Consider the following 112,878-nt stretch of genomic DNA (forward strand, 5'->3'; position numbering starts at 1 on the left):
ATCAGACGGCACAATTCTTCAAGCGCCCGCGGCGGGGCGTTTTCACGCCAGCGGGCAAAGGCGGCGTCGCAGGTTTTAGGCGCATCGCAGGCGCGGGTCGCGACCTGCAAAAACAGCAGCCAGATATCGCGCGCCTGCGCCGTCTCCAGCGGCATGACCTCCTGAGGGCGCTCCTCGAAATCCATGAAACCGATACGGTCGTCTTTTAAAAAGAAGTCACGCACATGCGGGCGGCCGTGGCAGAGGCCCGCCGCATGCAGCTCGCCAAGCGCTTCTGCGGATTTCACAAGCAAGGCGTCATGTTGCACCGGATCGGACGCCTTTAGCGCATCCATCCGCTCCATGAGCGTCGGACCGACATCTCCCAGCACCATTGCTGTGCGCGACGAGTAGATCAGCGGCGGAACCGGGAAACCGCCTTGCTGGAACTGCTGCAACGTTTCCAGCTCTCGCTGCATGAGGCCCGCGCCGTCCAGCGGTTCAGAAGGGCGAAGAAAAGCATAAGGCAGAAGTTTTGACAGCAGCTTCTGCATTTTCATCCACCAGGTCACACGTTCCGTGCCCTGCCGTTTGATCCACACCGTCAATTGCGAGAGCTCGACCTTTTGAATGCGCCGGTCACTTTTCAGGAGGACGCGCATCAGGGTTGCGATGTCGTCATCGTCGAGATGAACGCGAAAGCCTTCTGCTTCCACAACCTGAATTTTATTGACCAGCATTTCCGTCCACCAAGGATTTCGCTTCAAACGGCGTGAATACTCCAACTCTTCTAAATTTCTAAATTAAAAAACGCCGATAGAGCTGTATCAGAAACTGAAAACGAAAAACCCGCGCCGGAGGACCGGCGCGGGTTTCAAATGAACAACAGATTGTCCGCGCCGTAATTACTTTACAGCGGTTTCAAACTCGTTGGTCGTACCAGCTTCCTTGAGGTACTCAAGAGCCTTCTTCGCGGTCTCGACGAGCACGCCGAATGCTGCCGGCTCATGGATAGCCATGTCGGACAGAACCTTGCGGTCAACTTCGATACCAGCCTTGTTCAGGCCGTCGATGAAGCGGCCGTAGGTCAGGCCGAATTCGCGAACAGCAGCGTTGATACGCTGGATCCACAGAGCGCGGAAGTTGCGCTTGTTGACCTTGCGGTCGCGGTAAGCGTACTGCTTGGAACGATCCACAGCAGCCTTTGCTGCGCGGATGGTGTTCTTGCGGCGGCCGTAGAAGCCCTTGGCTGCCTTGAGTGTCTTGGTGTGCTTGGCGCGGGAAGTTACGCCACGTTTTACGCGTGCCATGTCATGATCTCCTTAAAGTGTCCAAAAGTGCGGAAAAGTCTCAGAGACCGTTCGGCAGGTAGTTCTTGACGACTTTTTTGCCGTCAGCTTCGGCGAGAACCATGGTTCCACGCGCGTCGCGAATGAACTTGTTGGTACGCTTGATCATGCCGTGGCGCTTACCGGCGGCGGCTGCAACAACCTTGCCGGTGGCGGTGATCTTGAACCGCTTTTTTGCAGCGGACTTCGTCTTCATCTTGGGCATTTTGCTACTCCGTGTTTTTGTATCGAAACAGGCAGACGAGGCCTATTTCAAGCTATTCAGGAACGGCCTCGGCATGCCCTGCCGGACCGTTCGGACGCGCGCTTATAACCGCAGTCGGTTAAAAGCGCAACGGGGAATACGAACTTCCCCTTGCGGTGGTGCTTCATGCCGCCCAGGCGGTGTGCGCGAAAGAGTTATTTCGGCGCGAGAACCATCATCATCTGACGGCCTTCCAGCTTCGGCTCGGCTTCAACCTTGGCAATCGCCTGGGTATCTTCCTTCACTTGGAGGAGAAGCTTCATGCCGAGTTCCTGGTGGGCCATTTCGCGGCCGCGGAACTTCAGCGTCACCTTCACCTTGTCACCCTCGTCAAAGAAACGGTTCATCGCCTTCATCTTCACGTCATAGTCATGCGTGTCGATGTTGGGGCGCATCTTGATTTCCTTGACCTCGACGATCTTCTGTTTCTTGCGCGCTTCAGCGGCTTTTTTCTGGGTCGAGTATTTAAGCTTGCCGAGATCGAGGATCTTGCATACCGGCGGTTCAGCGTTCGGCGAAATCTCAACGAGATCGAGACCGGCATCCTCCGCCATTTTCAAAGCCTGGTCCGTCGGCATGCTACCGAGGTTCTGGCCCTCTTCATCAATAAGCTGAACTCTGGGAACCCGGATTTCCCGGTTGGAGCGCGGGCCCTCCTTGACGGGGGCATCGGCTTTGAAAGGTCTGCGAATGGTCGTATTCTCCTGATCTGTTTCTGGATCACATCGGCAAAAAACAGCTTGTTTGGTACAAGCGGCGGAAATGTCGTTATTGCCGTGGCGAAGTCAATAGCATATCTGCCCGAAAAGATCACCTGTTGTCACGGTTTTTGCAAATACGCCGCCTTTGTTGCGCGAAATTCAGGAGAATTGCATATACATGACTGAACAAGCCGCTGAATTCCTGCGGGTAGGCATGGGCGACGACGCCCGCGACATCGCCGTCCTTCATCGCCCGGCAACTTCACGAGAAGATGCACCCACGCTTGTCTGGCTCGGCGGTTACCGTTCCGACATGACGGGAACCAAGGCGGTGGAACTCGACCGCTTTGCAGCGGAAAACGGCATTGCTTGCCTGCGGCTCGATTATTCCGGGCACGGCGCTTCCGGCGGTGACTTCAAAAAGGGCACGATTTCAAGATGGCTGGAAGAGGCACTTGCCGTCGTGCGCGAAAAGGCGCCGTCGCGCGTCGTCCTTATCGGTTCGTCGATGGGTGGATGGATTGCGCTGCGCATGGTCGAGGAACTGCGCAAGGCCGGCGGCACGCCGTCCGTCGCTGGTCTGGTCCTCATTGCGCCAGCCCCCGATTTCACGGTGGACCTTATAGAGCCGAGCCTCACGGATGCGGAAAAACGGTCGCTTGAAGAAAAAGGTTATTTCGAGGAACATTCGGAATACAGCCCCGAGCCAAACATCTTTACGCGCGCGCTGATGGAAGACGGGCAGCAGAACCGCGTCCTCACCGGCATCATTACCACGGGCTGCCCGGTTCACATCCTGCAGGGAATGCGCGATCCCGATGTTCCCTATCAGCATGCGCTGAAGCTCCTCGAACATCTTCCTGCTGACGACGTCGTCTTGACGCTGATCCGCGATGGCGACCACCGGCTGTCCCGGCCGCAGGATATCGGCAGGATGCTGGCTGCCGTCAAAGCCCTTGCAACATAGGCATTTGCGCAACGATCTTAACCATATTTAACGAGTCTTGCGCGCCGCCGATGGCTAGTGATTGACTCCTGCCCCCCAACCCTCTTAACTTTTCATTAAGAATTAAGGGACGGGTTTCATGATGAACGCACCGCTGGCGCGTGCGCTGCTGTTTGCAGTTGCCGCCGGGCTATTGACTGCTGCCTCCGCCGTGGCGGAAACCAAGGGAAGCCCTTCCATGGTGACGGGCGGGATCACATCCCAGCCGATCGGCCATTATGAGTTCTGCCAGAAATACGCGAGCGAGTGCAACATTCGAAGCAAGCTGACGCCGCCGCCACGGGTCACCGAGTATGGCTGGGGTGTGGTTCGCGAGATCAACACATCCGTCAACACCTCGATCGTCGCCATGACCGACATGGAAATCTACGGCAAGGAAGAAGTCTGGGAATATCCCACGACCGCTGGCGATTGTGAGGACTTCGTGCTGCTGAAGCGCAAGAAGCTGATCGAGCGTGGGTTTTCCGTTGCTGACCTGCTGATCACTGTCGTGCGCAAGCCTGATGGCGAGGGCCATGCCGTGCTGACGCTCCGCACCACCGATGGCGATTATATTCTCGACAATCTCACCGACGACGTGAAGCTCTGGACCGACACCAACTACACTTATCTGAAGCGGCAGGCGTCCTTCAATTCGGGCCGTTGGGTTTCCATCGAGGATGGCCGCGACGTTCTGGTCGGCGCATTGCGCTGATCGGCAGATATTATAGGCTCAATGCAGAAAGCCCGCAGCAAACGCTGCGGGCTTTTTTATTCACTAGGCGTTGCCGATGATGATACCGGCGGCCAGCACCAGCGAACCGCCGAGCACTACCTGAAACACTGCCCGCAGGAACGGCGTTTCCATGAAACGGTTCTGAATAAAGGCGATGGCCCAGAGTTCCACGAAGACGACGACCGCGGCGATGGCCGTTGCTGTCCAGAAATGCGGAATGAGATAGGGCAGCGCATGGCCAAGGCCACCAACGGCCGTCATGATGCCTGAGGCGAGACCGCGCTTTACCGGAGAGCCACGACCGGAAAGCTTGCCATCATCATGGGCCGCCTCGGTGAAGCCCATAGAAATACCCGCGCCAACGGAGGCCGAAAGGCCGATCAGGAAGGTTTGCCACGTATCCTGCGTGGCGAAGGCGGCTGCGAAGATCGGCGCCAGCGTCGATACGGAACCATCCATCAGTCCCGCAAGACCCGGCTGCACGAAGGTCAGAAGAAATTGCCGCTTTGCGGTTTCCGCCTCTTCTGTCTTGCCGTTTTCGTCGAGATGTTTCTCTTCCAGCATCTGCGCGATGTCTTCGTGACCACGCTCAGCCTCGGCCAGATCGCCGAGCAGCTTGCGGGTCGAGGCATCGCTGGTTCGCTTGACAGCCTCATCGTAAAAACGGATCGCCTGGGCCTCCATCAATTCCGCCTGCGCACGAATTTTGTCGAGCGACAGGTTCTTCACCAGCCAGTCCGGCGTGCGCTCGTAAAAGCCACGCACATGCTCTCGGCGGATCAGGGGGATCGTTTCCCCAAATCGCCTGCGGTGCATGTCGATCAGCACGTTTCGATGCTGCTGCTCCACCTCGGCCATATCATCGAAGATTTTTGCGGATTGCGGATATTGCGCGCGCAGATGATCGGCATAGGAGCGGTAGATGCGGGAATCGTCTTCTTCGGACGAGATGGCAAGTGCGAGGATTTCCTGTTCGCCAAGCGAGGAGAACGGGCGTTTGGACAGGGAAAAAAGACTGCGGAACATGGCTGGAACCTCTTTAGAATAATTCTAAATACATCCTGATCACGTCACAATCAAGCCTTTTAGAATTATTCTAATATGCCAAAGGGTCGCATTGCGGAGTGTCGAAGAGCCACGTAGGTTCTGCCGCAAAAGGAAGCACAATGCAGGACCAGACCGCGGCAAAGGCCGCCCACAACGCGGAAATTCAGAACAGGGCGGAAGAGGCCATGGCGGCTATCGGCATCGACGTAGGTTTCGTCGACCTGCTGGTCGAAACATTTTACGGCCGCGTTCTGGAACATCCCACGCTGGGCCCTGTCTTCGATGCGCGGCTTTCCGGGCGCTGGCCGGAGCATATGGCCAGGATGAAACAGTTCTGGGCCGCCGTCGCCTTCAAGAATGGCGGCTACGGCGGCAAGCCGGTGCAGGCGCATCTTGGCGTAAAAGGCATGTCGGCGGAACTGTTCCCGCAATGGCTGGCGCTTTTTTCGGCTACCCTTGACGATATCGCGCCGAGCCCACAAGCCCATAGCTGGTTCATGGAAACTGCGGAACGCATCGCAAAAAGCCTGACGCTTTCGCTGTTTTATAATCCTGCAATGGATGATCCGGCGTTAAGACGCATGCATCCGTAGCCCCATCCGGGCGATGATAGCAGGCCCGGCAAGTCCAAATATTCCCCTTGATGGCCGCAAGGATAAATGTTTAGTAGCCAGTGGGAGGCGTACCGTACGGTTCGCCTGTAATATGCAGACATATCAGGGCTTATCGACATGGATCGCAGATCATTTATTCGCAAGGCGGGCGCTGTTGGTGCCGGTGTTACCGCAACCGTGCTGGCCGCTCCGGCCATTGCGCAGGAAAACCCCAAAATCACCTGGCGCATGACGTCGTCATTCACCAAGGGCCTCGACATTCTATTCGGTGCCGGCCAGATCGTCGCCGATCATGTCAAGGAAGCATCGGGCGGCAACTTCGTCATCCAGCATTTCGCCGGTGGCGAAATCGTGCCGGCGCTGCAGGCAGCGGATGCGGTGACGGCTGGAACCGTCGAAATGGCGCATACCTGCTCATACTACTATGTCGGCAAGGACCCGACCTTCGCGCTCGGGACCTCGGTTCCCTTCGGTCTCAATGCACGCCAGACGAATGCATGGTTCAACCAGGCGGGCGGCAACGAGTTGCTCAATGAGTTTCTTGCCCAGCACAATATCTACTCGATCCTGCTCGGCAACACCGGCGCCCAGATGGGCGGCTGGTTCCGCAAGGAAATCAACACCATCGATGACCTTAAGGGCTTGAAAATGCGCATTGCCGGCCTAACCGGCCAGGTGATGCAGAAGGTTGGCGTGACACCGCAGCAGATCGCCGGCGGCGATGTTTACGCCGCTCTCGAAAAGGGCACCATCGATGCAACCGAATTCGTCGGTCCCTATGACGACCAGAAGCTCGGCTTCTACAAGGTTGCGAAATATTACTACTACCCCGCATGGTGGGAAGGTGGCCCAGCCGTTCATGCTTTCGTGAACCTGCAGAAGTTCAACGAGTTGCCGGAGAACTACAAGCGTATTCTGAAAGATGCCTGCGCCGCCGGCAGCGCCAGCATGCTGGAGCGTTATGACGCACGCAATCCGAAGGCTCTGAAGGAACTCGTGGCGCAGGGCGCCATCTTGCGGCCGTTCAGCCAGGAAATCCTCGACGTCTGCCACAAGGCGGCGCAGGACACCTATGCCGAGATTTCGGCCAAGAACGAGAGCTTCAAGAAGATCTACGATAGCCAGCAGGCGTTCAAGAAGGACGCCTATCTCTGGGCACAGATCGCCGAATATACCTATGACACCTATATGATGATCCAGCAGCGCAACGGCACGCTCTGATCCTCATTTCAGTATCTTCAAACGGCCATCCGGCATCTGCCGGGTGGCCGTTTTTGTATTCGATACCAGCTTCCACACCTCGCGTTCACGCCAGTCCATCGGGCTCATGCCGGTGACGCGGCGAAATTCCCGGTTGAAGTTGGATTTGGTCTGAAAGCCGGAAGACAGCATGATCGCAGTGACCGACTGATCCCTCTCCTCCAGCAGCCGGCAGGCTTCGCGGATGCGCAGCTGGTTGACATATTGCGAGACGTTAACGCCGAGCGAGCGATTGATCGCGCCGGAGATTTGCCGGCTCGGCAGACCGAGACGTTTTGCGAGCCGTGACAGGTTTAGATTCTCATCGCGGTAGAGCGTGTGGGTCTCCATCAAGCGATCAAGCCTTTCGACAACGTCCCGGTCCTGTTGTGAAGGCGCCGGCAAAGACAACTCCGCAGCAGGCTGGGCAGCCGTTTGCGGCGCTTTGCTTTTGCCGGCAAGTGCAGCCATGAGACCGATCAGCAGAAGCCCGAGAAGATTGGCATTGCTGACAAGTGCGGCGACATTTTCTCCATGCGCCCACTCGAAATCGAAAAACACCAGAAGATCGAAGAACGCGGAAACGCAGAGAGCGACCGCGGCGACAATAAGCGCCTTATGCGCAGATGCGACGCTGGCAAATTGCGCCTCGTCCAGCCCATCCGGCCCTTTTCTTGCCAAAAGAAGCAAGGCAATGGCGTGCCCGACAAAAATCACGATCAGCGCAAAATCGATCGCAACGGGAAGGACGAACTCCAGAAAGACGACGAATAAAGGTGAAAGCACAAGACTGGCAAACATCGCTCTCCTGCTTTCAACTCCAACGCCCATCAGTCCGCGAAAGGCGATGTAGACGAGAGGCGGCAGGCAGGCAGCCAGAACAGGCAAAACATAACGCGCTTCGCTCACACCATATCCCCAGCGCAAGCCGACAAGAACGGACTGCACGGCGCAAAGCGCGATGAGCGCCAGAAACGCCCGGTTGGTTCGCATATCCTCTCCGCCTCGAAAGAAGACGATGAACATGACGACCAGCAGAAGTGCGACGACAAAAGGCAAGGGAATGAAAAGCACGGATAACGATCCCGAAGCGATGAATTACCACCCATTCATGGACCAGATCGCGTTTCGGCACGACCTTTAACGCGATCAAGGACGCATTTATTCGCCCTAAAAGGAAAACGGGAGCATCCACCTTGTCAAACGGAGAGGCTCTCATGACACTGAAAAACACCCTTGTCGCACTTCTTATGTGCGCGGCTTTTTCCCCGCAGGCATTTGCCGCAGAGGATGTCGGGCTTACAAGCATCCCTGTTCCTTCCAAGGCCCGCAACACAAACCTTGACGTTACGATCTGGTATCCGGCCAAAGGCGGAGACGGCACACCGGCGCTTTCCTCCGAGAACCGTATCTTTCAGGGAACGGCGGTTCGGAAGGACGCGACCATCAAAGACGGCCATTTCCCCCTCGTGTTGATTTCGCACGGGTCCGGCTCGCGCGCTGAAGGCATGGCCTGGATCGCAGCGAAACTCGCCAGCGAAGGTTTCATCGTCGCCGGAACCAATCATCCCGGCACGACCAGTGGTGACTCGACGCCTGCCGACACGCCGAAAATCTGGGAGCGGACGAACGATCTAACCACAATCGTCACGGCCTTGACGACGGACGGCACGTGGTCAGGTGCGATCGACGGGCAACGCATCGGTGTTCTCGGCTTTTCGCTGGGCGGCAGCGCGGCGATGGAGATTGCAGGTGCACGAGCCGATCTTGACGCCTATGTGCGCTATTGTGAAGAGAATGCAGCAATGATGGATTGCCAGTGGTTTGCCGGCGGCCGGGCCTATGTCAATAACGAGCCGGTCAGCGTACCGAAGCTCGATCTCAGAACCATCGACAAGGCCCGTTTCGAGCAGCAGAACCGCGATCCACGCATCCGTTCCGCCGTGTTGGTCGATCCGGGTCTGGCGCTGGCGTTCCAGCCGGACAGCCTGAGACAAATCGATATTCCGCTGACCTTCATCAATCTTGGCAGCGAAGGTAAAATACCGCCCGCTGTCCTTGCCGACGAGCTTGCAGCACAAGTGCCTGCCTCTACTTACCGACAGGTCGACGAGGCCAACCATTTCAGCTTCCTGCCCCTTTGCAAGCCTGATGCCGACGCGTTTCTCAAATCCGTTGGCGAGCGCGATCCGATCTGCGAACCGGCCGGGCCCCGCGACCGTAAGGATATTCATGCACAGCTGGAAACCATGATCGTCAACGCCTTAAACCGCACGCTGAAGCCGGGTCAATAACCAGAAGAACCTAGCCGATCCTTTTGTAAAACAGGGTCGTGCCGCAATAACGCCCGTCGGGAAAAAGCGCATAGTCGGGGATGACGCCGACGCGTTCCCAGCCAAGACGGGGATAAATTGCCTCCGCATCGCTACCCGTGGCCGTATCCAGCACCAAAAGGGTACGGCCACGTTTTGCCGCTTCCTGCTCCACCTTTTCCATGAGCTTTCGTGCAAGTCCCAGCCCGCGTGCCGACCGATGCACAAGAAGCTTCATCAGATCACCGCGATGTGGCTGGTTGGGCTTGGAGGCCAGACCGACCTGCACCGTGCCCACCACTTTATCGTTTACTTCCGCCACCACATGAATGGTGCTGCCTGCTTCCACGGCATCGGCTACCTCCTGCCAGAACGGCTCGGCATCTTTTGGGGAGAAAGGCAGCATGAAACCGACAGACGCGCCGCCATTCACGCAGTCGGCGATAACGTCACAAAGTTCGGGCAAGGCATTGATCGTCTCTGCCCGGTTCAATACGCGGATGGTGGCCATTAATAACTCCTGTCGGGGAAAATCAGCGCTGTCTTTGATCCAGCACGACGGCATAACGGGCAGGTTTTTCTGAGGGATTGTGGAAGACATGTCCCTCACCCACCGGCATGAAAAGGCAATCGCCGGGTTCCAGCCGGTGCACGTCTCCACCACTCGTCATCTCCAGCACACCTTCGAAAAGCCAGACATATTGCGTCATTCCGCGGCTTGCCGCATGCGGCGGGAAACCGACACGTGCGCCCGCCGGGAACTCGACCTCGACAATATCGACATCGGAACCGACGCGTGGCGGGGAGATGGCACGGCGCACATAACCGGTCTCCGGGTCTTTCCAGAGCTGCTGGTCACGCTTTTTCACCAGCGGTGAAACAGCCTCTTCGTCTTCGGCGAAAAAGCCGGAGAGCGACAGGCCTAGCGCTGCGCAGATGCGGGCAAGAAGCGAGGCCGTGGGGCTCGCCTCGCCACGTTCGATGCGGGAAATCATGGCGCGGCTGACGCCGGATTCGGCGGCGAGCCGGTCCAGGGTCAAACCATTTTGAGCGCGCAACGTCTTGATGCGGTCGCCGATAGAGCGTTCGAGAATATGATCTTCATTTTCCATCATGCGAGAATACATTCTCACATGATGGAGTCAATATCTACTATAATGGAAATTGCGATCGCTTTTTACCGCGGGTTCTGCGCGCGGCAAAGATGCATCAGGCACCGACCTGGGCGATCCAATCGTTCAGATTATAGTAGTTCGTTACTCGACTAACTTTTCCATCCTTCAGGTCAAAGAATGCACCAGCCGGCAGGACGTATGTCTGGCCATCGGCTTCCGGCAGGCCTTCATCGGTTGCGAGATATTCGCCGTTCACGATGAATTCCGCAGAGGCGCGCTTACCGTCCTCGCTCGCCATGATGACCATGTCGGTGAGGTTTTCCTTATAGCAGCGGTTCATGTGCTGCATGAAGGACGCAAAAGCCGGCTTTCCGGTCTGACGCTCGCCCTGATTGATGTCATGTACCACCTCGTCGTGAAGAAGCGCCAGAAAGGCATCCATGTCCTGACGGTTGAAGGCATCGTAATAGGCGCGGATGGTCTCAGTGGCGGTCATTGTCTTCTCCGTTCAATGCTTGCGCGGGTTTTCCATGACGGTATAACCAGTGCAACCGAAAGTGAAAATGCCCATGACCGTCGAAATCAAGTCTCTTTCCGGCATCGAGGCCGCGCCCTATTTCGATGACCTTGCGCGCCTGCGGATCGAAGTGTTTCGCGCCTTTCCCTATCTCTATGACGGATCGCTGGATTACGAGCGCAAATATCTCGCCACCTATGCCGACACGAAAGGCGCGGTTTTTGTGCTGGCGCTGGATGGCGCACACGTGGTGGGCATGTCCACCGGCATGCCCATGGCGGCCGAGACCGACGAGGTGAAGGCGCCCTTCCTGAAGGCGGGTTACGATCCGGACCGGATATTTTACTTCGGCGAAAGCGTGCTTCTGCCCAGCTATCGCGGGCATGGCATCGGGGTGCGGTTCTTTGCGGAGCGGGAGGCGCATGCGAGCAAGCTCGGCTTCAACTGCTGCACCTTCTGCGCGGTCGAGCGCCCCGCCGACCACCCGCGCCGGCCGTTGGATTACGTGCCGCTGAGTACCTTCTGGGAAAAACGCGGCTATCGCCATCACCCGGAATTGCACACCAGCTTCACCTGGCGGGATCTAGACGAGAGCACCGAAAGCCCAAAGCCCCTGTCCTTCTGGATGAAGACCCTTGCTGCCGGAGAGGAAAACAGATGACGAAACTCGCCGCCAGCCAATATGCCATCGAACTCATCGAGACATGGGAAGGCTATGCCGCCCATCTTTCCGCCATCGTGCGCGAGGCGAAAGAAAAAGGCGCCGAGCTGCTGCTGTTGCCGGAATATTCGGCCATGACGCTGACCGGGCAGTTGCCGCCCGATGCGCGCTCGGACCTGCACCGCTCCATCGAAGAGATACAGCCGCTCATCCCCTCATGGGTCGAGCTTTGTGAAGAGCTGGCGCGGCAACATCAAATCCTGTTTCAGCCGGGCAGCGCGCCAGTGAAAGACAAGGACGGCAAGTTCCGCAACCGCGCATGGCTGTTCGGCCCCAACGGACTGATCGGGTATCAGGACAAGCAGATCATGACGCGCTTCGAGCGGGAGCAATGGAACATCCTTGCCGGCATCGAGGGCCTGAAAGCCTTCGAGACGCCGATCGGCAGGCTCGGCATCCTCATCTGTTACGACAACGAGTTCCCGATGCTTGGCCGGAAGCTGGCCGAGCTTGGCGTCGAACTGGTTCTCGCTCCCAGCTGCACCGATACGCTGGCCGGCGCCTACCGGGTGCGTATCGGCGCTCAGGCGCGGGCGTTGGAAAACCAATATGCCGTTCTCTCCTCCCCCACGGCGGGTGAGGCTCCATGGTCTCCCGCCGTCGATGAAAATCGTGGCCGCGCAGCACTTTACGTGCCATCCGACTATGGCATGCCGGCATCGGGTATCGTCGCGGAAAGCGAAAGCGATGCGGTGACACACAGCACGTTGCTGATCGCCGATATCGACCTTGCTGCCGTGGCCAAGCTTAGAACCGAAGGACAAGTGGCCACCCGCCGCGACTGGCCGGAGCAGTTTGCGATCTGAAAAGCCCATTTTAAAGGGCTTTTAACCAAATTCCCGCTTTGCGGCATGAGAAGCCCCTGCTATAGCGCGGGGCATGAGCACAAATTCGACCCGCACGCCCCTGGACCATATCCGCAACTTCTCGATCGTTGCCCACATCGATCACGGCAAATCGACGCTGGCCGACCGGTTGATCCAGTCGACAGGCGGCCTTGCCGAGCGAGATATGTCGGAACAGGTTCTCGATTCGATGGATATCGAACGCGAGCGCGGCATCACCATCAAGGCCCAGACCGTACGCCTGCACTACAAGGCGAATAACGGCGAAACCTATGTGCTGAACCTCATCGACACGCCCGGTCACGTCGACTTTGCCTATGAAGTGTCCCGCTCGCTTTCGGCCTGCGAAGGTTCGCTGCTGGTGGTGGACGCATCTCAGGGTGTGGAAGCCCAGACGCTGGCCAACGTTTATCAGGCAATCGACAATAATCACGAGCTGGTGACGGTCTTGAACAAGATCGACCTGCCGGCCGCGGAGCCCGACCGCATCAAGGAACAGATCGAGGAAGTAATCGGCATCGATGCTTCCGAAGCTGTGTTGATTTCGGCCAAGACCGGGCTTGGCATCCCCGATGTTCTCGAAGCCATCGTCAACCGCCTGCCACCGCCGAAGAGCGAAGTCGGTGAGAACGGGCCGCTCAAGGCACTGCTCGTTGACAGCTGGTACGACACCTATTTGGGCGTCATGGTTCTGGTGCGCGTCATCGACGGCGTGCTGACCAAGGGCCAGCAGATCCGCATGATGGGTTCCGGCGCGAAATACGGCGTCGAGCGCGTTGGCGTACTTACCCCGAAGATGGTCAATGTCGACAGCCTCGGCCCCGGCGAGATCGGTTTCATCACCGCCTCGATCAAGGAAGTCGCCGATACGCGTGTTGGCGATACCATTACCGACGACAAGCGCCCGACGGCGCAGGCCCTGCCCGGCTTCAAGCCAGCGCAGCCCGTGGTTTTCTGCGGCCTCTTCCCTGTCGATGCAGCCGACTTCGAAGATCTGCGCGCGGCGGTGGGCAAGCTTCGCCTCAACGACGCCTCCTTCTCCTTCGAAATGGAATCGTCTGCCGCTCTCGGCTTTGGTTTCCGTTGCGGCTTCCTCGGTCTGCTGCATCTTGAAATCATTCAGGAACGCCTCGAGCGTGAGTTCAATCTCGATCTGGTCGCCACAGCACCTTCGGTCGTCTATGAAATGACGCTGACGGATGGCACCGAGAAGGAACTGCACAACCCGGCGGATATGCCTGATGTCGTGAAGATCAAGGAAATCCGCGAACCGTGGATCAAGGCGACGATCCTGACGCCCGACGAATATCTCGGTGGTATCCTGAAACTCTGTCAGGACCGGCGCGGCCTGCAGACGGAGCTGACCTATGTCGGCAACCGCGCGATGATCACCTATGAATTGCCGCTCAACGAAGTGGTGTTCGATTTCTACGACCGCCTGAAATCCATCTCGAAGGGTTACGCCTCGTTCGACTACAACATCATCGACTATCGCGAAGGCGATCTCGTCAAGATGTCGATCCTCGTGAACGGCGACCCGGTGGACGCACTCTCCATGCTGGTCCACCGCTCGGCGGCTGACCGGCGCGGACGCGGCATGTGCGAAAAGCTGAAGGAACTCATTCCGCCGCACATGTTCCAGATCCCGATCCAGGCGGCCATTGGCGGCAAGGTCATCGCCCGCGAAACCGTGCGCGCGTTGCGCAAGGACGTGACGGCGAAGTGCTACGGTGGCGATGCGACGCGTAAACGCAAACTTCTGGACAAGCAGAAGGAAGGCAAAAAGCGCATGCGCCAGTTCGGCAAGGTGGAGATTCCGCAGGAAGCTTTCATCGCTGCGCTGAAGATGAACGACGAATAAGCGGCCGCTAAATCGTCGCTGATTTGACAAGGGAGGCTTACGGCCTCCCTTTTTACATTCACGGCAGCTGCTCAGGCATGCAGCTTCGCGCCCTTGGTAATCTTGTCGACGATTTTCTTGTCCGCCCTAAGCGCCATGCCGACGACCTTTGCATTGTCGGGAGAAAATTCCGAAAACACCTGGCGGTTGGCAACATCATGACCGGTTGCGAACATTTCCTCGATATAGAGCGATGTCGTGACCTCGCGTTCCAGGGATCGCTGGTGGATTTTGCGCAGTGCCTCCTGATCCGTGGCCATGACGACTATCGGCTGGACGGACAGGGGATTGTAGACGTTACCCGCCCCGTCGCGGTATGGTTCCCCGATGATCTCTCTGGTCTGGGCGACGATGCCGGACATGAGAAATGCGGTGACGTTCAGTTTTTGCCACACGGCAAGGTCATCACGAAGGATGACGGCGATCTTGGTATCAAACATGCGAACTCAATCTGGCTGTGGTTACGAAAGAGAAGCGACCCTAGCCCCTCAGGGTACGAGCGATCTTGAACGTTCGTGCAAATTCGAGGGGATCGTGCAGGCCCCTTCCAGCGAAGGGATCGAGCGCATCGAAGCGCGCTTTCACGGCAACGCCTATGCACCCCATCGCCATGACACCTATGCGCTCGGTGTGACGCTTTCCGGCGTCCAGACGTTTTCCTATCGTGGCACATCGCATTTCAGCACGCCCGGAAAGGTTATCGTGCTACATCCGGACGAAGTTCACGATGGTGGTGCCGGCACCGACGAAGGTCTGCGCTACCGTATGCTCTACCTTCCGCCGGAAAAAACCATGGAGGTGGCGACCGGATTTCACGCGCTGCCATTTGCAAAAAATCCCGTCATCGAAGACGGTGAGTTCCGGCAATGCCTGATAGAGGCTCTCGGCAATCTCGAAGGCGAGCCGGACAATCTGCTCCTGACCGACTGGCAATCGAGACTGTCGGATCTGCTCTGGAAGCATTCGAACGGAAACCAGAGAACAATCAAGCGGCTTGACCGGATCGCCGTTTTCCGTTGCCGGGATTACCTGCTGGAGAACAGCGCGCTTGCCGTCAGCTCAGAGAAGCTGGAGCAAATAAGCGGGCTTGATCGCTTCACGCTCTTTCGGCACTTCCGCTCCCTGTTTGGCACGAGCCCGCACCGTTATCTCATCATGCGGCGTCTGCAAAAATGCAAGGACATGATGCGGGCGGGTGCGGGTCTTGCGGAAACGGCGTTTGCCTGCGGCTTTGCGGATCAGGCGCATTTTACCCGCCACTTCAAGAATGCCTTCGGAATGCCTCCGGGGCGCTGGCTAAGCCTTGTTTCGCACTGATCATTCCGGAAACATGATCGACCTGTGAGCCGCAGTCCCAGCCATGGCGCCATCCCCCACGGAAAGAGCGACCGAGCCGGCGGGCCTTGCCACATCACCGCAGGCGAAGATTCCGCGCACTGTTGTCTGTTTCACGGCATCTGTCACGATGCTTGAACCCATCGGCCCCTCTTCCACGGTGCAACCGAGCTTTTCGATCCAATCCGAGGCAATCCGCAATTTCGGTTGCGTGAAAAGACCGGCCAAAGCAATGCTGCACCCATCCGCAAGAACAACATCCGCATGCCCTGCGATCTCTCTGATACGCTCTTTTTCCACCCGAACGCCCCGGGCTGACAAAAGCGCACTCTGTTCGGCATCCGGCACGAATATACCGTTGGTAAAAAAGGTCGTTTCACCCCAGTCCGGAAGCATCAGTGCATGGTGGATGGCCAGCGGTGAGGCCGCGATGACGCCGATCCTGCGCTGATCCAGTTCGTATCCGTGGCAATAGGGGCAATGGAAGACGGCGCTGCCCCAGCGTTCCTTCAGCCCGGCTATATCAGGCAGTTCATCCGTAACGCCTGTGGCAAGGATTAGTCTGGCCGCCCTTTCGCGGCGATTGCCATCGATCTCGATGACGAAGTCATCGAATGATCCTTCGGCATTCGTTACCCTGCCCTTTGCCCAGTGTATCGTCGGGTAGCACTCGATCTGGCGGCGTGCCTCGGCGATGATGTCGCCCGGCGCCTTGCCGTCCTGTCCGAGAAAACCGTGGGAATGGCTGGCGAAGCGATTTCTCCGCTCACCCGCATCCACTACCAGGATGTTTTTTCTCGCGCGCCCGAGCTGCAAGGCGGCGGACAGGCCCGCATAGCTGCCGCCGATGATGATGACTTCGTATTTCATGATGGACCTATCGTTCACCGAGCCGGAAGCGCCCGTTCGTTTCACGATACTTATATTGTTACATGAATTTTAGAGTCAATAGTCACGCAACTTATATTGTTACGTCATATGCTAACTGGTAATGTCGCGAAAACCAGACGGATTTCACCGATGAGACACGACACGCGCCTTTCACGGCTGCTGCATATTTTGATCCATATGGAGAAACACGAGGGTGCGGCGACCTCGGAAAGCATCGCGGCGATGTTGCAGACGAACCCGGTGGTGGTGCGCAGAACCATGGCGGGCTTGCGGGAGCACGGTTACGTGTCGTCGGAAAAAGGCCATGGCGGTGGCTGGGTTCTGGCGCGACCGCTCAGCGAAATCACGCTGCTCGATATTTACCGGGCGCTTGGCGCGCCGGAATTGTTCTCGATTGGGCTGGCAGGAGATAATCCTAACTGCGTCATAGAGCAGGCCGTCAATGCTGCCCTTTTCGACGCCATGAGCGAGGCGGAGACCATTCTCCTGTCCCGCTTCGGAAACATTACGCTTTCCGCGCTGGCGGAGGAATCGATGAGCCGCTGGTCCAGATTGTCCAACCACCCCTCCGCGATGGATCAGCTCTAACGCCGCAGAGTTGGCGCAATAAAAAACCGCCTGCCGGAAGGCAGGCGGTTTTGTCATATTATCTAACCCATTACGGCTGCGTCTGCGTGCCGCCGGTATTCGGGCTTGCCGGTGCTGCATTGTTGGCAGGCGGTGTTGCCGGGACAGTCGGAGTCACGGGCGCCGGTGCCTGTTGCGTTGCCGCAGGCGGCATGGTCGAGGATGTCGTGGCCGGATCAGTGTTCAGGCCGCTCATCTGCGACCAGGCGAAAACGCCCACCAATGCGACAACGAGAATCGCCAGCCATGGCATCCAGGACGGAGACTTGCGGGCAAGCGGTTCATTGCTGATATTCAGTTCCGGACGAAGATCGCGGTCCGGGCGCGGATTGTTTGGATCGAATGTCATGGTATTTCCTCCTCTTCATTCTGAGAAGAAAACGGCGTTCACGGGATTTTGTTCCGATTCTCCTCGGCCAGCACAATTGGGCGACAATTACGCGCTCTGCCTGAGGGCATCTGCCAGCACCGCCATGACCTGAGGAGCGGCCATTTGCGACACATTGAAACGCATGAAAGCGGATGCGTTCTGCGCGGAGCTGAAAACATTGCCGGGTGCCAGCACCACCTGTTGCGCCAGTGCCCGACGTGCAACATCGGCGGCGTCGACCCCCTCCGGCAGGCGGCACCATAAGAACATGCCCGCCTGCGGTTCGATCCACGGCACACATCCAAGCGCTTTCAAACGCGCCGCCGCCTCAGGCACCGCCGCCGCGAGACGCTGTCGAAGAGCCTCGACATGCTTGCGATAACTACCGTCAGTCAAAAGCGACAGGATCAATGCAGCCGAAAAATTTGCTCCACCAAAAGCAGTGGCAATCTTGAGATCGGTCAGGGCTTCCACCCATGCCGGAGGCGCTGCGATGAAACCGCACCGCACGGAAGCAGACAGGGTTTTAGAAAAACTGCCGATCTGGACGACCCGGTTCAGACCATCGAAAGCAGCCAGCCGTGGTGCCGCCTGCGTTTCAAAATCGGCAAAAATATCATCCTCGATGATGGTGAGGCCCGCCTGTTCGGCCAGCATCAGCAGGCGATGGGCGGAAACGGCGGAAAGCCTTGCGCCTGTCGGATTATGGATCGCGGAATTAGTGATATAAAGGCGCGGCTGATGCTCTTTCAGTGCCTGCTCGAAAAGCGGCAGATCCGGTCCAGCCGGCGTATAGGGCACACCAACGATTTTCACCCGATGCGCCCGCAAGAGAGCGCGGAAGTTAAAATAGCAGGGATCATCGACAATCACCGTATCCCCTGGCTGCAGTAGGAAACGACACAGGAGATCGATCGCCTGCGTGCCGGAATCGGTGAGCATGATCTGGCTGGCGCCCGCCTGTACGCCATGTTCGGCAAGTCTGCGGGACAAAAGCTGGCGTAGCGGCAACAGCCCCATTGGGCTCGCATAATCCGTCAGCAAGGAAGCATCCGCACGGGCAAGCGCCCTCACCGCCCGCCTTAGCGCTTGCTCCGGCATCCATGACGCTGGAAGCCAGCCGCAGCCGGGCTTGGCAAGCGCCGCCCCCTCGTCCAGCGCCTGGCGCGACACCCAGAGCGGATCCACCGCCCTGTCCAGCCGAGGCTCGATATCGGCCAGAGACAGGGGCGCGAGCGGACCCGCCACATAAAATCCCGAACCCGGTCGTGAGCTTATAGTGCCATCGGCAACCAGCCGGTCATAGGCCTCGACGACGGTTGAAGTGGAGACCTGCATGGCCTTCGCAAGCGCTCGAACGGATGGCAACCTGGCGCCGGGAACGAGGCTTCGCGAAGCGATGCGTTGCCGCATGCTGGCCATCACCTGTTCTATGCGCGTTCCCGTCGCGAGGTGTCCGTCCACATTTCTCTCCAACCGTACCACCCAAACAACCATAACAGTTTCTTGAAATTGTATATGACTGTCGCTGTTTTCACCAGCCGTTCCGGATCAAGTAAGGGAAATTGCAGGAGACGGTCATGGACAAGACGACAAGCGGTTGGCTAAGCGGCCTTATCGGCGTGGTGATATTCAGCGGCTCGCTGCCCGCCACGCGGGTTGCGGTAACGGGTTTCGATCCAGTGTTCCTGACCCTCGCCCGCGCCAGCATAGCCGGCCTTCTGGCGCTCGCTTTGCTTTTTGTGTTCCGGCAAAAACGCCCGGCGCGCGATGATATGGCATCCCTTTTCATCGTGTCCTTCGGCGTGGTGGTTGGCTTCCCGCTGTTGACTGCCCTCGCCTTGCGGCACATTACCTCGGCCCACTCCATCGTCTTTGTCGGGCTTTTGCCGCTCGCTACCGCGGTTTTTGCCGTGCTGCGTGGGGGAGAACGCCCGCGGCCCGCCTTCTGGTTCTTTTCCTGCCTGGGCAGCGTTCTCGTTGCCGGCTTTTCATTGTCGAATTCGCTGGCCTCCGGGCTCGGAGCATCACTTGCCGGCGATCTCTTGATGCTGGGCGCGATTATCGTCTGTGGGCTGGGATATGCCGAGGGTGCTGCCCTTTCCCGCAAACTGGGGGGCTGGCAGGTCATCTCATGGGCATTGGTCCTCTCCCTGCCTCTGATGCTGCCGCTTGCCTTCTTCACAGGGCCGCAAACCCTCGCAGGCATCGACCCGCAGGCCTGGGGCGGCCTTGCCTATGTCTCGCTGTTCAGCATGCTGATCGGCTTCATCTTCTGGTATCGCGGGCTGGCGCTTGGCGGAATTGCCGCGGTGGGCCAGCTGCAATTGCTGCAGCCGTTCTTTGGGCTGGTGCTTGCAGCAACCCTGCTTCACGAGGAGGTCAGCCCTGCGATGATCGCCATCACGCTCGTGGTGGTGCTCTGCGTTGCCGGCGCGCGAAAATTTTCGCGCTGACGCCCGCCCCGTCAACTCGAGCGGCGGTCTACCCAGCGATGCCAGGCATCCTCGCTGCCGTTGAAGACATTGAGATCGATACGTCCATCGACACCATGCGACAGGCCGGAGCCGGAATATTGCCAGAACAACCACTTGCGGCCGGGATAGACCACGGACGGATGCTGGGCAACGGCGCGCAGCCAGAAGGGATAGTCCTGGAACTCGCCGGTCAGATTGTCCTTATAAAAATCGGGCGCCGTATAGATAATCGGACGCTGGCCGTAATGGCGCTCCAGCTTGTCCATGAACACGCGCATCTTTTCGAGAATACGCTCACGGGAATGGCGCATCTTGCAGCTCGATTCGCCGTTATATTCCACGTCGATCACCGGCGGCAGCGCATCCGGATCGCGCGGTACGTTGCGAATGAACCAATCCGCCTGCTCGCCGGCCGACCGGCACCAGTAGAAGAAGTGGTAGGCGCCACGACGGATGCCCGCTTCCTTTGCACGCTGCCAGTTGGTGCGGAACATCGGGTCAAGATGATCGCCGCCATCCGTCGCCTTGATGAAGGCGAAGTTGGCACCGCGTGTGCGCAGCTGCGGCCAGTCTATATTGGCCTGCCAGCGCGAGACATCCACCCCGTGGACCTGAAAATGGCGCGGCTGAACCCTGCCGAAATTGATCGGTTTGGCATCGCTGAAGCTGGAGCGGAAAATGCGCGAACGGATCTGCGCACCGGCACTGGCCGCCGGGGCTGCAGCCATGGCCAATTGTACCGGACGCTCCATCGGACGCTCTGCCGGTCGTACCATTCCAGCCTGTGACGGTGAGGGCAAACGGGTTTCAAGCGCGTTCTGCGGCACGGGCGCTCGTGGGGTGACGGCTGAAAAGGCCTTTGGCTCTTCGGGCACCGGCCCGCCCCATGCCAGAACTTCCTGTCGCGGCTGGGCCGTGATGGGTTGGCTGCCCACGCTTGCCTGCGGCACCGGCGCGGATGGCGTAACCGAGCTCGTGGTTTCCTTCGACGGCAGGCCGGCCATCAGGCTTTCAGGCCCGGAACTGGACGTACAGCCACCAAGCAGAAGGCAACCGAAGAGAAGTGCTGGCACAGCCGATGAACGCATGAGAACCCGTACGCAAAACAATCCAGGGGCACTCTGACGCCGCCCGGGAACCTCGAAATACAATTGCTAACGGAAGATTATCAAAAAAGACTGAATCTTATCTTTACGCCGACACCTTCCAACGCGCCCGTCATTTCTGGCAGGAGAATGCCTCGAGGTTTCGCGAAACGGAGAGCTTCAGGCGGTCATCGTGCTCAGATCGACCGTATCGGCGCCGGGGGAATTTTTCTTGATCGATTCGATGGCGTGGATGGCCGATGCCTTGGCCTTGTATCCTTCGGACGAAAACATCGTTTCCCCGTTGGATGCTTTGAAGCGGAAGCGATATTCCCCGGCCCTGTCCTGATAGATTTCGAATTTATACATAATCTTGGTGCCTCCTTGGCAAACGTCGGTGAAACACACTCAATTCTGAGCGGCCTTGGCCATATTCGCAACCGATAATTGCCAGATCACACAAGCCGTACCCAGGCACGGGCAATTTCCAGACCGGTCGCATCGGCCACATCTGCACGCCCGCCACGGTGATCGCGGTAATTGTTCATCCAGCCGGGCGCCATTTTTTCTACGGAAGCCGGGAACGCCTCACACCATCCTTCGACCACAGCCGTGGATGCCTCAAAATGAAATTGCGTGCCATAGGCAGCGCGGCCAACGCGAAAAGCCTGATTTCGCGTTGCACCATTGGTCGCAAGTCTCGTCGCCGCGGGAGGAAGCGTGAATGTGTCGCAATGCCACTGAAAAATGGGAAATGTCTTGTCGAGTCCCGCCAATAGCGGATCGGACATGCCCTCTTCCGTGAGGGATACGTCTTCCCAGCCGAATTCGGGCGGGCCGGCCAGAATATTCTCTCCGCCATAGGCGCGCGCCAGCAACTGGCTGCCGAGACAGACGCCCATCACGGCCTTGTCCGCATCGCCAAACGCTTTCATCAAAAGTGCGAGGTCTGGAAGATAGGGATAAAGCACGTCGTCAAGAGCGTTCTGCTCCCCGCCCAAAACGACGAGCGCATCGTGTGCAGCTGCATCGAGAGGAAGAGGCTCACCCGCATAGGCGCGGATGACATGCACGTCAGCCCCTGCCTCTTCCAGAGCGATGCCGATCTGTCCATGCGGCGTGCCCGCCATGTTTTCGATAATTGCAACGCGCATGGGGCCTCTTGCCGACAACGGGGAATTCGATCGGCCGGTATCGCCGATCGAATTCAGCTTCACCACGAGAAAAACGGATTTTCAAGAGGCGCAATATCGTCAGCAAGGCAATAACCGGACAAGCCGGCCTTGGGCATCTTAAAATTCCCGCGACAGCTTCGCGTCGACGGAATGCCGGTTGCCGCCGCGGACAGCGAAGAACAGGAAAATGACTGCCCAGAGAACTGATTTTTCCGCGCCACCCAGACCTTCCGCCTTTACGATACCGTGAAAATAGACCGTTACTAGAAGCACGATCATTGCGGCAAAGGATGCCGGCCGCGTGAACAGCCCAATGGCCACGAGAATTCCACCGAAAAATTCGGTGGCGGCCAGGAGAGGTGACCAGAATACACCCGGATAAAAGCCGAGGCTCTCCACCATGCCGACAGCCCCGAACGGATTGGCGATCTTGCCGAAGCCGTGGGTGACAAGAAGAAGCCCGGCCACGACGCGCAGAACGGTCTCCACCAGATCATGTGTCGAATTATAAAGAGGTGCGACCGCCGGAACGAAAAGACGCTGACGATTATTGTCGAACTGGGCCATGGGATCTCCGCGTTTTAGCCTTCGATGGCTTATCTGTTCGCAAAGCAGCATGATAAGAACAAGCATGCCGCAGGTAAAAACATGAGTATTATAGTTGACATTATCGTGAGCATTATTGTCACCGGGCGCTGAAGGAGACGTGATCATGGCCGAGACCAAGCCCCGCATAACCATCCGCTACTGCACACAATGCAACTGGCTGCTTCGTGCGGGATGGATGGCGCAGGAGATTTTGCAAACCTTCGCTTCTGATATCGGCGAAGTCAGCCTCATTCCCTCAACGGGTGGCCTGTTCGAGATCACCGTAGATGGTGAAACCATATGGGAGCGTAAGCGCGATGGCGGTTTCCCCGGTCCAAAAGAGCTCAAACAGAGAATCCGCGATGTCATCGACCCGGAACGTGACCTCGGTCATGTCGACAGGACGAAGCATGAAGGGCTCGACAATTGACGCGGCAACATGTTTCAACAGCGTCTAACCAAGTTTTTTCCCTTTAAAATCAATGATCGTCATAAAAGTTCAAAAAGTCTGTTGACACCGGGCGGCTGCCCTCGTACATCGCTCTCCGTCGCCCAGATGGCGGAATTGGTAGACGCGCCAGCTTCAGGTGCTGGTACTCGCAAGGGTGTGGAGGTTCGAGTCCTCTTCTGGGCACCATTCCATTTTTGATCTTAGCCAGATCAAACACTTAGACGAAAAAACAGCAACATTCAGTCCTCCTGCAAAACGCAGGGGAACATGTTGCGGTTTTTCGTTTTGCTGGCGATCAACCCCGCTTTTTCCCATAAAAATACTGCCCAGGACGAGCGCTAAGCCTTTGTCACTTTGACAAAATGCCAGCCATTCCCGCGCGCGGAATTCCGATATATTCAGACCTGGTATTGGGTTGCAGTTCGCTTAAGGCTGGGCGTCTTTGTCGCCACTGTTTTGCGAATGCTGTTCGCAATTCGGCGTACAGGAAAGCACGGTCCGTTCCGTTTGTCGAAAAACGCGAACCGTATTGCCCTCATCGATGGAGACGAGAATGCGCTCATCGACGATTGGATTGCCCTCGGCATCGAGAAGAACAAGATTCGTCGTGCCGAAACTGCGCCCGGTCAGCACGATCGTGGTGGCATCGGCAACCGTCGCATCGGCGACTTTCGAGTTGCCGACAATAACCTTGCTCACGGGGCGGTCGAGGCGAAGGACACGGGCGTGGTTCATCGAAACGCGCAATATGTCTTCCTGAGCAAAAACAGGCTGTAACGAACCCGATACGATGACGGACAAGCCGACCACGATTTTCGCCAGTTTTCCGGATGACACGCGTTTCGCCCCTGCTCACTACCCGCACTTACTGTGCAGCAGAATGCGGGTTTTTAGTGAATGAAGCGTTAAATGATAGGGGCCCCTAATGTGAACGGTAACCATGCCTGACATGGCAATATTTTCGAGGCTCTCGCTGTCCCGCACCAAAACTGAACATCTATGTCTCACCGGACGGACACTTTGCCGGAAATAAGAAACTGACAGTCTCTGGAATATATTTGTTTATCAGCAACTATAAAAATAGAGGCAATACTTTTTTGTTTTGTTTACCAAGAGAAACTCATCCTGTCGTTTACTTTGGATTAATCCTCTTCTTTAAGCGCTTGGAAATCGCTCACCTGTAATTTGAACGCAACCGAACAACGGAAAACAGTTGTCGGCGTGCTGAACACAACACAAGAGTTAGGAGAGACCCATGACCAAGATTTTCGCTCGCTTCCTGAAAGATGAGTCCGGCGCAACGGCAATTGAATACGGCCTGATTGCTGCGCTTATTTCTGTTGCCATCATCGGCGGCGCCACGACGGTGGGCACGAAGCTCAATACCGTGTTCTCCAACCTTGGCACCAGAATTGGCAACAATACACCTTCCGCCACGAACTAAGCCTAGACGCGTGTAAATTAGATGTAAGTACGCCGCCAATAAGGCGGCGTACTTTTATTACAAAACTTACGGTCTTGAACAGAAATGCCTTGGGAGGCGACCATGGTAATAGCTGCAATTTTCCTGATCGTACCCCTTTGTCTCGCCTTTGCCGCTCTCAACGATCTTTTCAGTATGACTATCCCCAACAGGATACCGCTTCTACTGCTCCTATCCTTTGCTGTGGTTGCCCCCTTTTCCGGCATGGACTGGCAGACTTATGTAATGAGCCTTGTTGCGGGTATTGTTGTATTGTTTGCTTGCTTTGCGCTATTCGCTACCAATGTCATGGGTGGAGGAGACGCAAAGTTATTGACTGCTGCAGCGGTCTGGTACGGCTTTAACATCTCCCTTATAGAATTTCTACTTTCGGTCACCTTCATCGGCGGCGTTTTGACGCTTGGAATCCTGCTTTTGCGATCGCGATCGCAGGAAATCATGGCGGCCGGCATTCCCATTCCGGATTCCCTGCTGGTTGCGAAGAAAATCCCCTATGGCATAGGCATCGCCATTGCCGGGCTTTTGACCTATGGCGAAACACCAATTGTGAAAGCCGCCATCGCAAGTCTTTCCTGAGAAATCTGCGTTCACTGCAGGTTAAAGGCCTGTTAACCAGAAATCCAAGCATAATATTAACCATAATTATACCAATGACGGGCCATCCTGACGGGAGAAGAATCTGATTCCCTCAAGGATCGAGCATGAAACCGTCGCGTATCGTCATTCTGTCCGTTGCCCTCGTCGCCGCCGGTCTTGCCGGCATCGTTGCCATGCAGATTTCCGGCGCGAAGCAGGTCATCGAAAAAGCGGAAACGATCATAGAGAAGGAACCGACGGTTAACGTTCTCGTTTCCTCGGTCAACCTACCCGTCGGCAGCCGCCTGAACGATAGTTCGGTACACTGGACGCCCTGGCCCACTGGTAACGTCATCGACAGCTTCATAACGGAAGCGAAAAACCCGAACGCCATAACCGAACTATCCGGCGCTGTCGTGCGGCTGCCTTTGTTTCAGGGCGAGCCTGTACGGCCTGAAAAAGTGGTCGATTCCAGCACCCGCATCATGTCCTCGCTTTTGCCGGCCGGCAAACGCGCCGTCGCCACGGAAATTTCCGTCTCGACAGGTGCTGGCGGTTTCGTGCTGCCGAATGACCGGGTCGATGTCATCATGGTCCGCAAGGGCGATTCAGGTCATTTTTTAACTGAAAATGTTTTGAACAATGTCCGTGTTCTGGCGATCGACCAGCAGATCAAGGAAGGCGAGGACGGCACCTCAGCCGTCGTGGGTGCAACCGCAACGCTCGAACTCACACCCGAACAGGCCAAAATCATCACCGTGGCGCAACAGATGGCGGATCGCCTTACGCTTGCTTTGCGCTCGGTCGCCGATGCGCAGGAAAACGACACGCTTTCAGCAGGTTACCTTCTCAACGGCGGCTCCGGGCAGCCGGAGATTCAGGTGATCAAATCCGGTTCGATCGTCAAAGCCGGACAGGGAGCATCGCAATGACCGGGGGTTCCATGGCAAAGCGCATTAAACAACACCTGCATTCCTCAATGGCGGGCAGCCTTGCATTTTGCCTGGCTTTTTCAGGTATTCCGGGTCAGCACTCACCCGCGTTTTTGCGTATCAGCGAAGCCGAGGCTCAAAGCGCGAGCATCGTGCGGATCACCGAAAGCGGTAGTGGCATTCGCAAGCGCCTGAAGCTCGGTCTCAACAAGGCACTGGTCATCGATCTGCCGGAGGATGCCCATGATATTCTCGTCGCCGATCCGAGCCTTGCCGATGCCGTAACCCGTACGTCCAAGCGCATCTATCTGTTCGGAAAAACGGTGGGCCAGACCAATATCTTCATTTTCGGAGATGGCGGGCGCGAAATCGTCAGTCTTGATCTTGAGGTTGAGCGCGATATCTCCGGGCTTGAAGCCAATATCCGTCGTTTCATTCCCGAATCGGACATCAAAGTAGAGATCGTTTCGGACAACATCGTTCTCACGGGATCAGTGCGCACACCTCAGGATTCGGCACGCGCTGTCCAGCTTGCCGAAGCATTCCTGAAAGGCGGCGAAGCCACTACCCGCAACATATCGCTGACGGGCGGCAATAACGGCGGTGACGCTGCGATTTTTGCCGAAAACCGCCAGACATCGCAGATCGTCAATATGCTGACGATTGAGGGCGAAGATCAGGTGACGCTGAAAGTCACCGTAGCTGAAGTTAGCCGGCAGGTGCTGAAACAGCTTGGCTTCAATGGTTCCATCAGCAGCTCGACAAGCAATAACGGTTTCGAATTTTCAAATCCGTCCAATCTCGGAAATGCAATTAGCGGTGCGTCGCGAATAGCCAGTGGCGCGATTGGCTCCGGCTCGCTCAACTTTGCTTCCTATCTCAACGCCATGGAACAGGCGGGTGTCGTGCGCACTCTGGCCGAACCAAGTCTTACCGCCATCTCCGGCGAACAGGCCAAGTTCTACGTGGGGGGCGATTTCCGTCTGCCTGCAGAGCAGGAAGTTACCATCGACAAGGAAACGGGCCAGCCAACCATAACGCGTACCACCAACACGGTCGACTACGGCATCACGTTGAACTTCAGGCCCGTCGTGCTTTCACCGGGACGGATCAGCCTTAAAATCGAGACCAATGTTTCCGAGCCGACATATGAAGGCAACGTTGTAACCGGAAATGCGGGCCGCACCATCCCAGGTTCTACCTACATGTCGATCCGCAAACGCGAGACATCGACAACAGTCGAACTTCCGTCCGGCGGCTCGATTGTGATCGCAGGTCTGGTCCAAGACAATATTCGCCAGGCCATGTCAGGACTTCCCGGCATTTCCAAAGTCCCGATCTTCGGCACGCTTTTCCGCAGCAAGGATTTCATCCGCAACGAGACGGAGCTTGTCATCATAGCAACGCCCTATCTGGTACGTCCTGTTGCGCGCAACCAGATCGCCCGGCCGGATGACAACTTCAACCCGGAAAACGATGCGGCCATGTATTTCATGAACCGTGTCAACAAGGTCTATGGCCGCAAGGACCAGGTTCAGGCGGCTCCCTATCAGGGATCAGTGGGGTTCATCTACAAATGACGACACGCGCACGAAATCCCTTTTTCACAGCAAGCCCGGTCCGGGCAGGAAACGCCATGCAGGAAAACCCTTCCTCCTTTTCCTCAAGCCTGCCGGGCAGACGGGCAGGTCTCGTCGCCATGGTGGCGCTTGCCGCCGGCCTGTTGCAGGGTTGCGCACGCGACCCGATGACGACCAACGCCATTCCCGACGACTACCGCACGCGCCATCCGATCACCCTCTCGGAAGCCGAGCATTCGCTGGATATTCCGGTTTCCGCAGGCGATAGCCGGCTGACCACGGCAATGGCAGATAATGTCCGTGGTTTCGCCCAGAATTACGCCTCGATGTCGACCGGTATCGTCAATATCCAGATGCCGTCGGGATCAGCCAACTCGGCAGCGGCTTCAAAAATGGCGAGACAAATCCGCTCCGCGCTTTCCGGCGCTGGTGTGCCTTCTGGCAAGATCATGGAAACACGTTACGCTGCATCCCCGAATGGCGACGCCGCCCCCATTCGACTGAGCTATGTGGCCGTTACCGCCATGACCGGGCAATGCGGCCAATGGCCCGAAGACCTTTCCGACAATACCTTTGCCAACAAGAACTGGTACAATTTCGGATGTGCCTCCCAGAGCAATCTCGCGGCACAGGTTGCCAACCCCATGGATCTGGTTGGCCCGCGTGGCATGAGTCCGATCGACGCGGAGCGCCGAGCGGTGGTGATTGACGCCTATCGCAGCGGCAAAAACACGGCGACGCCAAATTGACGCGGTTCCAACAATTGTCAGGGCAGGAAAGACAATGAGCGCTGTAGAATACGATATCAAGTCAAGCGGCGACGCGGAAGCCGAACAGCCGGCGCCGCGTGCCTCGGATATGGATCGCCTGCGGCCCCTGCCCCGCATATCCGTCCATGCCTTCTGCGTCAGCGAAAACATGCAGCGCGTGATGGATGCCTTGTCCAGTGACAGGCGGATGAGCAAGGTCACCCTGCGGGTAACCAAGGGCGACATCAACGCGGCGGCGACGATGTTTTCCGCCTCACCAACGCCCAACCTCATCGTTCTCGAAACAGCAAGCTCACCGTCTTCTCTGCTGGATGATCTCGCTCCTCTGGCGGAGGTCTGCGACCCCACCACCCGTGTCATCATCGTTGGCCGGCACAACGACATAACGCTTTATCGCGATCTCATCCGTAACGGCATTTCCGAATATCTCGTCGCACCGATCAACATGGCCGATCTATTGGCCTCGATCGCGACGATCTTCGTTGATCCGGAAGCGGAGCCGCTCGGTCGCAACATAGCATTTATCGGCGCCAAAGGCGGGGTGGGCTCGTCGACGATCGCGCATAATTGCGCCTTCGGCATCTCCACCCTCTTCTCCACCGAAACCATTCTGGCGGATATGGATCTTGCCTATGGCACGGCCAACATCGATTTCGATCAGGATCCCGCTCAGGGCATGGCGGAAGCGGTGTTTTCGCCGGAGCGGCTGGACGAGGTGTTCCTCGACCGTCTGCTGACGAAATGTTCCGACCACCTCTCACTTTTGGCCGCACCCTCTCTCCTCGACAGGACCTATGATTTCGATCGTCAGGCGTTTCTGCCGATTCTTGAGGTCCTGCAGCGCAGTGCGCCCGTCGCCGTTCTAGACCTTCCCCATCAATGGTGTGACTGGACGCGGGCGGTGCTTGCGGAAGCCGACGAGGTGGTCATTACGGCGGTTCCGGATCTCGCAAACCTGCGCAATACGAAGAACCTGTTCGACGCGCTGATAAAACTGAGACCCAACGACAAGTTACCGCATCTCGTTCTCAATCAGGTCGGCATGCCGAAACGCCCGGAGATCGCCCCTGCGGATTTTCTCGACCCACTGGAAATCGAGCCGGTCGCCATCATTCCGTTCGACGCCCAGCTGTTCGGAAATGCCGCCAACAGCGGTCGCATGATCAGCGAGATGGACGAAAAATCCCAGATCGCGGAAACGTTCTCGCAAATTGCCCATACCATTACAGGCCGTACCATTCTGCGCAAAAACAAGCGCGGCGGTCTGGACAAGCTCAAGAATATTCTCAAGCGCAAATAGGCTCCCTTTCTGGGCCTTTAGACGGAAACGCCGATGTTCGGAAAACGCGGGCCAGAAGGCCCAGCCAGAACCATAAAGCCGGATTTTGTCGCGCCTGCCATACAGCAGGTGAAGGCAACACCTGAGCCGCGATCTCTGGCGATCGACACTTTGGAGCCCGGCCAATCGCCTGCAACGCGGCAGGCACAATCTCCCATGCAATCGCCGCAGAAAAAGCGTGCCCGCACGGAAGATTATTACAATACCAAAGGCCAGGTCTTTTCCGCGCTCATCGATACGATCGACCTTTCGCAGCTCGCCAAGCTCGACGCGGAGAGCGCACGCGAGGAAATCCGTGATATCGTCAACGATATCATAACGATCAAGAATTTCGCCATGTCCATCGCCGAGCAGGAAGAGCTGCTCGAAGACATTTGCAACGACGTTCTTGGTTATGGGCCGCTGGAGCCGCTTCTCGCACGCGATGATATTGCCGATATCATGGTCAACGGTTCCGGCCAGACCTTCATCGAAGTCGGCGGCAAGACCATCGAATCCGACATACGGTTCCGTGACAATGGTCAATTGCTTTCCATCTGCCAGCGCATCGTCAGCCAGGTCGGCCGACGCGTGGACGAATCGAGCCCGATATGCGACGCCCGCTTACCCGATGGATCGCGTGTCAACGTCATCGCACCACCGCTCGCCATCGATGGTCCGGCGCTTACGATCCGAAAATTCAAGAAGGACAAGCTCACGCTAGACCAGCTGGTGCGTTTCGGCGCGATCACGCCTGAAGGCGCGACCCTGCTCAAGATCATCGGCCGCGTCCGCTGCAATGTCGTCATCTCTGGTGGTACCGGCTCGGGCAAGACCACGCTTCTCAATTGCCTGACGAGCTTCATCGACAAGGATGAACGCGTCATCACCTGTGAGGACACCGCCGAACTGCAACTGCAGCAACCGCATGTGGTGAGGCTGGAAACGCGCCCGCCGAATATCGAAGGTGAAGGCGAGATCACCATGCGTGATCTGATCAAGAACTGCCTTCGTATGCGGCCTGAACGTATCATCGTCGGCGAAGTGCGTGGACCGGAGGTTTTCGACCTTCTTCAGGCGATGAACACCGGCCATGACGGATCGATGGGAACGCTCCACGCCAATACGCCGCGGGAATGCCTCAGCCGTATCGAATCGATGATCGCCATGGGCGGGTTTACCCTGCCGGCAAAGACGGTACGCGAAATCATCTCGGGCTCTATCGATATCGTCATTCAGGCCCAGCGCCTTCGCGACGGCTCGCGCCGGATAACGCAGATCACCGAAGTGATCGGCATGGAAGGCGACGTCATCGTGACCCAGGATCTGATGCGATACGAAATTGACGGCGAAGACGCGCATGGCAAGCTGATCGGCAAGCATGTCTCCACGGGCATCAGCAAACCTCATTTCTGGGATCGCGCGCGCTACTATGGCGAGGAAAAACGCCTGGCCACCGCGCTCGACGAGATGGAAAAGACATCCTAGAGCAAGTCTTGTTTAAACGGAATCGTCTGACGTGCTCTAACTCTTTGTTTCTACGCATTTTCCGGACGGAAAACCACTACGCAATTTTACTGGAAATGCTCTAAGGAAGGCGACTGCCATGGACCCCACAATCCTGTTACTGGCCGCACTTGTCGCTATTTCGGCAGGGGCGCTTGCTTATGCCTTCCTCTTCCAGCAGATCGAGGTCGAGAAAAAGACCACCAGTCGCGTCAAGCGGGTCAAGGCCGCCGAAACGGATCACGCAAACATCAAGGCCGCGCGGGACCGGGTCCAGGAACTTGGCAAACGCCGCAAGTCCATGCAGGACAGCCTGCGGGAAATGGAAAAGAAACAAAGCGAAAAGGCAAAGAAAGCAAAGAATGTCGGTTTGCGCGAAAAGCTGGTTCAGGCGGGACTGCAACTTTCTGTCCGGCAGTTCCACCTTCTGAGCGCAGGCGCGGCTGCTTTCTCCGTCGTCATTGCGCTTCTTTATGGCCTGTCGTTGCTTATCGCTCTGCTCATAGGAGCCGTTGTGGCCCTGGGACTGCCGCGATGGGTATTGGGATTTATACTCAAGCGCCGGCAGAAAAAATTCCTCGAGGAATTCCCAAATGCGCTGGATGTCATGTGCCGGTCGATCAAATCCGGATTGCCGCTCAACGACGCCGTGCGACTGATCGCGTCGGACGGACAGGAACCGGTGAAGACGGAGTTCCAGCGCGTCGTCGATGCGCAGCAGGTCGGCATCGGCATTCCGCAGGGGATCGAGCGCATGATGCTGACCGTGCCGCTTTTCGAAGTGAGCTTCTTCAGCACCGTCATCAACATTCAGGCGCAGGCGGGCGGCAATCTCTCGGAGGCTCTTTCCAACCTTTCGAAAGTTCTGCGTGAACGCAGGAAAATGCGTGCCAAAGTCAACGCGTTATCGATGGAGGCGAAGGCCTCTGCAGTTATTATTGGCGCGCTCCCTTTCATCGTCATGCTGCTGGTGCACTTCACCTCGCCCGACTATCTGTCGGTGCTCTTCACCGACATGCGTGGGCACATCATTCTGGGGGTGTCGGGATTATGGATGCTGATCGGGATTTTCATCATGCGCCAAATGATCAATTTCGACATATGAGGGCACGACCATGACAGGAAGCCTCTTTTCCAGCCTGACGGACCCGCAAACGATCATTGCCATTCTCGTCACCCTTGCGGTTTTCGCAACCCTCTATACGCTCATCATGCCGCTCTTTGAGCGAAAAGACTTCGCCAAGCGCATGAAAGCCGTGTCATCGGAGCGCGATCTCATTCGCAGCCGCGAGCGTGAGCGCCTGGCCGCCGCCACCAGGGACGGGAAGGCCTCCCTGCGTGGCAATAATAATAAATCGGCGCGCCGCATCGTCGAAAAATTCAACCTTCAGGAAGCGCTTGCCGACAAGAACACGATGAACAAGCTGCGCGCTGCGGGTTTTCGTTCACAGAATGCGCTCAACACATTTCTTGCCGCCCGGTTCGTGCTGCCATTCGTTTTTCTAGCCCTGGCCTTTACCTGGGTTTTCGTTCTCGGAAACCTCGCCGATAAGGCTTTCGTCGTCCGGCTGATGGCAGTGCTCATTTTCGGCTATCTGGGTTTTTACGCACCCAATATTTATGTTTCGAACGCTATGAACAAGCGGCAGGCCTCGATCAGGCGCGCTTGGCCGGATGCGCTGGATCTGATGCTGATCTGCATCGAATCCGGTGTGTCCATGGAGGCCGCCATGCGTCGTGTTGCGGAAGAAATGGGTGAGCAGTCGCCCGAACTGGCGGAGGAAATGATGCTGACGACAGCGGAGCTTTCCTTCCTTCAGGACCGGCGCATCGCACTTGAGAATTTTGGCATGCGCACGCAGCTGGACGGCGTCAAAAGCGTGGTGCAAGCGCTTATCCAGGCGGAACGATACGGCACGCCATTGGCTCAGGCGTTGCGCGTTCTGGCCCAGGAAGGCCGCGACGAGCGGATGAACGAAGCCGAAAAGAAGGCCGCCGCCCTGCCGCCAAAGCTGACCGTGCCGATGATCATATTTTTCCTGCCGGTGCTCATCGCAGTCATTCTCGGACCAGCCGGCATTCGCGTCGCCGATACGTTCTGACACGCTAAACGCGCCCGCACTGTAGACGGTAGCGCGTTGAGGCGGAGCTGTGAATATTATCTGCGATCTGGCATTGATGGACGTGCCTGAACCCGCATCAGCCTGCTGGCTTGTTGTCCTTCTTCGCCAGTTGCTGCCAGGAATTCTGCTGCGACAGCATTGCACGCAGATAACCGAGATTTGCCTGCGCCTGCTGTGGCGAAAGTTCCTGAACCGCGATGCGCTCAGCCTCGGCAAACCGTCCCTGAAGACCCACCACGAGCGCGAGGTTCTGGCGAACGCGGCTGTCGGCGCCCGGCTGGGTGATGGCCGATTGCAGATATGTCTCGGCGGTACGGGGATCGCTCGACAGGACATAGGACATGCCAAGGTTCGAGAGCACACTTGGATCGTTCGGTTTGAGATCGAGTGCCTGCCTGTATTTGGTGCGGGCCTCGTTCGACCTGCCAAGCTGGTCGAGCACGGCACCTTCGGCAGAATACAGCCGCCAGTCTGGACGATCAGGCGTCTGTGCTCTCTGGATGGTTGAAAGGGCCTGTTCGAGCTGGCCTGAGGCTGCCTGCGCCTTGCCATAGGCGGCAAGCACCTCGCGGTCGGCCGGATTGGCGATGGCGATCTGCTGCATGACCGCGAGCGCCTGCGTGTTCTTGCCGGTCATCATCAGCACGTTGGCATAATTCATGCCGACTGACCTGTCCTTGGGGCTGCGTTCATAGGCCTTGCCGGCCGTCTCTTCCGCCTGCCGGAGCTGGTCCATGTTCATGTGGTCATAGGAGCGTGTGGTCGCAGGAATGGAGCCGGTGGACATGCGATCCGGCTTGTTGGTATTCGCGCATCCGGAAACGGCGAAAACCAGCGCTGCGAGACATGCTCCCCGCAGTAAGCCTGTCCGACCTGTCTCGCTCAAAGAAAAAGCAGTCATGGCAGTGCTCCCGCCCAAGAATTATCGATCTTGCGCCCGACATACGACAGACTCACATGACGCAACTTTCGCTTAAGCAATAATCTGTTAACCCTAACAGAGCGTTAATCGCACCGATTCTCGACAGTTACGAAAGCAGACCATGGCGCCCTATCAGTTCATCGAACGCCCGACACCTTTCAGCTCCAAGGCTGGCAGCACCCTGCCGGTTTTCGCCGTGACGCCAGCCCATATCGAACAGGGTGCCATCGATCCTGTTGCTCTGGACTGGGCGAAGAAAGCGGGTTTCAAGGCCGAAGCAGGCGTCGTATTGCTTGTTCCCTCTTCCGATGGTTCGCTGGGTGGCGTTCTTCTCGGCCTTGGCGGCAATCCCTCCGAAATCCCGTTCATAACCGGAAAACTGGCCCGCGAGCTGCCCGAAGGCGAGTGGCATATTGAAACCGCGCCATTGACGGCCAATCGGCTGGCTCTCGGTTTCGGCCTCGGCAGCTACCGCTTCGACAAATACAAGACAACCAAAACCAGCGGGGCCAAGCTTCTCATTCCGCAGGATGCCGAAGATGGCGAGATCAAGCGCGTTCTGGCCGGCGTCTTCCTCGCCCGCGATCTCATCAATGTTCCGGCCAACGATATGGGACCGGACGAGCTTGAGATCGCCTTCCGCAGCCTTGCCGCACACTACAAGGCAAAGGTGGCCGTCATTACCGGCGACGATCTGCTGAAGGAAAACTTCCCGCTCATCCATGCCGTCGGCCGCGCCAGCGAAAGCGCACCGCGCCTTCTGGAAATGAACTGGGGCAAGAAGGGAAATCCCCGCCTGACCCTCGTTGGCAAGGGTGTCTGCTTCGATACTGGTGGTCTCGATATCAAGCCAGCCGCCTCCATGGCGCTGATGAAGAAGGACATGGGTGGTGCGGCCAATGTTCTCGGTCTTGCGCTGATGATCATGGACGCGAAACTGCCGGTCAATCTTCGCGTTCTCGTGCCCGCCGTCGAAAACTCCATTTCCGCCAACGCCTTCCGTCCCGGTGATATCTACAGGAGCCGCAAGGGCCTGACGGTACAGATCGACAATACGGATGCGGAAGGCCGTCTCGTTCTGGCCGATGCGCTGGCCTATGCAGACGAGGATGCGCCGGACCTGATGATTGACATGGCAACGCTCACGGGTGCCGCCCGCGTTGCTCTCGGCCCGGATCTGCCGCCCTTCTATACCGATGACGACGATCTGGCCCACGATATCGCGGAAGCCAGCATCGATACCGACGATCCCCTTTGGCGCATGCCGCTCTACATGGGGTACGACAAGGATATCCGCTCACGCGCGGCCGATATCACCAACGCGCCATCAGGCGGCATGGCAGGATCGATCACCGCCGCTTTGTTCCTGAAGCGTTTCGTCACCAATACGAAAAAATGGGCACATTTCGATATTTACGGCTGGTCCTTGAGCGAAAGGCACCATTCATCGATCGGCGGTGAGGCTCAAGGTATCAGAGCACTCTTCCATTACATCACACACCAGTTTGCGAAGTAAATCGGTACCTCGGTTGATCTGACTTGCCCACGGGCGCTTCGTTAAGCGGAGCGCCCGGCCTTAATCAAACCAGAACCTTCTGTTCCTTGAGATCTTCCTCACCAAAGAACTTCAGATAACGCTCCACCTCGGATCGTTCGCCTGTCGCTTTTTGCGGATTATCGGAGAGTTTCACGGCTGGCCGACCATTGGCGTCGCTGACCTTGCAGACAATGGAAATCGGCTTCAAGCTGGCGATGGTCTTCGGCGCGCAACCGGCGAAATCATTGGTCAGATTGGTGCCCCAGCCGAAGCTCATGCGCACCCGGCCTTCGAAATGCCTGTATGTATCGACGATGGCATCGACATCGAGACCATCTGAGAAAATCAGCATCTTCTTGCGGGGGTCACGGCCCATCTTCTGCCACCACTCGATGATCTTTTCCCCGCCTTCGATCGGCGGCGCGCTGTCGGGACGGAAGCCCGTCCAGTCCGCCACCCATTCCGGCGCGTTGCGCAGAAAGGCCGCCGTGCCAAAAGCATCGGGCAGCACGATCAGCAGGTTGCCGCCGTAAAGCCGGTTCCAGTCCTTCAGAACCTGATAGGGCGCTGCGGCCAATTCCTCGTTGGTCTGCGCCAGCGCCGCAACCACCATCGGCAATTCATGCGCATTGGTGCCGACGGCCTCGAGGTCGGAATCCATGGCGAGAAGGACATTGCTCGTGCCGGTGAAGGCAGGGCCGATGCCTTCCTTCAGCGCCTCGACGCACCAGCGCTGCCACAGAAAACTGTGGCGGCGACGGGTGCCGAAATCGGAAATTCGCAGGCCCGGCAGTTCCCGCAACCGTTCGACCTTTTCCCACATCTTGGCCTTTGCGCGGGCGTAGAGAACATCCAGCGTGAAATAACCAAGCGAGCGCATTGCGCTACGCGAGCGTAGCTCATTGATGATCGCCAGCGCCGGGATTTCCCAGAGTGTCGTATCCATCCAGCGGCCGTGGAAATTCAGCTCATATTGCCCGTCGCGCTTGAAAAGCTCGTATTCGGGCAGCTGGTAGCTCGAAAGCCAGGAGAGGAATTCCGGCTCGAAGATTTGCGAGCGGCCGTAGAAGGTGTTACCCGCAAGCCAGATGTTCTCCTTCTTGGAGAGGCGCAGGGTACGCGCGTGATCGAGCTGCTCGCGCAGTTCCATCTCGTCGATCTCTTCCGCCAACCGCACCGTCTTCGTGCGGTTGATGAGCGAAAACGTCGCGTCGACTTCCGGATAGAGTTTCCAGATCATCTGCAACATCAGCAGCTTGTAGAAATCCGTATCGATCAGGCTGCGGACGATCGGATCGAGTTTCCAGGTGTGATTGTGGACACGGGTTGCTATATCGGTCTTCGTCATGCTTGCATTCCCCAGCATCGGCCCAGAACATCGGCAGGGCCGACGTCACCCCGCACCTCGGCAGGTATTATCAACCTGTCATGTCAAAGATTTATCTGAAAAAGCAACAACAAGTCCAGAGTGCGGGCGGCGCAAACGCCGCTTTAAGTCATATTACTTCAGAAGGTCGGGTCGACAGGATTGATGCCGGGATACCAGTCCTTGGAGATGGGATTTCTGCCACCGAAGCTGGAGATGCCGTTCTCATCGGTGCAGCGATAGCCCTGAACCGGCAGACCGCGGCTACCGAAAACATCCCGGTATGGGCCGCGGGCATATCCAGTTACACCAAGTTCGCTATGGCAATTGTAACGCACCTTGGGCTGTAGCGTTCGCGGGTCCTTGACACCCGGCAGGTTCGCATAGGCATCTGGAGCCGGAGCAAAACCATTCTGAAAAACGGTCTGCGCCTGCGCGGAAGCGCTCATTAAAAGCGCTGCCAGGATCGTTGCCAATCGTGTTTCCATTTTTGTGTTCATCGATGCCGGTCCCGTACCATCATTCAACCGATGTAGGCTTTCGGCTGTGGTCGCACAAAGGGCGAGGCAGGCACAATTTCGTGAAGCCGCCGCCTCAGCCTTCCAGACGCCGGAAAGCCGTCGGCTTTTCGTAAAGCCAGCCGATGCGCTCGATGGCCTCATTGAGATTTTCGCGTGCAACATTCATCGTGTGGCCATTGGCATGCAGCAGCGTCTCTTCGTTTTCCATGAGCCCGACATGGCCCTTCCAGAAAACCAGATCGCCGCGGCGCAATTCATCGCGCTCTATTTCCACGCCGAGCGATTTCACCTGCATGTCGGTATCGCGCAGAACCCGTCGGCCCGTCATCGCCATGGACAATTGCACGAGGCCCGAGCAATCGATGCCGAAGCCGGAGCGGCCGCCCCAGAGATAAGGTGTCTCGATAAAGCGCAAGGCCACCGCAACATAGTCCTCTTCGAGAGCGGCATCGGCTGGTCGGCAATGGGCGGCGATTATGCCTTCGCCTCTTTCGGTCAGCAGATAGCGGGTGCCGCGTGTCTCGGCCTCACCAACGATCCGGACCATGCTGCCCATGGAAATGGCTGCGACCGGCGGTTTGCGCAATTCGGCGGAAGGATAGAGGAAGGTGCGTGGCGCAACCACCTGGTGGGTAACGGCAACGACGTCGCCGATTGCCGTTTCCGGCACGTAACCGGCATAACCATCAGCATCCGCCTGCACCCAGGCCCAGCCATTCGCCCGGTCGAAAATGCGCACGGTTTCACCAAACAGCAGCTCCGTATCGATGCCGGCGGCAAGGTCAGGCGTTGGCCGCAGGCCAATAACCGGCACCGCGATCTGGGCGGGCGAACCGCTGACGAAACGCTCAGCCTGAACCACGCCTTGCAGTTTCTCATCGGCCAGATCGGAGCGGAAGACATTCAGGCGGCGGTCGAGCATCATGGTTTCACATCCAGAGGTTAGATCTTGCGTGCCTGATCAATAATCAGATCGCCGAATTTTTCCAGATAGAGCGCACCTGCCACGGTGCGTTTTATCACGACATTGCGCTTGTCCCGTTCGTCCCGCACCCTGTCAACCAGCCCGAGCGCCCCCAGACTGTCGAGTGCGCGGGTGATGACCGGTTTGGTCACGCCCAGCAAGGCGGCGAGGCCCCGGACGGTATGTGGCGGCGGCACGAGGTATATCTGCAGCAGGATTGTAGTCTGGCGCAAGGTCAAATCCGGCGCATCGGCCGTGACCTGCGCAGCAGATACGCGATGCCAAAGCCCCAAGGCCTCCGTAGGCGAAAGTTCTGCAGGCAAACCGGTAACCTTCCAGTCGTTATCTCACCGTTTTCATTCAACGGAGCGGAAAACTCAAGAAGCATACCGCACAAACAGAACCGCCGCGCCTTCGCAGATCATAAAAGATCGCGCGGCGCGGCGGTGTTGTTTAAACCCGTTTTTCGGGCCTTTAATGTCCCCTCTGGACTTGCAAGATGAGATGCAGGAAGCGTGCCAGTTTTACTGCAGTGCACAAATACGAGCAAAAACAGGTGCTTGGGGTATAATTCCGATGTTATGTTCAAATTTTCCGCAAGGCGAAAATAGCAACAAAAACAGGCAATCAGCAATTCAGTGCTTAAAAACTGCCTTCCGCCGTAACAGCGGAAGGCTGGGATCGGGATGGGTCAGATTTCCGCACCGCGAGCGGCATCGGTCGCATCTGCATTGTGCCGCCGGTTATGTCGGATCGACGACCAGAGCGAAATGCCGATCAGGGTCGCGCCACCAAGGCCGGTGATGACCTCCGGAATGTGGAACATCGTCTGCACGTACATGATGACGGACAGGATGAGGATCGCGTAGAAAGCGCCGTGTTCTAGATAGCGGTATTCGGCGAGCGTTCCCTTTTCCACCAGCATGATCGTCATCGAGCGCACGTACATGGCGCCGATACCGAGGCCGATGGCGATGATGAACAGGTTCTGCGTCAGCGCAAAAGCACCGATGACGCCATCGAAGGAGAAGCTTGCATCGAGCACTTCGAGATAGAGAAACGCACCGAAGCCGCCTTTTGCAGCGCCTTCGAGCACTTCCTGGCTACGATCGAGAATACCGCCGACGACTTCCACCAGCAGGAAGGTCAAAAGACCCCAGATTGCCGCATGGAAAAAGGTGTTGGCCGCAACCGGACCAAGCTCCGGATTGTCGCTGGCGCCGATGATACGAGAGAAGGCCAGCATGACGACCAGCACGAAGGCGATCTCGATACCCTTGACGGAGGAATAGACCGCAGCCTTTTCCTCGATCCAGCGCACCCAGTGCACGTCCTTTTCATGGTCGAAGAAGAAGTTGAGACCGACCATCATCAGGAAGGTACCGCCGAAAGCAGCGATTGGCAGATGGGCGTCACGCATGATTTCTGCATAACGTTCCGGCTGCGTGGCCGCCATGACGAGCGCCGTCCAGGGGCCGACATTGGCGGCAACGACCACGATCAGCAGCGGGAAGACGATACGCATGCCGAAAACGGCTATCAGAATACCCCAGGTCAGGAAGCGATGCTGCCAGACTGGCGTCATCTCTTTCAGCTTGTTGGCGTTGACGATGGCGTTGTCGAAGGAAAGCGAAATTTCCAGCACGGCAAGCACCGCACAAATGAAGAAGATCGTCGCTGTTCCACTGACAGTTCCGGTCATTTCCCAGCCGAGATAGCCGCCAAGGATCAGACCGACGATGGTGACGATAAAAGCCCACTTGAAGTAGGAAAGTGTGGTTTTCTGGGCGGCGCTCATGTCCGGTTACCTCCGGTAACGAGAGCGATTGCGGAACGACGCAGGACGTCGGGCCGCACGCAGAAAGCACGCGCGCGAAGCACATTCAGGTTTTTCATAGTTTTTAATCCGCCGGCCAATTTTTGCAGGCGGTACCGACATCACGAGAGCGCCGTAAAACTCTCGCCAGAGGGGCCCGGCACCTTTGTTTCCTCTGCCCTTGCGAGACATATGATCGCAGGACCCTCTCTTACTCCTCGAAGATCACCTCTTCGTCAAGTCCCGTGATGATTTCGGCGGCAACATCACGGGTAAACAGAGGAAATGTCTAGTCCGCAGCCAGTATATCCACCTTTTCGCGACCGCGTTTGAGCGTATTTTCACGGAAGAAAATATAAAGGCCGGAAAGAACGATCAGGCCCGCACCGACGACGATACTGGTCTGCGGCACATCACCAAAGAACAGCCAGCCAAAGACCACCGCCCAGAGCAGCAATGTGTATTGCAGCGGCGCGACGGTCGCGGCGTCCGCGAGCTTCAGAGCGCGGTTGACCAGCACATGCGCTGCCATGGCGACCACGCCGAGCAGGCCGAGGAAAGCGAGATCGAAACCGGACTGGACCGGCAACCAGCCAGACGGCGTGACGAACACCGCAACGAGGCCCGCAAGCCCCGCACCGATGATCTGCCAGAAAGCGAGCACCGTGTCAGGCGTGTTGCGTAGCTGGCGTCCGGACAACATCATGAAGGCGAAGGCGGCGCTGCCGAGAATGGAAAACAGTGCGGCCGAGGTGAGGCTTGCCGAGCTTGGCTGCAAGGCAATGAGAACACCGACGAAACCAATGGCGATGGCCGTCCAGCGACGCCAGCCGACCTTTTCTCCCAGGAGAAACGGCGATAGAGCCGCAACATAAATGGGGGCGGCGAGCCAATAGGTCATCACGTCGGCCAGCGGCAGGGCAGCGACTGCGAAATAGAAACAGAAAAGCTCGGCGGTGGAGAAGAATACGCGCGCCACCTGAAGAGACGGTCGCTCGATTTTCATGAGGCCGGAAAGACCGCCTTTCCACACGATCGGAACCAGGATGACAAGGGCAGCGACGCTGCGGATGAGGATCACCTGCCCCTGGCTGTAGGTCGAAACCAGCCATTTTCCCATAGCGTCGTTCAACGCGAAAAGCAGCATTCCAAGCAGCATGACGGCCACGCCGAGGCCAGTCGGCGAAAGCTTTCGTAATATATTCGGCATGTCAGGTTCCGTTCTCTCCCAATGGCTGCATTGGTCGTTCAGCCAGCCCTCGTTTGTCAAGCCCGAAGCGGGAGGAGTCGCGTATTAATAGTACTAATAAATCGGCAATTTCGATGTCACGCGAACATGCGCTTCTCTTCGTGAACGAGTTCCTGGAGAAAATCGACCACCGTGCGCACGCGGACCAACTGACGGGCGGATTCGTGATAGGCCGTCCAATAGGACCGACTTATGCTCATATGCGGCATGATCCGCAGAAGTTCGGGATATTGTCCGGCAATGTAATTGTGCAGGATGCCGATACCGGCGCCCGAGCGCACCGCCTCGGTCTGACCGGTGGCGCTGGATATTTCAAAGGCGGCGTCCCAGTCGCGCATGATCTCGCCGGTATAGTTCAGAGAAGGCGAGAAGATCAGATCCTCGACGTAGCCGATGCGCCGATGGCGCTTGAGTGTTTCCACATCCGCCGGCGTTCCATATTCGGAGAGATAGGACTTCGATGCGTAAAGCCCCAGCGAATAGTCGGTGAGCTTGGAAAACATCAGCCTACCCTGTTCCGGCCGCTCGATGGTGATGGCGATATCGGCCTCTCGCTGCGACAGGGAAAAGGAGCGCGGAACCGGCACGAGCTGGATTTTTAGGTCGGGATAACGCGCGGTCAGCCGGCCAAGCCGTGGCGCAAGAAAAGAAACCCCGAGACCATCGGGCGCGCCGATGCGCACCGTTCCCGCCACTGCCGTATCGACACGACCGAGATTTGCCTGCGCATTCAGCATTTCGGTTTCCATGCGCTCGGCGGCGCCCAAAAACAGCTGACCTTCTTCGGTCAGTTCGCAACCGTTCGTCCGGCGGATGAATAATTGGGTCTTCAGTGCCTGCTCCAGCGACGTCAATCGTCGCGAAAGCGTTGCGTGATTGAGGCCGAGCCGTTTCGATGCGGCAAGGATCTGCCCGGAGCGGGCAACGGCGAGGAAGATGCGGACGTCATCCCAATTCATGGTTTGCTGCGCAGCATTATGGGTTCGACATCAAGCAAGGTCAGCGACGTCACCATTCCTGCCACACTCTCTTTGTATTTCAGAAAATGCGGCGTTTGCAGATGCGCTTCATATGCCGCCCGGTCCGCGTAGACTTCGAGGATGCGAATCTTTTCCGGGCTGCCTTTAATTGCCACCGCATTTAATGCAAGCACACCAATTTCCAGGCTGACCGAAGCTTCGATCTCTTCTGCAAGCAGTCTGCGATAGGCATCCAGCTGGGTTGGATCGATTTGGATTTCAGCCATCCGCACGACTGGTTCATCGCTCATCAAGCTTCTGACCTTCTGTTGACCGGCGAACGTGTGGGTGTCGGAAATCCGCCGCCACCCTCAAAATACTCGCCTTGCTTTAATTTACGCACAACGGTTTCTTATCTGAGTTCATTGATTTGTACAAATTCAAGTGCAATGCTGCACCCATCAAAAAATCGCGGAGGAAAGCCCCATGAGGGAAATCGGTCATTTCATCAACGGCAAGCATGTGTCCGGCACCAGTGGCCGCACATCTAACGTCTACAACCCGGCAACCGGCGAAGTGCAGGCGACTGTCGCGCTTGCCAGCGACGCCGAGCTGCGCGCTGCCGTGGAAAGCGCAAAAGCGGCACAGCCGAAGTGGGCCGCCACCAACCCGCAGCGCCGCGCCCGCGTTTTCTTCAAGTTCGTCGAACTTCTGAACCGCGACATGAATGAACTGGCGGTGCTGCTCTCCAGCGAGCACGGAAAGACCGTCGAAGATTCCAAGGGCGATATCGTGCGCGGCCTCGAAGTCTGCGAATTCGTCTGCGGCATTCCGCATCTGCAGAAGGGTGAGTTCACCGAGGGCGCAGGTCCCGCCATCGACATGTATTCGATCCGCCAGCCGGTCGGCATCGGTGCGGGCATCACGCCGTTCAACTTTCCGGGGATGATCCCAATGTGGATGTTTGCGCCGGCAATCGCCTGCGGCAACGCCTTTATCCTCAAGCCTTCCGAGCGCGATCCGTCCCTGCCGATCCGCCTTGCCGAACTGATGATCGAGGCAGGTCTTCCGGCTGGCATCCTCAACGTCGTCAATGGTGACAAGGGCGCTGTCGACGCCATCCTGACCGATCCGGATATCGGCGCGGTTTCCTTCGTCGGCTCGACGCCGATTGCCCGCTACGTCTACGGTACTGCCGCCATGAACGGCAAGCGCGCACAGTGCTTCGGCGGCGCGAAGAACCACATGATCATCATGCCTGATGCCGATCTCGATCAGGCCGTGAACGCCTTGATGGGCGCCGGTTACGGTTCGGCCGGCGAACGCTGCATGGCTGTGTCGGTTGCGGTTCCGGTTGGCGAAGAAACGGCCAACCGTCTCGTTGAAAAGCTCATCCCGCAGATCGAAGCACTGAAGATCGGCCCCTACACCGACGACAAGGCCGATATGGGCCCGCTCGTTACCAAGGAAGCGCAAACGCGCGTCAAGGGTCTGATCGACAGCGGTGTCGAGCAGGGCGCGAAACTGCTGGTCGATGGCCGCGACTTCAAGCTCCAGGGTTATGAAGACGGCTATTTCGTCGGTGGCTGCCTGTTCGACCACGTCACCCCTGACATGGACATCTACAAGACGGAAATCTTCGGACCTGTTCTCTCCGTCGTTCGCGCCAAGAACTACGAAGACGCGCTGGAACTGCCGATGAAGCATGAATATGGCAACGGTGTTGCGATCTACACCCGTGACGGCGATGCTGCGCGTGACTTCGCCAGCCGCATCAATATCGGCATGATCGGCATCAACGTTCCGATCCCTGTTCCGCTCGCCTACCACTCCTTCGGCGGCTGGAAGGCCTCGAGCTTCGGCGATCTCAACCAGCATGGAACGGATTCGATCAAGTTCTGGACGAAGACCAAGACGATCACCTCGCGTTGGCCGTCCGGCATCAAATCGGGTGCCGAATTCGTCATGCCGACGATGAAGTAAGCAATGCGTCTCTAAACAATGAACCGGCGGGCGATTGACCCGCCGGTATCCTAACCGGTCACAGGTGTGTAAACGGCATCAATTGGTCGGGCCGTCGTTGAAACCCACTTCGTCCACAAGCTCGGATGCCTGTTTGCGGTGGGCGGCAATATCCGTCAGTGGCAGCTTGTCCGGATTGATGGGGCCGAAGCCCTTCACGACATCGGAAGGCTCCGCGCCGGGTAGCACCGGGTATTCGAAGACCTGCTTGGCATAGATTTCCTGCGCCTCGCGCGATGCCAGGAATTCCATCAGCTTCAGCGCATTGTCCTTGTTGGGTGCGTATTTGGTCAGCGCCATGCCGGAAATATTCACATGCGTTCCGCGATCTCCCGCATTGGGAAAGATCACCCGCACCGATCCCGCCCAAACCTTTTCCTCCGGCTCGCGGTCGTTGGTCAGCATCAGGCCGACATAATAGGTATTGCCGAGCGCGATATCGCATTCGCCGGAAAAGATCGATTTGGCCTGGCTGCGGTCTGTTCCATCAGGCTTGCGGGCAAGATTGTTCTTAAGGCCGGTCAGCCATGTCCGGGTATAATCGACGCCATGATGGGCGATCATCGAGGCGATCAGCGCGATATTGTAGGAATGCTGGCCGTCGCGAATGCAGATCTTGCCCTTCCATTTCGGATCGGCAAGCTCCTCATAGGTGATGTCTTTCTGGGTGACCCGCTCCTTTGAGGCATATACCACGCGGCCACGCGTCGTCAGGCCGAACCATTCGCCTTGCGGATCGCGCAGATTGGCCGGGATATCCTTTTCAATGACGGGATCGTTCAGCACTGGCTGTGTAACGCCGCCTTCTTTCGCCTCGACAAGCCGGGCGATATCGACCGTCAACAGCACGTCGGCCGGCGAATTGACGCCTTCTGCCTGAATGCGCTCCACCAGACCCTTGTCGAGGAAGAGAACGTTGGCCTCTATGCCCGTTTCTTTCGTGAAGGCATCGAGCAGTGGCTGGATCAACTCGGGCTGCCGGTAGGAATAGACGTTAACCTCGCCGTCCGCAAAAGCAGCGGGCGCGGCCCAGAGGATCGTCAGACCCGAAAAAACGGCAGCGGAAAAACACGATTTCAAGCTTGCCATTAAGAATGCCTCCATTACATTCAGATTCTTGACTTGTTTGTTCATGAATCATCAAAGCGGTCAACAAGGCTGTCCGAGAAATATCGGATCGCTGCCAGTTTTTTCAGTTTCTGGAATTGTTCTAAACTGAAAAAGAGACTATATAACTCCACATTGAGAGTTAGGAGACCAGCATGCGTTTGACCAAACAGACCAACTATGCCGTTCGCATGTTGATGTATTGCGCCGCAAATGAAGGCAAGTTGAGCCGCATTCCGGAGATCGCCAGGGCTTATGGCGTATCTGAGCTGTTCCTTTTCAAAATTCTGCAGCCGCTCAACAAGGCCGGTCTGGTGGAAACCGTGCGCGGCCGTAACGGCGGCGTGCGTCTTGGTAAACCCGCTGAGAAAATCAGCCTGTTTGACGTGGTGAAGGTGACCGAAGACAGTTTTGCCATGGCGGAATGCTTCGAGGACGGTGCTGTCGAATGTCCGCTTGTGGATAGCTGCGGCCTCAACTCGGCGCTTCGCAAGGCGCTCAATGCCTTCTTCGATGTGCTGGCGGAATATTCCATCGACGATCTCGTCAAGGCGCGGCCGCAGATCAACTTCCTGCTCGGCATCGACACGGAAATGCCGAAGATCGCCGCCTTGCCGGCCGCCTGATCATCCCATTGCCCAAGCAACAATTGCGCTAGCCCGTGTCCGCAGGTCACGGGCTTTTCTTTTATAGAACACTTCGGAAATGCAATATTTTTGGTCGAGCGTGTTGACGCCAGGAGACGAAGCGGCGCATTTGGTCGCGAGCTTTTTTGAAGCAATCAGCCAGCGTCGCAATGATCATCAAGCCTGAATTCCATACATTTGCACTTACCGCGCTCGTCGGCAGCATGGGTGCGCTGCTTGCCAGTCTACTTAACGTTCCAGCGCCGTTTCTGTCCGGTCCGGCGCTCGCCGTGACGATTACGGGACTGGCGGGCGTGAAGCTTGGGATTCCCGCCTTCATCCGCAATGCCTGTTTCGTTGTGGTCGGCATTTCGATGGGAACGAGCGTAACGCCGTCGGTAATCGATGCCGCGAAGACATGGCCACTGAGCTTCGTCATCGTGCTCGTTGCAGTCGTCATCATGCTGTATGTCGCCTATTGGATCCTGCATTACGGCTTCGGATACGACAGGACGACGGCGATGCTGGGCGCTTCGCCCGGGCACCTCAGCTATATCATCAGCCTCGGCGCCGAGACGAAAAGCGACCTTGCGACCGTCAGCATCGTGCAAAGCGTGCGGGTGCTGGCGCTGACGCTTTCCGTGCCGCTGATTGTTGAATATTTCGATCTCGTCAGCACGGAACCGCTCATCGCCAATCCACCGATGGGTCTGTTCACACTGGCCCTGACCATTGGCGCGTCGCTTGCGATGGGATGGCTGTTCCTTCGCTGGAGATTTCCCGCAGCCCTGCTGCTGGGCGGCGTCGCGGTTTCCATCGGCACCCATATTACCGGCCTTACCGAGGGCGGCGTTCCGAGCTGGCTCAGCCTGCCGGTCTATGTGCTGATCGGCTGTCTCATTGGCACGCGCTTTTCGAATGTGTCGCTGATGGATGTGCGAAAAGGCTTTCTGGCAGGTTTCGTCGTCACCATCGCCGTGATGGTGATCGCCGGAAGTATCGCCTGGATGATTTCCAACATTACAGGCGTTCCGCTCAATGCGGTGATGATCGCCTATTCGCCGGGCGGGCTTGAAACGATGGCGGCGATGGCAGTGATGATGCATGCCGATACCGCCTATGTCGGGTCACATCACGTTCTCAGACTTCTGTTCCTGTCGGTTCTCATGCCGCTCGTCATGGGCAAGGATGCACGCAAGCGGGACGGCGAAATCTAAGCCGGGCCAGTGCCCTCGCCATTCAGGTAAAAAACGCCAATAGCGTTGCAACCATTTGTTCCTCTGGCCGTTCATGTTTCTCCGCAATTGCGGCGGCGATTTTTCGCGTGTTCGACAGGCTGACCCACCGGAGGACTATTCATGAACCGCTTGATGATGTTGACAGGCGCCGGATTTGCGCTCGCCCTTTCTGTTTCCTTCGCTCAGGCGCAGGTGGTGGTGTCGTCTAAGATCGACACGGAGGGCGGCGTTCTCGGCAACATCATCCTTGCCGTGCTGAACAAGAACAATATCGAGACGACGGATCGCATCCAGCTTGGCGCTACCCCGGTCGTCAGAAAAGCGATCACGGCTGGCGAGATCGACATTTATCCGGAATACACAGGCAACGCCGCCTTCTTCTTCTCCAAGGCGGACGACCCGCTCTGGAAAGATGCCGCCAAGGCCTATCAAGAAGCCAAGACACTCGACTATGACGCCAACAAGATCGTCTGGCTGACACCATCGCCCGCAAACAACACCTGGGCGATTGCGCTGCGCAAGGATGTTGCCGACAAGAACAATCTGAAGACGCTTTCGGATTTCGGCAAATACATTGCCGGTGGCGGTGAGGTGGTTCTTGCCGCCTCCTCGGAATTCGTCAATTCCGCAGCCGCCCTGCCGGCATTTCAGACAACCTACGGCTTTACCATGAAGCCGGATCAGTTGATCACGCTTTCCGGTGGCGACACGGCTGCCACTATCGCTGCCGCCGCAAACCAGACGAACAATGCCAATGCTGCCATGGTCTATGGCACCGACGGTGGCATAGCGCCGTCCGGTCTTGTCGTGCTTGAGGACGACAAGCATGTGCAGCCCGTCTACCAGCCCGCGCCGATCATTCGCGAGGAAGTTCTGAAAAAGAACCCCAATATCGAGACATTGCTGAAACCCGTTTTCGAAAAGCTGGATCTGGCAACCTTGCAGGAGCTGAACGCCCGCGTGCAGGTGGGAGGCGAACAGGCCAAGGCAGTTGCGACCGACTTCCTGACGAAGAACGGTTTCCTCAAGTAATTGGCAGAGAACCGTTGAGGCGGGATATCGGAAACCATGTGAGGTTTTCACCATCCCGTCCGAACCTATGATCCGGGGGAGCGGAATTTGACGAAATGGCCTGACAAGGTAGGCGTGCTGATTTCGTGCCTGCTTCTCTACGCGCTTTTCGCGGCCCCCTTCATGACATTCCGAGCCAACCGGATCATTCAGGGTGAAACGCGAACGATCTTCGAAGCGCTTCCGGTTGCTGCTGCTACCCTCCTCGTCGCCATCATTGTTGTCGCCGCCTTCATCGCCTTTTTCCGGTTTCCGGCGCGCCTGAAACTCGCCGCTGCGCTGGTCGGTCTCGCGGCACTGGCGATCTTCGTCGGGCAGGCGGCGTCTGCGCTGACACCTAAGGGAAACAGTTTTGCCCGCGTTTCGCCCGCCAGCGGTTTCTGGTTGATGTTTGCAGGGCTTGCATTGCTTGCCGCCGATTGCATTGCACGTCTCCAGCCGAAACCCACTTTGCGGATTTTGCTGTTGCTGGTGGCAACCGGGACGCTTGCGGCGGTCCTGATAAGCGGCCTCTGGGACGATCTCTCCATCATCAAGGAATATACCGGCCGGGCAGATATCTTCTGGACCGAAGCACTGCGGCATGTGGAACTTGCCATCGGGTCGCTGGTTGCAGCCACCCTCGCCGGTATCCCGCTCGGCATTCTCTGTTACAAGGTCGAGCGTTTGCGCTCCGGTCTACTGAACGCTCTCAATATCGTCCAGACCATTCCCTCCATCGCGCTTTTCGGCCTTTTGATCGCGCCACTCGGATGGATGGCAGCCAATGTGCCGGGTGCGGCGAAGATCGGCATCGCCGGCATCGGCATGGCGCCGGCCTTCGTGGCGCTATTTCTCTATTCGCTGCTGCCCGTTGTCTCCAATACGGTGGTCGGCCTGTCCGGCGTTTCGCAGGCAGTGCGGGAAGCCGCGCGCGGGCTTGGCATGACGCCACTGCAAAGGCTGCTGCGGGTGGAGTTTCCGCTCGCCATGCCCGTCATCCTCACCGGCATCCGTATCGTACTGGTGCAGAATATCGGTCTTGCGACCATCGCAGCTCTAATCGGCGGCGGTGGATTTGGCGTTTTCGTGTTTCAGGGCATAGGGCAGACCGCGATGGACCTCGTACTGCTCGGCACCGTGCCGACCGTTCTGCTCGGCTTCGCCGCCGCGATTACGCTCGACGCCCTTATCGACAGCAATCTCTTCAGCGCAGGCGGAAGGCAAAAGGCATGATCGAGATCGACACCATCACGAAACGATATGGCGATACGGTCGTGGTCGACCAGGTCTCCCTGACTGTGGCGCCGCGCACCGTCACCGTCATCGTCGGCACTTCCGGGTCGGGAAAAACCACGCTGCTGCGCATGATAAACCGGCTGGTGGAGCCGACGTCCGGCACTATCCGCATCGACGGAGAAGATGTGAGCACCATGCCGGGCTACAAGCTGCGCCGTCAGATCGGCTATGCCATTCAGGGCCATGGGTTGTTTCCGCATCGCACCGTGGCGGAGAATATCGCGACGGTTCCGCAGCTCATCGGCTGGGACCGCAAGCGCATCGATGCGAAAATCGACGCGCTGATGCAGCTCTTCCAGCTGGATCCGGCGCTTTATGCCAACCGCTTTCCGCATGAGCTTTCAGGCGGCCAGCAACAGCGTGTCGGCGTGGCGCGCGCGCTTGCAGCAGAACCGAACATTCTCCTGATGGACGAACCTTTCGGTGCACTGGACCCGGTTATCCGCGCCAAGGCCCAGAACGATCTTCTCGATATCCAGAAGAAGCTCGGTGTGACCATCGTTCTTGTCACGCATGATATGGACGAGGCCTTTCACCTGGCGGATCGTATTGCCGTCATGGACAAGGGCCGTATCGTTCAGGACTGCCCGCCGGCCGAGCTGGTGCTGAAACCGGCAACGAATTTCGTCCGCACCATGATCGGCGAAAACGAGCGCGCCCTGAAACTGCTATCCGTCCTGTCGGTTGCAGACGTCGTGGAGCCGGGAAGCGCTGAAGGCGAACCTTTGAATGAACATACCAGCCAGCGCGACGCCCTGTCTGCAATGTTGTGGGCGGGCTGCGATACCTTGCCGGTGCTGAAAGACGATGGCAAACCCGCAGGTATCGTGCGGCGCGATGTTCTCCTCCAGCGGGCTGCCGGAACCCCATGAAAAATGCCGCTTCGTTTTTCGCCCCCGGGCTTCTGGTGCTGGCGCTGATGGCCTTTCTCGCGGCGCCGCAGGTTTTCGCACCGATATTCCGCCCTCTTGTGCAGACCAATGCGCCGGCGATCTACACGCAGGCCAATCTGCTTTCCCTGACACTGTCGCATCTGACCATTGTCGCAATCGCAACGGGGCTGGCCACGCTGGTGGCGGGAGCCCTTGCGGTTCTCGTCACCCGCCCTTTCGGCGCGGATTTTCTGCCGCTATCGCGCAGCATCGTCAATATCGGCCAGACCTTTCCGCCGGTGGCGGTGCTGGCGCTTGCCGTGCCGATGATCGGTTTTGGCGAGAAACCGACGCTCATTGCGCTGTTTCTCTATGCGCTTCTACCGGTTTTCGAAAATACTCTGACAGGGCTGACCACGCTGCCGCCAACCGTCATGGATGCCGCAAAGGGCGCCGGCATGACCGGCTGGCAACGGCTCGTCAAAGTGGAGCTGCCACTTGCCCTTCCGGCGATCCTCGCAGGCATCAGGCTTTCGGCGGTGATCAGCCTTTCAACAGCAACCATCGGTTCCACGGTCGCGGCCCGCACGCTCGGAGAGGTGATCATCGCCGGCCTGCAATCCAACAATCTCGCCTTCATCCTTCAGGGCGGATTGATCGTCGCTGTGCTGGCAATCCTGATCCACGCCAGCTTTTCTGCACTGGAAAAGGCAGCGGCCCGCAAAACCGGGCACTGACGAATGCAAGCTCCTCATTTTTATGTTCCCGACATCCGCCGCGCATGTTAGGGGCTGACCGTCGAAACAGAAACATTCGAGGTTCGGGTGACAAAGGCAATCGTCGTGATGGGAGTGAGCGGCTCTGGCAAGTCCACGGTCGCAGAGGAACTGGCGGAAAAACTGGGCATTGCCTTTATTGAGGGCGACAAGCTTCACCCGAAATCCAATGTCGACAAAATGTCAGAGGGCATTCCGCTGACCGACGAAGATCGCTGGCCCTGGCTCGATCTGATTGGCGCAGAACTGCGCAAGGGAAACGAAAATAACGGTGTCGTCGTTTCCTGCTCGGCGCTGAAGAAAATCTATCGCGACCGCCTTCGCGAGGCTACCGGTGGCCCGCTCGCTTTCGTTTATCTGGACGGCAGCCTGGAACTTCTCAGCAGGCGTATGGGCGAACGCAAGGGCCACTTCATGCCGCTCTCGCTGCTCCAGACCCAGCTTGCCACGCTGGAAGTGCCGACGGGCGAACCCGGCGTCGTAACCGTCAGCATCGACGCCACGCCGGAGGAAATTACCGCAAACGCACTTTCGGGCCTGAAAGCGGTGATTTTTTAAAATCCGAGCCTGTCGCGCAGGCCGTACCACCATGCACCAAGCACGGTCAGCGGCACGCGGAACGTCTTACCGCCCGGGAACGGATAATTCGGCAGGGAACTCCAGACATCGAAACGCTCGGCGTGGCCTGCAACGGCCTCGCCCAATATCTTGCCGAGCAGATGCGTGGTGGTGACACCGTGGCCGCTGTCGCCATGCGAAAAATAGACATTGTCCGACAGTTTGCCCATATGCGGGATGCGCGTCAGCGTCAGCGCGAAATTGCCGCTCCAGGCAAAATCGATCTTCGTTTTTTCCAGTTGCGGGAAAGTCTTCAGCATATTCGGACGGATCACCCCGGTCAGATCCGCCGGATCGCTGCCGCCATAACCGATACCACCGCCATAAAGCAGGCGGTTGTCGGAGGTGCGGCGATAATAATCGAGAATATAATTGGCATCCTCGGCGCAATAATTGGCTGGCAGGAGTTGCTCGATCAGATCGGCATCAAGCGGCTCTGTCGCCATGACCTGGCTTGAGACCGGCATCATCCGGTCGCCGATTTCCGGCAGCAGCTTGCCGAGATAGGCATTGCCGCAGACGAGAACATATTTCGCCTTCACGGTGCCCGTCGCCGTGCGCACGACAGGGTTTACGCCCTGCTCCAGCGAAATGACCCTCGAATTTTCGAATATGCGCGCACCGAGACTTTCGGCCGCCGCGGCTTCCCCCTGCACCAGATTGAGCGGATGGATGTGGCCGCCGAAACGGTCGATCATGCCGCCGGCATAACGATCGGTCCGCACGTATTTTCCAACATCGGCTTTGGAGACCATCTCAAGCCCGCCATGGCCGTGTTTTTCCCAATGGGCCTTATGGGCCTCCATCTCGCGAATCTGTTTCGTCGTGAAGGCCGCAAAGAAACCGCCATCGACGAGATCGCAATCGATAGCGTATTTCGAAATGCGGCTGCGGATGATCTCCCCGCCTTCCAGCGACATTTCGCCGAGTTTCACCGCCTTGTCGTGGCCGTAACGACTGGCGATTGTTTCGAGGTCGCGGCTATAGCCATTGACGATCTGGCCGCCATTGCGCCCCGACGCGCCGAAGCCGACCCGCACGCCTTCCAGCACGATAACGGAATAGCCGCGTTCGGAAAGTTCGAGTGCTGCGGAAATCCCGGTAAACCCGCCACCGATGACGCAGACATCCGCTTCCATTGCGCCTTCAAGCGTTGGCCGCACGGATTTGACATTGGCGGAGGCCGCATACCAGGAGGATGTGTGGCCGGGATTGGGAATAGTCGTCACCTCAGCCATCTCACACCGTCCTGATATAGGCGTCATATTCGACGTCGGTTACACGCAGGGAAAATTCGGAAAGTTCCTGCTGTTTGCAGGCAGAAAACAGCGTGCGATAACGCTGGCCAAGCGTCGCATAGGCGAAACTCGAACGCGTGAAACGCTGCAATGCATAATCCCAGTTGGTGGGCAAAGGTTCGTGATTGATGGCGTGGCTGTCGCCGGAAATCGCGCCGCCCGGCTGGCGTTTTTCCTTCATGCCGGCAAGGGCAGCACTCAGGATCATCGCCACAACAAGATAGGGATTGGTATCGGCGCCGGCGACACGATGTTCGATGCGGGTTGCTGCCTTGCTGGCAGTGATAACGCGCACCGCCGCCGAGCGGTTGTCTATGCCCCAGGAGGCATAGGTGGGCGCATGTTCGCTGGGCGTCAGGCGGCGATAGGAATTGGCATGGGGAGCGAAGATCGCCATGCTCTCCCCCATGTTTTCCAGAAGGCCGCCGACCGAATGCATCAGCGCGTCCGATGGGCCGTTTTCCCCGGCGTAGATATTCCTGCCGTCACTATCGAGAACAGAAAAATGCACATGCATGCCATTGCCGGCCTGTAACCCGTACGGCTTCGCCATGAAGGTGGCGTCGAGATCGTGCCGCCGCGCCACACCCTTGACGATACGTTTCAGGAAAACAGCGAAATCGGCGGCCCGCAACGCGTCCGGCACATGATTGAGGTTGATTTCATATTGGCCGGGGCCGTTTTCGCGCAGCGTCGTATCGGCAAGAACACCCTGCGCCCTGCATGCGGTTGCGATATCATGGAAGACATCCTCGAAATCCTGCAATTCGGAAATCGACAGAACCTGTGTCTGGCCCGTGTGCCACCGGCCTTCGCGGCTGTGCGGCGGACGCACCGGATCGAGCGCAGAGCGAACCGGGTCGATCAGGTAAAATTCAAGTTCGGTCGCCACGACCGGCGTGAGGCCGGCCTTTTTGTAGGCTTCCAGCACCCTTGCCAGAACATTGCGCGGATCGCCATAAAACCCGGTTCCATCAGGATTTTTCATCGCGAGCAGGACTTGTGCGGTCGGCCGGCCGAGCCATGTCACCCGAGACAGCGTGCCGGGAACAGGAAAGCAGAACCCGTCCGGATCGCCCGTCCCTTCGGCGAGGCCCGCGGCATGCACATCGCGGCCCCAGATATCCAGCGCATAGACCGAGCGTGGGATCGCCATTCCCTTTTCAAGGACATCGATCGCCCTTTCGCGCGGAATCCATTTGCCACGCGGCACGCCGTTCGCATCTATGACGAAGGCTTCGAGAATTTCGATATCGGGGTTATCGTCGAAAAATTTCTTTGCTTTTTCAATATCATCCATCATGCACCAGCAGGCCGTTTCTCTTCTGTTTCGCGCGCAGAAGCGCTTCGCTAACGAAAATCGTCCTGCTGTTGATAGATGAGAAACCTCGCCGTCATGATGACGCTTGCCCCTTTTCCCTTTTTATAAGCCCATGTTACGTGGCCCGCCCCGGGAAGGCCAGCGGATTCGGCCATCAGAGCGGGATGGCGAAAAGTGTACACGGTTTTCGCCAGAGATGATTTCAGTTCATCAGGATCTAGGGATTGAACCTTTCGGGTCGATAGGCATCGATGGCGATGACCGGCGTTTCTCCCAGCATGGTTTCCGCCAGCACACGGCCAGTGATGGGCCCGAGTGTCAGGCCGTGATGGGCGTGACCGAACGAGAACCACAATGTCCTGTGGCGCGGCGCCTTGCCGATGATCGGCATCATATCCGGTGTGCAGGGACGCGCGCCCATCCAGGGTTCCGCATCCAGCCTGCCGCCCAGAGGAAAGACGGTGCGGGCCACCCGTTCCGCCCGCTCGATCTGCACGGGGGATCTCGGCGCATCGCGTTCGGCAAATTCCGCGCCGGTCGTCAGGCGGATACCTTTGCGCATTGGCGCGAGGAAATAACCGCGCTCGGCGTCGATCAACCAGTTGTTGAGCTTGGTTCCCTCCTGCGGCGCATAGTGCATGTGATAGCCGCGTTTCACGCCGAGCGGAAAGCGGTAACCGAGCCGTTCCGTCACCGTATCCGCCCAGGGGCCTAGTGCGACAACGGCATGTTCAGCCTCCACCGCCCCGGTTTCGGTGCGTACCGTCCAACCACTTGTCGTCTGGCTGAGCGTGGATGCATCACCCCGGACAAAGGTTCCGCCAAGGCTCTCGAACAGTTTGACATAGGCGAGCGTCAGCGCATGTGGATCGCGCACCGACCATGGATCGTTCCATTTCAAACCGCCGACGAAATCCTGGCTGAGATGCGGCTCCGCCGCGGCGAGTTCCGCCTCATCGAGTTTCGTGTGGGAGATGCCGTGGTCGCGCGCCAGACGTTCGGCGAAAGCAAAGTCTGCATCCCGCCTTTCGGCGGTCCTGTAGGCCTCCATCCAACCGTTTTTCACGATTAGATCGCCAGCCTTGGCTTCATCGATCAGGATGCTGTGTTCGGAGACCGAGTGCTCGATCAGCGGCGCGTAGGCGCGGGCAATTGCTGCGTGGCGCGTGGCCGCAGAATTATACCAGTAGCGGCCAAGAAAAGGCGCGATCTTCGGCAGGGCCGAGAGATGATAACGGGCATCGATGCTGTTGTTCAGGGAATAGCGGAGAAGCCGGCTAACTTCCTGCGGGAAGGCGTAGGGAACGACACCCTCTCTCTGGATCAGTCCGGCATTGCCGAAGGAGGTTTCCTCACCCGGTCCCCGCCGGTCCACCAGCACCACCGATTTGCCCCTGCGGGCCAGTTGCAAAGCGACGGAGACCCCGATGATCCCCGCCCCCAAAACGATCACATCCGCTGCCATGGCATTCAATCCGTTTGCGTATCTCGTCCCCTCAACATGGGTCGGCATTTTGCGCAAAGCAACAGAAAAATCATCGTCTTAATAGAAACAGCAATGCGCCTGCTACTGGCTCACCGCTTTAGTTTCGACTGCCTCGATATTGAAAGCAGCAGCCAGCAGGGCCTTGGTATATTCCTGTTGCGGATCGGCGAATATCTCCGCTGCCGGGCCGCTCTCCACCACCTTGCCGTTGCGCATGACGATTACGTCGTTGGCAAGCGCTTTAACTACCTTCAGGTCATGACTGATGAAGAGATAGGCGAGTTCGTGGCGGGCCTGAAGATCGCGCAAGAGATCGACCACCTGTGCCTGCACGCTCATGTCGAGCGCCGATGTGGGCTCGTCCAACATGACGAAGCGGGGTTTCAACACCATGGCGCGGGCAATGGCGATACGCTGACGCTGGCCACCGGAAAATTCATGCGGATAGCGCCAGCGCGTCGCCGGGTCGAGGCCGACTTCTTCCAGCGCCTGGGCGACACGGGTATCCCGCTCATCGGCGGAAAGCTGTCGCTCGTGCACCTTCAGACCCTCGGCAACGATTTCGCCCACCGACATGCGTGGGCTGAGCGAACCGTAAGGATCCTGAAACACCACCTGAAGCCGATTTCTGAGGGGCTTCATCATTTCATAGGAATAGCTGTCGATCGACTGACCGATGAAACTGATACGCCCCTCAGACGCTATAAGACGCGATAGGGCGAGACCGAGTGTCGTTTTGCCGGAGCCGGATTCGCCCACGACGCCAACCGTCTGTCCTGCGCGCAGGGTAATATCGATACCGTCAACCGCCTTCACGTGGTCGACCACCTTGCGCATCAGCCCCGCCTTGATCGGGAACCAGACTTTTATGTCGTCGCCCTGCATGACGACAGGTTTGCTGGCATCGGAAAGCGGCGGCTCGCCCTTGGGTTCGGCAGCCAGAAGATGGCGGGTATAGGCATGCTGCGGATCGGTAAACACCTGTTCCACCGTGCCGGTCTCGACGATCTTTCCCTTGGTCATCACGCAGACACGATCGGCAAACTTACGGACAATGCCGAGATCGTGGGTGATGAACAGCATGGACATGCCGTGCCGATTTTTGAGGTCGCTCAGCAGTTCAAGGATCTGCGCCTGAACGGTTACATCGAGTGCGGTCGTGGGTTCATCTGCGATCAGCAGTTTCGGCCGGTTGGCAAGCGCCATGGCGATCATCACGCGCTGCCGCTGGCCGCCGGACAATTCATGCGGATAGGCCTTCAGGCGCTTTTCCGGCTCGCGGATACCCACCTGCAATAACAGTTCCAGCGTGCGCGCCCGCGCTTCAGCGCCGGTGATTGCCTGATGCAGCTCCAGAATCTCGCCGATCTGCCGCTCGATGGTGTGGAGCGGGTTGAGCGAGGTCATCGGCTCCTGGAAAATCATGGTGATGTCGTTGCCGCGAACAGCGCGCAACGCGCGTTCCGGCAGGGTCAGCATATCCTTGCCGTCGAACAGGATTTTGCCCGAAGGATGGCTCGCCGCCGGATAGGGCAGCAATTTGAGAATGGAGTTCGCCGTGACCGATTTTCCCGAGCCGGATTCCCCTACCAGGGCGACAACTTCGCCCGGCATCACGTCGAAGGAGACATGATCTACGGCGACGCTGGTCGCTCCACCCTGATGAAAGGCAACGGAGAGATCACGGACGGAGAGAAGCGGCTGGGTCTTTGTTTCCATCATGGCGATCACCGGAACGTCTTGCGTGGGTCGAAGGCGTCTCGCACCGCCTCGCCGACGAAGATCAGCAGCGACAGCATGATGGACATGGTGAAGAAGGCCGTGAGGCCAAGCCAGGGCGCCTGAAGATTGTTCTTGCCCTGCGCGATCATCTCGCCCAGCGATGGCGATCCCGGCGGCATGCCGAAGCCGAGGAAATCGAGCGAGGTCAAAGTGGTGATCGAGCCGGAGAGGATGAACGGCAGGAAGGTCAGTGTTGCCACCATGGCGTTTGGCAGAAGATGCCGGAACATGATTGTCCAGTTGCCGACGCCAAGGGCGCGGGCGGCGCGGACATATTCGAAGTTTCTGGCACGCAGGAATTCCGCCCGCACGATGCCGACGAAGCCGACCCATGAAAACAGCAGCATGATGCCAAGCAGCACGAAGAAACCCGGCGGCAGAATAGCCGCGATGATCAGCAGGATGTAAAGCACCGGCATGGATGACCAGATTTCAATGAAACGCTGCAACAGCAGGTCCGTCCAGCCGCCGAAATAACCCTGGATGGCGCCGGCAGTCACCCCAACGAGGGCGGAAGCGATCGTCAGCGTCAGGCCGAAAAGCACGGAAATACGGAAGCCATAGATCATCCGCGCCGTGACGTCGCGCGCTTGATTGTCGGTTCCGAGCCAATTGAGATTGCCGAGCGTACAGCCGGGATCGGCATTACCCTGCGGATAGGCCGAGCAGCGGTCCTTTTCATCCATCAGCCAGAAGGGTGCCGTGGGCGCGGAATGCGGAATGTTGGAATTGACCGTCTGATAGGAATAGCGGATCGGCGGCCAGATCATCCAGCCATTGGCGTTGATCTCGTCCTGAATGAAGGAGGATTTGTAGTCAGTCTGGGCAAGGAACCCGCCAAACTTTTCCTCCGGATAATCGACCATGACCGGCACCAGAAATTCGCCCTTGTAGGAAGCGAAAATGGGTTTGTCATTGGCGATGAATTCCGCAATCAGGCTCAGGAAAAACAGGATCAGGAACAGCCAGAAGGACCAGTAACCGCGCCGGTTTGCCTTGAAATTCTGCCAGCGGCGCTTGGTGGTTGGTGAAAACCACGGGCGCTTCGGCTTTACCAACGTTTCCGTTGCGGCGGTATGGGCAAGCGTCATCACACGTCCCTCCGCTCGAAATCGATTCGCGGATCGATCCATGTGTAGATAAGGTCGGATAGGAGGCTGACCACGAGGCCCATCAGCGAAAAGATGAAGAGCGTGCCGAACACGATCGGGTAGTCGCGATTGACGACCGAGAGATAACCGAGGCGGCCTAGGCCATCCAGCGAGAAGATATTCTCGATCAGCAGCGAACCGGTGAAGAATGCCGAGATGAAGGCGCCCGGAAAACCGGCGATCACGATCAACATCGCATTGCGGAAGACGTGGCCATAAAGAACCTTACGTTCGCTAAGGCCCTTGGCGCGGGCGGTCACGACATATTGCTTCTTGATCTCGTCGATGAAGGAATTCTTCGTCAGAAGCGTCGTCGTCGCGAAAGCCGAAAGCGACAGCGCTATCAGCGGCAGGGTCAGGTGCCAGAAATAGTCGATGATCTTCTGCCACCAGTTCAGCTGGTCAAAATTGTCCGATACCAGACCGCGCAGCGGGAACCAGTCGAAGAACGATCCGCCGGCGAAAAGCACGATGAGAAGAATGCCGAACAGGAAGCTTGGAACGGCATAACCGATGATGATGATGCCTGATGTCCAGATATCAAAGGTCGAGCCGTCGGAAACGGCTTTCTTGATGCCGAGTGGAATGGAGATCATGTAGGAGATGATCAGGATCCAGAAGCCGAGCGACATCGAGACCGGCAGCTTGTCGATGATGAGATCGATGACCGAGGAATTGCGGAAGAAGCTGTCGCCGAAATCGAAGCGTATGTAATTCCACATCATTTCGAGAAAACGGGTGAGCGGCGGCTTGTCGAAACCGAACTGTTTCTCAAGCTTGGCGATCAGCTCCGGATCAAGGCCCTGCGCACCGCGATATTTCGAGCCGCTTTCATCGAAACCGCCGGACTGGCCCGTAAGATCGCCGCCGCCGGAGAGGCGGTCGGAGGCGCTGTCGCCCTGCCCAGTCAGTTGCGCGACGACCTGTTCCACCGGCCCGCCCGGCGCGAACTGGATGACAAGAAACGAAATGCCCATAATGCCGATAATGGTCGGGATCATCAGCGCCAGACGTCTGAGAATATAGGCGCCCATCAGCCTTTGCTCCCGGCTGATACGTCAGCGGTTTTCGTTTCTGTCAAACCCGGTCCTTTCCTGAAAGCGCTGCCTTGCGCGATCCAAGCGATTCGTCTCGCCCTATGTGAATCAAGCCTTCGGCGCGAAAGCAAGCGCGGCGTCAGTTCGCGGCCTGGCTGGACCACCATGCTTCCGGAAAACCGATGCCATATTGCGGCAGGTTTTCCGGACGGATGAGCGTGTTCCAGTAAGCGACGAACATCTCGCCGCGATAAAATTGCGGTATGACGTAGCTGTTTGCCAGAAGCACCCGGTCAAGCGCCCGCGCGGCGGCCACCTGCTCATCCCGGTTGGGCGCAAATATGACCTTCCTGACCAAAGCGTCGACGGCAGGGTTCTTGATGCCGGCGAGATTGTTGGAGCCCTGCCGGTCGGCCGCCGCCGAACCCCAGAAATCCGCCTGTTCGTTTCCGGGATTTGCCGACGTCGCCCAGAGCTTGACCACAACGTCGAAATCGAAGCTGCGGGTACGGTTGGTATATTGCGAGGCATCGACGGTGCGGATGGTCGCATTGACGCCGATCTTCTTCAGGTTCTGGACATAGGGCAGGATGGTTCTTTCCATGCCGGAGGAATCGATCAGAAACTCCATATCCAGCGGCTGCCCGCTCGCCGCGTTGACCATGCGGTTGCCGCGAAGCTCATAACCGGCCTCCTTCATCAGCTTGACCGCCTCGCGCAGATTGTCCCGCTGTTTGGCGGGTTCACCCGCGACGGGATTGCTATATTCGGTGGTGAAGACCTCCGGCGGCACCTGATCCTTCAACTCCTGAAGAATTTCGAGTTCACGACCGGTCGGCAAGCCGGAAGAGGCGAGCTCGCTGCCCATGAAAAAGCTGTTGATGCGCTGAAACTGACCGTAAGCCAGCGTCCTGTTCAGCTCTTCGAAGTCGAAAGCATAGTTAAGCGCCTTGCGCAGTTTCGGGTTCTGGAACTTCTCCCGCCGCATGTTCGGCACGAAGGCCTGCATGATGCCGACGGCGCGATAGATATTCGGCAATTCCTCCTTTGTGACGCGGCCTTCCTTGACGGCCGGAAAATCATAACCAGTGACCCAGCGGCTGGAAGAAGCTTCCTGCCGGAAATCGACCGTGCCTGATTTGAAAGCCTGGAACTCGACGTCCTGATCGGCAAAGAAGGTATAGGTGATTGTTTTGAAATTGTGCTGGCCGACATTCACATTGATGTCCTTGCCCCAATAGTCGTCACGTCGCTCATAGGTCATCGTCGATCCGGGAGACAGCGACGCTATTTTATAGGGGCCAGACCCCATCACCGGCTCCAGCGTGCCACGCGATATGTCGCGCGGCTTGCCATCCGGACCAACGCCCTCCCACCAGTGTTTGGGAACAATCAGTAACTGCCCGACGATCTGCGGCAATTCGCGATTGTTCTTTTCATCGAAGGTAAAGGTGATGTCCCTTTCACCCGTCACCTCTGCCTTTGTGACATGGGTGTAATAGGTCGCAAGCTGCGGGCTGAGATCTTTGGCTTTTTCAAAGCTGAAGACGACATCTTCCGGCGTCACCGGCTTGCCGTCGGCCCATTTCGCTTCTGCGCGCAGCCTGAAGGTGGCTTTGGAGATATCGTCGGGATAGCTCACGCCCTCTGCCAGGAGACCGTAGGAGGCCGAGAGTTCCTCTTCAGTCGATTTCATCAGAGTGTCGAAAACCAGCGAAAGACCTGTGGCCGCCTCACCCTTGGCGAGCAGCGGATTGAGCGTGTCGAAGGTTCCCGACGTCGACAGGCGTAGTGTGCCGCCTTTCGGCGCCTTGGTGTTCACATAGTCAAAATGATCAAAACCATCGGGATGCTTCAATTCACCGACCGTCGAGATTCCCTTTCGCCACACATCCGCAGACTGTGCGGAGGCGGCCGCCGGCATCAGCATGGCGGAGGCCGCAAGAGCGACGAGGAGCCGGGATTTCAGCGGTGCCAATTTCATTCGGGACGTTCCCTGTTTTCGTGTTTGTTGAAGAGAGCATAAAACAAACATTGGCAAAAAACAGATGCTCCGGCTCACAAGCTCTTTATTGAGGCCTTTATTCGCATGCCTTGGTGCGGGCGGCTTGAAACATGGTTTCAACAAAATCCCGATCCAGTTTATCCTGAGGGGCGAGAGAATCATTTAGTCGGAACGGGCACGAATATATGACGGCGGGATCATCCAGAGTTTTCAAGGCGGCCATGCTGGCGATTTCGGTCGTTTCGGCGCTCCAGTTGCAGACGCAAATCGCATCGGCCGAGGACAGGCCCGCGAAAGAAGTATTCGGCCACATCGACCTGCCATCTGCGAATAGCTCCCAGCCGATCGGCTCCTATGCAAAGGGATGTCAGTCCGGCGCCATCGCCATGCCCGCAGATGGCCCGACGTGGCAAGCCATGCGCCTTTCCCGCAATCGCAACTGGGGCCAACCGCAGCTGATTTCCTTCCTCGAGCGGTTTTCGCAGGATGCACAGAAAATCGGCTGGCCGGGCCTGTTGCTTGGCGATATCTCACAGCCCCGCGGTGGACCGATGCTGACAGGCCATGCCTCGCACCAGATCGGCCTCGATGTCGATGTGTGGTGGCGGCCCATGCCGAACCCGAGGCTGACGGTGCAGCAGCGCGAGACGCTGCCTTTCATTTCCATGCTTGATAAGTCCAAGTTCCTGACGGTCGATGACCGCAAATGGTCGCCGCTCAATGCACGGCTGGTAATGATGGCAGCGAGCTATCCGCAGGTGGAGCGGGTCTTCGTGAACCCGGCAATCAAGCAGAAACTCTGCCAGACATGGACCGGCGACCGCACGTTCATGGGCAAGATCAGGCCAATCTACGGTCACGACGAACATTTCCACATCCGGCTGGAATGCCCGCCCGGCGCGCCCAACTGCAAACCTCAGGCCGAAGTTGGCAAAGGTGACGGTTGCGACAAGTCGCTGGCCTGGTGGTTCACCAAGGAACCATGGGCGCCGCCGAAGAAAGACCCCAATGCCAAGCCGGTGAAACCCCGTCAGGTCATGGTCTCCGATCTGCCCGCAGCCTGTGCCGCCGTGGCCGCCGCCCCATCCGCCAATACGGAAGGTTTTGCTGCCCAGGCATATTCCCCGGCCCAGGCCGTGCGCCAGCAAGGCGTGGAACAGATCATCCAGAACGCTCCGGCCATTCAGCCACCTGCGGATATTCCGCTTCCGACCCAGCGCCCGACATTGAACTGAAACAGAAATGCGGCATTAAACAGCTTCCCTTTTCAAATGGGGACAAGCTGTTATAGAAGGCTTCAAATCGATTTAATTCTTTACGGGAACAGGCTGGGGACATGGCAGAACAACGCTGTATCGCACTCATCGCTCACGACGAGAAAAAAGACGATATGGCGGATTTTGCGCGTCATCACCAAAAGGCGCTTTCCGGCTTCAAGATCGTCGCCACCGGCACCACCGGCGGGCGCGTTCAGGAAGCATGCCCCGGCCTCAGCGTCATTCGCCTCAAAAGCGGCCCGCTTGGCGGTGACCAGCAGATCGGTGCGATGATCGCCACCGGTGAGGTCGATATGCTTATCTTCTTCACCGACCCGCTGACGGCGATGCCGCATGATGTGGATGTGAAGGCGCTGACGCGGCTTGCCACGGTTTACGACATTCCCATGGCGCTCAATCGCGCCACCGCAGAAAACCTGATCGACTTCAACCTCGCCGAATGACGCGCCAACATGGAACAGGTTATGCCGAAGACGTCCGATACCGAATATCTTTCCTTTCCGATCCTTCTTGGCGACATCGGCGGCACCAATGCCCGCTTTTCCATTCTGATCGATTCCTTTGCGGAACCGGTGCACCTCACCACCGTGAAAACAGCGGAATATCCGACAATTGACGACGCCATCCAGCAGGCGGTTCTGGACAAGACCTCGCTTCAGCCCGTGTCGACCATCCTTGCGATCGCCGGCCCCATCGAAGGCGACGAAATTCCGCTGACCAACTGCCATTGGGTTGTGAAGCCGAAAGATATGCTGGCCAAACTCGGCCTGAAAGACGTCATCGTCATCAACGATTTCGAGGCGCAGGCACTGGCTATTGCCGCGCTCGACGACGACAACCGCGATTCTATCGGCTCCGGCAAAAAAGACATGCTGGCATCGCGCGTCGTTCTCGGACCAGGCACAGGCCTTGGCGTTGCCGGTCTGGTTTACGCCCGGCATATGTGGTTTCCAGTGCCTGGCGAAGGCGGCCACATCGATATCGGCCCCAGAAGCGCGCGTGACTATGCGGTCTTTCCGCATATCGAGACCATCGAGGGCCGTGTCGCCGGCGAACAGATCCTTTGCGGGCGCGGGCTGGTCAATCTTTACCGGGCCATCTGCACCGCCGATGGCATCGAGCCGATCTTTTCCGATCCGGCCGACATAACCTCGCAGGGGCTTTCGGGCCAGAACCCGCAGGCGAAAGAGACGCTTTCGCTTTTCAGCACCTATCTCGGCCGTGTGGCGGGTGACCTTGCCCTGATCTTCATGGCCAAGGGCGGTGTCTATCTCGCAGGTGGCATTTCGCAGAAAATCGTTCCGGCGCTGAAAAGCCCTGAATTCCGGGCGGCGTTCGAAGACAAGGCGCCGCACAGTGCCCTGATGCGCAGCATTCCCACCTTCGTCGTTACGCATCCACAGGCGGCCCTTTCCGGTCTCGCCACCTACGCGCGCACCCCTTCGGATTTCGGCCTTTCACTCGACGGGCGGCGCTGGAGAGCCTGATCTGCGCTTGGGACAGGCTTGCGAAGCGGGCGGGCGGTCATTAACGTCGGTGAGGTATGGGTCAGTCAATTGAATGGCGACCTTGAACGGCAGGACGTGAAAAGTGAGTGAAGGCATGAGCGGCAGCGATATGAAACTGGTGGTGGTTGGTGCGGCGGGCCGCATGGGACAGGCGCTGATCCGCCTTATTCACCAGACACCGGGTGTAACGCTGCATGCCGCCGTGGCGCGCGAAGGGTCTGCTTTTGTTGGCCGCGATGCCGGCGAGATTGCCGGTCTCGGACCAATCGGCATCGAGATCACCAGCGATCCCTTGCAGGCATTCCTGCATGCGGAAGGGGTGATCGACTTCACCTCGCCTGCAACCAGCGTCACTTTCGCCGGTCTCGCCGCGCAGGCCCGCATCGTGCACGTCATTGGCACCACCGGTTGCTCACTGGGCGACGAGGAAAAATTCAAGGCAGCGTCACGCCATGCCCGCATCGTCAAATCGGGCAATATGAGCCTCGGCGTCAATCTGCTCAGCGTTTTGACGCAGCAGGCCGCCAAGGCACTGGATGCGCAGAACTGGGATATCGAAATCCTGGAAATGCACCACAAACACAAGGTGGACGCGCCCTCCGGAACAGCGCTGCTGCTCGGCGAAGCGGCGGCAGCGGGCCGCAAGGTCGATCTCGCCACCTCCTCCGTTCGTGTGCGTGACGGGCATACGGGTGCGCGCGAAGCGGGCACAATCGGTTTTGCGACGCTGCGCGGCGGCTCGGTGATCGGCGAACATTCGGTGATCTTCGCTGGCGAGGGAGAGCGCGTCGAGCTTTCCCACTACGCCGGCGACCGCTCCATCTTCGCACGCGGCGCGATTGCGGCGGCGGTCTGGGCCTTCGACAAGAAGCCGGGCTTCTATTCGATGCTGGATGTTCTCGGCCTTTCGCAGGCAGAATAACGCTTCAGTCTATGTCTGCGCCTTAATTTTCCACGGTAAACTCAACCGTATCGGCCGAGAACCGGCTGATGGCATATTGCACGGGAATGCCGTCCATATCCGCGTTCAGCGCCTGAGTGACGAGCAGTATTGCGCCCGGCGACAATTCGAGATCGGCCAGATCCTGCGTATCAGCGTGGCTCGCGGAAATGACGGTAGAGATGCGCACATAATCCGCGACGCCCAGCATTTCGAAGGCGGCGGTGATCGACCCACTTTTTTGATAGGCTTCCCCTATCCCTGAAAAACGGTCCGCCGGAAACCACGTGGTCGAGCGGGAAACCGGCCGGCTGTCGGCCTTTCGCAGGGTTTCCAGACGCACAAGCGGTGCACCCGGCTGTAATTGCAGCCGTGCCGCCAAGTCGGCATTTGCCGGCTCGGTGGTGTGGGAAAGAAGCAGCGCCTGCATATCCTTCACCTGATCGCTGATACCGGCCGTGAACCGTGTGCGCAGTGAAATCGGAAAGCTCAGTCGTTCCTTGCGCGCAATCATCGTGCCGCGCCCCTGCCTCGCCTCGAGAATGCCTTCGCTTGCCAGCGCGGCAATGGCGCTCCTGACGGTATGGCGGTTGACACCGAATTTTTCGGCCAGCGTCATTTCTGGCGGCAACATGCCGGTTGCGTCGTGATCGCCCGCTGCGATCTCGCCCCTGATCCTGTCGGCGATCTGTCGCCAGAGCGCCACGCCGTTCTTTCTTTTCATCGCTGCCGAAGGGCTCATGTCACACGCTTGTCATTCATCGACGTTAATTGTAACTTATATTGTATAGTTGTCTATATCAATAGACATTAGAGGTCAAGCGATGAATAACGAAGCTGCGAATTCACATGCGGAAAGGAAACGGGTGGCAGCACTTCTTGCCCGCGCCACCGTTCAGGAACTTGAGGCCGTCTGGAGCCGGCAGGATGCCAGCCCGCAGACGGAAAACGTGCGCGGGCCTGAAACCGGCCTCGTGATGGTCAAGGGCCGCATCGGCGGCGGCGGTGCGCCCTTTAATCTGGGCGAAACCACCGTGACCCGGGCAACCGTGAAGCTCGCATCCGGCACCGTCGGCCATGCGCATGTGCTTGGCACCGGTCGCAAGAAGGCCTGGTACGCTGCGGTTTTCGATGCGCTCTGGCAGGAAAACCCGACACGCGGCTTCATCGAGACCGAGCTTCTTTCACCGGTCGAAAAAAGACTGGCCGAGGAGAAAGATCGGAAAACGAAAGAAACAGCCGCAACTCGTGTGGATTTCTTCACCATGGTTCGAGGAGAGGATTGATGGGCGTGAAAGCCGAAGCATTGACGGGCGGTTTTTCCGACGCCGTTTTCGATTCACAGCGAATCTTCAAGAAGCTCATGGACGGCATGGCCCGGCCAGGCACAGCGCAAACGATCGAAACAACAGTTGCCCCGCCGCTGCCGCTTGGTGCGGCCAGCGGCGCCGTTCTTCTTGCACTTTGCGACCATGACACGCCGGTCTGGCTGAGCGGCGCGCTACGCAAAACCACGGTGCCGGGATGGATCGGGTTTCACACCGGGGCGGTTACAACAGAGGAAAAAAACGCGGCGCATTTCGCCGTCATTGAGGCGGGAAGCGCAATTGCCTCCTTCGGTCTCTTTGCCCAGGGCAGTCAGGAATACCCCGACCGTTCCACGACGGTCATCATCGAATTGCCCGATCTTGACGGCGGACGGGAACTGCTGCTGTCCGGCCCCGGCATCCGCCATATCAACATCATTAGCCCATCCGGCCTGCCGGACATATTCCCGAGGCTATGGGCGGAAAACAACGCCATCTTCCCGCGCGGCATCGACGTCATCCTGACGGCTGGCGACAAATTCGTCTGCCTGCCACGCACAACGCGCATTCAACCCGTGGAGGCATAAGATGTATGTTGCTGTCAAAGGCGGGGAAACCGCCATCGCCAACGCCCACCGGCTTCTGGCCGACAAGCGGCGCGGAGACCGCGACCTGCCCGCCATGACGGTGGCGCAGATCGTTTCGCAGCTTTCGCTCGCCGTTGACCGGGTCATGGCGGAGGCTTCGCTTTACGACCAGTCGCTGGCCGCCCTTGCCGTCAAGCAGTCTCGCGGCGACATGATAGAAGCGATTTTCCTGCTGCGCGCCTACCGCACGACCCTGCCCCGTTTCGGCTATTCTGTTCCCGTGGATACTGCGAAGATGACGGTCCAACGGCGCGTTTCGGCAACCTACAAGGATTTGCCGGGCGGGCAATTGCTGGGACCGACCTTCGATTACACCCACCGCCTGCTCGATCCCTCGCTGCTGGAGGACGGAGCTGTCGAGATCCCTGCCATCCGTGAAGGAGAGACAGAATACGTCATGCGCGTATCCGACATTCTCGCCGAAGAAGGCTTGATCGAAAGTGACGGCGACATGCCGGACGACCACGTTGCCGGCGATCTTACACGCGAACCAATAGAGTTTCCGATGGCGCGCGACCTGCGCCTGCAATCGCTTGCACGCGGCGACGAGGGCTTTCTTCTGGCGCTCGCCTATTCGACGCAGCGCGGTTACGGCCGCACACACCCGTTCGTCGGTGAAATCCGCATCGGCGAGGTGGAGGTCGAACTGGATGTGCCGGAGCTCGGTTTTGCTGTCTCGGTCGGCGAAATCAAGGTCACCGAATGCCAGATGGTCAACCAGTTCAAGGGTTCCGCCAAGGCACCTCCGCAATTCACCCGCGGTTACGGTCTGGTGTTCGGCCAGAGCGAGCGCAAGGCGATGGCCATGTCACTGGTCGACCGTGCGCTACGCGCCGCTGAATTCGGTGAGGATGTGGTTGCCCCGGCGCAGGACGAGGAATTCGTCATCTCGCACGCCGACAATGTTCAGGCGACGGGCTTTGTCGAACATCTGAAATTGCCGCACTACGTGGATTTTCAGGCCGAACTGGGCCTGGTGCGCAAAATGCGCGCCGATTTCGACGCGACCGACACCGATGCCGGGGAATGGATGAGAGATGCCGCCGAATAAATCAGCGACTGTGCTGCTCGCCGAACCAATAGGCGCAAAAGACGGTCAATGCTGCAAAAGCGGCAAAGAACACGGCTGCAAGAATTCCAATCTCCATGAGCTTGTACTCCTTTTTTCGCAAGGTTAACGCGCAATGCTTAAAGAAGTTTCATTCGACGACGGGCTGGCTGCCTACAACTTCGCCTATCTGGACGAACAGACCAAGCGGATGATCCGCCGGGCGATCCTGAAGGCAATTGCCATTCCCGGTTATCAGGTTCCCTTCGCTTCCCGTGAAATGCCTATGCCTTACGGCTGGGGCACCGGCGGCGTGCAGGTGACCGCCGCCATCCTCGGTCCAGACGATGTCCTGAAGGTTATCGACCAGGGCGCCGACGACACCACCAACGCCGTTTCCATCCGCGCCTTCTTCCAGAAAGTCGCTGATGTCGCCGTCACCACCCGCACCAAGGATGCAACCATCATCCAGACGCGGCACCGCATTCCCGAAGAAGAACTGCATTCGGGGCAGGTGCTTGTCTATCAGGTTCCCATTCCTGAACCCTTGCGGTTCCTCGAGCCGCGTGAGACCGAAACCCGCGTCATGCATGCGCTGGAGGAATACGGCCTGATGCACGTCAAGCTTTATGAGGACATCGCCCGCAACGGCCGTATCTCCACCACCTATGCCTATCCGGTGAAGGTTGCGGGGCGCTATGTGATGGACCCCTCGCCAACCCCGAAGTTCGACAATCCGAAAATGCACCTGTCGGACGCCCTGCAATTGTTCGGGGCCGGGCGCGAAAAGCGCATCTATGCCGTGCCACCCTACACGGATGTCGTCAGCCTGGATTTCGAGGACCATCCGTTTGAAATCCAGAGCTTCGACAAGCCCTGCGCGCTGTGCGGCGGGGAGAATGTCTATCTGGACGAGGTGGTGCTGGACGACAAGGGCGGGCGGATGTTCGTCTGCTCCGATACCGACCATTGCGAAGACCGCCGCGCCCATGGCCACAAGGGCCATTTGCTGGCGGATGTGAAGGAGGCCGCAGAATGAGCGACGCACCGCTTCTGAAAGTCAGGGACGTTTCGAAATATTACGGCGACCGCGCCGGTTGCCGTAACGTCTCCTTCGAGCTTTATCCGGGCGAGGTTCTGGCAATCGTCGGCGAATCCGGCTCCGGCAAGACCACGCTTCTCAACTGCATTTCCACACGGCTCGTGCCGACGGCTGGCAGCGTGGAATATCGCATGCGCGATGGCTCGGTGCGAGACCTCTATCATATGGGCGAGGCCGAACGGCGTTTCCTGATGCGGACAGACTGGGGTTTCGTGCACCAGAACCCAGCGGATGGACTGCGCATGGCGGTTTCGGCCGGCGCCAATGTCGGCGAGCGGCTTATGGCTGTCGGTAACCGGCATTACGGCAATATCCGGCAATCAGCCAGCGAGTGGCTGGAACGGGTGGAAATCGGCACCGACCGCATTGACGACCAGCCTCGCGCCTTTTCCGGCGGCATGCGTCAGCGTCTGCAGATTGCCCGCAACCTGGTGACCTCACCACGACTCGTCTTCATGGACGAACCGACCGGCGGCCTCGATGTCTCGGTGCAGGCACGCCTGCTCGATCTCGTGCGGGGTCTCGTCAACGATCTCGGCCTCGCCGTTATCGTCGTCACCCACGATCTGGCGGTCGCGCGGCTGCTTTCCCATCGCATGATGGTGATGAAGGGTGGTGACGTCATCGAACACGGTCTGACAGACCGGGTGCTGGATGATCCGCGCGAACCCTACACGCAATTGCTTGTTTCCTCCATTTTGCAGGTTTGACGCCATGCCGACACCCCTCATCGTTTCGGAAGTCTTCAAAAGCTTCACCATGCATCTTCGCGATGGCATCGAACTGCCTGTTGTCCGCGATGTCAGTTTCTCCGTGTCCGGCGGAGAATGTGTCGTGCTCGGCGGCCCGTCCGGCATCGGCAAAAGCTCGATCCTGAAAATGCTCTATGGCAATTATGCCATCGACAGCGGCCAGATTCTCATCCGCCACGAGGATCAGGTCATCGACATGGGCAGCGCCTCGCCGCGCACCATCCTCGAGATTCGCCATCGCACCATCGGGTATGTCAGCCAGTTTCTGCGCACCGTGCCGCGCGTTCCGGCGATCGACGTCGTCGCCGAGCCGCTTTTTGCGCGCAAGGTTGCCGCGGAAGAGGCCCGCGAGCAGGCAGCCGTTCTGCTTTCGAAACTCAACCTGCCGCGGGAATTGTGGTCGCTGCCGCCAGCAACCTTTTCCGGCGGCGAGCAGCAGCGCGTCAACATCGCACGCGGTTTCATCACCGATCACGCGATCCTGCTTCTCGATGAACCGACCGCATCCCTGGATGCCGCCAACCGACGGGTGGTCGTGGAGATGATCGCGGAAAAGAAGTGCAAAGGGACGGCCTTGCTCGGTATTTTCCATGACGAGGAAGTGCGGGAAGCCGTGGCCGATCGCGTTCTGGATGTCTCGCAATTCTCCCCCCGGAAGGCAGCGGCATGAGTGTGAAGGTCGGTCTCGAACCTGTTGTCCACGAAAGTGCCCGCGTCACCAATTCATCGATCGGCCGCTATACCGAAATTTCGGAACGCTGCCGCATCGAGGAAGTGGAGATGGGCGACTATTCCTATGTCATGCAGGACGGTGCGATCTGGTGCGCCACCATCGGCAAATTCGTCAACATCGCCGCATCCGTCCGCATCAACGCGACCAATCATCCGATGTCGCGCGCCACACTTCACCATTTCACCTACCGTGCCCGCAATTATTGGGACGACGCCGATGATGAAAATGACTTCTTCGCCGCCCGCCGCGCCAAGCGCGTGGTGATCGGCCACGATGTCTGGATCGGCCATGGCGCGACCATCCTGCCTGGCGTCACAATCGGAAACGGTGCGGTAATCGGGGCCGGCGCGGTCGTGTCGAAAGACGTTGCGCCCTATACCATCGTCGGCGGCGTACCCGCCCGGCTGATCAGGAACCGCTTCCCGGCGGACCTTGGCCAGCGCATGGACGATCTCAAATGGTGGGACTGGGACCACGCAACGCTGCGCGGCGCACTGGACGATTTCCGCACCCTCGCCGCCGAGGATTTCGTGGCGAAATACGCCGGGTAAAATCGCCCCACACCGAAGAAACTGCAGATTCCGGGGTCATGCTCCGGGGTCTCCCTAACCATGTCTGCGAGACACCCGCCGGCCTCAATCCGGTGGCACGACTACTAAAAGGTTCGCAGGCGACCACTCGCACGCCTTATCTGCGCATTCTGTAATATTTTCTTCATCAAACTGACATTCACGCTTCACGCACCGCTGTTAGGTCGAACCCCATCAGAAGAAGATTGGACGGGGAAATGAGCTTTCACCTGAAGCAAGTCACGCGCCGTTTCGGCAACCACACTGCGGTCGATTCCGTGAATGTGGAAATTCCGCAAGGCCAGATGGTTGGCGTGATTGGACGTTCTGGCGCAGGAAAGTCAACGCTGCTGCGCATGATCAACCGCCTCGTCGATCCCTCCTCGGGTTCCATTCATTTCAACGACACGGAAGTCTCTTCGTTGAAGGGTGCCGCCCTGCGCAACTGGCAGCGCGACTGCGCGATGATCTTCCAGCAGTTCAATCTGGTGCCACGTCTCGACGTGCTCACCAATGTCATGCTCGGCCGCCTGAACCACCGTTCGACCGTGCTCAGCCTGTTCAACATCTTCACGGATGAAGAGCGCCTGATGGCGATTGCCGCCCTCGAGCGGCTCGGCATCGAGCACGTAGCCATGCAGGCGGCGGGCACGCTTTCCGGCGGCCAGCAGCAGCGCGTCGCTATCGCCCGGGCACTAATGCAGTCTCCGAAGATGGTTCTCGCCGACGAGCCGATCGCCTCTCTCGATCCCCTGAACGCCAAGATCGTCATGGACGCCCTGCGCGACATCAACGAGCGTGAAGGCATCACCGTCATCACCAATCTGCATACGCTGGATACGGCGCGCAATTATTGCGAACGCATCATCGGCATGTCGCAGGGTCGAGTCGTTTTCGACGGAACACCCGCCGAACTGACGGCGGCGGCGGTCACGGAGATTTACGGCACGGATTCACACGGCGCCGGCATCGACGAGACCATGACCTCGACCAGCATCAATATTCCCGGCGCGCAGCTTGCCGCGCGTCCGGTTCAGCAATCTGCCGGTCCCGAACCGCTGGCTCTCGCCGGGCTCTGAGGAACCGCTCAGCATCGTTTGCGCCCGCGTCAAGGGCCGATACTTCACAACAAACTCCGGCTCGCCGGGAAAAAGGAGAAAGTCCATGTTGAAGAAAATCCTTCTTTCGGCAGTCGCCCTTGGCGTTCTGGCCGGTTCGGCCATGGCTCAGGACGTCAAGGTCCTGCGTATCGGTCTCGACGGTTCGGAAAATGAAGCCGACCAGATCCGCAACACGAAGTGCGTTGCCGATGGCCTCAAGGCTGCAACCGGCGTTTCCGAAGTTCAGGTTTTCCCGTCGCCGGACTATAACGGCGTTATCCAGGGCCTGCTCGGCGGCACCATCGACATTGCATCCATGGGCGCTTCTTCCTACGCCAAGATCGCCATTGCCGATCCCAAGGCCGTCGATCCGATCCTGACCTATACCGGCTCTGACGGTTCCAGCGGCTACTACACGATCATGGTTGCCCGCAAGGACAGCGGCATCAAGTCTCTGGCTGACGCCAAGGGCAAGAAGATCGGCTTCGCCGACCCTGACTCCACCTCCGGCTTCCTCGTCCCGAACGTATCGATCCCGAAGGAAACCGGCGTTCCGGTCAAGGAATATTTCTCCGAAACCGGCTTCGGCGGCGGCCATGAGAACCTCGTTCTCGCCGTTCTCGACAAAAAGTTCGACGTCGGCACGACATTCGGTTCGGGCGTCGGCAAGTGGGAAGAAGGCTACTCCGGCGGCAACCTTCACCAGATGGTCAAGAAGGGCAACCTCGACATGGACGATATCGTTCAGGTCTGGAAGTCCCCGCTGATCCCGAACGGTCCGCTTCTCGTTGCCAACAAGATCGGTGACAGCATGAAGCAGAAGGTCGAAGACTTCTTCATGGAACTGCCGAAGAAGGATCTCGCCTGCTTCCAGGGTTACACCCAGGGCAAGAACACTGCCTACATCAAGGTCGACCCGGCTTTCTACCAGACGATCATCGACGCCCGTAAGTCCGTTATCGGCGGCTGATCCTCAGATCATATCCGGAAGCGGCGGTGCCTTGCGGCATCGCCGCTTTTGCCAATAAAGGAAAGCGGCATGGCGACCACACTGCAACATGGTACCCTCACCCCCGAGGGATTGAGCGCATCGTCCCGAACAGTGATGCGTCATTATCAACAGCAGCTTAGGACACGGCGGATTTATACCGTTATGTCGCTCGTTATCTTCCTCATCGTCCTTGCCGCCTCACTGAATTTCGCCAATGAGGCCAATTCGGGCAAGTTCTTCGAGCGCCTGCCATATTTTTTCGACTTCATGAAAACATTCGTGCCGGATAGCCCGCTCGAGGTCTTCCGGGCGATGTTCGACCTGCCGTCGCCCTATGACAACGGTTCGCTGAAATACAACTATGTCGCGGATCGCGTTTACATCACCAACGGTTTCTACATACCGCATTTCATCTATCAGCTGATCATCACGCTCAACATCGCGCTGGTCTCGACGATAATAGGCACGACTTTCGCATTTGTGCTGTGCTTCTTTGCCTCCACCAACCTTATCGGTGCCGGCCTCGTGCGCTGGGTTGTACGCCGGGTAATGGAGATTCTGCGCGCCTTTCCGGAGATCGTCGTCGCGGGATTGCTGACTGCCATCTTATCGATCGGGCCGATCGCGGCGATCATCGCGATTTCCGTGCACACCATCGGGGCTCTGGGGAAGCTATTCTTCGAAGTCGTGGAAAATGCCGACATGAAGGCGGATGAAGGCCTGCGTGCCGCGGGTGCCAACTGGCTGGAGCGGGTTCGCTTTGCCATCGTGCCGCAGGTCCTGCCCAATTTCGTGTCCTATGCATTGCTGCGTGCCGAAATCAACGTACGCGCCTCGACCATCATCGGCGCCGTTGGTGGTGGCGGCATTGGCGAGGTCTTTCGGCTGTCGATCGGTAACGATCACGCTTCCAAGACCTATGCCATCATCATCCTGCTGCTGATCACCATCATCGCCGTAGACCAGTTTTCCAGCTGGTTGCGCCGCAGGCTGATTGGCCATCAATCCTTCGAATTCGGACGGGGAGCGGCCTGATGTCGTCCAGCTTCATTCTCAATACCGCAGACCGCGAGAGGCTGACGGCCGCACATCCCGCAATTTTCAATCGCGGCTTCATGCAGCGATACGGCTTGCTGACCGGTATTGTCGCCGTCCTCGTCTATCTCACCGCCTGCTTTTTCTTCTTCAATGTCGGCCCCGCTTTCATGCAGGGCCGATGGGATCGCGCTTCGAGCTACATTCAGGACTGGTATTCCTGGCGGGCCCAGCCACGCCTTCGTTTCGAAGACGGCAAGGTGAACCCGCAGTGGTCAAGCCGGATGCAATATCCCGCCGATGCGCCGATCGACTGGCTGCAACCCTTGCCGGATGGCGGCTACAGCGTCGTTTACGCGGGCACGCAAAACCGTCTCGACGTAACGCCGACCCGGGTGGACGTCTATGTGGACGGCAAGAACTATCCCGTCATCATCAATGGCGACAAGGCTCTGGCCCCTGAGGTCCTGCCGCAAGAGATCACGCAGGACGGCAACAAGGTTCTCGTGCATTACGGTTTTGCCGGACAGGCGGAAATCCGCACCAGCCAGGTTTACGTGCAGCGGCGGTTCCTCGGGTGGGCGAACTTCCTGTTCGATACCAAATCGGAATTCTGGGGCAAGGGCTACGGCGACCTTGCCGCACTGGCGCTGTGGGGGGAAAGGCTCGATCCCACGCGCTCCAACATCAGCCACATGGTCGATGATTTCCTCGACAATGGTGTCTGGCAGCACGCCGATATTCTTTCCAAGCTGATGCAGACGCTGGTGATGGCCTTTGTGGGCACGTTGTTCGGCACGCTCGTTGCCCTGCCGCTCGCTTTTCTCGCCGCACGCAATATCACCGCCAACAGGGCCGCCAACTGGGGCATGAAGCGTCTATTCGACTTCCTGCGCTCGATCGACATGCTGATCTGGGCGCTGTTTTTCACCCGCAGCTTCGGTCCGGGGCCGATCCCCGGGATTGCCGCGATCTTCTTCACCGATACCGGCGCGCTCGGCAAGGTCTATGCCGAGGCGCTGGAGAATGTTGACGACAAGCAGCGCGAGGGCGTCAAATCGGTTGGCGCTTCCCCCATCGCCGTCAATCGTTTCGGCGTGCTTCCGCAGGTCCTGCCGGTCTTCATTTCCCAGTCGCTTTATTTCTGGGAAAGCAACACCCGTTCAGCCACGATCATCGGTGCGGTTGGCGCTGGCGGCATCGGTTTGAAACTGCTGGAAGCGATGGGTACCAATGCCGACTGGGACAAGGTCGCTTATATGGTGCTGCTCATTCTCTTCGTGGTTTTCCTGTTCGACCACATCTCGAATTCCCTGCGGTCGCGCCTGATCGGGAAAACCCAGCATTAATTCATAAAGCGGGAGCGGGGTTTGGTTATCCCGCTTCCCGAGACGTGCGCAAAACCGGAACCTCTTTGCAAAGTCAGATACATCCCCTCAATGCGCCAGCATCCGTCTTCCGGACATTCGAGAGACACGCGGCGTTTCAAGCGCTTTTTTTCTTGGGGCATCATCATTCTGTCACGGAAAGCGATTACCTCGCACTCCTGACCTTGCGGGAAGCGGGCGAGTCACGCCAAATAGCTTTTCATCCAGGTTTTCCATGACACCGAAGAGTGCTTGCCGTGCGCTACGCCATCTATTTTTCTCCGGCTAAAGATCATCCACTGACTGAAGCGGCGTCGCGCTGGCTGGGACGCAATGCGTTTTCCGGCGCGCAACATGATGACCATGCCGCTTATGCGGAGATGACGGAGGAGCCGCGCCGTTACGGTTTCCACGCGACGCTGAAAGCCCCCTTCGAGCTTTCCGAAAAATACAGCGAAGCGGATCTCGTCGCCGCCCTCGAACAGTTTGCGGCCAGCCAGTCCGTCTTCGATATTCCGCGTGTTGTCATCGGCGCACTCGGGCCGTTTTTCGCGCTCGTTCCGGATCGCACCTACCAGCCGCTGCAGGATTTTGCCGCTGAGATCGTCGACCATTTCGACCGGTTTCGCGCCCCCCTGTCCGAAACCGACATTGCCCGCCGGCGCCCGCAAAACCTGACCGAAAGCCAGCGGCAAAATCTGTCGCTCTGGGGTTATCCGCATGTCATGGACGACTTCCGCTTTCATATGACGCTGACGGGCCGCATCGACGAAAGCGACGCGCCCGCTATCCAGGATGTGCTTTCGACCAAGTTTTCCGAGTTCGTCGACCGGCCTCTCACCATTTCCGGCCTCGCTTTGTTCGTTGAGGAAACGCGCGGCGCACCATTTACCGTTCATCGCTGGCACCCGCTTGGCCAGCCGCCAAAGAAAGATGCTGACCCATGACCGAGCATGCCCTTTCCAACGCCCGTATCGTTCTGGAAGACGATATTATTCTGGGATCCGTTCTGATCCGTGACGGCAAGATCGCCGATATCAGCGAAGGCGCCTCCAAGACCGGTGAGGATCTTGAAGGCGATTTCCTCATCCCGGGTCTGGTGGAACTGCACACCGACCATCTGGAACAGCACTATTCGCCGCGTCCCGGGGTTATCTGGGATAAGATCGCCGCCATTCAGGCTCACGATGCGCAGGTCGCGTCATCAGGCATTACCACTGTTTTCGACTGCCTGCGGCTCGGCTCCGACGAAGATGGCGGGTTCAAGAAGGGCGAGATGCGGGAAATGGCGGATGCCATTGAAACCGCTGCCGATCAGAACCGCCTGCGGGCAGATCACCTGCTGCACCTGCGCTGTGAAGTCGCCTCCGCCGATGTGCTCGAGCATTTCCAAGATTTTGAGACCGATCCGCGTGTGCGGCTGATTTCGATGATGGACCACTCCCCGGGGCAGCGCCAGTTCCAGTCGATGGATCAATATATCTTCTATTACCAGAAGAAGCGCGGACTGAGCGACGAGGCTTTCGCCGAGTTCGTCAGACGCCGGCAGACGGCATCGGCGGAGTTTTCTGCCAAGCACCGGGATTACCTGGCGGCCCGCTGCGCCGAGCGCGGCATAACCGTTGCAAGCCATGACGACGCTACAGAAGCGCATGTGGGCGAAGCGATCGGGCACGGCGTGAAACTCGCGGAGTTCCCCACCAGCGTCGAGGCGGCAAAGGCTTCGCACAGCGCCGGCATGAGCGTGCTGATGGGCGCACCGAACATCGTTCGCGGCAAGTCCCATTCCGGCAACATCGCCGCGCGTGATCTTGCCGAACTTGGCGTGCTGGATGTTCTCTCTTCCGACTATGTGCCGTTCAGCCTGCTTTACGCACCGTTCCTGCTCGCCGACCAGGTGGAAGCCATCACTCTGCCGGAAGCGTTGCGCATGGTTACCTCCACGCCGGCACGAACGGTGGGCCTTCGCGATCGCGGCAGCATCGCAACGGGATTGCGGGCCGATCTGGTCCGAGTTCACCGTGAGGACGGCGTTCCCGTCGCCCGCTCGGTCTGGCGTCAGGGCAAACGCGTGGCATGACCGGCAACGGACAGGATAGCCGGCTTGACGGCCAGACACTGGGTACTGTGCCCGGAACCATGATCGTAATTGTCGGCCCGAGTGGGGCCGGCAAGGACACGCTGATGGATTATGCGGCAGCGCAGCTGTCCGGGCGGCCGGGCTTTCATTTCACCCGCCGGGTCATTACCCGCAGCGGCGATGCCGGCGGCGAAAATCACGATGCCGTTTCCATGCACGAGTTCAACCGGCTGGAAGACGAAGGTGCTTTTGCCGTTTCCTGGCAGGCGCACGGGCTGAAATATGGCATTCCGGCCGCCGTCTATCGTCATCTTAATGCGGGAGACGTGGTCATCGCCAACGGCTCCCGCTCGGCCCTGCCCCAGTTCGGCACCGCCTTTGCGCGCCTCAAGGTCGTGAACATCGTTGCACGGCCGGACGTGCTGGCGAAGCGGCTGGAGCAGCGCGGGCGGGAAAGCCGGGAGGATATTCTCCGGCGGCTGGAACGCAGTTCGCTCACGGTCGTCGGAGATTTTGATGTGACGACCGTGGACAATAGCGGTTCCATGGAAGATGCGGGCAAAACCATCATGCAGGTGCTGGAGCAGAGCGCCTGCCGTCGCCACATTTAAACTCCATAGGCCGAACTGCTCGACAAATGGCTTCCCAACGCTTACCATCAGGCGACAATTTCCAAACATGGTACGCCAAGGCGAGGGATGCCTGAAAAGAGGGTCAGCGACGAGATAACAGTGGTGGCCGGTCTGGCCGCCGGCGTCGCCAATTATGCACGGTCGCGGGGCATCGATATTGCCCCCATCTGCAAGGCTCTCGATATCGATCCCGCCACTTTCGGCAGCGTGACGGAGCGCATCAGCCTCGACCGATTTTGCCGCCTGCTCGAGACATGTGCGTTGATTTCCGGCGACGACGCCTTTGGTTTGCAATGCGCGTCCACCTTTCCCGCCGGCGCATCCGGCGCATTCGGATATGGCCTGATCAGCGCGCCGACAGTGCGGGCTTTCCTGCGTTTTCTTCAGGATCACGTTTATTACGCGACCAATAACAGCAATTTCACCATGGTCACGGATGCCGCGCACGTAACCCTGTCGTGGTCCTTTGCGCCTGTCATCGCCAAACGCGATCAATATGTGGATTTGTCGCTGACAGCTCTGATCCAGCGCCTTCGCGATATTCTGGGGGAGCGCGTCAACCTGATCGAGATCGGTCTGGAACGGCCGAAACCGGTTAATATTCAGCTATTTAAAGAAAGAATGACCAAGCGCGTCAGCTTTTCGCAACCCATCCATACCATGCGTCTTCCCACATCACTTCTGGACGTGGTCAACCCAAATGCAGATGAGCGGCTGTTCGAGCTGATGAACTTGCAATGCCGGATGCTGCGGCCGGAGACATCGGCAGACGCCACGCATTTCATCGATCAGGTGAAGCGTTACATGCAGGTGCGGCTGTCGGATGCCGAGCTTTCGCTGAGCGAGATCGCCCCCTATTTCAACCTGTCGGAACGCAGTTTTCAAAGACGGCTTGCCGAGCTTGGGACTAATCTCAACGAGATAAAGGACGCCATTCGCAAGAATGCCGGCTTCAAGCTCCTCGTGGAAAGCGATCTTCCGGTTTCCGATATCAGCTACAGGCTCGGCTATTCCACGCCGGGTGCGTTTTCGCGTTCCGTTTCCCGCTGGTTCGGGGCAACGCCCACGGATATTCGCAAGACACACGCGCATCATTCCGCCGTATAGGGCGCATTCCCAGCATCAATATTCCATATATCCAAAATAAAATTAGGAAATATGTCGGCGTTCATTGGATTATGTATCGAAACATAACAATAAAAACGCAAAACTTGGCGTGAGATGTTATTCTCTTGAGATGGCAGACCGCCTAATAGAACGCCGCAATATGCCTTCGGGCATGACGGAAAATATTCCAAAGCTTTGAATTTTACATTGTTCTGGACAAGAACCGATTTCAGGTTTTTGGGAAGGACGATGCAGTCATTCTTTCATCGCCGAGGATATGCCCATGCCGGGACCGGCTGGCTGCGAGATCAGCCGCTTATTGCCTGGTTCCTGAGGCCACATCCGGCTTTGGGAAGGTCAATCTCTTTTGAGGCTGAAAGACTATGTCGTCAAAAACGCAGCATGAACGTCACCAGGCGCGTGAAATCGTCCTTTCGGATCGTGAGCGGCAATATCTGGGGCTCGTTGCGCGGGGCCGACATCCTTCTCACATTGCCTTGATAACGGGAGCGGACGAAGCGGATGTTAAAGATACTCTGGAACGGGTCCGCCTAAGGCTGGGTGCGGCCAATCTGCTGAATGCCGTCAGCATCGCCCTGCTGCGTGGACTGATCGAACAGGATATTTAGAGCTTCCCTCTCGCTCCAAAAGCTTACGCGATATCGTCCCCTTCCCGTAAGCCAAAACCGGATGTGTTGCTTTCTGCGCCAAAAACCCACCATTTCGATGGCGGGACGGCGGACCAAAAGGCGGGTCGGAAATGATTTCCGGCCTATCGGCGCAAATGCAAGGCAGCCATACACGGTTTACCCGGCGGACTTTCCGGTCCGCCGGGTTTTCATTTTCAGTTCCTCACAGCGACTGAATCTCGGCAAGAATATCGCTTTCGACGATGATACCGCTTTCCAGCGCCTGCCTTCGAATGCCCTGGCTTCGCCGACCGGGCAAACGCACGTTTTCCTGCTTCTCTATCTCTCCGGCGATAAGCGCCAGTCGCTCGGTAAAGGCCGCACCGCCCGACGATACGGGGTCTATGGCGATGATCGTATGGCCGAGAGAGGGTGGCGCACCCTTGTCGTCCAGAAGGGAAGAGGCCTCGAAGGCGAAGCTTCCACCGGTTAGCGCGGCGGCCATGATCTCCACCATCAGCGCCAGGGCAGCCCCCTTGGCCTCGCCCGCAGGCACCATCGTTCCGGCCAGGGCTTCTTCGGGATCGGTCGTGGGCCGGCCATTCATATCAAGCGCCCAGTCGCCCGGAATGGTTTCGCCCTTCTGGCGGGCCGCCATAATCTTTCCGCGCGCAACCTTGGAAAGCGCCAGATCGATCACCAGCGGATCTGCCTCGCCAACAGGGCTGGCGAACGCAATCGGATTGGTGCCATAGAGCGGTTTGGTGCCACCCCAAGGCGCCATGGATGCAGGCGCATTGGCGAACATCAGCGCCACGAGGCCCATTTCCGCGAAACGCTCGACTGTAAGTGCCATGACGCCTGCATGATGGGAGCGATGGATCGCGGCAAGCGCGATGCCCTGCTGCCGGGCCATGTCCGGCAACTCGTCTACGGCGCAGTCGATCGCGGGATAGGCGTAACCGTTGTTAGCGTCGATTGAAAGCACACCCGGTTTGACACGACTTGCCACCGGCCGCGCATTGCCATTGACCTTGCCAACCCGCGCCTGACGGACATAAACGGGGATACGCCGAAAACCGTGGCCGCCCTGGCCTGCAGCCTCGGATGCCACGAGCGCCTTCGCCACGGAGCGGGCGTTTTGCGGCAGAACGCCGTTACGCTCAAAGATAGAGGATACGAGATCCTCCGCCTCTGCGATTGAGAATTTCATTCCGGAATGCCTCTGCGTGTTAAGTCGACAAGACCTACACCATCGAAAACATTCGCGAAATGCAATTCAGGCCCAAATGGATATCTTATCGAGAATACCGGTTGGGCACGCATTCGCCCTTCGGCAGGGCGTCATGCCAGGCAAGAGCTTATTCCAGCAGAACCGCGACGTGGCCTTGGAATTGATCTAGCGGATGCTGATCGGCAAGGTGATTGTCTTATTTGCATCCGGTGGCGGCGCGGGCACGGGTGACGCGCTCTGGATCCAGGCCGCAATCTGCTGGTCGATGGAGGAATCACCAGTGGACTGCACCACACTGACACCGCTGATGGCGCCTGTATCGTTAACCCGGAACCGCACGGTCGCTGTCATCGCATCGCTGCGAAGCGAGCGGGGCTTACGCCTCTGGATATGCGAGCGAACCTTCGATCCCCATTTTGCCGGCGAGGCGGAGGATGAAGAGAAGAAACCGGCATTGTTGCGCGATGCCGCCGTCCGGTCGGATTGCTGTGTCTCGGCCTTGGCCGTTTCGCGCAGTTCCGATGCCTGTTGCGGTTTGGGGCGCTGGCGCTCGACCTTCTTCTTGTCGTCCGTTTCTTTCTTCTCCACCTTCTTTTCGACCGGCGGCGGCGGTGGCCGGATGACGGGCAAGGGAACCTCGACATTTTCGAGTTCCGCCATCATCTGTTCCTGCACGGGATCGATCGGCTCCACCGGTTCGGGAATTTCCTGCGGTTCGACGATCTCCTCGACCGGCGGTTCCGGCGGCTGCACGGGTTCCGGCGGCGGCGTTTCCACAACCGGCTCAGGCGGCGGCGGCTCCTCCGGGGTGACTTCCTCTACCGGCTGGCTGTTGTCGCTCTTTACCTCTTCGGCATCTTCAACGTCCTGCGCAGGCGTCGTTTCCTCGGTGTTGACGGCTTCCGGTATGGCCGCCATTTCGATCATGATTGCGGCAGGCGGCGGCCCGCCGGCATCCAGTTCCTCTGGTTCCTGCATCAGGTAATAGGCAAAACCCGCATGAACGCCCAGCATGAGCAGTGCTGCGGCGGACCACAACGCCGCTTCCCCTAGGCGGGAATGTCGGGACTGCGGGTAGCCGTTTTCAGTCATGGCGCGGTTCCTGGAACTGAAGGCGCGGCGGGCGAAACGGCACCGGCTGGCTGCGTTGCCGCAGCGGCATTTTCCAGCCCTACCAGAGCGATTTTCAGATATCCGGCATCGCGAAGCAGGTTCATGATTTCCATGAAGTGGCCATAGTCGACGGCTTTGTCGGCGCGCAGGAAAATTCGCGTATCTTTCTTGCCGCTCGTCTGCCGGTCGATCGCCGCTGCCAGGGCTTCGCGGGCAACCGCATCATTGCCGAGATTGAGCGACAGATCATCCTTGACGGTCAGATAAAGCGGCTCTTCCGGGCGCTCCGCCGGCTTGGCGGTGGATGCGGGCAGATCGACATTCACATCCACGGTCGCCAGCGGTGCAGCAACCATGAAGATGATGAGCAGAACCAACATCACGTCGATGAAAGGCGTGACGTTGATTTCGTGGTTTTCGGAGAGATCGTCTCCGCTATTTTCGCGAATACCGCCAGCCATGACCGATCACCGCCCAACCAACGACACTGCGGGCTTGCTGCTGCTGCCCGGCGGAATGCGGCGGAAATCGAGGTCACGGCTGACGAGGCGTTCCACGCCGGCTGCGGCATCCGCCAGCAAATGCCGGTATCCCGTGATCGAGCGGGCGAAGACGTTGTAGATCACCACCGCTGGAATAGCAGCAACAAGGCCGATTGCCGTGGCAAGCAGCGCCTCGGCAATGCCGGGTGCCACGACGGCGAGATTGGTGGTCTGCGATTCCGAGATGCTGATGAAGGAATTCATGATGCCCCAGACGGTACCGAACAGACCGACAAAGGGAGCGGTGGAGCCGATGGTCGCCAAGGCGCCCGTTCCGCGCGACATGCGGCGACCGGCGTGGGTTTCAATGCGTGACAGGGCCGAGGAGACACGCTCCTTGATCCCGCCGCCGTCGGTGTGTTCGACCACCGCGTCGGAAAGCTGCATTTCGTGAGTTGCCATGCGCAACATCAGCGCTGCCGGCCCGCCCTTCTTTTCGACGGCCTCAGTCGCCTCGTTCAGGGTTTTCGCCCTGCGAATAACCTTTAGTGTCGCACCGGCGCGCACCCGTGCACCGGCAAGCTCGATAGACTTCGCCACCCAGACCGTCCAGGTGACGAGCGATGCAAAAGCGAGACCGATCATCACGCCCTTCACGACCCAGTCTGCCGCCATGAACATGCCCCAGGGAGACAGGTTGTGCGGGATATCAGCACGATGTCCGGCACTTGCGGGTTCGGCGACTACCGGTTCAACCGGGGTGGAGACCTCGTTCGGCGCTGCCGTACCGTTCGTCGGAGCGGGTTGCTCCGTCTGTGTCGGCTGCGGTGAAACACCTTCGGCTGCCGGCGTGGGATTACTTGCGGCGGGCGCAGGCTGGGCCGGCGCGGGCTGTGTGGGCGCGGCAGCGGAAGGCGGCACAGGCTGGACTGCCGGAGCGCTCGGCGTCTCAGCCGGCGACTGCGCGGGCTGCATCGTTTCCGTTGCCGGTGCAGGTGCTGGTTGGATCTGGGTCTCGGATGCCGACTGAGCAAAAACCGCTCCGGCACTCAAGCCGGCCAGCAAAGTGACCGTCATGGCAAGTGAGATATGCCGTGTTTTGTTTGCTCTGGTGAAGCACGCGGAAGAAGTTGAGGTCTCAGCTGACATAATTTTTATCCCGGATTTCCGTCGATGAACTCATCCGCAGATTGACCGGTTCATTAAAACCGGGGCCATGAACGGATGCCGTCGTGAAAGCTTGACGTTCCGATAATAAACCTGAGTTCTTTTGACAACTATTATATTGCCAAAAGACGACCCGTAAACTCTTCTTTACAAAAAATTGACCGACCTGCGGTCTTCAGGTGTTTTGCGAAGGCGAAAACTGCGCCACCAGCGCGTGTCGGTCGCCGGGATAGGTGACCCGAACACTGGTGACATAATCCGCTCCGTGCCAGGTGCGGCGGTGGATGACCAGACACGCCGCACCGGAAGCAATGCCGAGCGCGGTCGCATTTTTGCGATCAGCGGAAACTGCGCTGATGCGATGTTCCGCGGCACTCCAGGGAACCATTTTCAGCAGCCAAGTGCCCGGCCCGATCTGTGAAAAATCCGCTGCCTCAGCCTCCGGAACGGCGGTGACATTGATGATGCGTTCCTCGAGGCAAAAGGGAACGCCGCCGGCAAAATGCGTGCAGGTGAGTTCCAGAACTGAGGCATCCGCGGCAAGCGCCATGGCCGCGCCGTCTTCTTCCCCCGCAGGGCGCAGTCGCCGTCTGTCGAGACGGTAACCGTAAACGAGGCCGAGGGCCTGCACCTCCCGCTCGATATCGTGGATTTCCAGCACGGCCGATTGCGCATGGGGCTGGCGAACGAAGGTGCCGAGACGCCGGCGGCGCTCGATAAGGCCGCGCTGCACCAGTTCGCCGAGCGCCTTGTTCACCGTCATGCGCGAGCAGGCATATTGCCGGGTCATCTCGTGTTCGTAGGGAATACGGTACCCCGGCGGCCACTCGCCCGACATGATGTGGCGCTCGACATCGTTGCGGATGCGCTCGTGCAGTGATTTTTCCTGAAGATCGGCGCCTATACTCCTCATACCGATGCTTCCTTCCTCCCGGTTCTATGGATCAACTATCCATGGGCAGCGGCGGCAATCGCCTCGCTGCGAATTTCCTCCGTCAACTTGGCGCGTAGCTGCGAAAACTCCGGGCTGGCCTTGACGGTGTAGTGACGCGGATGCGGCAGGTCGACCGGCATGATCGACTTGATGCGCCCCGGCCGCGCTGACATCGTCACAACCCGCGACGCCATGAATACCGCCTCCTCGATGTCATGCGTCACAAAAATGACGGTCTTCTGCTCGCGCTCCCATATGCCGAGCAGCAATTCCTGCATCAGTCCGCGCGTCTGGTTGTCGAGTGCGCCGAAAGGCTCGTCGAGCAGCAGGATTTTCGGGCCGTTTGCCAGAGCACGCGCGATGGCTGTTCTCTGCTGCATGCCGCCGGACAGCTGTTTCGGCCAATGGTTCTCGAAGCCGCGCAGGCCAACCTTGTCGATATAGCTGTCGACGATCTCCCATTTTTCCTTCTCGGCCACACCACGCTCGCGCAGACCGAAGGCGACATTTTCCCGGATCGTTAGCCACGGAAACAGCGTGTAGGACTGGAACACCATGCCGCGATCCGCCCCCGGCCCTGTCACTGCCCGGCCGGACAAAAGGACTTCACCCGTCGTTGGACGGTCAAGACCGGCGATGATGCGCAGCAAGGTCGACTTTCCGCATCCGGACGGGCCGAGAATGGTGACGAAATCGTTGCGGGAAATTTCCAGATCCGTGGGCTGCAAGGCCAGCGTTGGCTGGCCGCCCTGAACGCCGGGGAAAGTGCGGCTGACGCCCTTGATAACGAGTTCGCTCATCAGGCAAGCCTCCAGGCGAAAAGCTTCCGGTTCAGCGATTTGAACACGAAGTCAGAAATAAGTCCGATGACACCGATGACGATGATGCCGAAGATGATCTGCCCGGTCGCCATCAGCGCCTGGCTGTTGATGATCATATAGCCGATGCCCGACGACGCGCCGATCAACTCGGCAACAATGACATAGGTCCAGGCCCAGCCGAGGACGAGACGGAGAATTTCCGCAATATCGGGCGCATTGGCGGGAATGAGAACGCGGCGGACCACGCCCCGGTCTTTTGCGCCAAGTGTATAGGCAGCCTCCACCAGATCGCGTCTTGTGCCTGCAACCGCCACGGCAACCATGAGAATGATCTGGAAAACTGCGCCGATGAAGATCACCAGCAGCTTCTGCATCTCGCCGATGCCGGCCCAGAGAATAAGCAGCGGCACGAAGGCAGAAGCCGGAAGATAGCGTGCGAAGGAGACGAAGGGCTCAAGCAGCGCCTCGATCGGCTTGTAAGCGCCCATGGCGATGCCGACCGGTACGGCAACGAGCGAGGCCAGCACGAAGCCGCCGACAACACGCCAGATCGTCATACCGATATCGCTGGCAAATCCCTGATCGGTTAGCAGATAGATGCCGTCCTTCAGCATGGTGATCGGGTCAGCCAGAAAGGTCGGCGATACGAAACCGCCGAGCGTGGCAAAGCCCCAGGCGGAGAAAAAAAGCACGAAGAACAGAATGCCGAGAAAAATCCGCGTGCTGTTCTTTATGGGTTGAAGAGGTTGCATTCTGTCGCCTGTCCGGAAAACGGGCGCGGCACTCTATCGCCGCACCATCTAAGCGCCGTGCGTCGTCCGTGACGCACAGGCGCTGTAAGGCTTCTCACTGGCTGCAATAATCCCCGAAGGAAAAGCAGCAGTTTGCTTCTGTTACTTGATGAAGGACGTGTCCGCGAGTGTCGAAAGATCGGGTTTCGATTTTATCACGCCGATTTCCAGAAGCAGATCAGCCGATTTTTCGGAGAATGTCTTGAATTCACCGTCGAAGAACTTCTGGTTGGCGGCCTTGTCCTGCCATTCCAGGAATTTCGCCGAAGCTGCGAATGCCTCGCCGGTCTGTTTTACGTCCGCTCCCATGGTCTCATAAGATTTTGCAGGGTCCGTCTTGATGAGCTCGAGCGCCTGGAAATAGCTGTCCGCAAGGGCTTTTGCCGCCTGCGGATTGGCCTTCAAGAAATCCGGCGTGCAGCCGAACGTGTCCATGACGGCGGGATAATCCAGCGTCGTCGCAAGGATTTTCCCCTTGTCCGGTGCGGCGCGCACTGTGGACAGATAAGGCTCATAGGTCATGGCGGCTTCATTCTGGCCGGCGACGAATGCCTGCGCGGCCGGTCCCGGCTCAAGGTTGACGACCTTCACGTCCTTCAGGGTCAGGCCGTTTTCCTTCAGTATCCAGGCAAGGAAGAAATAGGGGGATGTGCCCGGTGCAGAAGCGGCAACCGTCTTGCCTTTGAGGTCCGACACCTTTGCAACATCACTGCGCACCGCAATGCCGTCGGCTCCGTGCGATTTGTCCATCTGGAAAATCTGGGTGGACTTCACGCCGTTGGCATTCCACGCGATCCACGTTTCGACCGTGGTGGCCGCGCACTGGATGTCACCGGAAGCAAGCGCCAGATGCCGGCTTGCCTGCGGAATCTTCTTGATATCGACCTTGAGGCCATTCTTTTCGAAAATGCCGGCCTGCTTGGCAAGCGTCAGTGGCGCAAAGCCGGTCCAGCCGGACATGCCTATTGTAACAGATGTTTCGGCATAGGCGGAAGCAGATGAAACAAGCGTCGCGATTGCGGCGATAACCCATGTCTTTTTCATGATCGGAACCCCTTTTGATTTATTTTTGTGCGATATTTTTTCGCTTTATTTGAGGCATGCTAGGCAGGGATTTTACATTTGTCTAGACAAAATAGAGGCGCTCAAACGCTTCCAGAAAGATTGCAAACAAGCCGCCCGGCATTCTAGACATAGGATAGCACAGCCCGGCGCATCGGCCCGCTGTTTTCCATATCGAGCTTTTCCATGACCAGACAGAGACGCCGTAACATCATCAGGGCAAGGCGCACCGGCACCGGCATTGCGCTCGTCGCCGCCATTTCATTCATCGCCGGAATGACAGATGCGGTGGGTCTTCATCTTTCCGGCGATTTCGTTTCCTTCATGACCGGCAACACCACCCGCGCGGCCATTTCGGTGGAAGCTGGCGTTTATTCCCATGCGGCGAAACTACTCTTCGCGATCATCGCTTTCGTGGCGGGCAATGCTGGCGGTATCGTGGTCGCGCATAAATTCGACCGGAGCATCTTTGCCGTTCTCGTGGCCGTCGGGTCGCTGGTGGCGATTGCCGCATTGCTGCGTGGCGATGGTTCCGCCCTGGCGCAGTTTTATCTTGTCGTTTTCGCCATGGGGATGGTCAACGCTGCCGTCGAACATATTGAGGGGCTGCCTATTGGCCTCACCTACGTGACCGGCGCCCTTTCCCGTTTTGGCCGTGGCATCGGTCGCTATCTTCTGGGGGAGCGAAGCCTCGATTGGGGCATCCAGATCGTGCCCTGGCTCGGTATGATAAGCGGCGCAATCTGCGGGGCGGTGTTGGGCGCCACGCTGCAGTACGATGCCCTGTGGGTGGTTGCGGCAACCGTTTTTGCGGTCGCCATCGCCACACTCGTCATTCCGCGTTCGCTTCGCCACCGCTATAACCAAAGGGTCCGGATCAGGCGCATCGCGCCCTGACGGACTGCGTCGTCACTTGCGTGAGATGGTGACGAATTTCGTGCCGCGCACCCGCACCGTCATCAGGCAGGCTTCCTTGTCGGTTCGATCGCAATAACGCGGGTGCATCTTCAGTACGAAGACCATGTTGCCGAAACGTTTGATGAAATCGTAGCCGTAAATCCGGGCCGTCGCGATCATCAGATATCCGCCCTCTTTGACCTGGACGTAAAAATTGTAAGGGCAACCTTCGTCATCGCAGCTGCGGCCTTTTTCGCCATCGCAATCCAGCACGCCGTGATTGACGACGGCATCCATCAGGCCATCATTGTTGATATCCAGTCTGGTGATGAAATCATCGCCGAAGCCAGCCGTCTTGCACTCCTTCCGAAAATGATCCTTTTCATAGATCTCGGGATCGTTCACCAGCTGCTGCTGTGCCGCCAGCGCGACCGGAAACATCAAGAGGACCAGCGCCTGAAGAGCGGCAACGATAGCGATTCGCACGGCATTTTCCTTTGCATCCGTTTCGTTTATGGATGTTGCGATCATCCGGGCGGCCAGCCTAGAGTTCCGTGCTTGCGCGACACTGACGCAAACGCATCCAAATTTCCGGGGGGACCTTTTTCCATGACACTGCTGGGTTTTCTCGATTATGCCGGCGTTGCCGTGTTTGCCGCAACCGGCGCATTGGCCGCCTCACGCAAGCAGCTCGACCTGATCGGCTTCCTGTTTTTCGCCGCCGCGACCGGGATCGGCGGCGGCACGGTGCGCGATCTCGTGCTGGGCAGGGCGCCCGTGTTCTGGGTGTTGAACCCGACCTATATCCTGGTCTGCGTATCGGTTGCGGTTCTGCTTTTCTTCACCGCCTACCTGTTCGAATCCCGGTATCGGGTGCTCATCTGGCTCGATGCCGTCGGCCTCTCAGCCTATTGCGTCATGGGAGCCGCCAAGGGTCTGGCTGCAAGCGGCTCCGCAACCGTGGCGATCGTGACAGGCGTTTTGACAGCGACGTTCGGCGGCGTATTGCGCGATGTTCTCGCGGGAGAACCCTCCGTGCTGCTGCGCCCGGAAATCTACATCACCTGCGCGCTTTTGGGCGCCTCCATCTTCACCGGCGCTTATTTCCTCGGAGCGCCGCTTTATGTCGCGTCGGGCATCGGCGTATTGACGGCTTTCGGTGTCCGGTCCGGAGCGTTGATCTTCGGATGGACCTTTCCGCCCTACAAGGGCAAGCCCGGCAGACGGCCTGAAGATATATTGAAGTAATATAACTTACGCCTATGGCGGTCGCGCCAACTCTTGCGGTGACCCTTTAAATTCTACATAGGAAACAACTCCAGCGCTGAGAATACCAAACCCATAAATTAAGCATCATTTTCATCGTCTCTACAAGACAGCACATGACTACGGCGTGCGCTACCCAGTTCGTAGTTTACATCCCTAGATTTGCATTTTATTATATTTATTCATCAGTATTATTTTTGTTTTTTTTAATGAAAAGCGACAATATTAAATTAATTCCATTAAAAACTCCTTTTATTTGCTCTCCACCATTGAATAATTTATAGTAATTTGTTGTGTCTTTTTCTCTTTTTTCTAAAGTAGAATTTTTTTTGTTATTTTTCATAAAATACAAATCCAAAAAATAAGCCATTAATAGAGAAAATTTCTTATAAAATAATTTGAAACTCAACACAACTACATAAGATAATTTACGGAAAAAATTGATCGCACGGGAACGTTGTGAATCGAAGAAGAATTAATACTTTCGGCGCGAAGTTCTGCCTCAGCCGAAAGCATAAGCCATCGAAACATTCCACAGAAATGAGCGCTGAAAACAGAAATGGCACCCATGGGCGCCATTTACATTCCGTGATAGGGTAAAAGCTTCAACCGCGCTTGCGACGCAGGCGAATGACCACATCCACATGGGCGATTTCCATGCCTTCGGGCGCCTCTGGCAGATTGTCGATCTGGAGATTGTTGACGGGAATGTCGAGAACCTCGTTCTCTCCTTCCACGAAGAAGTGATGGTGATCGGACACGTTGGTGTCGAAATAGGTGCGCGCACCCTCGACAGCCAGAACGCGGATCAGGCCGGCTTCGGTAAACTGATGCAGCGTGTTGTATACCGTCGCGAGAGAAACGGGCACGCCGGCGGTCACCGCCTCGTCATGAAGTTCCTCGACCGTCAGGTGGCGATCACCCTTTGCGAAAAGAAGATCGCCCAAAGCAACGCGCTGGCGCGTGGGCCGCAGCCCCGAGCGCCGCAGCCTCGTCCCGATATCCAATGTGGCGTCAAATGCCATGCAATCCCATTCCAAACACAGGGGTGAAACCCATCAATTGCAATAGCATATATCTTTTGCGGTGAATGCTTTCAATAGTTTCAGCGTCGCCGAGTGTCGCAAATGGCTGCAAACCGGCCATTCTTGCAAATTTCCTCTGGTTCCTGCCGGATGGTTCCTGTATGCGGACGGCATATTGAGGTAATGACTTCTCTAAAGAAGGTTCGAAGACAAAGAATGGGGGCATAATGGCCTCTGCCCTTGCAGCGCTTCATTTTGAACCTAACTTGCTCTAGTGAAGTCGATAAACACCAGTGATTGAGGAAGTGAAAGCGGTATGGCAACGAGGCAATCAAGTTACAATTACGAGGAGATCCTTTCCTGCGGACGCGGCGAATTGTTCGGCCCGGGAAATGCCCAGCTTCCGTTGCCTCCCATGCTCATGGTTCACCGCATCACCGAAATTTCCGAAACCGGCGGCGCGTTCGACAAGGGTTTCATCCGCGCTGAATATGATGTCAGCCCAGACGACTGGTATTTCCCCTGCCATTTCCAGGGCAACCCGATCATGCCGGGTTGCCTCGGCCTTGACGGCATGTGGCAGCTGACCGGCTTCTTCCTCGGCTGGCTGGGCGAAGAAGGCCGCGGCATGGCGCTCTCCACCGGCGAAGTCAAGTTTAAGGGCATGGTTCGCCCGGAGACGAAGCTCCTCCAGTACGGCATAGACTTCAAGCGTGTGATGCGCGGACGTCTCGTTCTGGGTACCGCAGACGGATGGCTGAAGGCAGACGGCGAAACCATTTATCAAGCGACGGACCTTCGTGTGGGGCTGTCGAAGGAAAAGACCGCCTGAAGCGGACGGAATAGTCCTGGCAAACGCCGGGCGGCTTCGGTCGTCCAGCCGAAATCTTAAGAAAAGGTCCATTTCATGAGACGAGTTGTTGTCACCGGCCTCGGCATTGTTTCTTCCATCGGTGGTGATGCCGCCGAAGTCACCGCATCACTGCGCGACGCCAAATCCGGCATTTCATTTTCACCGGATTTTGCTGAACACGGTTTCAAGTGCCAGGTATGGGGCAAGCCGTCTCTCGATCCGACCGAGCTGGTCGACCGTCGCGCCATGCGCTTCCTTTCGCAGGGCGGCGCATGGAACCACGTTGCCATGAAGCAGGCGATTGCCGATTCCGGTCTCGAGGAAAGCGACATCAGCGGCAACGAGCGCACCGGCATCATCATGGGTTCGGGCGGTCCTTCCACCCGCACCATCGTCGAAGCCGCCGATATCACGCTGAAGAACAACAGCCCGAAGCGTATTGGCCCGTTTGCCGTGCCGAAGGCCATGTCCTCGACCGCATCGGCCACACTTGCGACCTGGTTCAAGATCCACGGCGTCAACTATTCGATCTCTTCGGCCTGCTCCACATCGGCGCATTGCATCGGCAACGCCGCCGAGATGATCCAGTGGGGCAAGCAGGACGTGATGTTTGCTGGCGGCCATGAAGACCTCGATTGGTCCATGTCCAACCTCTTCGACGCCATGGGCGCGATGTCGTCCAAATATAACGAGACGCCAAACCTCGCTTCCCGCGCCTATGACGTCAACCGCGACGGTTTCGTGATCGCCGGCGGTGCTGGCGTACTGGTTCTTGAAGAGCTTGAACATGCGAAGGCGCGCGGCGCGAAGATTTACGCCGAGATCGTCGGTTATGGCGCAACCTCGGATGGTTACGACATGGTGGCTCCTTCCGGCGAGGGCGCGATCCGCTGCATGCGTCAGGCCCTTTCCACCGTCAAGGGCGATATCGACTACATCAACACCCACGGCACCTCGACGCCGGTTGGCGACAGCAAGGAAATCGGCGCGATCCGGGAAGTCTTCGGCGACAAGATCCCGCATATCCAGTCGACCAAGTCCCTCACCGGCCACTCGCTGGGCGCAGCAGGCGTTCAGGAATCGATCTACGGCCTGTTGATGATGCAGGAACGCTTCATCGGCGAGAGCGCGCATATTTCCGAACTCGATCCGGAATTTGCGGGCGTCCCGATTGTTCGCAGCCGCATCGACAATGCCAAGATCGACACGATCCTTTCCAATTCCTTCGGCTTCGGCGGCACCAACGCCACGCTGGTCTTTCAGCGTCATAACGGATAATTGCCATGAACGGCATCATGCAGGGTAAACGCGGCCTCATCATGGGCGTCGCAAACAATCACTCTATCGCCTGGGGTATCTCCAAGGCTCTTGCGGCGCAGGGCGCAGAGCTCGCCTTCACCTATCAGGGTGAGGCGCTCGGCAAGCGGGTAAAGCCGCTCGCCGCCGAGCTCGGATCCGACTTTATCGTGCCTTGCGATGTCGAGAATATCGCCTCGGTTGACGCGCTTTTTGCGGCAATCCGCGAAAAATGGGGTACGCTGGATTTCGTCGTGCACGCGATCGGCTTTTCCGACAAGAACGAGCTGAAGGGTCTTTACGCGGATACGACCCGCGAGAATTTCAGCCGCACTATGGTTATCTCCTGTTTCTCGTTCACGGAAATCGCCAAGCGTGCCGCCGAACTGATGACGAATGGCGGATCCATGCTGACGCTGACCTATAACGGTTCGCAGCGGGTCATCCCCAACTACAACGTCATGGGCGTTGCCAAGGCAGCTCTCGAAGCGTCCGTGCGTTATCTCGCTGCCGACTATGGCCCGCGGGATATTCGCGTCAACGCCATCTCGGCCGGACCGGTCCGCACACTGGCGGGCGCCGGCATTTCCGATGCGCGCGCAATTTATGCGTGGAACCAGAAAAACGCACCGCTGCGGCGGACAGCGGATATCGACGATATCGGCGGATCGGCTCTTTATCTGCTGTCCAACATGTCGCGCGGCGTTACCGGCGAGTGCCACTACGTGGATTGCGGCTACAACATCACCTCCACACCCACCCTTGAGGTTCTCTCAAAAGCGGATGCGGAATAAGCTATCGTTTTTCCAGTAAGTAAAAGCTCGGCGATATGCCGGGCTTTTTGCGTTTATAGCCTGTGCCATTTTTGCGAACTGATAAAGTATAACTCGTCGGGGTAACTGAATTTAAACACCGGCTGGTTATGGTCCGCAACAAATTCAACGGTTGCGCTTGCCGCATATTCTAAAGATCGACACCGACATATGCGACTGGCCAAATTGAAGCCATTGCTGGAAAAATTCGGGCTCTCGCGTGACGGGACAGCAGCCATCGAATTCGCGATCCTGGCGCTTCCCTATTTCCTCGTCGTCTTTGCGATCATCGAAACTTTCATCGCCTTGATGGCGGAGCAAGTGGTCGTCAATGCTACCGACACGATGGCGAGGCGTCTACGCACCGGGCAGATCAGCAGTTCGATTTCCAAAGAGGATTTTCGCAAGAGTTTCTGCAACGAAGTTTCGGTGATTATCACCTGCTCGGCTGATGAGATCAAAAAAGAACAGAAGCTTTATATCGACCTTCGCTCCTTCACCGCCTTCAAGGATATTCCAACTACGATACCCTTGAAAGCTAACGGCGAATATTACGATCTCGACACGGCGCAATTCGGCTTCAAGCCGGGTGGACCGGACACGATCAACATGCTGCGCGTCTATTATCGCTGGCGTGTAGTCGCAGATATCATCCGACCATATCTTACCAAAATACGCCCAGCTGACGGGTCGATGCCCTCGCATTTCCTCATTGTCGCGACCGATGCTTTCATGAATGAGAAATACACCACGAGCGGGGGCTCATGATGGCAGGGCTTGCTTCCACCATCACGAACGGCCGACTTCGTTTCATCGCGCTCGTTGCACGCTTCGCAAGGGATCGCCGTGGCGTGGGTGCGGTAGAATTTGCAATCGTCTTCCCGATATTGCTTGCGCTTTATCTGACGTCCTTCGAACTCACAATCGGCTATAATACCTACAAGCGGGCAAGCAGCGCCTCCGCAACGATCAACGACCTGATCTCCAAAACAAATTCCGTCGACAAAGCTTATCTGACAAGCATGCAGGACGTAACGGCTGCCGTCTTTGCGCCTTACAGCACCAAGGGTCTGCAGCTGAAGATCAGCGGCATCAAGATCGACAAGCAGAAACAGGCGACTATCGCCTGGTCCTGGAACGAGAAAAACGCGCGGCCCTATGTGGTGGGATCACCAGTCTCCGTTCCCACACGTTTGCTTGTAGCGGACAGTTTCCTCATCCACGTCGAGCTTTCCGTGCCGCATGAATTGTTGATGTTCATGCCAGATATTTCTTCGTCCGGCGTAAGATCGATCACGATCGCACGCGATTATTTCTTCAAGCAGCGCGACGCTGAGATAACCTGCTCCAATTGCTGATGCGCCTCAGCGCTTTGCTCTAATAAACATCGCGCAGATACCGTTTTTCGCGCTTCAGCCGGTTTACATAGTCGCTTGCCGCTTCCGCAGAGATGCCCGCCTCGTCAATAACGATCCGGTGCAGGGCATCGTCAACATCCTTCGCCATGCGGGTCGCGTCGCCGCAAACATAGAAATGGCCGCCCTCTTCGAGCCATTGATAGAGTGCCTTGCCGTTTTGGCGCATACGGGTCTGAACATAGATCTTTTCGGCCTGATCCCTCGAGAAAGCGAGATCGAGACGGGTCAGCACGCCATCGCGACTCATCTTTCCAAGTTCGTCTTCGTAGATGAAATCCGACTGCCGGTGCTGATCGCCGAAAAACAGCCAGTTCCGGCCCTTTGCGCCCCGCGCCTGCCGTTCCTGCAAAAATGCCCGGAATGGCGCAATACCCGTGCCGGGTCCCACCATGATAACAGGTGCGTCATTGTCCTGAGGCACGCGAAACGCCTTGTTCGGAGAGACGAAAATCCCGGCACTCTGCCCCGCTTCTACCCGGTCCGCGAGATAGGTGGAGCAGACGCCGCCACGCTCGCGACCTTCGGCGCGATAACGCACGCTGGCGACTGTCAGATGCACGCTGTTGTGCGCGGCCAGAGGGCTGGAAGAGATAGAATAGGCGCGATGCTGTAACGGCTTCAGGAAAGTCACGAATTCAGCAAGCTCGAATACGGGTTTTTCACCGAGACTAAGCAGGTCGAGAATATCCTTGCTCCAGAGAAAGGCGGCAAGCTGTTCCCTGTCTCCATTCGCAAGGATGTGGCTGAGTTCATCGTGCCCTGCGCGCTTGCCGATCTCCGCGACCAGTTCACGCGACGGGATCGATATCTCGAACATATTGAGAAGCGCATCGCCGACCGGACGGTCGAGTCCGGCGACTTCACCATCCGCGCTCACTCCGAAGCGTTCGAGCAGCGCGCCCACCAGTTTCGGGTCGTTTAGGGGAACGACGCCCAGAGCATCCCCCGCCTCATAGTCGAGACCACTTTCGCCGAGATCAAATTCGTAGTGGCGAATTTCCTTGGACGAAGCAGGCCCGGAAAGAAGGCGATTGACGCTCACCTGCGCAGCATAGGGGTTCTTGCGGCTCCAGCCCTGTTTTGCCCGCGCGGGCGCCTCGGCGATCGCCGGCACAACCGCCACCTTATTGCCACCATCGATGGCGAGCGCGAGTGGCAGGGTCTCGCCAATCCAGTTGGCGGCGACATCTTCGAAATCGATATCGCAATCGATACGCGTCTTCATCCGTTTGCCGCCAAGCTGCTCGAAGCGGGTATCGATGAGCTTGCCCGCCTGGCAGAAGCCATCGTAACCGGTGTCGCCAAGCGCAAGCACGGCAAAGTTCATCTCATCCAGCCGGGGTGCGGCCTCCTTGGAAAGTGCCTCCCAGAAAAGCTGGGCATTGTCAGGCATTTCACCTTCGCCGTAGGTGGAGGTGACGACAATGACGCGCTTCATGACGCCCAGACTATCCATGGAAACATCGTCCAAGGCTGTCACCACAGGCTGCATGCCCTGGGCACGGGCGGCGTCGGCTATATCCATCGCCAGCGCCTCGGCATTGCCGGTCTGGGTGCCGAAGAGAATGTTCAGCACGCTGGCCGCCGCCTTGGGAGCGGCAGCGGCAACCGATGTGTCCATACCCATTGCTGCGCGGGAATGAAGCCCGGCCAGGAAGCCGGATAGCCAGGCGCGCTGGTCGCCATTGAAAGGGGCATCTTGAGGAATGTAAGGTATCTTCATCATGCTGCCCTGTTCTGGCTGGATGCGGTGGCAAGGTCGGGAATGGCACGCGCCGCGAAAAGCTCCTCAAAGCCCGGCAGACGACCGATCTTCTCGATGTTTTTGCGGTTCTGCTGAATGATCCAGCCATAGGTGCCGGGGCTATCCACCGACCAGATGTTGCGGCGCGCGAGCGCCTGCTTGTAATCGTCGAGCCGCTTGGCGGCGATCATCACCGCAAGCTGCTCGTCATCATGATCGGAAAGCGCCTCGCGCGCATATTTCAGCAGCCGCTGCATCAACGCATAGTCCTCCGTGAGGACGAGATTGCGCACGGCTTTTTCGATGGCGGGATCGGAAGGACCGGATGCCATCGGCAACCTTTGGAGAGCAATGGCCTGCGCCATGCTCAAAACCGTGTAGTTGTTGATGAGCGCATACATGTCTTCCGTATCCGTCTCACCATAACCAGGGACGGTTCCGTTCAACACGGCCTTGCGGTCGCGATAAGCCAGCTTGAACTTCCGCACCTGATGGGCGGCAAGCGCGGACGCCAGTTCCTCCAGCAGCTCCTTGCGGGGCTTGGCTTTCAGAATTTCGTCGCTGTCCTGATAAAGCAGCAGGGCGCGCGGCATGCCGTAGACGAAATTGTGCTGTTCGCTTTCCCAGTTTTCCAGAATCCATGCGGCCTTGGCCGACCCTGTTTCGTCGACATGCCAGGTCAAAAGCTGGTGAACGGCCTGATTGTGGATAGATGCCTGTTCGTCCTCGCCGGTGATGGAGCCGAGCAGGATGGAATCATGGCTCACCTTCTTCGGCAGATCGCCGTAAGGGTCATATTGATAGACGAAGCCGCCGCTCATGCCGTTGCCGAAACCCTTGCCGAAACTGCCGAGGTTAAGCACAGCGCCATTGGTCATATATTCGCAGGCGAAGTCGCCCACACCTTCGACAACGGCTGTCGCACCCGAATTGCGCACCGCGAAACGGTCGCCCGCCTGCCCTTCCACGAAAGTGCGACCGCCGGTGGCGCCGAACAATGCAAAATTGCCGACCAGCACATTGCCATCAGCATCTTGCGAACCGCCACCGGGGGAGCGCACTACAATGGTGCCGCCGCAGGCGCTTTTGCCGACGCCATCATTGCAGGTACCGGTATGGACCATGACCATGCCGTCATTGCAGAAGGCGCCGAAGGACTGCCCGGCTGAACCTGATGTGTCGATGCGCACCGAACCCGCCTCCAGAAAACGGCGACCACGGCTATCCCGCTTCACAGCCGGAAGCGCATCCGCCTCTTCGTCGGAAAGTTCGTGGTTCAGCATGCGCTCGATATCGACGGCGAGCTGGCCGCCAACACTCTTGTTGCAATTGTTGAGGAAGCGGTTGCCGCCAAGCTCGATGTTTTCCCGTCTGCTGTCGATCAGAGCCGAGCGCACCAGTTCAATGAAGGCATCGTCCAGCGCGAAGTCCTTTTCCATATAGACCGGGCTGTCGATCTTCACTTCCTCCACCACCGAAAGCATCGCCCGCAGGTCAAGCTGGCCGACGCTCGCCGGATGATCGAGGAGGTGAAGAAGATCGGAGCGGCCCCGAGCTTCGCGCAGCGAGCGCAGCCCGAGTGCGGCCAATATCTCGCGGGTTTCATGGGCGATGTTCATGAGATATTGCGCCAGCGCGCGTGGATCGCCGTTGAAGGCTTCCTGATTGGTGGTGAGGCCGGCGGGGCACTTGATGTTGCAGTTCTTCGCCATAACGCATTTCAGCATCATCAGCGCCGTGGTGCCGAACTCGAAGCTGTCGCCGCCGAGAAGGGCCGATTTCACCACGTCGCTCGCCGTCTGGTGTGCGCCGGAGCAGCGTAGCAGCACCTTGGCACGAAGGCCCGTGGCGCAAAGCGCCTGATGCACCTCGGCGATGCCGATTTCCGCCGCGCGGCCGGTATATTTGAGGCTGGTGACAGCGGCCGCACCCGTGCCACCGGTATTGCCGGCAACATTGATGACATCCGCACCCGCTTTCGCAACACCGACTGCAATCGTGCCGATGCCCTCCGACGAAACGAGCTTGACGATGACGCGCACGCGCGCCGCCTTGGCGTCGTGGATAAGCTGGGCCAGATCCTCGATCGAATAGGTATCATGGTGCGGCGGCGGCGAAACCAGCTCGACGCCTGGGGTGCCGCCACGGGCCGCGGCTATTTCCACCGTTACCTTGGGAGACGGCAATTGCCCGCCCTCGCCGGGCTTTGCACCCTGACCGATCTTGATCTCTATTTCCTCCAGCATCGGGTCGGCAAGATAACCCGCCCATACACCAAAACGGCCAGAGGCGAACTGCTTGATGCGCGAGGCACGGATGGTGCCGTAACGGGAAATATGCTCGCCGCCCTCCCCCGAATTCGACATGCCGCCAACCATATTGGTGCCATGCGCCACCGCCTCATGGGCGGCTGCGACCAGCGCGCCATGGCTCATCGCACCCGAAGCGAGGGTCTTGGTAATCTCACTCGCCTTTTGCACAGCGTCGAGTGCAATGCTGTCAGGTGCGGTGCGGATCAGCGACAGATAGGTGAATGCTTCACCCTTCGCCTGAACCAGAAGCGCGCCGCCCTCCAGCCAATGGCCGGCAATATCCTCACCGAAACGATCGAGCAGCGACTGACCGAGTGCGGCAAGCCGGGCAAGCTCATGACCGTGCGGGCCGGTCAATTGCAGCCGGAACGCGCCTTCCCCGGCACTTTCGCAGAGCAATCCGCGCACCATGAAGCTGTTGTTGCCACGTCTGGAAAAGCGCCCCATCTCGCGGCGGAATTCTTCGGCCGAACCGGCAAAGGTCACATCAGCCGGCAATTCCAGAACATCACGCAGGGCTGCCGGACGGCGTGCCCTTTCTTCGGCCATCATGCGTGCGAAGGCGCGGTAACCCGGCGTTACCTCGAAAGCGTCGATTGCCTCGGGCGTCAGCCGGTCGAAGCTGTTGTGATAATAGGCCGCATCGTTGAGGCCGAAAGCATCCTCCAGCCGGTTGAGCGGCAGGAGACGCAGCGCCTCCTCGTTGTCGGTTCCCTTGTCGAAACCGATCTTTTCCTCCGTCATATCGACGAAACCGCGAACCGCCGTCGTGCCATAGGAATGGCCAGCACCTTCGGCGCGCTCCTTGAAGAGACCGAGCAGCGGAATGTCGTTTTCACTCTTTACCGACAGCGCCTTTCGATGCCAGTCCGACACCGCCTGCGCGATGACAGCGAAGGTAACGCCACCGACCGGGGTCTTAACATTGGGGAAATAACGCTTCAGCACAGGATCGTTGGTGTCGAGGAAGTTCGGTTCGAAGAACTCGCCGCCAATATAGCTTTCCGCCGTGCACAGCCCGACCTTGCCCATGGTCTTCATCAGCGACTTTTCAGCCGCCTTGGCAAAACGCTTGAAGGCCTTGTCAGCATCGGCACCAAATTTCTCCTCGGCACGGAACTGCACGCCGAGTGGGTAGACAGCCGAAGCCCCGAAACCAAGGCCCGCTGCGATGTGATGCGAGGAAGAAAATTGCCCACTTTCAACGATCAGGGACACGCGTAGCCGCAGACCCTCCTCGATCAGCCGCTGGTTGATGGCGGAGACGACCATGATCATAGGCAAGGCCGCACGACCTGCCGAAACGTGCCGGTCAGTGACGACGGCAATACCGCCCTCCCCGGCCGCGAAAGCCACAACCTCACCGCAGAGGCCATCTATCGCCTGACGCAAGGCCGCTTCGTTGGCAATCGCAGCATCAAAGATCGGGGTATAAAGCATCTCGAAACGACGAACTGGCGTCTCCGACTGCTCGCGAATGCGCAGCATGTCGAGATGGGTCAGGATCGGGGAGCGCACGACAATCTGGCGGGCCGCTTTCGCACCGCTATTCGGCTTTGCGCCGAGCGCCACGCGCAGCGTCATGCCATCGGCCTCACGAATGCTGTCGAGCGGGGGGTTGGTGACCTGCGCAAAGCGTTGCGAGAAATATTTGGCAACCCCGCCTTCCTGATCGGAGAGCGCGTTGATGGCATTGCCATAACCCATGGCCGAGATTTTTTCAGCACCCGACGCCAGCATCGGATCCATCAGGAACTTGAAGCTTTCCTGATTGTGCGAATAGGCGACATAACGCTGATGCCGTTCCAGATCGCCGTTGTATCGAAGCGGCGATCCCTGCTTTTCGGCGGGCACCTCCGGCAAATCCGCAAGCATGACGCGCGCTTCAGACAATAGCGACGGGTAGTCCCTCCGCGCCGCCAGAAGCTCCAGCGCCTCGACGGTGGAAAAGGCGCGCCGTTCGGCGTGGTCGTAATAAAGCATGCCGCCGGCCTCGATGCGACCGCGACGAATGACGCTTTCGGCCGGAAAGGCGATCTGCCCCGCCTCCGACATGACGCAGAGATAATCGTCTGTCTCGACGGTCCGCAGCGGGCGCAGGCCGAGGCGATCAAGCCGTGCGCCGATGACGGTGCCGTCGCCGAAAATCAGCGCAGCCGGGCCGTCATTCTTCTCCTCGTAGAGCGAGAAATATTCCAGCATCGCCTTGACGCCGGGCGAGAGCGTGTCGTCGTTTTCCCAGGCGGGCGGCATCATCGAGACGACGGCGGTGACGAGGTCGAGACCGTCTTCCATCACCCGCGCCTGCAATGTCTGGTCCAGACGGCAGCTGTCAGACTGGCCCTTCGGCCGGATGATGCTGGCATTTTTCGCCAGCGCCACGGCCGCTTCCGATAGCCGGTTCTTCTTGTCGGTGTTGAGTTCGCCATTATGCGCCATCAGCCGAAAGGGCTGCGCCATGGAGGGGTGCGGATCCGTATTGGTGGAAAACCGCGTGTGGAAATACATCGTATGCACTTCATGGCACGGATCGGTCAGGTCGCAGAAATAGGGCATGACCTCATGCGAGTTCAAACGCCCTTTCAGAACCTGCGTGCGTGCGCTGAGCGACACCGGATAAAAACCGGCAAGTTCCGGCGCAGTATAGGCAAGCGCCTCGATAGCGAGCAGCGCCTTGTGAATACGCCAGTCGAACTCGGCAAGGGTTGCGCATTCCGCTGGGGCCGAAAAGACCCATTGCCGGATCGGCAATTGGTAGGAAATGGCGGCCGCGCGGATGGCCGCGTCATTCACCGGTACATTGCGGACGAGCAGGATCGAGAAGCCCTGTTCCTCCAGAGCACTGCCGATGATGCCGATCGCCTGGTCATGAAAAGCAGGGCTCTGCGGCAGGAAAAAATTGCCGACGCCGAACCGGCCGGCTTGCAAGGAATCGTTGTCAGTCAGCTTCCGGAAAAATGAGAGTGAAAGATCGAGCGACACGCCAGCACCATCACCCACGCCCTCCGCCGACATGCCGCCGCGATGCGGCACGGCACAGAGCGCCTCGTGACCGCGCTTCAGCACATCATGCGTCTGCACGCCGTCCTTGCGGGTGATGAAACCGACGCCACAGCTGCTTTTCTCAAAAGCCGCATCGTAAAGGCCGAATTTTTGCTCCGTCACGCTCAAGGTTCTCTCCTCTCGTTGCGCATTCCGCGCGGCATCGCCCTTTTCCCGAAACCCGGCGCGTCAGCCGGCACTCTGCGGGCGGAGCCGCAGGCGACCTGGCTGCTCCTCTTCTTTTCTGCTTATCGGCGTTTAATGGCGCGAACGGTCGTTTTGCGGCCGCCAAACGGCGTGGCGGCATTGGCCGCTTTCTCGCAAATAATGATCGTCATCGTTCGCATTGCGTTCCCTGATGGCCGGTATTTCCGGCAGTGAGACACATTGAATTACGTCAGTATTGCTTACATAATATTTCATGATGGGCCGAGTCAAGATTAAAATCGGTCCCACGCAATAAAAAAACAAAAACGCCGCGAAATCCGACAGGATTCCGCGGCGCGATGGCTGCAGAGGTGTTTATATTGCCCTGTTCACTCCGAGGGCATGTCCAGTGTTCGGCTGAACCACAGTGCGACCAGTGTACAGACTGCACCCGACATCAGGTAAATCCCGACGGCAAACAGTCCGAATTTGGACGAAAATCCGAGCGCCACGAGCGGTGCAAAACCAGCGCCGATCAGCCACGAAATATCCGAGGTTAGCGAAGCGCCGGTATAACGGTATTCGCGGCTGAAGCGGGAGGCGAGCGCACCGCCCGCCTGGCCGAAGGACAGGCCAAGCAATGCAAAGCCGACCAAGACGAAAAGATAGCGCCCTATATCGCCCGAACTCAGCAGAAGCGGCGCCACGAGGCTGAAAAGACCGATCAGCACTGCGGCGAAAGCCAGCAGCTTCCGCCGGCCGATTTTGTCGGCGAGAATACCAGACACGACGATCATGCCGCCGGCGATGATGGCGCTGACGAATTGCACGAACAGAAAGTCCGAAACCCGCTGGGTGGTATTGAGGGAAACCCAGCTCAGCGGGAAGACCGTGACAAGATGGAAGAGCGCGAAGCTTGCCAGCGGCACGAAAGCGCCAGTCAGCACGACCGGAAACTGCGAGCGCAGCATCTTGAACACGGGGCGCGGCTCCAGCTCATGCTGTGCCAGCATGGACTGGAATTCCGGCGTGACAATCATGCGCAGGCGGGCAAAGAGCGCGAGAACATTGAGCGCCAGTGCAACGAAGAACGGGAAACGCCAGCCCCAGGCCAAGAATTCCGCGCTGGAGAGCTGCGTCACGAACACGATGAAGAATGCGCTGGCAAGACCAAAGCCCATCGCCGCACCAATTTGCGGCATCATGGCGTACCAGCCGCGCTGCTTCGGCGGTGCATTCATGGCGAGGAGCGAGACAAGACCATCCCAGGCACCGCCAAGACCAAGTCCCTGACCGATACGGAATACCGCCAGAAGACAGGGGGCAAGCATGCCGGCTTCCGCATAGGACGGAAGAAAGCTGATCGCCATGGTGGAACCGCAAAGCGTGAACAGGGCCGCCATCAGCTTGACGGCACGGCCGAACTTTCGGTCGATCTGGAGGAAGATCAATGAACCGATCGGCCTTGCGATGAAGGCCAGCGAGAAGACCGCGAAGGAATAAAGCGTCGCCGTCAGCGGATCGACGAAGGAAAAGAAGACATGCGGAAAAACGAGCGCGGAGGCGATGGCGTAGATGAAAAAGTCGAAAAACTCCGTCATTCTCGCAAGAATGACAGCAATTGTAATGCGATCCGGATCGACCTTGACCGGATCGGTCCCATGTCCCTTCGCTTCCGGCGCCTGCCCAAAAGATGGAGCAGCATCAGTATAACTCATAATATCCCTCCTGCGTCATGGACGAACCATTTCCTGTAACGCGCCGGCTCCTCTTCCTTAGCGTTACGATGCGACGGATTGTCACACGCACCCTACGTAACGTCAATTGAAGTTTGATAAGAAAGGCTTGCTCCGCAAGCTCCCTATGCGATAATGCAGCCGCTCCGCCTTCAAACGCGGCTCCGCTAAGCCTATGGTGCATCGCGAAGGTTTCGCTGCACCGCGACAATATACCTCATTTCAAAAATGATGTTCGGCAATTAATCGCGGCATAATCCAAACTGTACGAGTTCAAAGAACGTGCGCATGATCAAGAAAATCACATCTGCCCTTCTGGCAATCCCCGCACTGCTGCTGCTTAGCGGCTGTAACCTCGTGGTGATGAACCCTTCGGGCGACGTCGCCATCCAGCAGCGCGACCTCATCATCACGTCCACGGTTCTGATGCTGCTCATCATCGTCCCGGTTATCGCCCTGACGCTATTCTTCGCATGGAAGTATCGCGAATCGGCGAAGGCCGAGGATTACGATCCCGAATGGCATCACTCGACGCGCCTTGAAATGGTGATCTGGTCCGCCCCGGTCGCCATCATCCTGATGCTAGGCACGGTGACCTGGATTTCCACCCACCGTCTCGACCCCTACCGCCCGCTGGAGCGTATCGACGAAAACCGTCAGGTTACCGCCGAGACCAAGCCGCTTACGGTGGAAGTGGTGGCCATGGACTGGAAGTGGCTGTTCTTCTACCCCGAACTCGGCATTGGCAGCGTCAATGAATTTGCAGCTCCGGTCGATGTTCCGATCAACTTCAAGATCACCGGCACGACCGCGATGAATTCGTTCTTCGTTCCGGCACTCGCCGGCCAGATCTACGCCATGGGTGGCATGCAGACCAAGCTGCACGCGGTCATCAACAAGGAAGGCGTTTATGACGGCTTCTCGGCCAACTTCTCCGGCCCCGGCTTCTCGCATATGCGCTTCAAGTTCCATGGTCTCAGCCAGCAAGGCTTCGATCAGTGGGTTTCGAAGATCAAGGATGGCGGCAAAGGCTTCGGCCGCCAGGAATATCTCGACTTTGCCAAGCCTTCGGAACGTGAGCCGGTGCAATATTTCGCCTCCGTCGATCCGCAGCTTTACGATGCCATCCTCAACCGCTGTGTCGAGCCCAACAAGCTCTGCATGCGTGACATGATGCATATCGACGCCAAGGGCGGCGGCGGCAAGGAAGGCATCGATATCGCCAAGGCGCTGAACTCCGTCGTCTGTACACCGCTTTCTCCTTACGGTGTCGCCAGCGGACCCCAATCCACTCCGGCTGCGATCGAAGGACAGACTTTCGAACCCGCGGCGCTGCCGGAAACGAAACAAGTCGCTGGCTGACGGATAAGTCCCGGCATTATGCGGCGCGGCCAATGGCTGCGCCGATCTTATGTCTTAGAATCGCAAGAGGCTAAAAATGATCGTCAATTCCGATCAAACGTCATTCCTGTTCGGGAAGCTGACATGGGAGTCCATCCCGCTTCACGAGCCCATTCTCGTCGCGACCTTCGCGGCAGTGGCTCTGGGCGGCATCGCCGTCGTCGGCGCCCTCACCTATTTCCGGCTGTGGGGTTATCTCTGGAATGAATGGTTCACGAGCATCGATCACAAGAAGATCGGTATCATGTACATCATTCTGGCACTCGTCATGCTGCTGCGCGGTTTCGCAGATGCCATCATGATGCGCGTCCAGCAGGCGATCGCCTCTGGTGGATCGGAAGGCTATCTTCCGCCGCACCATTACGACCAGATTTTCACGGCCCATGGCGTCATCATGATCTTCTTCATGGCCATGCCGATGATCACCGGTCTCATGAACTTCGTCGTGCCGCTGCAAATCGGCGCCCGCGACGTTTCGTTCCCCTTCCTCAACAACTTCTCGTTCTGGATGACCACGGCCGGCGCCGTCATCACCATGATCTCGCTATTCATCGGTGAATATGCGCAGACTGGCTGGCTTGCCTATCCGCCGCTTTCCGGCATTGATGGAAGTCCGGGCGTGGGTGTGGATTATTACATCTGGGGTCTGCAGATCGCCGGTGTGGGCACGACGCTCTCGGGTATCAACCTGATCGTCACGATCATCAAGATGCGCGCACCCGGCATGACCATGATGCGGCTGCCGATCTTCGTCTGGACGTCGCTGTGTTCGAACATCCTGATCGTGGCATCCTTCCCGATCCTGACCGGCACGCTCGCCCTTCTGACCCTTGACCGTTACGTTGGCACGAATTTCTTCACCAACGATCTCGGCGGCAACCCGATGATGTATGTCAACCTCATCTGGATCTGGGGCCATCCCGAAGTTTACATCCTGGTGCTGCCGGCCTTCGGCGTCTTCTCGGAAATCGTCTCGACCTTCTCCAACAAGCGTCTTTTCGGTTACGCCTCGATGGTCTATGCGACGGGTGTCATCACCATCCTCGCCTATATCGTGTGGCTGCACCACTTCTTCACCATGGGTTCCGGCGCAAGCGTCAACGCTTTCTTCGGCATCACCACGATGATCATATCGATCCCGACCGGTGCGAAGATCTTCAACTGGCTCTTCACCATGTACAAGGGCCGCATCAAGTTCGACGTTCCGATGCTGTGGACGATCGGTTTCATGATCACCTTCGTCATCGGCGGCATGACCGGCGTTCTTCTCGCTGTTCCGCCGGCGGACTTCGTGCTCCACAACTCGCTGTTCCTCATCGCCCACTTCCACAACACCATCATCGGTGGCGTGGTGTTCGGTGTGCTTGCGGGTATCGTTTACTGGTTCCCGAAGGCCTTCGGCTACCGCCTCGATCCGTTCTGGGGCAAGCTGTCCTTCTGGTTCTGGTTCATCGGCTTCTACTTCGCCTTCATGCCGCTCTACATTCTCGGCCTGATGGGTGTGACCCGCCGTATCAGCCAGTTCGAAGACAATTCGCTCCAGATCTGGTTCCTGATCGCAGCCTTCGGCGCCTTCCTGATCGCGCTTGGCATCGCTTCCTTCGTCATCCAGCTCATCGTCAGCTTCTTGAAGCGCGATCAGCTCCGTGACGTGACCGGCGATCCCTATCATGGGCGTACGCTGGAGTGGTCGACCTCGTCGCCTCCGCCTGCCTACAACTTCGCTTTCACGCCGGTTGTGCATGACGTCGACGCCTGGGCGGATATGAAGAAGCGCGGTTACGACCGTCCCAAGGAAGGCTTCATACCGATCCATATGCCGAAGAACACCGGTGCGGGCGTAATCATCAGCGCCATCAGCGTCGTGCTTGGCTTTGCCTTGGTGTGGCACATCTGGTGGCTGGCGGCTCTGTCCATGCTCGCAATCATCGCGGTCTCGATCGCCCATACCTTCAACTACAACCGCGAATACTACATTCCTGCCTCCGATGTTTCGACAGTCGAGGCGGAACGTACGAAGCTGCTTGCGGAACAGGCGTAACGAATATGGCTCATACACCTGCACAAAGCGCCGCGGGCGCGGAAACACCGGTCTTCTACCTCAAGGAAGACCACCATCCGGAGAACGGCACCTCGCTGGGCTTCTGGCTCTATCTGATGAGCGACTGCCTCATCTTCGCAACGCTGTTTGCCACCTATGCCGTTGTCGGCCGCAACTACGCGGCCGGCCCTTCGGGCGCAGATCTGTTCGATCTGAAGCTTGTGGCGATCAACACGGCCTTCCTGCTTTTCTCTTCCATCACCTATGGCTTCGCCATGCTGGAAATGGAAAAGCAGAAGGTGAAGACGACGCTGATCTGGCTCGGCATCACCGGTCTCTTCGGTCTCGCCTTCCTCGCCGTGGAACTTTACGAGTTCCATCACCTGATCGAAGAAGGTGCAGGTCCACAGCGTTCAGCGTTCCTTTCCGCCTTCTTCGCGCTGGTTGGTACGCACGGTCTGCACGTCACCTTCGGCGTGATCTGGCTCGTCACACTGATGTTCCAAGTCGCAAAACATGGTCTGATCGCCGCAAACAAGCGTCGCCTGATGTGCCTGTCGATGTTCTGGCACTTCCTTGACGTCATCTGGATCGGCGTCTTCTCCTTCGTTTATCTCATGGGAGTTCTTTGATGAGTTCCGAAGCACACGCACACCACGACGCGCATGGCGACGACCATCATCACCATGATGGCGCCAGCCACGGCACGTTCAAAAGCTATATGATCGGCTTCGTCCTGTCGGTCATCCTCACGGCGATCCCGTTCTGGCTGGTCATGGGCGACGTTCTTGAAAACAAGACGCTGCTGGTCATCGCGATCATGGGTCTCGGCGTCATCCAGATCTTCGTGCACATGATCTATTTCCTGCACATGGACACCAAGTCCGAAGGCGGCTGGACCTTCATGGCGCTGATCTTCACCGTCGTGGTGCTGCTGATCACGCTCTCCGGCTCACTCTGGGTCATGTACAACATGAACAAGAACATGATGCCGCTGCACATCGAGGATGTGAAAAACCTGCCCTGAGCAGCCATAGATCAACGGCCTGCCGGATTTCCGGCAGGCCGCTTTCTGCGCCAGCACACGACCCCGCAGCGCATAACCCCATGAATCGTCGGCGCGATTTATGGGGTTATTTGCTGGAAGACCCGGATGCCGACAGCCGACAGTGTTGCCGCAGCAAACCGCATGGCCTTGCAAGGACTGTGAAACCATGACCGATCCGTCGACAACCGCCCCGCACACGCGACGCATCCGCCCCGCAGCAATCGTCGTCCTGCTTCTGACTATTGTACTGACAGGCTTCCTGCTGGCGCTTGGAACATGGCAGGTTCAACGCCTCTTCTGGAAGCTCGATCTCATCGAACGCGTCGAAGCTCGCGCCCATGCCGCACCTGTGGATGCACCGGCAGCCAGCGAATGGCCGGCCCTTGCCGATCCCGCAGAGTATGAATATCGCCGCGTGAAACTGTCCGGCACCTTCCTCAACGACAAGGAGGTCCAGGTCTATACGGTCAGTGATCTCGGCCCCGGCTACTGGGTGATGACGCCGCTGAGACGCGATGACGGATCGAATATCATCGTCAATCGCGGCTTCGTGCCTTCCGACAAACGCGATCCATCCTCGCGCCGCGAAGGGGAACCAACCGGGCAGGTCGAGATCGTCGGGCTGATGCGCGCGCCAGAAACCGGCGGGCTTTTCCTTCGAACCAACGATCCGGCAAATCGGCGCTGGTACTCCCGCAATATCCCGCAGATATCGCAGGCATCCGGCCTTTCCGGCGTGGCGCCCTTTTATGTCGATGCCGATGCGACGCCCAATCCGGGTGGCCTACCGGTCGGCGGCAAGACCATGCTCACCTTCCCCAACAACCACCTGTCCTACGCCATCACATGGTATATTCTGGCGGCCATGGTAATTGCCGCTGGATGGTACGTGCTGCGCAATCTCAACGCGCCGAAATCGAAACGGGAAGAGGATTGAGCAGCCGGTTTTACCGGATGGTTCATAAAATCACTTCCTTCTTCACGTTTTGCTGATCTATAACGACAGTTCGGCCTGACATTGCCCGTCGGCGCATTTTCGTTTCGGTGAGTTATGGCAAGAGCATTTCTTCTCGTTCTGGATTCCTTCGGTGTCGGCGGTGCGCCTGACGCGGAGCATTATGGCGACCTCGGCGCCAATACGCTCGGTCATATCGCCGAATTCTGCGCGGCAGGTGCTGCCGACAGGCCGGGCCTTCGGGCGGGTCCGCTGAAGCTGCCCAACATGTCTTCGCTTGGTCTTCTGGAGATTGCACGACAAGCAAGCGGCGACATTCCCGCCGGCATGGAGCCGCCGGAGCGTATTTTCGGCCTGCATGGCTCCGCCAGCGAAATATCGAAGGGCAAGGATACGCCCTCAGGCCATTGGGAGATCGCGGGCACGCCCGTCACCTTCGACTGGGGCTACTTCCCGACAGAAGGCGACGCCTTTTCTCCCGAACTGGTGGAAGCCATCTGCACGCAAGCGGATATTCCAGGCATTCTCGGCAATTGCCACGCTTCCGGCACCGAGATCATCGCGACGTTTGGCGAAGAGCATATCAGGAGCGGCAAGCCGATCTGCTACACCTCATCCGATTCCGTGTTCCAGATCGCCGCGCACGAGACCCATTTCGGATTGCAGCGGCTCGTCACGCTCTGCGAGACGGTGCGCAAGCTGCTCGATCCGCTGAATATCGGCCGTGTCATTGCCCGTCCCTTCATCGGCGAGACGGTCGCAACCTTCGAACGCACCGGCAACCGCCGCGATTTCTCCGTTCCGCCGCCCGAACCGACGTTGCTCGACCGCCTTGTGGAGGCTGGCAGGAAAGTGCACGCGATCGGCAAGATCGGCGATATCTATGCCCACAAGGGTGTCTCGCGCGTCATCAAGGCAAATGGCAACAGCGCCCTGATGGATGCAACGCTGCACGCTATTGACGAAGCCGAAAACGGCGATCTTGTCTTCACCAATTTCGTCGATTTCGACATGCTCTACGGCCATCGACGCGATGTTGCCGGTTATGCGGCGGCGCTTGAAGCCTTCGATGCGCGCATTCCGGAAATCCATCGCAAAATGGCGCCCGGCGACATCGCCATTCTTACCGCCGACCATGGTTGCGATCCCACATGGCGGGGCACGGACCATACACGGGAAAGAGTGCCGATCATGGCATTCGGGCCGGGCATCCGCTCCCGCGATGTCGGCATTCGTTCAAGCTACGCCGACATCGGCGAGAGCATCGCCCACCATCTAGGTATCGAGGCCGGTTCGCACGGCAGGAGCTTCATTTGACATCGCATTTGCTGAAAGCGGAAATTCACTGCCACCTGGAAGGTGCGGCACCCCCTGCCCTCGTCGCACAACAGGCTGAGAAATACGGCATAGACACCAGTAGCTTTCTGCGCGACGGCCAGTACGTCTGGTCGGATTTTGCGCAATTCATCCAGTGCTACGATGCGGTGGCGCAGGTGTTCAAGACCGATGAGGACTATGCGGTTCTGACGCAAACCTATCTGACCGAACTTGCCGAGGCCAATACGATCTATAGCGAGCTCATCATCTCGCCCGATCATGGCGACCGCATCGGGCTCGGCGCTGACGCCTATCTCTCCGGTATCGCCGAGGGCATCCGGATCGCGAAAGAAAAGACCGGTATCGAAACCCGCATCATCGTGACCGGCGAGCGGCATTTCGGTCCTGAACGGGTCATCGCGGCGGCTGAATATGCGGCACGGACGAAACACCCGCTGGTGACCGGTTTCAACATGGCGGGCGAGGAGCGCATGGGCCGCGTCGCCGATTATGCACGCGCCTTCGAC

115 protein-coding genes, 1 tRNA gene and 1 pseudogene (2 of these 117 only partly in view) are annotated in these 112,878 nt (G+C 58.1%); 65 read left to right on the forward strand and 52 right to left on the reverse strand.

Annotation, left to right across the window (positions count from 1 at the left end; all coding sequences use genetic code 11):
- The 4 genes from FB593_RS08310 to infC all read right to left on the reverse strand — a co-directional run.
- Positions 1 to 719, reverse strand: partial view of a lipopolysaccharide kinase InaA family protein gene (locus tag FB593_RS08310; protein ID WP_019564479.1) — the 5' portion only. The gene continues 160 nt to the left of window position 1, outside the view; 719 of the gene's 879 nt are visible here — the first part of the coding sequence; the start codon lies at positions 717 to 719; its stop codon lies beyond the left edge, outside the window.
- A 165-nt stretch (positions 720 to 884) separates the two neighbouring features.
- On the reverse strand, positions 885 to 1,289 hold the full coding sequence (gene rplT, locus FB593_RS08315) for a 50S ribosomal protein L20 (protein WP_003514622.1): 405 nt from the start codon (positions 1,287 to 1,289) through the stop codon (positions 885 to 887).
- Positions 1,290 to 1,329: 40 nt separating this feature from the next.
- Entirely contained in the window at positions 1,330 to 1,533 is a 204-nt protein-coding gene (rpmI, locus tag FB593_RS08320) for a 50S ribosomal protein L35 (protein WP_003493355.1), read from the reverse strand.
- A gap of 194 nt (positions 1,534 to 1,727) precedes the next feature.
- Positions 1,728 to 2,264 (reverse strand): translation initiation factor IF-3, encoded by a 537-nt coding sequence (infC, locus tag FB593_RS08325; RefSeq protein ID WP_060641871.1) that lies wholly within the window; start codon positions 2,262 to 2,264, stop codon positions 1,728 to 1,730.
- A 187-nt stretch (positions 2,265 to 2,451) separates the two neighbouring features.
- Here infC and FB593_RS08330 point away from each other — a divergent pair, with 187 nt between their 5' ends.
- A complete protein-coding gene (locus tag FB593_RS08330) occupies positions 2,452 to 3,240 on the forward strand; it encodes an alpha/beta hydrolase (protein WP_145166460.1) in 789 nt (262 codons plus the stop codon).
- Positions 3,241 to 3,358: 118 nt separating this feature from the next.
- Positions 3,359 to 3,973 (forward strand): transglutaminase-like cysteine peptidase, encoded by a 615-nt coding sequence (locus FB593_RS08335; protein WP_003514617.1) that lies wholly within the window; start codon positions 3,359 to 3,361, stop codon positions 3,971 to 3,973.
- Positions 3,974 to 4,036: 63 nt separating this feature from the next.
- Here FB593_RS08335 and mbfA read toward each other — a convergent pair whose 3' ends face one another.
- Positions 4,037 to 5,020: an iron exporter MbfA gene (gene mbfA, locus FB593_RS08340; protein WP_003514615.1), complete on the reverse strand. Its 984-nt coding sequence runs from the start codon at positions 5,018 to 5,020 to the stop codon at positions 4,037 to 4,039.
- A 140-nt stretch (positions 5,021 to 5,160) separates the two neighbouring features.
- Here mbfA and FB593_RS08345 point away from each other — a divergent pair, with 140 nt between their 5' ends.
- Together FB593_RS08345 and FB593_RS08350 are read left to right on the forward strand one after the other, a co-directional pair.
- A complete protein-coding gene (locus FB593_RS08345; protein WP_065661469.1) occupies positions 5,161 to 5,634 on the forward strand; it encodes a group III truncated hemoglobin in 474 nt (157 codons plus the stop codon).
- Positions 5,635 to 5,772: 138 nt separating this feature from the next.
- Positions 5,773 to 6,876 (forward strand): TRAP transporter substrate-binding protein, encoded by a 1,104-nt coding sequence (locus FB593_RS08350; protein WP_013635316.1) that lies wholly within the window; start codon positions 5,773 to 5,775, stop codon positions 6,874 to 6,876.
- Between the two features lie 3 nt (positions 6,877 to 6,879).
- Here FB593_RS08350 and FB593_RS08355 read toward each other — a convergent pair whose 3' ends face one another.
- On the reverse strand, positions 6,880 to 7,968 hold the full coding sequence (locus FB593_RS08355) for a helix-turn-helix transcriptional regulator (RefSeq protein WP_162696533.1): 1,089 nt from the start codon (positions 7,966 to 7,968) through the stop codon (positions 6,880 to 6,882).
- Between the two features lie 143 nt (positions 7,969 to 8,111).
- On the opposite strand from FB593_RS08355, the gene FB593_RS08360 reads away from it, so the two are divergent.
- Complete coding sequence (locus tag FB593_RS08360; protein ID WP_112675218.1) at positions 8,112 to 9,188, forward strand: alpha/beta hydrolase family protein; 1,077 nt, start codon at positions 8,112 to 8,114, stop codon at positions 9,186 to 9,188.
- 10 nt (positions 9,189 to 9,198) lie between these two features.
- On the opposite strand, the gene FB593_RS08365 is transcribed toward FB593_RS08360, so the two are convergent.
- The 3 genes from FB593_RS08365 to FB593_RS08375 all read right to left on the reverse strand — a co-directional run bounded on the left by FB593_RS08365 (position 9,199) and on the right by FB593_RS08375 (position 10,817).
- Positions 9,199 to 9,717, reverse strand: coding sequence for a GNAT family N-acetyltransferase (locus tag FB593_RS08365; RefSeq protein WP_013635312.1), 519 nt, complete (start codon positions 9,715 to 9,717; stop codon positions 9,199 to 9,201).
- Between the two features lie 22 nt (positions 9,718 to 9,739).
- On the reverse strand, positions 9,740 to 10,321 hold the full coding sequence (locus tag FB593_RS08370; protein WP_041694296.1) for a helix-turn-helix domain-containing protein: 582 nt from the start codon (positions 10,319 to 10,321) through the stop codon (positions 9,740 to 9,742).
- A 94-nt stretch (positions 10,322 to 10,415) separates the two neighbouring features.
- Positions 10,416 to 10,817: a ketosteroid isomerase-related protein gene (locus tag FB593_RS08375; protein WP_003514602.1), complete on the reverse strand. Its 402-nt coding sequence runs from the start codon at positions 10,815 to 10,817 to the stop codon at positions 10,416 to 10,418.
- 73 nt (positions 10,818 to 10,890) lie between these two features.
- On the opposite strand from FB593_RS08375, the gene FB593_RS08380 reads away from it, so the two are divergent.
- From FB593_RS08380 to lepA, 3 genes are all read left to right on the forward strand, one after another.
- The gene (locus tag FB593_RS08380; RefSeq protein WP_162696534.1) at positions 10,891 to 11,499 is read left to right on the forward strand and encodes a GNAT family N-acetyltransferase; all 609 of its coding nucleotides are present in this window, start codon (positions 10,891 to 10,893) and stop codon (positions 11,497 to 11,499) included.
- Positions 11,496 to 12,365, forward strand: coding sequence for a carbon-nitrogen hydrolase family protein (locus tag FB593_RS08385; RefSeq protein ID WP_112290996.1), 870 nt, complete (start codon positions 11,496 to 11,498; stop codon positions 12,363 to 12,365). The genes FB593_RS08380 and FB593_RS08385 overlap by 4 nt, the downstream gene beginning before the upstream one ends.
- A 61-nt stretch (positions 12,366 to 12,426) precedes the next feature.
- Positions 12,427 to 14,265: a translation elongation factor 4 gene (gene lepA, locus FB593_RS08390; RefSeq protein WP_025592156.1), complete on the forward strand. Its 1,839-nt coding sequence runs from the start codon at positions 12,427 to 12,429 to the stop codon at positions 14,263 to 14,265.
- Positions 14,266 to 14,336: 71 nt separating this feature from the next.
- On the opposite strand, the gene FB593_RS08395 is transcribed toward lepA, so the two are convergent.
- A complete protein-coding gene (locus FB593_RS08395; protein WP_003514594.1) occupies positions 14,337 to 14,744 on the reverse strand; it encodes a DUF2000 family protein in 408 nt (135 codons plus the stop codon).
- A 94-nt stretch (positions 14,745 to 14,838) separates the two neighbouring features.
- Here FB593_RS08395 and FB593_RS08400 point away from each other — a divergent pair, with 94 nt between their 5' ends.
- Complete coding sequence (locus FB593_RS08400) at positions 14,839 to 15,621, forward strand: AraC family transcriptional regulator (RefSeq protein ID WP_162696544.1); 783 nt, start codon at positions 14,839 to 14,841, stop codon at positions 15,619 to 15,621.
- On the opposite strand, the gene FB593_RS08405 is transcribed toward FB593_RS08400, so the two are convergent.
- The gene (locus FB593_RS08405) at positions 15,622 to 16,509 is read right to left on the reverse strand and encodes an NAD(P)/FAD-dependent oxidoreductase (protein ID WP_112290998.1); all 888 of its coding nucleotides are present in this window, start codon (positions 16,507 to 16,509) and stop codon (positions 15,622 to 15,624) included. It abuts the gene before it with no gap.
- A gap of 150 nt (positions 16,510 to 16,659) precedes the next feature.
- Between FB593_RS08405 and FB593_RS08410 the strand changes: the two genes are divergently transcribed.
- On the forward strand, positions 16,660 to 17,118 hold the full coding sequence (locus FB593_RS08410) for an Rrf2 family transcriptional regulator (protein ID WP_112291000.1): 459 nt from the start codon (positions 16,660 to 16,662) through the stop codon (positions 17,116 to 17,118).
- Between the two features lie 70 nt (positions 17,119 to 17,188).
- Here FB593_RS08410 and FB593_RS08415 read toward each other — a convergent pair whose 3' ends face one another.
- Together FB593_RS08415 and FB593_RS08420 are read right to left on the reverse strand one after the other, a co-directional pair.
- A complete protein-coding gene (locus FB593_RS08415; protein WP_145166461.1) occupies positions 17,189 to 17,506 on the reverse strand; it encodes a hypothetical protein in 318 nt (105 codons plus the stop codon).
- Positions 17,507 to 17,593: 87 nt separating this feature from the next.
- On the reverse strand, positions 17,594 to 18,991 hold the full coding sequence (locus FB593_RS08420) for a PLP-dependent aminotransferase family protein (protein WP_162697973.1): 1,398 nt from the start codon (positions 18,989 to 18,991) through the stop codon (positions 17,594 to 17,596).
- Between the two features lie 116 nt (positions 18,992 to 19,107).
- Here FB593_RS08420 and FB593_RS08425 point away from each other — a divergent pair, with 116 nt between their 5' ends.
- The gene (locus FB593_RS08425; protein WP_003514586.1) at positions 19,108 to 19,983 is read left to right on the forward strand and encodes a DMT family transporter; all 876 of its coding nucleotides are present in this window, start codon (positions 19,108 to 19,110) and stop codon (positions 19,981 to 19,983) included.
- A gap of 11 nt (positions 19,984 to 19,994) precedes the next feature.
- On the opposite strand, the gene FB593_RS08430 is transcribed toward FB593_RS08425, so the two are convergent.
- The 4 genes from FB593_RS08430 to FB593_RS08445 form a co-directional block, all read right to left on the reverse strand.
- Positions 19,995 to 21,092, reverse strand: coding sequence for a GH25 family lysozyme (locus FB593_RS08430; RefSeq protein WP_013635302.1), 1,098 nt, complete (start codon positions 21,090 to 21,092; stop codon positions 19,995 to 19,997).
- Positions 21,093 to 21,269: 177 nt separating this feature from the next.
- A complete protein-coding gene (locus tag FB593_RS08435) occupies positions 21,270 to 21,458 on the reverse strand; it encodes a YegP family protein (protein ID WP_003514584.1) in 189 nt (62 codons plus the stop codon).
- An 86-nt stretch (positions 21,459 to 21,544) separates the two neighbouring features.
- The gene (locus tag FB593_RS08440; RefSeq protein ID WP_162697974.1) at positions 21,545 to 22,243 is read right to left on the reverse strand and encodes a type 1 glutamine amidotransferase; all 699 of its coding nucleotides are present in this window, start codon (positions 22,241 to 22,243) and stop codon (positions 21,545 to 21,547) included.
- A gap of 138 nt (positions 22,244 to 22,381) precedes the next feature.
- Complete coding sequence (locus FB593_RS08445; RefSeq protein ID WP_112291007.1) at positions 22,382 to 22,831, reverse strand: DoxX family protein; 450 nt, start codon at positions 22,829 to 22,831, stop codon at positions 22,382 to 22,384.
- A 145-nt stretch (positions 22,832 to 22,976) separates the two neighbouring features.
- On the opposite strand from FB593_RS08445, the gene FB593_RS08450 reads away from it, so the two are divergent.
- Positions 22,977 to 23,282, forward strand: a complete 306-nt coding sequence (locus tag FB593_RS08450) for a SelT/SelW/SelH family protein (RefSeq protein ID WP_003514570.1) — start codon at positions 22,977 to 22,979, stop codon at positions 23,280 to 23,282.
- Positions 23,283 to 23,402: 120 nt separating this feature from the next.
- A tRNA-Leu gene (locus tag FB593_RS08455) sits at positions 23,403 to 23,489 on the forward strand.
- A 240-nt stretch (positions 23,490 to 23,729) separates the two neighbouring features.
- Here the strand turns inward: FB593_RS08455 and FB593_RS08460 are convergent.
- A complete protein-coding gene (locus FB593_RS08460) occupies positions 23,730 to 24,113 on the reverse strand; it encodes a pilus assembly protein N-terminal domain-containing protein (protein ID WP_112291122.1) in 384 nt (127 codons plus the stop codon).
- 445 nt (positions 24,114 to 24,558) lie between these two features.
- Here FB593_RS08460 and FB593_RS08470 point away from each other — a divergent pair, with 445 nt between their 5' ends.
- The 9 genes from FB593_RS08470 to FB593_RS08510 all read left to right on the forward strand — a co-directional run bounded on the left by FB593_RS08470 (position 24,559) and on the right by FB593_RS08510 (position 33,570).
- Positions 24,559 to 24,747, forward strand: coding sequence for a Flp family type IVb pilin (locus tag FB593_RS08470; protein WP_019564496.1), 189 nt, complete (start codon positions 24,559 to 24,561; stop codon positions 24,745 to 24,747).
- A gap of 102 nt (positions 24,748 to 24,849) precedes the next feature.
- On the forward strand, positions 24,850 to 25,362 hold the full coding sequence (locus FB593_RS08475; protein WP_026330662.1) for a prepilin peptidase: 513 nt from the start codon (positions 24,850 to 24,852) through the stop codon (positions 25,360 to 25,362).
- A gap of 125 nt (positions 25,363 to 25,487) precedes the next feature.
- Entirely contained in the window at positions 25,488 to 26,294 is an 807-nt protein-coding gene (cpaB, locus tag FB593_RS08480; RefSeq protein ID WP_003514566.1) for a Flp pilus assembly protein CpaB, read from the forward strand.
- Positions 26,291 to 27,874 (forward strand): type II and III secretion system protein family protein, encoded by a 1,584-nt coding sequence (locus FB593_RS08485; RefSeq protein ID WP_112291010.1) that lies wholly within the window; start codon positions 26,291 to 26,293, stop codon positions 27,872 to 27,874. Before cpaB ends, FB593_RS08485 begins: the two co-directional genes overlap by 4 nt.
- A 56-nt stretch (positions 27,875 to 27,930) precedes the next feature.
- Positions 27,931 to 28,623, forward strand: coding sequence for a CpaD family pilus assembly protein (locus FB593_RS08490; protein ID WP_003514564.1), 693 nt, complete (start codon positions 27,931 to 27,933; stop codon positions 28,621 to 28,623).
- Positions 28,624 to 28,657: 34 nt separating this feature from the next.
- A complete protein-coding gene (locus tag FB593_RS08495; protein ID WP_065688423.1) occupies positions 28,658 to 29,944 on the forward strand; it encodes an AAA family ATPase in 1,287 nt (428 codons plus the stop codon).
- A 33-nt stretch (positions 29,945 to 29,977) separates the two neighbouring features.
- Positions 29,978 to 31,450, forward strand: coding sequence for a CpaF family protein (locus FB593_RS08500; RefSeq protein WP_003514561.1), 1,473 nt, complete (start codon positions 29,978 to 29,980; stop codon positions 31,448 to 31,450).
- A gap of 118 nt (positions 31,451 to 31,568) precedes the next feature.
- Positions 31,569 to 32,573 (forward strand): type II secretion system F family protein, encoded by a 1,005-nt coding sequence (locus FB593_RS08505; RefSeq protein WP_013635295.1) that lies wholly within the window; start codon positions 31,569 to 31,571, stop codon positions 32,571 to 32,573.
- A gap of 10 nt (positions 32,574 to 32,583) precedes the next feature.
- Entirely contained in the window at positions 32,584 to 33,570 is a 987-nt protein-coding gene (locus FB593_RS08510; RefSeq protein WP_013635294.1) for a type II secretion system F family protein, read from the forward strand.
- Positions 33,571 to 33,667: 97 nt separating this feature from the next.
- Here FB593_RS08510 and FB593_RS08515 read toward each other — a convergent pair whose 3' ends face one another.
- Positions 33,668 to 34,492, reverse strand: a complete 825-nt coding sequence (locus FB593_RS08515; RefSeq protein WP_145166462.1) for a tetratricopeptide repeat protein — start codon at positions 34,490 to 34,492, stop codon at positions 33,668 to 33,670.
- A 142-nt stretch (positions 34,493 to 34,634) separates the two neighbouring features.
- Between FB593_RS08515 and FB593_RS08520 the strand changes: the two genes are divergently transcribed.
- Positions 34,635 to 36,029, forward strand: coding sequence for a leucyl aminopeptidase family protein (locus tag FB593_RS08520; protein ID WP_113472999.1), 1,395 nt, complete (start codon positions 34,635 to 34,637; stop codon positions 36,027 to 36,029).
- A 64-nt stretch (positions 36,030 to 36,093) separates the two neighbouring features.
- Here FB593_RS08520 and pncB read toward each other — a convergent pair whose 3' ends face one another.
- The 8 genes from pncB to FB593_RS08560 all read right to left on the reverse strand — a co-directional run bounded on the left by pncB (position 36,094) and on the right by FB593_RS08560 (position 43,236).
- A complete protein-coding gene (gene pncB, locus FB593_RS08525) occupies positions 36,094 to 37,398 on the reverse strand; it encodes a nicotinate phosphoribosyltransferase (RefSeq protein ID WP_003514549.1) in 1,305 nt (434 codons plus the stop codon).
- Between the two features lie 158 nt (positions 37,399 to 37,556).
- On the reverse strand, positions 37,557 to 37,916 hold the full coding sequence (locus FB593_RS08530) for a hypothetical protein (protein ID WP_065661490.1): 360 nt from the start codon (positions 37,914 to 37,916) through the stop codon (positions 37,557 to 37,559).
- A gap of 94 nt (positions 37,917 to 38,010) precedes the next feature.
- Entirely contained in the window at positions 38,011 to 38,862 is an 852-nt protein-coding gene (locus FB593_RS08535; RefSeq protein WP_113472998.1) for a C40 family peptidase, read from the reverse strand.
- Between the two features lie 17 nt (positions 38,863 to 38,879).
- Complete coding sequence (locus FB593_RS08540; protein WP_003514544.1) at positions 38,880 to 39,224, reverse strand: MarR family winged helix-turn-helix transcriptional regulator; 345 nt, start codon at positions 39,222 to 39,224, stop codon at positions 38,880 to 38,882.
- A gap of 368 nt (positions 39,225 to 39,592) precedes the next feature.
- The gene (locus FB593_RS08545) at positions 39,593 to 40,699 is read right to left on the reverse strand and encodes a DUF475 domain-containing protein (RefSeq protein WP_003514542.1); all 1,107 of its coding nucleotides are present in this window, start codon (positions 40,697 to 40,699) and stop codon (positions 39,593 to 39,595) included.
- A 307-nt stretch (positions 40,700 to 41,006) separates the two neighbouring features.
- Positions 41,007 to 41,927: a DMT family transporter gene (locus FB593_RS08550; protein WP_003514540.1), complete on the reverse strand. Its 921-nt coding sequence runs from the start codon at positions 41,925 to 41,927 to the stop codon at positions 41,007 to 41,009.
- A 116-nt stretch (positions 41,928 to 42,043) separates the two neighbouring features.
- Positions 42,044 to 42,925: a LysR family transcriptional regulator gene (locus FB593_RS08555; protein WP_113291271.1), complete on the reverse strand. Its 882-nt coding sequence runs from the start codon at positions 42,923 to 42,925 to the stop codon at positions 42,044 to 42,046.
- Positions 42,922 to 43,236, reverse strand: a complete 315-nt coding sequence (locus FB593_RS08560; protein WP_003514538.1) for a putative quinol monooxygenase — start codon at positions 43,234 to 43,236, stop codon at positions 42,922 to 42,924. The genes FB593_RS08555 and FB593_RS08560 overlap by 4 nt, the downstream gene beginning before the upstream one ends.
- A gap of 175 nt (positions 43,237 to 43,411) precedes the next feature.
- On the opposite strand from FB593_RS08560, the gene FB593_RS08565 reads away from it, so the two are divergent.
- A complete protein-coding gene (locus tag FB593_RS08565; RefSeq protein ID WP_003514535.1) occupies positions 43,412 to 44,908 on the forward strand; it encodes a CoA-acylating methylmalonate-semialdehyde dehydrogenase in 1,497 nt (498 codons plus the stop codon).
- Positions 44,909 to 44,986: 78 nt separating this feature from the next.
- On the opposite strand, the gene FB593_RS08570 is transcribed toward FB593_RS08565, so the two are convergent.
- Positions 44,987 to 46,036, reverse strand: coding sequence for a Fe(3+) ABC transporter substrate-binding protein (locus tag FB593_RS08570; RefSeq protein WP_019564505.1), 1,050 nt, complete (start codon positions 46,034 to 46,036; stop codon positions 44,987 to 44,989).
- A 173-nt stretch (positions 46,037 to 46,209) separates the two neighbouring features.
- On the opposite strand from FB593_RS08570, the gene rirA reads away from it, so the two are divergent.
- The 7 genes from rirA (at position 46,210) to FB593_RS08605 (ending at position 52,473) form a co-directional block, all read left to right on the forward strand.
- Positions 46,210 to 46,680, forward strand: coding sequence for an iron-responsive transcriptional regulator RirA (gene rirA / locus FB593_RS08575; protein WP_003514531.1), 471 nt, complete (start codon positions 46,210 to 46,212; stop codon positions 46,678 to 46,680).
- Positions 46,681 to 46,850: 170 nt separating this feature from the next.
- Positions 46,851 to 47,897 (forward strand): AbrB family transcriptional regulator, encoded by a 1,047-nt coding sequence (locus tag FB593_RS08580; RefSeq protein WP_003514529.1) that lies wholly within the window; start codon positions 46,851 to 46,853, stop codon positions 47,895 to 47,897.
- A gap of 141 nt (positions 47,898 to 48,038) precedes the next feature.
- Positions 48,039 to 48,950, forward strand: coding sequence for an ABC transporter substrate-binding protein (locus FB593_RS08585; protein WP_013635286.1), 912 nt, complete (start codon positions 48,039 to 48,041; stop codon positions 48,948 to 48,950).
- 87 nt (positions 48,951 to 49,037) lie between these two features.
- Complete coding sequence (locus FB593_RS08590; RefSeq protein ID WP_186447898.1) at positions 49,038 to 50,204, forward strand: ABC transporter permease; 1,167 nt, start codon at positions 49,038 to 49,040, stop codon at positions 50,202 to 50,204.
- On the forward strand, positions 50,201 to 51,139 hold the full coding sequence (locus tag FB593_RS08595; RefSeq protein ID WP_111804252.1) for an ABC transporter ATP-binding protein: 939 nt from the start codon (positions 50,201 to 50,203) through the stop codon (positions 51,137 to 51,139). The genes FB593_RS08590 and FB593_RS08595 overlap by 4 nt, the downstream gene beginning before the upstream one ends.
- A complete protein-coding gene (locus FB593_RS08600; protein ID WP_003514520.1) occupies positions 51,136 to 51,876 on the forward strand; it encodes an ABC transporter permease in 741 nt (246 codons plus the stop codon). The genes FB593_RS08595 and FB593_RS08600 overlap by 4 nt, the downstream gene beginning before the upstream one ends.
- Positions 51,877 to 51,984: 108 nt before the next feature.
- Positions 51,985 to 52,473, forward strand: a complete 489-nt coding sequence (locus FB593_RS08605; RefSeq protein ID WP_003514519.1) for a gluconokinase — start codon at positions 51,985 to 51,987, stop codon at positions 52,471 to 52,473.
- On the opposite strand, the gene FB593_RS08610 is transcribed toward FB593_RS08605, so the two are convergent.
- The 7 genes from FB593_RS08610 to FB593_RS08640 form a co-directional block, all read right to left on the reverse strand.
- The gene (locus tag FB593_RS08610; protein WP_162696539.1) at positions 52,470 to 53,771 is read right to left on the reverse strand and encodes an NAD(P)/FAD-dependent oxidoreductase; all 1,302 of its coding nucleotides are present in this window, start codon (positions 53,769 to 53,771) and stop codon (positions 52,470 to 52,472) included. The genes FB593_RS08605 and FB593_RS08610 overlap by 4 nt on opposite strands.
- 1 nt (position 53,772) lies before the next feature.
- Entirely contained in the window at positions 53,773 to 55,134 is a 1,362-nt protein-coding gene (locus tag FB593_RS08615) for a glutamine synthetase family protein (RefSeq protein ID WP_003514517.1), read from the reverse strand.
- Positions 55,135 to 55,369: 235 nt separating this feature from the next.
- On the reverse strand, positions 55,370 to 56,617 hold the full coding sequence (locus tag FB593_RS08620) for an NAD(P)/FAD-dependent oxidoreductase (RefSeq protein WP_145166463.1): 1,248 nt from the start codon (positions 56,615 to 56,617) through the stop codon (positions 55,370 to 55,372).
- A gap of 102 nt (positions 56,618 to 56,719) precedes the next feature.
- Positions 56,720 to 58,360, reverse strand: a complete 1,641-nt coding sequence (locus tag FB593_RS08625) for an ABC transporter ATP-binding protein (protein ID WP_112291128.1) — start codon at positions 58,358 to 58,360, stop codon at positions 56,720 to 56,722.
- Positions 58,361 to 58,365: 5 nt separating this feature from the next.
- The gene (locus tag FB593_RS08630) at positions 58,366 to 59,511 is read right to left on the reverse strand and encodes an ABC transporter permease (protein WP_003514514.1); all 1,146 of its coding nucleotides are present in this window, start codon (positions 59,509 to 59,511) and stop codon (positions 58,366 to 58,368) included.
- Positions 59,511 to 60,605 carry a microcin C ABC transporter permease YejB gene (locus FB593_RS08635; protein WP_111795078.1) on the reverse strand — a complete coding sequence of 365 codons (1,095 nt, stop codon included), beginning with the start codon at positions 60,603 to 60,605 and terminating at the stop codon, positions 59,511 to 59,513. The genes FB593_RS08630 and FB593_RS08635 overlap by 1 nt, the downstream gene beginning before the upstream one ends.
- A gap of 142 nt (positions 60,606 to 60,747) precedes the next feature.
- Entirely contained in the window at positions 60,748 to 62,592 is a 1,845-nt protein-coding gene (locus tag FB593_RS08640; protein ID WP_112291021.1) for an extracellular solute-binding protein, read from the reverse strand.
- A gap of 206 nt (positions 62,593 to 62,798) precedes the next feature.
- On the opposite strand from FB593_RS08640, the gene mepA reads away from it, so the two are divergent.
- The 4 genes from mepA (at position 62,799) to dapB (ending at position 66,320) form a co-directional block, all read left to right on the forward strand.
- Positions 62,799 to 63,848, forward strand: coding sequence for a penicillin-insensitive murein endopeptidase (gene mepA / locus FB593_RS08645; protein WP_013635279.1), 1,050 nt, complete (start codon positions 62,799 to 62,801; stop codon positions 63,846 to 63,848).
- A 101-nt stretch (positions 63,849 to 63,949) separates the two neighbouring features.
- Positions 63,950 to 64,333, forward strand: a complete 384-nt coding sequence (locus FB593_RS08650; protein WP_019564515.1) for a methylglyoxal synthase — start codon at positions 63,950 to 63,952, stop codon at positions 64,331 to 64,333.
- Between the two features lie 21 nt (positions 64,334 to 64,354).
- A complete protein-coding gene (locus FB593_RS08655) occupies positions 64,355 to 65,377 on the forward strand; it encodes a glucokinase (RefSeq protein WP_065703630.1) in 1,023 nt (340 codons plus the stop codon).
- A gap of 115 nt (positions 65,378 to 65,492) precedes the next feature.
- On the forward strand, positions 65,493 to 66,320 hold the full coding sequence (dapB, locus tag FB593_RS08660; RefSeq protein WP_019564517.1) for a 4-hydroxy-tetrahydrodipicolinate reductase: 828 nt from the start codon (positions 65,493 to 65,495) through the stop codon (positions 66,318 to 66,320).
- 22 nt (positions 66,321 to 66,342) lie between these two features.
- Here the strand turns inward: dapB and phnF are convergent, their stop codons facing one another.
- Positions 66,343 to 67,080 (reverse strand): phosphonate metabolism transcriptional regulator PhnF, encoded by a 738-nt coding sequence (gene phnF, locus FB593_RS08665; RefSeq protein WP_080799808.1) that lies wholly within the window; start codon positions 67,078 to 67,080, stop codon positions 66,343 to 66,345.
- Between the two features lie 82 nt (positions 67,081 to 67,162).
- Between phnF and phnG the strand changes: the two genes are divergently transcribed.
- The 16 genes from phnG (at position 67,163) to FB593_RS08745 (ending at position 81,437) form a co-directional block, all read left to right on the forward strand.
- A complete protein-coding gene (phnG, locus tag FB593_RS08670; protein ID WP_003514497.1) occupies positions 67,163 to 67,624 on the forward strand; it encodes a phosphonate C-P lyase system protein PhnG in 462 nt (153 codons plus the stop codon).
- The gene (phnH, locus tag FB593_RS08675) at positions 67,624 to 68,232 is read left to right on the forward strand and encodes a phosphonate C-P lyase system protein PhnH (RefSeq protein WP_162633657.1); all 609 of its coding nucleotides are present in this window, start codon (positions 67,624 to 67,626) and stop codon (positions 68,230 to 68,232) included. The genes phnG and phnH overlap by 1 nt, the downstream gene beginning before the upstream one ends.
- A 1-nt stretch (position 68,233) precedes the next feature.
- Positions 68,234 to 69,343: a carbon-phosphorus lyase complex subunit PhnI gene (locus tag FB593_RS08680; protein WP_145166464.1), complete on the forward strand. Its 1,110-nt coding sequence runs from the start codon at positions 68,234 to 68,236 to the stop codon at positions 69,341 to 69,343.
- A 133-nt stretch (positions 69,344 to 69,476) separates the two neighbouring features.
- Positions 69,477 to 70,379, forward strand: coding sequence for an alpha-D-ribose 1-methylphosphonate 5-phosphate C-P-lyase PhnJ (locus FB593_RS08685; RefSeq protein ID WP_003514490.1), 903 nt, complete (start codon positions 69,477 to 69,479; stop codon positions 70,377 to 70,379).
- Complete coding sequence (gene phnK, locus FB593_RS08690) at positions 70,376 to 71,152, forward strand: phosphonate C-P lyase system protein PhnK (protein WP_003514488.1); 777 nt, start codon at positions 70,376 to 70,378, stop codon at positions 71,150 to 71,152. Before FB593_RS08685 ends, phnK begins: the two co-directional genes overlap by 4 nt.
- A 4-nt stretch (positions 71,153 to 71,156) precedes the next feature.
- Positions 71,157 to 71,864 (forward strand): phosphonate C-P lyase system protein PhnL, encoded by a 708-nt coding sequence (phnL, locus tag FB593_RS08695; RefSeq protein ID WP_019564521.1) that lies wholly within the window; start codon positions 71,157 to 71,159, stop codon positions 71,862 to 71,864.
- On the forward strand, positions 71,861 to 72,478 hold the full coding sequence (locus FB593_RS08700; protein ID WP_003514484.1) for a DapH/DapD/GlmU-related protein: 618 nt from the start codon (positions 71,861 to 71,863) through the stop codon (positions 72,476 to 72,478). The genes phnL and FB593_RS08700 overlap by 4 nt, the downstream gene beginning before the upstream one ends.
- Positions 72,479 to 72,714: 236 nt before the next feature.
- Positions 72,715 to 73,575 carry a phosphonate ABC transporter ATP-binding protein gene (phnC, locus tag FB593_RS08705; RefSeq protein WP_003514481.1) on the forward strand — a complete coding sequence of 287 codons (861 nt, stop codon included), beginning with the start codon at positions 72,715 to 72,717 and terminating at the stop codon, positions 73,573 to 73,575.
- Between the two features lie 85 nt (positions 73,576 to 73,660).
- The gene (gene phnD, locus FB593_RS08710) at positions 73,661 to 74,566 is read left to right on the forward strand and encodes a phosphonate ABC transporter substrate-binding protein (RefSeq protein WP_003514479.1); all 906 of its coding nucleotides are present in this window, start codon (positions 73,661 to 73,663) and stop codon (positions 74,564 to 74,566) included.
- Positions 74,567 to 74,635: 69 nt separating this feature from the next.
- Complete coding sequence (phnE, locus tag FB593_RS08715; RefSeq protein ID WP_013635271.1) at positions 74,636 to 75,622, forward strand: phosphonate ABC transporter, permease protein PhnE; 987 nt, start codon at positions 74,636 to 74,638, stop codon at positions 75,620 to 75,622.
- Entirely contained in the window at positions 75,622 to 76,971 is a 1,350-nt protein-coding gene (gene phnE / locus FB593_RS08720; RefSeq protein WP_025592096.1) for a phosphonate ABC transporter, permease protein PhnE, read from the forward strand. Before phnE (FB593_RS08715) ends, phnE (FB593_RS08720) begins: the two co-directional genes overlap by 1 nt.
- A 266-nt stretch (positions 76,972 to 77,237) precedes the next feature.
- Positions 77,238 to 77,936 (forward strand): DUF1045 domain-containing protein, encoded by a 699-nt coding sequence (locus tag FB593_RS08725; protein ID WP_019564525.1) that lies wholly within the window; start codon positions 77,238 to 77,240, stop codon positions 77,934 to 77,936.
- Positions 77,933 to 79,069, forward strand: coding sequence for an alpha-D-ribose 1-methylphosphonate 5-triphosphate diphosphatase (locus tag FB593_RS08730; RefSeq protein WP_111799220.1), 1,137 nt, complete (start codon positions 77,933 to 77,935; stop codon positions 79,067 to 79,069). The genes FB593_RS08725 and FB593_RS08730 overlap by 4 nt, the downstream gene beginning before the upstream one ends.
- The gene (gene phnN / locus FB593_RS08735; RefSeq protein ID WP_003514473.1) at positions 79,066 to 79,680 is read left to right on the forward strand and encodes a phosphonate metabolism protein/1,5-bisphosphokinase (PRPP-forming) PhnN; all 615 of its coding nucleotides are present in this window, start codon (positions 79,066 to 79,068) and stop codon (positions 79,678 to 79,680) included. Before FB593_RS08730 ends, phnN begins: the two co-directional genes overlap by 4 nt.
- Before the next feature lie 87 nt (positions 79,681 to 79,767).
- Positions 79,768 to 80,808, forward strand: coding sequence for an AraC family transcriptional regulator (locus FB593_RS08740; protein WP_112291037.1), 1,041 nt, complete (start codon positions 79,768 to 79,770; stop codon positions 80,806 to 80,808).
- 383 nt (positions 80,809 to 81,191) lie between these two features.
- A complete protein-coding gene (locus tag FB593_RS08745) occupies positions 81,192 to 81,437 on the forward strand; it encodes a LuxR C-terminal-related transcriptional regulator (RefSeq protein WP_003514469.1) in 246 nt (81 codons plus the stop codon).
- 223 nt (positions 81,438 to 81,660) lie between these two features.
- On the opposite strand, the gene FB593_RS08750 is transcribed toward FB593_RS08745, so the two are convergent.
- The 8 genes from FB593_RS08750 to FB593_RS08785 all read right to left on the reverse strand — a co-directional run bounded on the left by FB593_RS08750 (position 81,661) and on the right by FB593_RS08785 (position 89,023).
- On the reverse strand, positions 81,661 to 82,650 hold the full coding sequence (locus FB593_RS08750) for an Ldh family oxidoreductase (RefSeq protein ID WP_112291039.1): 990 nt from the start codon (positions 82,648 to 82,650) through the stop codon (positions 81,661 to 81,663).
- 186 nt (positions 82,651 to 82,836) lie between these two features.
- Positions 82,837 to 83,763: a TonB family protein gene (locus FB593_RS08755; protein WP_038489418.1), complete on the reverse strand. Its 927-nt coding sequence runs from the start codon at positions 83,761 to 83,763 to the stop codon at positions 82,837 to 82,839.
- A complete protein-coding gene (exbD, locus tag FB593_RS08760; protein WP_113472992.1) occupies positions 83,760 to 84,245 on the reverse strand; it encodes a TonB system transport protein ExbD in 486 nt (161 codons plus the stop codon). Before exbD ends, FB593_RS08755 begins: the two co-directional genes overlap by 4 nt.
- Positions 84,246 to 84,251: 6 nt before the next feature.
- Positions 84,252 to 85,415: a tonB-system energizer ExbB gene (exbB, locus tag FB593_RS08765; RefSeq protein WP_038489411.1), complete on the reverse strand. Its 1,164-nt coding sequence runs from the start codon at positions 85,413 to 85,415 to the stop codon at positions 84,252 to 84,254.
- Positions 85,416 to 85,608: 193 nt separating this feature from the next.
- Entirely contained in the window at positions 85,609 to 86,346 is a 738-nt protein-coding gene (gene hutC, locus FB593_RS08770) for a histidine utilization repressor (protein WP_065659756.1), read from the reverse strand.
- Between the two features lie 35 nt (positions 86,347 to 86,381).
- Positions 86,382 to 87,167 carry an ABC transporter ATP-binding protein gene (locus FB593_RS08775; RefSeq protein WP_013635262.1) on the reverse strand — a complete coding sequence of 262 codons (786 nt, stop codon included), beginning with the start codon at positions 87,165 to 87,167 and terminating at the stop codon, positions 86,382 to 86,384.
- Entirely contained in the window at positions 87,167 to 87,940 is a 774-nt protein-coding gene (locus tag FB593_RS08780; RefSeq protein WP_113472991.1) for an ABC transporter permease, read from the reverse strand. The genes FB593_RS08775 and FB593_RS08780 overlap by 1 nt, the downstream gene beginning before the upstream one ends.
- Positions 87,941 to 88,081: 141 nt before the next feature.
- The gene (locus tag FB593_RS08785; RefSeq protein WP_003514451.1) at positions 88,082 to 89,023 is read right to left on the reverse strand and encodes an ABC transporter substrate-binding protein; all 942 of its coding nucleotides are present in this window, start codon (positions 89,021 to 89,023) and stop codon (positions 88,082 to 88,084) included.
- A gap of 204 nt (positions 89,024 to 89,227) precedes the next feature.
- On the opposite strand from FB593_RS08785, the gene FB593_RS08790 reads away from it, so the two are divergent.
- A complete protein-coding gene (locus tag FB593_RS08790; RefSeq protein ID WP_145166465.1) occupies positions 89,228 to 89,938 on the forward strand; it encodes a YoaK family protein in 711 nt (236 codons plus the stop codon).
- 12 nt (positions 89,939 to 89,950) lie between these two features.
- Here FB593_RS08790 and FB593_RS08795 read toward each other — a convergent pair whose 3' ends face one another.
- On the reverse strand, positions 89,951 to 90,469 hold the full coding sequence (locus tag FB593_RS08795) for a hypothetical protein (protein ID WP_019564536.1): 519 nt from the start codon (positions 90,467 to 90,469) through the stop codon (positions 89,951 to 89,953).
- A 78-nt stretch (positions 90,470 to 90,547) separates the two neighbouring features.
- Here FB593_RS08795 and FB593_RS08800 point away from each other — a divergent pair, with 78 nt between their 5' ends.
- Positions 90,548 to 91,186, forward strand: a complete 639-nt coding sequence (locus tag FB593_RS08800; RefSeq protein WP_003514444.1) for a trimeric intracellular cation channel family protein — start codon at positions 90,548 to 90,550, stop codon at positions 91,184 to 91,186.
- A 196-nt stretch (positions 91,187 to 91,382) separates the two neighbouring features.
- Here FB593_RS08800 and FB593_RS27490 read toward each other — a convergent pair whose 3' ends face one another.
- The 3 genes from FB593_RS27490 to FB593_RS27820 form a co-directional block, all read right to left on the reverse strand.
- Positions 91,383 to 91,547: a hypothetical protein gene (locus tag FB593_RS27490; protein ID WP_186447899.1), complete on the reverse strand. Its 165-nt coding sequence runs from the start codon at positions 91,545 to 91,547 to the stop codon at positions 91,383 to 91,385.
- A gap of 262 nt (positions 91,548 to 91,809) precedes the next feature.
- Positions 91,810 to 92,229: an iron response transcriptional regulator IrrA gene (gene irrA, locus FB593_RS08805; RefSeq protein WP_003507276.1), complete on the reverse strand. Its 420-nt coding sequence runs from the start codon at positions 92,227 to 92,229 to the stop codon at positions 91,810 to 91,812.
- Positions 92,219 to 92,350 carry a hypothetical protein gene (locus FB593_RS27820; RefSeq protein WP_003514443.1) on the reverse strand — a complete coding sequence of 44 codons (132 nt, stop codon included), beginning with the start codon at positions 92,348 to 92,350 and terminating at the stop codon, positions 92,219 to 92,221. Before FB593_RS27820 ends, irrA begins: the two co-directional genes overlap by 11 nt.
- A gap of 195 nt (positions 92,351 to 92,545) precedes the next feature.
- Here FB593_RS27820 and fabA point away from each other — a divergent pair, with 195 nt between their 5' ends.
- The 5 genes from fabA to FB593_RS08835 all read left to right on the forward strand — a co-directional run bounded on the left by fabA (position 92,546) and on the right by FB593_RS08835 (position 96,548).
- Positions 92,546 to 93,061, forward strand: a complete 516-nt coding sequence (gene fabA / locus FB593_RS08815; protein ID WP_003514441.1) for a 3-hydroxyacyl-[acyl-carrier-protein] dehydratase FabA — start codon at positions 92,546 to 92,548, stop codon at positions 93,059 to 93,061.
- Positions 93,062 to 93,136: 75 nt separating this feature from the next.
- Positions 93,137 to 94,360: a beta-ketoacyl-ACP synthase I gene (gene fabB / locus FB593_RS08820; protein WP_003514438.1), complete on the forward strand. Its 1,224-nt coding sequence runs from the start codon at positions 93,137 to 93,139 to the stop codon at positions 94,358 to 94,360.
- Between the two features lie 5 nt (positions 94,361 to 94,365).
- Positions 94,366 to 95,172, forward strand: coding sequence for an enoyl-ACP reductase FabI (fabI, locus tag FB593_RS08825; protein WP_112291051.1), 807 nt, complete (start codon positions 94,366 to 94,368; stop codon positions 95,170 to 95,172).
- Between the two features lie 189 nt (positions 95,173 to 95,361).
- Entirely contained in the window at positions 95,362 to 95,958 is a 597-nt protein-coding gene (locus FB593_RS08830; RefSeq protein ID WP_003514434.1) for a TadE/TadG family type IV pilus assembly protein, read from the forward strand.
- Entirely contained in the window at positions 95,955 to 96,548 is a 594-nt protein-coding gene (locus FB593_RS08835; protein WP_112291054.1) for a TadE/TadG family type IV pilus assembly protein, read from the forward strand. The genes FB593_RS08830 and FB593_RS08835 overlap by 4 nt, the downstream gene beginning before the upstream one ends.
- A gap of 19 nt (positions 96,549 to 96,567) precedes the next feature.
- Here the strand turns inward: FB593_RS08835 and FB593_RS08840 are convergent, their stop codons facing one another.
- The 3 genes from FB593_RS08840 to FB593_RS08850 all read right to left on the reverse strand — a co-directional run bounded on the left by FB593_RS08840 (position 96,568) and on the right by FB593_RS08850 (position 105,571).
- Positions 96,568 to 98,334 (reverse strand): sulfite reductase subunit alpha, encoded by a 1,767-nt coding sequence (locus FB593_RS08840; RefSeq protein WP_145166466.1) that lies wholly within the window; start codon positions 98,332 to 98,334, stop codon positions 96,568 to 96,570.
- Complete coding sequence (locus tag FB593_RS08845; RefSeq protein ID WP_145166467.1) at positions 98,331 to 103,835, reverse strand: glutamate synthase-related protein; 5,505 nt, start codon at positions 103,833 to 103,835, stop codon at positions 98,331 to 98,333. Before FB593_RS08845 ends, FB593_RS08840 begins: the two co-directional genes overlap by 4 nt.
- A gap of 407 nt (positions 103,836 to 104,242) precedes the next feature.
- On the reverse strand, positions 104,243 to 105,571 hold the full coding sequence (locus tag FB593_RS08850) for an MFS transporter (RefSeq protein WP_003514422.1): 1,329 nt from the start codon (positions 105,569 to 105,571) through the stop codon (positions 104,243 to 104,245).
- A gap of 306 nt (positions 105,572 to 105,877) precedes the next feature.
- Between FB593_RS08850 and cyoA the strand changes: the two genes are divergently transcribed.
- The 4 genes from cyoA (at position 105,878) to cyoD (ending at position 110,058) form a co-directional block, all read left to right on the forward strand.
- On the forward strand, positions 105,878 to 106,951 hold the full coding sequence (cyoA, locus tag FB593_RS08855; protein WP_121556890.1) for a ubiquinol oxidase subunit II: 1,074 nt from the start codon (positions 105,878 to 105,880) through the stop codon (positions 106,949 to 106,951).
- A 76-nt stretch (positions 106,952 to 107,027) separates the two neighbouring features.
- Positions 107,028 to 109,031 carry a cytochrome o ubiquinol oxidase subunit I gene (gene cyoB / locus FB593_RS08860; protein WP_003514419.1) on the forward strand — a complete coding sequence of 668 codons (2,004 nt, stop codon included), beginning with the start codon at positions 107,028 to 107,030 and terminating at the stop codon, positions 109,029 to 109,031.
- Positions 109,032 to 109,036: 5 nt separating this feature from the next.
- Positions 109,037 to 109,663 (forward strand): cytochrome o ubiquinol oxidase subunit III, encoded by a 627-nt coding sequence (gene cyoC / locus FB593_RS08865; RefSeq protein ID WP_003514417.1) that lies wholly within the window; start codon positions 109,037 to 109,039, stop codon positions 109,661 to 109,663.
- Positions 109,663 to 110,058 (forward strand): cytochrome o ubiquinol oxidase subunit IV, encoded by a 396-nt coding sequence (gene cyoD / locus FB593_RS08870; RefSeq protein WP_003514416.1) that lies wholly within the window; start codon positions 109,663 to 109,665, stop codon positions 110,056 to 110,058. The genes cyoC and cyoD overlap by 1 nt, the downstream gene beginning before the upstream one ends.
- Here cyoD and FB593_RS28050 read toward each other — a convergent pair.
- Positions 109,994 to 110,155: pseudogene (locus tag FB593_RS28050) on the reverse strand (twin-arginine translocation signal domain-containing protein); the annotation flags it as partial. The gene cyoD and the pseudogene FB593_RS28050 sit on opposite strands and share 65 nt — an antisense overlap.
- A gap of 90 nt (positions 110,156 to 110,245) precedes the next feature.
- Between FB593_RS28050 and FB593_RS08880 the strand changes: the two are divergent.
- The 3 genes from FB593_RS08880 to FB593_RS08890 all read left to right on the forward strand — a co-directional run.
- Complete coding sequence (locus tag FB593_RS08880) at positions 110,246 to 111,016, forward strand: SURF1 family protein (RefSeq protein ID WP_035251978.1); 771 nt, start codon at positions 110,246 to 110,248, stop codon at positions 111,014 to 111,016.
- A 114-nt stretch (positions 111,017 to 111,130) separates the two neighbouring features.
- Positions 111,131 to 112,351, forward strand: coding sequence for a phosphopentomutase (locus FB593_RS08885; protein WP_111804240.1), 1,221 nt, complete (start codon positions 111,131 to 111,133; stop codon positions 112,349 to 112,351).
- Positions 112,348 to 112,878, forward strand: the 5' portion of a protein-coding gene (locus tag FB593_RS08890; RefSeq protein WP_145166468.1) for an adenosine deaminase. Its footprint extends 447 nt past the window's final position; 531 of the gene's 978 nt are visible here — the first part of the coding sequence; its start codon is at positions 112,348 to 112,350; the stop codon falls past the right edge of the window. Before FB593_RS08885 ends, FB593_RS08890 begins: the two co-directional genes overlap by 4 nt.

This window comes from Rhizobium sp. SJZ105, assembly GCF_007828365.1.
GTDB classification, from domain to species: Bacteria; Pseudomonadota; Alphaproteobacteria; order Rhizobiales; family Rhizobiaceae; genus Agrobacterium; species Agrobacterium tumefaciens.

Bases quoted from the DNA above. Each gene is read 5' to 3' on its own strand.
- rplT (WP_003514622.1), bottom strand. From the start codon at position 1,289: ATGGCACGCGTAAAACGTGGCGTAACTTCCCGCGCCAAGCACACCAAG.
- rpmI (WP_003493355.1), bottom strand. From the start codon at position 1,533: ATGCCCAAGATGAAGACGAAGTCCGCTGCAAAAAAGCGGTTCAAGATC.
- FB593_RS08330 (WP_145166460.1), top strand. From the start codon at position 2,452: ATGACTGAACAAGCCGCTGAATTCCTGCGGGTAGGCATGGGCGACGAC.
- FB593_RS08335 (WP_003514617.1), top strand. From the start codon at position 3,359: ATGATGAACGCACCGCTGGCGCGTGCGCTGCTGTTTGCAGTTGCCGCC.
- mbfA (WP_003514615.1), bottom strand. From the start codon at position 5,020: ATGTTCCGCAGTCTTTTTTCCCTGTCCAAACGCCCGTTCTCCTCGCTT.
- FB593_RS08345 (WP_065661469.1), top strand. From the start codon at position 5,161: ATGCAGGACCAGACCGCGGCAAAGGCCGCCCACAACGCGGAAATTCAG.
- FB593_RS08350 (WP_013635316.1), top strand. From the start codon at position 5,773: ATGGATCGCAGATCATTTATTCGCAAGGCGGGCGCTGTTGGTGCCGGT.
- FB593_RS08360 (WP_112675218.1), top strand. From the start codon at position 8,112: ATGACACTGAAAAACACCCTTGTCGCACTTCTTATGTGCGCGGCTTTT.
- FB593_RS08365 (WP_013635312.1), bottom strand. From the start codon at position 9,717: ATGGCCACCATCCGCGTATTGAACCGGGCAGAGACGATCAATGCCTTG.
- FB593_RS08370 (WP_041694296.1), bottom strand. From the start codon at position 10,321: ATGATGGAAAATGAAGATCATATTCTCGAACGCTCTATCGGCGACCGC.
- FB593_RS08375 (WP_003514602.1), bottom strand. From the start codon at position 10,817: ATGACCGCCACTGAGACCATCCGCGCCTATTACGATGCCTTCAACCGT.
- FB593_RS08380 (WP_162696534.1), top strand. From the start codon at position 10,891: ATGACCGTCGAAATCAAGTCTCTTTCCGGCATCGAGGCCGCGCCCTAT.
- FB593_RS08385 (WP_112290996.1), top strand. From the start codon at position 11,496: ATGACGAAACTCGCCGCCAGCCAATATGCCATCGAACTCATCGAGACA.
- FB593_RS08395 (WP_003514594.1), bottom strand. From the start codon at position 14,744: ATGTTTGATACCAAGATCGCCGTCATCCTTCGTGATGACCTTGCCGTG.
- FB593_RS08405 (WP_112290998.1), bottom strand. From the start codon at position 16,509: ATGAAATACGAAGTCATCATCATCGGCGGCAGCTATGCGGGCCTGTCC.
- FB593_RS08410 (WP_112291000.1), top strand. From the start codon at position 16,660: ATGAGACACGACACGCGCCTTTCACGGCTGCTGCATATTTTGATCCAT.
- FB593_RS08415 (WP_145166461.1), bottom strand. From the start codon at position 17,506: ATGACATTCGATCCAAACAATCCGCGCCCGGACCGCGATCTTCGTCCG.
- FB593_RS08425 (WP_003514586.1), top strand. From the start codon at position 19,108: ATGGACAAGACGACAAGCGGTTGGCTAAGCGGCCTTATCGGCGTGGTG.
- FB593_RS08430 (WP_013635302.1), bottom strand. From the start codon at position 21,092: ATGCGTTCATCGGCTGTGCCAGCACTTCTCTTCGGTTGCCTTCTGCTT.
- FB593_RS08435 (WP_003514584.1), bottom strand. From the start codon at position 21,458: ATGTATAAATTCGAAATCTATCAGGACAGGGCCGGGGAATATCGCTTC.
- FB593_RS08440 (WP_162697974.1), bottom strand. From the start codon at position 22,243: ATGCGCGTTGCAATTATCGAAAACATGGCGGGCACGCCGCATGGACAG.
- FB593_RS08445 (WP_112291007.1), bottom strand. From the start codon at position 22,831: ATGGCCCAGTTCGACAATAATCGTCAGCGTCTTTTCGTTCCGGCGGTC.
- FB593_RS08450 (WP_003514570.1), top strand. From the start codon at position 22,977: ATGGCCGAGACCAAGCCCCGCATAACCATCCGCTACTGCACACAATGC.
- FB593_RS08470 (WP_019564496.1), top strand. From the start codon at position 24,559: ATGACCAAGATTTTCGCTCGCTTCCTGAAAGATGAGTCCGGCGCAACG.
- FB593_RS08475 (WP_026330662.1), top strand. From the start codon at position 24,850: ATGGTAATAGCTGCAATTTTCCTGATCGTACCCCTTTGTCTCGCCTTT.
- cpaB (WP_003514566.1), top strand. From the start codon at position 25,488: ATGAAACCGTCGCGTATCGTCATTCTGTCCGTTGCCCTCGTCGCCGCC.
- FB593_RS08485 (WP_112291010.1), top strand. From the start codon at position 26,291: ATGACCGGGGGTTCCATGGCAAAGCGCATTAAACAACACCTGCATTCC.
- FB593_RS08490 (WP_003514564.1), top strand. From the start codon at position 27,931: ATGCAGGAAAACCCTTCCTCCTTTTCCTCAAGCCTGCCGGGCAGACGG.
- FB593_RS08495 (WP_065688423.1), top strand. From the start codon at position 28,658: ATGAGCGCTGTAGAATACGATATCAAGTCAAGCGGCGACGCGGAAGCC.
- FB593_RS08500 (WP_003514561.1), top strand. From the start codon at position 29,978: ATGTTCGGAAAACGCGGGCCAGAAGGCCCAGCCAGAACCATAAAGCCG.
- FB593_RS08505 (WP_013635295.1), top strand. From the start codon at position 31,569: ATGGACCCCACAATCCTGTTACTGGCCGCACTTGTCGCTATTTCGGCA.
- FB593_RS08510 (WP_013635294.1), top strand. From the start codon at position 32,584: ATGACAGGAAGCCTCTTTTCCAGCCTGACGGACCCGCAAACGATCATT.
- FB593_RS08515 (WP_145166462.1), bottom strand. From the start codon at position 34,492: ATGACTGCTTTTTCTTTGAGCGAGACAGGTCGGACAGGCTTACTGCGG.
- FB593_RS08520 (WP_113472999.1), top strand. From the start codon at position 34,635: ATGGCGCCCTATCAGTTCATCGAACGCCCGACACCTTTCAGCTCCAAG.
- pncB (WP_003514549.1), bottom strand. From the start codon at position 37,398: ATGACGAAGACCGATATAGCAACCCGTGTCCACAATCACACCTGGAAA.
- FB593_RS08530 (WP_065661490.1), bottom strand. From the start codon at position 37,916: ATGAACACAAAAATGGAAACACGATTGGCAACGATCCTGGCAGCGCTT.
- FB593_RS08535 (WP_113472998.1), bottom strand. From the start codon at position 38,862: ATGATGCTCGACCGCCGCCTGAATGTCTTCCGCTCCGATCTGGCCGAT.
- FB593_RS08545 (WP_003514542.1), bottom strand. From the start codon at position 40,699: ATGAGCGCCGCCCAGAAAACCACACTTTCCTACTTCAAGTGGGCTTTT.
- FB593_RS08550 (WP_003514540.1), bottom strand. From the start codon at position 41,927: ATGCCGAATATATTACGAAAGCTTTCGCCGACTGGCCTCGGCGTGGCC.
- FB593_RS08555 (WP_113291271.1), bottom strand. From the start codon at position 42,925: ATGAATTGGGATGACGTCCGCATCTTCCTCGCCGTTGCCCGCTCCGGG.
- FB593_RS08560 (WP_003514538.1), bottom strand. From the start codon at position 43,236: ATGAGCGATGAACCAGTCGTGCGGATGGCTGAAATCCAAATCGATCCA.
- FB593_RS08565 (WP_003514535.1), top strand. From the start codon at position 43,412: ATGAGGGAAATCGGTCATTTCATCAACGGCAAGCATGTGTCCGGCACC.
- FB593_RS08570 (WP_019564505.1), bottom strand. From the start codon at position 46,036: ATGGCAAGCTTGAAATCGTGTTTTTCCGCTGCCGTTTTTTCGGGTCTG.
- rirA (WP_003514531.1), top strand. From the start codon at position 46,210: ATGCGTTTGACCAAACAGACCAACTATGCCGTTCGCATGTTGATGTAT.
- FB593_RS08580 (WP_003514529.1), top strand. From the start codon at position 46,851: ATGATCATCAAGCCTGAATTCCATACATTTGCACTTACCGCGCTCGTC.
- FB593_RS08585 (WP_013635286.1), top strand. From the start codon at position 48,039: ATGAACCGCTTGATGATGTTGACAGGCGCCGGATTTGCGCTCGCCCTT.
- FB593_RS08595 (WP_111804252.1), top strand. From the start codon at position 50,201: ATGATCGAGATCGACACCATCACGAAACGATATGGCGATACGGTCGTG.
- FB593_RS08600 (WP_003514520.1), top strand. From the start codon at position 51,136: ATGAAAAATGCCGCTTCGTTTTTCGCCCCCGGGCTTCTGGTGCTGGCG.
- FB593_RS08605 (WP_003514519.1), top strand. From the start codon at position 51,985: ATGGGAGTGAGCGGCTCTGGCAAGTCCACGGTCGCAGAGGAACTGGCG.
- FB593_RS08610 (WP_162696539.1), bottom strand. From the start codon at position 53,771: ATGGCTGAGGTGACGACTATTCCCAATCCCGGCCACACATCCTCCTGG.
- FB593_RS08615 (WP_003514517.1), bottom strand. From the start codon at position 55,134: ATGATGGATGATATTGAAAAAGCAAAGAAATTTTTCGACGATAACCCC.
- FB593_RS08620 (WP_145166463.1), bottom strand. From the start codon at position 56,617: ATGGCAGCGGATGTGATCGTTTTGGGGGCGGGGATCATCGGGGTCTCC.
- FB593_RS08625 (WP_112291128.1), bottom strand. From the start codon at position 58,360: ATGATGGAAACAAAGACCCAGCCGCTTCTCTCCGTCCGTGATCTCTCC.
- FB593_RS08630 (WP_003514514.1), bottom strand. From the start codon at position 59,511: ATGACGCTTGCCCATACCGCCGCAACGGAAACGTTGGTAAAGCCGAAG.
- FB593_RS08635 (WP_111795078.1), bottom strand. From the start codon at position 60,605: ATGGGCGCCTATATTCTCAGACGTCTGGCGCTGATGATCCCGACCATT.
- FB593_RS08640 (WP_112291021.1), bottom strand. From the start codon at position 62,592: ATGAAATTGGCACCGCTGAAATCCCGGCTCCTCGTCGCTCTTGCGGCC.
- mepA (WP_013635279.1), top strand. From the start codon at position 62,799: ATGACGGCGGGATCATCCAGAGTTTTCAAGGCGGCCATGCTGGCGATT.
- FB593_RS08650 (WP_019564515.1), top strand. From the start codon at position 63,950: ATGGCAGAACAACGCTGTATCGCACTCATCGCTCACGACGAGAAAAAA.
- FB593_RS08655 (WP_065703630.1), top strand. From the start codon at position 64,355: ATGCCGAAGACGTCCGATACCGAATATCTTTCCTTTCCGATCCTTCTT.
- dapB (WP_019564517.1), top strand. From the start codon at position 65,493: ATGAGCGGCAGCGATATGAAACTGGTGGTGGTTGGTGCGGCGGGCCGC.
- phnF (WP_080799808.1), bottom strand. From the start codon at position 67,080: ATGAGCCCTTCGGCAGCGATGAAAAGAAAGAACGGCGTGGCGCTCTGG.
- phnG (WP_003514497.1), top strand. From the start codon at position 67,163: ATGAATAACGAAGCTGCGAATTCACATGCGGAAAGGAAACGGGTGGCA.
- phnH (WP_162633657.1), top strand. From the start codon at position 67,624: ATGGGCGTGAAAGCCGAAGCATTGACGGGCGGTTTTTCCGACGCCGTT.
- FB593_RS08680 (WP_145166464.1), top strand. From the start codon at position 68,234: ATGTATGTTGCTGTCAAAGGCGGGGAAACCGCCATCGCCAACGCCCAC.
- FB593_RS08685 (WP_003514490.1), top strand. From the start codon at position 69,477: ATGCTTAAAGAAGTTTCATTCGACGACGGGCTGGCTGCCTACAACTTC.
- phnK (WP_003514488.1), top strand. From the start codon at position 70,376: ATGAGCGACGCACCGCTTCTGAAAGTCAGGGACGTTTCGAAATATTAC.
- phnL (WP_019564521.1), top strand. From the start codon at position 71,157: ATGCCGACACCCCTCATCGTTTCGGAAGTCTTCAAAAGCTTCACCATG.
- FB593_RS08700 (WP_003514484.1), top strand. From the start codon at position 71,861: ATGAGTGTGAAGGTCGGTCTCGAACCTGTTGTCCACGAAAGTGCCCGC.
- phnC (WP_003514481.1), top strand. From the start codon at position 72,715: ATGAGCTTTCACCTGAAGCAAGTCACGCGCCGTTTCGGCAACCACACT.
- phnD (WP_003514479.1), top strand. From the start codon at position 73,661: ATGTTGAAGAAAATCCTTCTTTCGGCAGTCGCCCTTGGCGTTCTGGCC.
- phnE (WP_013635271.1), top strand. From the start codon at position 74,636: ATGGCGACCACACTGCAACATGGTACCCTCACCCCCGAGGGATTGAGC.
- phnE (WP_025592096.1), top strand. From the start codon at position 75,622: ATGTCGTCCAGCTTCATTCTCAATACCGCAGACCGCGAGAGGCTGACG.
- FB593_RS08730 (WP_111799220.1), top strand. From the start codon at position 77,933: ATGACCGAGCATGCCCTTTCCAACGCCCGTATCGTTCTGGAAGACGAT.
- phnN (WP_003514473.1), top strand. From the start codon at position 79,066: ATGACCGGCAACGGACAGGATAGCCGGCTTGACGGCCAGACACTGGGT.
- FB593_RS08740 (WP_112291037.1), top strand. From the start codon at position 79,768: ATGCCTGAAAAGAGGGTCAGCGACGAGATAACAGTGGTGGCCGGTCTG.
- FB593_RS08745 (WP_003514469.1), top strand. From the start codon at position 81,192: ATGTCGTCAAAAACGCAGCATGAACGTCACCAGGCGCGTGAAATCGTC.
- FB593_RS08750 (WP_112291039.1), bottom strand. From the start codon at position 82,650: ATGAAATTCTCAATCGCAGAGGCGGAGGATCTCGTATCCTCTATCTTT.
- FB593_RS08755 (WP_038489418.1), bottom strand. From the start codon at position 83,763: ATGACTGAAAACGGCTACCCGCAGTCCCGACATTCCCGCCTAGGGGAA.
- exbD (WP_113472992.1), bottom strand. From the start codon at position 84,245: ATGGCTGGCGGTATTCGCGAAAATAGCGGAGACGATCTCTCCGAAAAC.
- exbB (WP_038489411.1), bottom strand. From the start codon at position 85,415: ATGTCAGCTGAGACCTCAACTTCTTCCGCGTGCTTCACCAGAGCAAAC.
- hutC (WP_065659756.1), bottom strand. From the start codon at position 86,346: ATGAGGAGTATAGGCGCCGATCTTCAGGAAAAATCACTGCACGAGCGC.
- FB593_RS08775 (WP_013635262.1), bottom strand. From the start codon at position 87,167: ATGAGCGAACTCGTTATCAAGGGCGTCAGCCGCACTTTCCCCGGCGTT.
- FB593_RS08780 (WP_113472991.1), bottom strand. From the start codon at position 87,940: ATGCAACCTCTTCAACCCATAAAGAACAGCACGCGGATTTTTCTCGGC.
- FB593_RS08785 (WP_003514451.1), bottom strand. From the start codon at position 89,023: ATGAAAAAGACATGGGTTATCGCCGCAATCGCGACGCTTGTTTCATCT.
- FB593_RS08790 (WP_145166465.1), top strand. From the start codon at position 89,228: ATGACCAGACAGAGACGCCGTAACATCATCAGGGCAAGGCGCACCGGC.
- FB593_RS08795 (WP_019564536.1), bottom strand. From the start codon at position 90,469: ATGATCGCAACATCCATAAACGAAACGGATGCAAAGGAAAATGCCGTG.
- FB593_RS08800 (WP_003514444.1), top strand. From the start codon at position 90,548: ATGACACTGCTGGGTTTTCTCGATTATGCCGGCGTTGCCGTGTTTGCC.
- FB593_RS27490 (WP_186447899.1), bottom strand. From the start codon at position 91,547: ATGAAAAATAACAAAAAAAATTCTACTTTAGAAAAAAGAGAAAAAGAC.
- irrA (WP_003507276.1), bottom strand. From the start codon at position 92,229: ATGGCATTTGACGCCACATTGGATATCGGGACGAGGCTGCGGCGCTCG.
- FB593_RS27820 (WP_003514443.1), bottom strand. From the start codon at position 92,350: ATGGCCGGTTTGCAGCCATTTGCGACACTCGGCGACGCTGAAACTATT.
- fabA (WP_003514441.1), top strand. From the start codon at position 92,546: ATGGCAACGAGGCAATCAAGTTACAATTACGAGGAGATCCTTTCCTGC.
- fabB (WP_003514438.1), top strand. From the start codon at position 93,137: ATGAGACGAGTTGTTGTCACCGGCCTCGGCATTGTTTCTTCCATCGGT.
- fabI (WP_112291051.1), top strand. From the start codon at position 94,366: ATGAACGGCATCATGCAGGGTAAACGCGGCCTCATCATGGGCGTCGCA.
- FB593_RS08830 (WP_003514434.1), top strand. From the start codon at position 95,362: ATGCGACTGGCCAAATTGAAGCCATTGCTGGAAAAATTCGGGCTCTCG.
- FB593_RS08835 (WP_112291054.1), top strand. From the start codon at position 95,955: ATGATGGCAGGGCTTGCTTCCACCATCACGAACGGCCGACTTCGTTTC.
- FB593_RS08840 (WP_145166466.1), bottom strand. From the start codon at position 98,334: ATGATGAAGATACCTTACATTCCTCAAGATGCCCCTTTCAATGGCGAC.
- FB593_RS08850 (WP_003514422.1), bottom strand. From the start codon at position 105,571: ATGAGTTATACTGATGCTGCTCCATCTTTTGGGCAGGCGCCGGAAGCG.
- cyoA (WP_121556890.1), top strand. From the start codon at position 105,878: ATGATCAAGAAAATCACATCTGCCCTTCTGGCAATCCCCGCACTGCTG.
- cyoB (WP_003514419.1), top strand. From the start codon at position 107,028: ATGATCGTCAATTCCGATCAAACGTCATTCCTGTTCGGGAAGCTGACA.
- cyoC (WP_003514417.1), top strand. From the start codon at position 109,037: ATGGCTCATACACCTGCACAAAGCGCCGCGGGCGCGGAAACACCGGTC.
- cyoD (WP_003514416.1), top strand. From the start codon at position 109,663: ATGAGTTCCGAAGCACACGCACACCACGACGCGCATGGCGACGACCAT.
- FB593_RS08880 (WP_035251978.1), top strand. From the start codon at position 110,246: ATGACCGATCCGTCGACAACCGCCCCGCACACGCGACGCATCCGCCCC.
- FB593_RS08885 (WP_111804240.1), top strand. From the start codon at position 111,131: ATGGCAAGAGCATTTCTTCTCGTTCTGGATTCCTTCGGTGTCGGCGGT.